92 protein-coding genes, 2 tRNA genes, 3 rRNA genes, 1 riboswitch and 3 other annotated features (2 of these 101 cut by a window edge) are annotated in these 115343 nt (G+C 40.9%); of the genes, 85 read left to right on the top strand and 12 right to left on the bottom strand.

The genetic code is table 11. The features are described 5' to 3' along the window. Both JR334_05725 and JR334_05720 read left to right on the top strand, forming a co-directional pair. Window positions 1–350 carry the end of an ABC transporter ATP-binding protein gene (locus JR334_05725; GenBank protein QRN86700.1) on the top strand. Its footprint begins 448 nt before the window's first position, so only the last 350 of its 798 coding nucleotides appear in the window; the start codon falls outside the window, past its left edge; the stop codon is at window positions 348–350. A 13-nt stretch (window positions 351–363) separates the two neighbouring features. Then, on the top strand, window positions 364–1494 hold the full coding sequence (locus JR334_05720; protein ID QRN86867.1) for an ABC transporter permease: 1131 nt from the start codon (window positions 364–366) through the stop codon (window positions 1492–1494). 84 nt (window positions 1495–1578) lie between these two features. On the opposite strand, the gene JR334_05715 is transcribed toward JR334_05720, so the two are convergent. Both JR334_05715 and JR334_05710 read right to left on the bottom strand, forming a co-directional pair. Continuing rightward, a complete protein-coding gene (locus JR334_05715; protein ID QRN86699.1) occupies window positions 1579–2169 on the bottom strand; it encodes a cyclodeaminase/cyclohydrolase family protein in 591 nt (196 codons plus the stop codon). 81 nt (window positions 2170–2250) lie between these two features. Further along, window positions 2251–3261, bottom strand: coding sequence for a YeiH family putative sulfate export transporter (locus JR334_05710; protein ID QRN86698.1), 1011 nt, complete (start codon window positions 3259–3261; stop codon window positions 2251–2253). Window positions 3262–3372: 111 nt separating this feature from the next. On the opposite strand from JR334_05710, the gene JR334_05705 reads away from it, so the two are divergent. Both JR334_05705 and JR334_05700 read left to right on the top strand, forming a co-directional pair. Beyond that, entirely contained in the window at window positions 3373–4236 is an 864-nt protein-coding gene (locus JR334_05705; protein ID QRN86697.1) for a LysR family transcriptional regulator, read from the top strand. 43 nt (window positions 4237–4279) lie between these two features. Beyond that, on the top strand, window positions 4280–4981 hold the full coding sequence (locus JR334_05700) for an FAD-dependent oxidoreductase (GenBank protein QRN86696.1): 702 nt from the start codon (window positions 4280–4282) through the stop codon (window positions 4979–4981). On the opposite strand, the gene JR334_05695 is transcribed toward JR334_05700, so the two are convergent. Continuing rightward, complete coding sequence (locus tag JR334_05695; protein QRN86695.1) at window positions 4968–5648, bottom strand: Crp/Fnr family transcriptional regulator; 681 nt, start codon at window positions 5646–5648, stop codon at window positions 4968–4970. The genes JR334_05700 and JR334_05695 overlap by 14 nt on opposite strands. Window positions 5649–5893: 245 nt before the next feature. On the opposite strand from JR334_05695, the gene JR334_05690 reads away from it, so the two are divergent. Together JR334_05690 and JR334_05685 are read left to right on the top strand one after the other, a co-directional pair. Next, a complete protein-coding gene (locus JR334_05690) occupies window positions 5894–6229 on the top strand; it encodes a cupin domain-containing protein (GenBank protein QRN86694.1) in 336 nt (111 codons plus the stop codon). A 107-nt stretch (window positions 6230–6336) separates the two neighbouring features. Further along, window positions 6337–7533 carry an anaerobic nitric oxide reductase flavorubredoxin gene (locus JR334_05685; GenBank protein QRN86693.1) on the top strand — a complete coding sequence of 399 codons (1197 nt, stop codon included), beginning with the start codon at window positions 6337–6339 and terminating at the stop codon, window positions 7531–7533. A gap of 89 nt (window positions 7534–7622) precedes the next feature. Here the strand turns inward: JR334_05685 and JR334_05680 are convergent, their stop codons facing one another. Then, complete coding sequence (locus JR334_05680; protein ID QRN86692.1) at window positions 7623–8780, bottom strand: iron-containing alcohol dehydrogenase; 1158 nt, start codon at window positions 8778–8780, stop codon at window positions 7623–7625. 398 nt (window positions 8781–9178) lie between these two features. Between JR334_05680 and JR334_05675 the strand changes: the two genes are divergently transcribed. From JR334_05675 to JR334_05610, 14 genes are all read left to right on the top strand, one after another. Continuing rightward, window positions 9179–9535, top strand: a complete 357-nt coding sequence (locus JR334_05675; protein QRN86691.1) for a BlaI/MecI/CopY family transcriptional regulator — start codon at window positions 9179–9181, stop codon at window positions 9533–9535. Beyond that, a complete protein-coding gene (locus tag JR334_05670; GenBank protein ID QRN86690.1) occupies window positions 9528–11693 on the top strand; it encodes a DUF4825 domain-containing protein in 2166 nt (721 codons plus the stop codon). The genes JR334_05675 and JR334_05670 overlap by 8 nt, the downstream gene beginning before the upstream one ends. Before the next feature lie 223 nt (window positions 11694–11916). Continuing rightward, window positions 11917–12402 (top strand): DUF2975 domain-containing protein, encoded by a 486-nt coding sequence (locus tag JR334_05665; protein ID QRN86689.1) that lies wholly within the window; start codon window positions 11917–11919, stop codon window positions 12400–12402. A gap of 8 nt (window positions 12403–12410) precedes the next feature. Continuing rightward, window positions 12411–12626, top strand: coding sequence for a helix-turn-helix transcriptional regulator (locus JR334_05660; protein ID QRN86688.1), 216 nt, complete (start codon window positions 12411–12413; stop codon window positions 12624–12626). After that, entirely contained in the window at window positions 12623–14062 is a 1440-nt protein-coding gene (locus tag JR334_05655; GenBank protein QRN86687.1) for a DUF4173 domain-containing protein, read from the top strand. The genes JR334_05660 and JR334_05655 overlap by 4 nt, the downstream gene beginning before the upstream one ends. Before the next feature lie 264 nt (window positions 14063–14326). Further along, entirely contained in the window at window positions 14327–15691 is a 1365-nt protein-coding gene (locus tag JR334_05650) for a uroporphyrinogen decarboxylase (protein ID QRN86686.1), read from the top strand. 394 nt (window positions 15692–16085) lie between these two features. After that, window positions 16086–17435 carry an 8-oxoguanine deaminase gene (locus JR334_05645; GenBank protein QRN86685.1) on the top strand — a complete coding sequence of 450 codons (1350 nt, stop codon included), beginning with the start codon at window positions 16086–16088 and terminating at the stop codon, window positions 17433–17435. A gap of 213 nt (window positions 17436–17648) precedes the next feature. Continuing rightward, window positions 17649–18413: a sugar phosphate isomerase/epimerase gene (locus JR334_05640; GenBank protein ID QRN86684.1), complete on the top strand. Its 765-nt coding sequence runs from the start codon at window positions 17649–17651 to the stop codon at window positions 18411–18413. A gap of 125 nt (window positions 18414–18538) precedes the next feature. After that, window positions 18539–19105: a bifunctional adenosylcobinamide kinase/adenosylcobinamide-phosphate guanylyltransferase gene (cobU, locus tag JR334_05635; GenBank protein QRN86866.1), complete on the top strand. Its 567-nt coding sequence runs from the start codon at window positions 18539–18541 to the stop codon at window positions 19103–19105. Then, window positions 19102–19842 carry an adenosylcobinamide-GDP ribazoletransferase gene (gene cobS / locus JR334_05630; protein ID QRN86683.1) on the top strand — a complete coding sequence of 247 codons (741 nt, stop codon included), beginning with the start codon at window positions 19102–19104 and terminating at the stop codon, window positions 19840–19842. The genes cobU and cobS overlap by 4 nt, the downstream gene beginning before the upstream one ends. 14 nt (window positions 19843–19856) lie before the next feature. After that, entirely contained in the window at window positions 19857–20450 is a 594-nt protein-coding gene (locus JR334_05625; GenBank protein QRN86682.1) for a histidine phosphatase family protein, read from the top strand. Window positions 20451–20663: 213 nt separating this feature from the next. Beyond that, a complete protein-coding gene (locus JR334_05620) occupies window positions 20664–20855 on the top strand; it encodes a DUF1801 domain-containing protein (GenBank protein ID QRN86681.1) in 192 nt (63 codons plus the stop codon). A 41-nt stretch (window positions 20856–20896) separates the two neighbouring features. Beyond that, complete coding sequence (locus JR334_05615; GenBank protein ID QRN86680.1) at window positions 20897–22111, top strand: IS256 family transposase; 1215 nt, start codon at window positions 20897–20899, stop codon at window positions 22109–22111. A 10-nt stretch (window positions 22112–22121) separates the two neighbouring features. Further along, entirely contained in the window at window positions 22122–22478 is a 357-nt protein-coding gene (locus JR334_05610; protein QRN86865.1) for a DUF1801 domain-containing protein, read from the top strand. Window positions 22479–22489: 11 nt separating this feature from the next. On the opposite strand, the gene JR334_05605 is transcribed toward JR334_05610, so the two are convergent. After that, window positions 22490–23053: a DNA-3-methyladenine glycosylase I gene (locus JR334_05605; protein ID QRN86679.1), complete on the bottom strand. Its 564-nt coding sequence runs from the start codon at window positions 23051–23053 to the stop codon at window positions 22490–22492. Window positions 23054–23379: 326 nt separating this feature from the next. Here JR334_05605 and JR334_05600 point away from each other — a divergent pair, with 326 nt between their 5' ends. From JR334_05600 to JR334_05585, 4 genes are all read left to right on the top strand, one after another. Continuing rightward, window positions 23380–23856 (top strand): histidine phosphatase family protein, encoded by a 477-nt coding sequence (locus tag JR334_05600; GenBank protein QRN86678.1) that lies wholly within the window; start codon window positions 23380–23382, stop codon window positions 23854–23856. 196 nt (window positions 23857–24052) lie between these two features. Further along, window positions 24053–24562 (top strand): nitroreductase family protein, encoded by a 510-nt coding sequence (locus JR334_05595; protein QRN86677.1) that lies wholly within the window; start codon window positions 24053–24055, stop codon window positions 24560–24562. Window positions 24563–24587: 25 nt separating this feature from the next. After that, window positions 24588–25340 carry a threonine/serine exporter family protein gene (locus JR334_05590; GenBank protein ID QRN86676.1) on the top strand — a complete coding sequence of 251 codons (753 nt, stop codon included), beginning with the start codon at window positions 24588–24590 and terminating at the stop codon, window positions 25338–25340. Window position 25341: 1 nt separating this feature from the next. Further along, a complete protein-coding gene (locus tag JR334_05585; protein ID QRN86675.1) occupies window positions 25342–25779 on the top strand; it encodes a threonine/serine exporter family protein in 438 nt (145 codons plus the stop codon). Window positions 25780–25886: 107 nt separating this feature from the next. Here the strand turns inward: JR334_05585 and JR334_05580 are convergent, their stop codons facing one another. Together JR334_05580 and JR334_05575 are read right to left on the bottom strand one after the other, a co-directional pair. After that, the gene (locus JR334_05580; GenBank protein ID QRN86674.1) at window positions 25887–26966 is read right to left on the bottom strand and encodes a hypothetical protein; all 1080 of its coding nucleotides are present in this window, start codon (window positions 26964–26966) and stop codon (window positions 25887–25889) included. A gap of 130 nt (window positions 26967–27096) precedes the next feature. Next, window positions 27097–27627, bottom strand: coding sequence for a CDP-alcohol phosphatidyltransferase family protein (locus tag JR334_05575; protein QRN86673.1), 531 nt, complete (start codon window positions 27625–27627; stop codon window positions 27097–27099). Between the two features lie 416 nt (window positions 27628–28043). On the opposite strand from JR334_05575, the gene speA reads away from it, so the two are divergent. The 12 genes from speA to JR334_05515 all read left to right on the top strand — a co-directional run bounded on the left by speA (window position 28044) and on the right by JR334_05515 (window position 41596). Continuing rightward, a complete protein-coding gene (gene speA, locus JR334_05570) occupies window positions 28044–29963 on the top strand; it encodes a biosynthetic arginine decarboxylase (GenBank protein QRN86672.1) in 1920 nt (639 codons plus the stop codon). A 9-nt stretch (window positions 29964–29972) separates the two neighbouring features. Continuing rightward, window positions 29973–30824, top strand: coding sequence for an agmatinase (speB, locus tag JR334_05565; protein ID QRN86671.1), 852 nt, complete (start codon window positions 29973–29975; stop codon window positions 30822–30824). Window positions 30825–30847: 23 nt separating this feature from the next. Beyond that, window positions 30848–32047, top strand: a complete 1200-nt coding sequence (locus JR334_05560; protein QRN86670.1) for a saccharopine dehydrogenase family protein — start codon at window positions 30848–30850, stop codon at window positions 32045–32047. Window positions 32048–32055: 8 nt separating this feature from the next. After that, window positions 32056–33207, top strand: coding sequence for a carboxynorspermidine decarboxylase (gene nspC / locus JR334_05555; protein ID QRN86669.1), 1152 nt, complete (start codon window positions 32056–32058; stop codon window positions 33205–33207). Window positions 33208–33317: 110 nt separating this feature from the next. Further along, a riboswitch (molybdenum cofactor riboswitch) is annotated at window positions 33318–33436 on the top strand. 37 nt (window positions 33437–33473) lie between these two features. Next, a complete protein-coding gene (locus tag JR334_05550) occupies window positions 33474–35264 on the top strand; it encodes an aldehyde ferredoxin oxidoreductase family protein (GenBank protein QRN86668.1) in 1791 nt (596 codons plus the stop codon). Between the two features lie 198 nt (window positions 35265–35462). Further along, window positions 35463–35687: a MoaD/ThiS family protein gene (locus JR334_05545; GenBank protein ID QRN86667.1), complete on the top strand. Its 225-nt coding sequence runs from the start codon at window positions 35463–35465 to the stop codon at window positions 35685–35687. A 1-nt stretch (window position 35688) separates the two neighbouring features. Then, window positions 35689–36366 carry a HesA/MoeB/ThiF family protein gene (locus JR334_05540; GenBank protein QRN86666.1) on the top strand — a complete coding sequence of 226 codons (678 nt, stop codon included), beginning with the start codon at window positions 35689–35691 and terminating at the stop codon, window positions 36364–36366. Between the two features lie 11 nt (window positions 36367–36377). Then, a complete protein-coding gene (locus JR334_05535) occupies window positions 36378–36629 on the top strand; it encodes a hypothetical protein (GenBank protein ID QRN86665.1) in 252 nt (83 codons plus the stop codon). 67 nt (window positions 36630–36696) lie between these two features. Beyond that, on the top strand, window positions 36697–37551 hold the full coding sequence (locus JR334_05530; protein QRN86664.1) for an ABC transporter ATP-binding protein: 855 nt from the start codon (window positions 36697–36699) through the stop codon (window positions 37549–37551). Window position 37552: 1 nt separating this feature from the next. Next, window positions 37553–38662, top strand: coding sequence for an ABC transporter permease (locus JR334_05525; protein ID QRN86663.1), 1110 nt, complete (start codon window positions 37553–37555; stop codon window positions 38660–38662). A 13-nt stretch (window positions 38663–38675) separates the two neighbouring features. Then, window positions 38676–39677, top strand: coding sequence for an ABC transporter permease (locus tag JR334_05520; protein ID QRN86662.1), 1002 nt, complete (start codon window positions 38676–38678; stop codon window positions 39675–39677). Window positions 39678–40156: 479 nt separating this feature from the next. Further along, complete coding sequence (locus JR334_05515) at window positions 40157–41596, top strand: hypothetical protein (protein QRN86661.1); 1440 nt, start codon at window positions 40157–40159, stop codon at window positions 41594–41596. 520 nt (window positions 41597–42116) lie between these two features. On the opposite strand, the gene JR334_05510 is transcribed toward JR334_05515, so the two are convergent. Beyond that, window positions 42117–43841 (bottom strand): hypothetical protein, encoded by a 1725-nt coding sequence (locus JR334_05510; GenBank protein ID QRN86660.1) that lies wholly within the window; start codon window positions 43839–43841, stop codon window positions 42117–42119. A gap of 577 nt (window positions 43842–44418) precedes the next feature. Between JR334_05510 and JR334_05505 the strand changes: the two genes are divergently transcribed. The 3 genes from JR334_05505 to JR334_05495 all read left to right on the top strand — a co-directional run bounded on the left by JR334_05505 (window position 44419) and on the right by JR334_05495 (window position 48285). Further along, window positions 44419–45039 carry a fasciclin domain-containing protein gene (locus JR334_05505; GenBank protein ID QRN86659.1) on the top strand — a complete coding sequence of 207 codons (621 nt, stop codon included), beginning with the start codon at window positions 44419–44421 and terminating at the stop codon, window positions 45037–45039. Window positions 45040–45709: 670 nt separating this feature from the next. After that, window positions 45710–46417, top strand: a complete 708-nt coding sequence (locus tag JR334_05500) for a response regulator transcription factor (GenBank protein QRN86658.1) — start codon at window positions 45710–45712, stop codon at window positions 46415–46417. Then, complete coding sequence (locus JR334_05495) at window positions 46414–48285, top strand: HAMP domain-containing histidine kinase (protein QRN86657.1); 1872 nt, start codon at window positions 46414–46416, stop codon at window positions 48283–48285. The genes JR334_05500 and JR334_05495 overlap by 4 nt, the downstream gene beginning before the upstream one ends. Before the next feature lie 144 nt (window positions 48286–48429). On the opposite strand, the gene JR334_05490 is transcribed toward JR334_05495, so the two are convergent. Continuing rightward, a tRNA-Leu gene (locus JR334_05490) sits at window positions 48430–48518 on the bottom strand. Window positions 48519–48662: 144 nt separating this feature from the next. On the opposite strand from JR334_05490, the gene JR334_05485 reads away from it, so the two are divergent. The 32 genes from JR334_05485 (at window position 48663) to JR334_05330 (ending at window position 88395) form a co-directional block, all read left to right on the top strand. After that, window positions 48663–49262, top strand: a complete 600-nt coding sequence (locus JR334_05485; protein ID QRN86656.1) for a sigma-70 family RNA polymerase sigma factor — start codon at window positions 48663–48665, stop codon at window positions 49260–49262. 14 nt (window positions 49263–49276) lie between these two features. Beyond that, entirely contained in the window at window positions 49277–50077 is an 801-nt protein-coding gene (locus tag JR334_05480) for a zf-HC2 domain-containing protein (protein QRN86655.1), read from the top strand. A gap of 87 nt (window positions 50078–50164) precedes the next feature. Continuing rightward, complete coding sequence (gene polA / locus JR334_05475) at window positions 50165–52777, top strand: DNA polymerase I (GenBank protein QRN86654.1); 2613 nt, start codon at window positions 50165–50167, stop codon at window positions 52775–52777. After that, entirely contained in the window at window positions 52778–53605 is an 828-nt protein-coding gene (gene mutM, locus JR334_05470; GenBank protein ID QRN86653.1) for a bifunctional DNA-formamidopyrimidine glycosylase/DNA-(apurinic or apyrimidinic site) lyase, read from the top strand. It abuts the gene before it with no gap. Window positions 53606–53611: 6 nt separating this feature from the next. Next, window positions 53612–54208, top strand: a complete 597-nt coding sequence (locus tag JR334_05465) for a dephospho-CoA kinase (GenBank protein QRN86652.1) — start codon at window positions 53612–53614, stop codon at window positions 54206–54208. A 52-nt stretch (window positions 54209–54260) separates the two neighbouring features. Continuing rightward, a complete protein-coding gene (locus JR334_05460; GenBank protein ID QRN86651.1) occupies window positions 54261–55295 on the top strand; it encodes a nicotinate phosphoribosyltransferase in 1035 nt (344 codons plus the stop codon). 41 nt (window positions 55296–55336) lie between these two features. After that, window positions 55337–56809, top strand: a complete 1473-nt coding sequence (locus JR334_05455; protein ID QRN86650.1) for a hypothetical protein — start codon at window positions 55337–55339, stop codon at window positions 56807–56809. Between the two features lie 9 nt (window positions 56810–56818). After that, window positions 56819–57388, top strand: a complete 570-nt coding sequence (locus JR334_05450) for a VanZ family protein (GenBank protein ID QRN86649.1) — start codon at window positions 56819–56821, stop codon at window positions 57386–57388. Between the two features lie 214 nt (window positions 57389–57602). Further along, a complete protein-coding gene (gene mtnA, locus JR334_05445; protein QRN86648.1) occupies window positions 57603–58649 on the top strand; it encodes an S-methyl-5-thioribose-1-phosphate isomerase in 1047 nt (348 codons plus the stop codon). A 128-nt stretch (window positions 58650–58777) separates the two neighbouring features. Continuing rightward, window positions 58778–59431 carry a class II aldolase/adducin family protein gene (locus tag JR334_05440; protein ID QRN86647.1) on the top strand — a complete coding sequence of 218 codons (654 nt, stop codon included), beginning with the start codon at window positions 58778–58780 and terminating at the stop codon, window positions 59429–59431. An 8-nt stretch (window positions 59432–59439) separates the two neighbouring features. Next, window positions 59440–60630, top strand: a complete 1191-nt coding sequence (locus JR334_05435; protein ID QRN86646.1) for a PLP-dependent transferase — start codon at window positions 59440–59442, stop codon at window positions 60628–60630. Between the two features lie 9 nt (window positions 60631–60639). Beyond that, window positions 60640–61920 (top strand): amidohydrolase, encoded by a 1281-nt coding sequence (locus JR334_05430; GenBank protein ID QRN86645.1) that lies wholly within the window; start codon window positions 60640–60642, stop codon window positions 61918–61920. A gap of 12 nt (window positions 61921–61932) precedes the next feature. After that, a complete protein-coding gene (locus tag JR334_05425; GenBank protein QRN86644.1) occupies window positions 61933–62706 on the top strand; it encodes an S-methyl-5'-thioinosine phosphorylase in 774 nt (257 codons plus the stop codon). A 93-nt stretch (window positions 62707–62799) separates the two neighbouring features. Next, a tRNA-Leu gene (locus JR334_05420) sits at window positions 62800–62886 on the top strand. A 343-nt stretch (window positions 62887–63229) separates the two neighbouring features. After that, the gene (locus tag JR334_05415) at window positions 63230–67540 is read left to right on the top strand and encodes an amino acid adenylation domain-containing protein (protein QRN86643.1); all 4311 of its coding nucleotides are present in this window, start codon (window positions 63230–63232) and stop codon (window positions 67538–67540) included. Between the two features lie 643 nt (window positions 67541–68183). Beyond that, on the top strand, window positions 68184–69413 hold the full coding sequence (locus tag JR334_05410; GenBank protein QRN86864.1) for a hypothetical protein: 1230 nt from the start codon (window positions 68184–68186) through the stop codon (window positions 69411–69413). An 85-nt stretch (window positions 69414–69498) separates the two neighbouring features. Beyond that, window positions 69499–71058, top strand: a complete 1560-nt coding sequence (locus JR334_05405) for a DUF3369 domain-containing protein (protein QRN86642.1) — start codon at window positions 69499–69501, stop codon at window positions 71056–71058. Window positions 71059–71095: 37 nt separating this feature from the next. Further along, on the top strand, window positions 71096–71809 hold the full coding sequence (locus JR334_05400) for a ribonuclease H family protein (protein ID QRN86641.1): 714 nt from the start codon (window positions 71096–71098) through the stop codon (window positions 71807–71809). Continuing rightward, entirely contained in the window at window positions 71790–72263 is a 474-nt protein-coding gene (locus tag JR334_05395) for a hypothetical protein (protein ID QRN86640.1), read from the top strand. Before JR334_05400 ends, JR334_05395 begins: the two co-directional genes overlap by 20 nt. A 4-nt stretch (window positions 72264–72267) precedes the next feature. Next, a complete protein-coding gene (locus tag JR334_05390) occupies window positions 72268–73014 on the top strand; it encodes an NAD-dependent protein deacylase (protein ID QRN86639.1) in 747 nt (248 codons plus the stop codon). Between the two features lie 86 nt (window positions 73015–73100). Beyond that, window positions 73101–74027, top strand: coding sequence for a radical SAM protein (locus tag JR334_05385; protein QRN86638.1), 927 nt, complete (start codon window positions 73101–73103; stop codon window positions 74025–74027). Window positions 74028–74270: 243 nt separating this feature from the next. After that, window positions 74271–74474 (top strand) — a binding site (T-box leader). Between the two features lie 31 nt (window positions 74475–74505). Beyond that, the gene (gene thrS / locus JR334_05380) at window positions 74506–76410 is read left to right on the top strand and encodes a threonine--tRNA ligase (GenBank protein QRN86637.1); all 1905 of its coding nucleotides are present in this window, start codon (window positions 74506–74508) and stop codon (window positions 76408–76410) included. Window positions 76411–76451: 41 nt separating this feature from the next. Then, window positions 76452–76583: a sequence feature (ribosomal protein L20 leader region), on the top strand. 44 nt (window positions 76584–76627) lie between these two features. Continuing rightward, on the top strand, window positions 76628–77230 hold the full coding sequence (locus JR334_05375; GenBank protein QRN86636.1) for a translation initiation factor IF-3: 603 nt from the start codon (window positions 76628–76630) through the stop codon (window positions 77228–77230). 21 nt (window positions 77231–77251) lie between these two features. Beyond that, the gene (rpmI, locus tag JR334_05370) at window positions 77252–77449 is read left to right on the top strand and encodes a 50S ribosomal protein L35 (GenBank protein ID QRN86635.1); all 198 of its coding nucleotides are present in this window, start codon (window positions 77252–77254) and stop codon (window positions 77447–77449) included. Window positions 77450–77471: 22 nt separating this feature from the next. Further along, window positions 77472–77831, top strand: a complete 360-nt coding sequence (rplT, locus tag JR334_05365) for a 50S ribosomal protein L20 (GenBank protein QRN86634.1) — start codon at window positions 77472–77474, stop codon at window positions 77829–77831. Between the two features lie 101 nt (window positions 77832–77932). Then, window positions 77933–78592: a TrkA family potassium uptake protein gene (locus JR334_05360; protein ID QRN86863.1), complete on the top strand. Its 660-nt coding sequence runs from the start codon at window positions 77933–77935 to the stop codon at window positions 78590–78592. 47 nt (window positions 78593–78639) lie between these two features. Further along, a complete protein-coding gene (locus JR334_05355) occupies window positions 78640–79383 on the top strand; it encodes an RNA methyltransferase (GenBank protein ID QRN86633.1) in 744 nt (247 codons plus the stop codon). A 40-nt stretch (window positions 79384–79423) separates the two neighbouring features. Beyond that, window positions 79424–79634: a binding site (T-box leader), on the top strand. A 36-nt stretch (window positions 79635–79670) separates the two neighbouring features. After that, on the top strand, window positions 79671–80693 hold the full coding sequence (gene pheS, locus JR334_05350) for a phenylalanine--tRNA ligase subunit alpha (GenBank protein ID QRN86632.1): 1023 nt from the start codon (window positions 79671–79673) through the stop codon (window positions 80691–80693). Window positions 80694–80705: 12 nt separating this feature from the next. After that, window positions 80706–83126 (top strand): phenylalanine--tRNA ligase subunit beta, encoded by a 2421-nt coding sequence (locus tag JR334_05345; protein ID QRN86631.1) that lies wholly within the window; start codon window positions 80706–80708, stop codon window positions 83124–83126. Between the two features lie 14 nt (window positions 83127–83140). Then, on the top strand, window positions 83141–83464 hold the full coding sequence (gene zapA, locus JR334_05340) for a cell division protein ZapA (protein QRN86630.1): 324 nt from the start codon (window positions 83141–83143) through the stop codon (window positions 83462–83464). A gap of 101 nt (window positions 83465–83565) precedes the next feature. Further along, window positions 83566–86019, top strand: coding sequence for a U32 family peptidase (locus tag JR334_05335; GenBank protein ID QRN86629.1), 2454 nt, complete (start codon window positions 83566–83568; stop codon window positions 86017–86019). A 12-nt stretch (window positions 86020–86031) separates the two neighbouring features. Next, window positions 86032–88395: an endonuclease MutS2 gene (locus JR334_05330; GenBank protein ID QRN86628.1), complete on the top strand. Its 2364-nt coding sequence runs from the start codon at window positions 86032–86034 to the stop codon at window positions 88393–88395. A gap of 117 nt (window positions 88396–88512) precedes the next feature. On the opposite strand, the gene JR334_05325 is transcribed toward JR334_05330, so the two are convergent. Then, complete coding sequence (locus tag JR334_05325; protein QRN86627.1) at window positions 88513–91557, bottom strand: PBP1A family penicillin-binding protein; 3045 nt, start codon at window positions 91555–91557, stop codon at window positions 88513–88515. A 324-nt stretch (window positions 91558–91881) separates the two neighbouring features. Here JR334_05325 and JR334_05320 point away from each other — a divergent pair, with 324 nt between their 5' ends. The 11 genes from JR334_05320 to JR334_05270 all read left to right on the top strand — a co-directional run bounded on the left by JR334_05320 (window position 91882) and on the right by JR334_05270 (window position 107469). Further along, window positions 91882–93090 carry a tyrosine--tRNA ligase gene (locus JR334_05320; protein QRN86626.1) on the top strand — a complete coding sequence of 403 codons (1209 nt, stop codon included), beginning with the start codon at window positions 91882–91884 and terminating at the stop codon, window positions 93088–93090. 296 nt (window positions 93091–93386) lie between these two features. Then, window positions 93387–94956: ribosomal RNA gene (locus JR334_05315) — 16S ribosomal RNA — on the top strand. Window positions 94957–95216: 260 nt separating this feature from the next. Beyond that, window positions 95217–98145: ribosomal RNA gene (locus JR334_05310) — 23S ribosomal RNA — on the top strand. 106 nt (window positions 98146–98251) lie between these two features. Further along, window positions 98252–98366: ribosomal RNA gene (gene rrf / locus JR334_05305) — 5S ribosomal RNA — on the top strand. The 16S, 23S and 5S rRNA genes sit together here, the layout of an rRNA operon. A 468-nt stretch (window positions 98367–98834) precedes the next feature. After that, a complete protein-coding gene (locus JR334_05300; protein ID QRN86625.1) occupies window positions 98835–99533 on the top strand; it encodes a corrinoid protein in 699 nt (232 codons plus the stop codon). A 24-nt stretch (window positions 99534–99557) separates the two neighbouring features. Next, window positions 99558–100958, top strand: coding sequence for a monomethylamine:corrinoid methyltransferase (locus JR334_05295; GenBank protein QRN86624.1), 1401 nt, complete (start codon window positions 99558–99560; stop codon window positions 100956–100958). A 501-nt stretch (window positions 100959–101459) separates the two neighbouring features. Next, complete coding sequence (locus JR334_05290; GenBank protein ID QRN86623.1) at window positions 101460–103055, top strand: PucR family transcriptional regulator ligand-binding domain-containing protein; 1596 nt, start codon at window positions 101460–101462, stop codon at window positions 103053–103055. A 146-nt stretch (window positions 103056–103201) separates the two neighbouring features. Further along, a complete protein-coding gene (locus JR334_05285; GenBank protein QRN86622.1) occupies window positions 103202–104422 on the top strand; it encodes an efflux RND transporter periplasmic adaptor subunit in 1221 nt (406 codons plus the stop codon). Continuing rightward, window positions 104419–105117: an ABC transporter ATP-binding protein gene (locus JR334_05280; protein QRN86621.1), complete on the top strand. Its 699-nt coding sequence runs from the start codon at window positions 104419–104421 to the stop codon at window positions 105115–105117. Before JR334_05285 ends, JR334_05280 begins: the two co-directional genes overlap by 4 nt. After that, window positions 105118–106314, top strand: a complete 1197-nt coding sequence (locus JR334_05275; GenBank protein ID QRN86620.1) for an ABC transporter permease — start codon at window positions 105118–105120, stop codon at window positions 106312–106314. 12 nt (window positions 106315–106326) lie between these two features. Further along, the gene (locus tag JR334_05270; GenBank protein QRN86619.1) at window positions 106327–107469 is read left to right on the top strand and encodes a TolC family protein; all 1143 of its coding nucleotides are present in this window, start codon (window positions 106327–106329) and stop codon (window positions 107467–107469) included. A gap of 140 nt (window positions 107470–107609) precedes the next feature. Here the strand turns inward: JR334_05270 and istB are convergent, their stop codons facing one another. Beyond that, window positions 107610–108326 (bottom strand): IS21-like element helper ATPase IstB, encoded by a 717-nt coding sequence (gene istB, locus JR334_05265; protein QRN86618.1) that lies wholly within the window; start codon window positions 108324–108326, stop codon window positions 107610–107612. Then, complete coding sequence (gene istA, locus JR334_05260; protein ID QRN86617.1) at window positions 108319–109821, bottom strand: IS21 family transposase; 1503 nt, start codon at window positions 109819–109821, stop codon at window positions 108319–108321. Before istA ends, istB begins: the two co-directional genes overlap by 8 nt. Before the next feature lie 1049 nt (window positions 109822–110870). Here istA and JR334_05255 point away from each other — a divergent pair. From JR334_05255 to xdhB, 3 genes are all read left to right on the top strand, one after another. Continuing rightward, window positions 110871–112232, top strand: a complete 1362-nt coding sequence (locus JR334_05255) for an amidohydrolase family protein (protein ID QRN86616.1) — start codon at window positions 110871–110873, stop codon at window positions 112230–112232. Window positions 112233–112301: 69 nt separating this feature from the next. Beyond that, a complete protein-coding gene (gene xdhA / locus JR334_05250; protein ID QRN86862.1) occupies window positions 112302–114623 on the top strand; it encodes a xanthine dehydrogenase molybdenum-binding subunit XdhA in 2322 nt (773 codons plus the stop codon). A gap of 2 nt (window positions 114624–114625) precedes the next feature. Next, window positions 114626–115343, top strand: partial view of a xanthine dehydrogenase FAD-binding subunit XdhB gene (gene xdhB, locus JR334_05245; protein ID QRN86615.1) — the 5' portion only. It continues 164 nt past the right edge of the window; only the first 718 of its 882 coding nucleotides appear in the window; its start codon is at window positions 114626–114628; its stop codon lies beyond the right edge, outside the window.

Below are 115343 nucleotides of genomic sequence, written 5' to 3'. Positions count from 1 at the left end.
TGATTCATAATCCAGAAATATTGGTTTTAGATGAACCTACAGCGGGTGTGGATCCGGTATCTAGAAGAGAGTTTTGGAAGATAATTACGGAGCTCTCGGGAGAAGGGGTGACTGTTTTGGTAACCACCCATTATATGGATGAAGCATCCGTTTGTGACCGTATTGGTTTTATCTATAATGGAAAGATTATTTCCATTAATACGCCAGAAGGACACTATGCAGAGATGGGAATGGATAATTTAGAAGATATCTTTATCTACCACGTTCTGGAAAATAAAGACAAAAGAAAGATAATCCAATACAAGGATATGAAGAAAGTCATACGGGGAAAACGTCATGTTCAAGATTGATTCGATGCGAAACATAAAAATCAGGAGAATTCTGACTGTTGCTAGAAAAGAAGTGATCCATATTAAAAGAGATAAACCTAGCTTAATCATATCCTTTATGATGCCCATCATGATGCTTCTAATCTTTGGATTTGCGGTGAACACAGATGTGAATAACGTAGATTTTGCAGTCCTTGACTCTTCGCGTACAGCACTCAGCCGAGAACTTATCGCTAGTTTTTCAAAATCATACTATTTCCGGGAGTATGCGTTTGTCGAATCAGTTGAGGAATTGGAATATATGATTCAGGCGGGAGAAATCAAAGTTGGTATGGTAATTCCAAGTGATTTTTCGAGAAATCTCAAGAGGCGTGCGGCTTCGCAGATTCAGATACTAGTAGATGGTTCAGATCCTACCATAGCAAGGACTGCTGCAAGCTATGCTATGGCTGTAACCAATGCTTATTCAGCTGAATTTCAATTAACACAAATCGAAAAATCTGGAATCAAGCCTTCTACTGCTAGTGTAACGGCAGCTCCCATGATTCTCTACAATCCTACTCTCGAGAGTGCGAAGTTTAATGTACCTGGTGTAGTTGGTCTGATTCTGCAGAACATAACAATCATTTTGACAGCCTTGGCCATGGTCAGGGAAAAGGAATTGGGTACCATAGAGCAATTGATTATGACACCAGTAACAGCAACGGAACTAATTATTGGGAAATTGATTCCCTATATTGCCATCGGCTGCTATGATTTCGCAGTTGTTATGATTTTGAGCTATCTAATTTTTGGTGTAAGTGTTGCGGGCAATATTTTGGAGTTGATCTTGCTGGGATTTATCTTTCTAGTGGGTGCTTTGGCAACTGGCATGCTGATTTCTACGGTTGCTCGAAATCAGGCGCAAGCGATTCAGGGGGCTTTGGCATTTCTGCTGCCCAGCGTGCTACTTTCGGGTTTCATGTTTCCGAGGGAATCGATGCCAATCTTTATTCAGTGGCTTTCTGCCCTGTTTCCCATTACCCATTTTTTGGTAATCCTTCGAGGCATTATTGTAAAAGGTGTAAATATATCCTATTTAATGGGTTCTACTGTTGCCATGCTTTTATTAATTGTGATTACGATTGGAGCTGCAGCGGCTAAGTTTAGCAAAAAGTTGGATTAATTATTCATATAAAAATGCACCCCAAGGTGTTAGGCTTTCTAACATTTGGGGTGTATTTTGTATGCGATGTACTTGAGCGCGTTGCTAAAAATCTTCTAATTGTTCTTCTAGAATTTGGAGACTTTCATGAATCTTTTTAGTAAAATCTGCATCGTTAAGCAAGTTCAGATTGATTTTCACGTTGCCAATGGAAGACTTTATCACTGCTTCCGATAGATACAGTGCGGTTATGGCATCCCCAGAAGCCTTTTGGTTGCCATCTTCTAGAACGATTTTCATTTGTTCTACTAGAGACATTGTGTCTTGTGCCAATTGGAGTGGGACGAGAGCAGCTTGCTTGGTCTGCTCAGAAATACATTGATTTCTAGTTGCTATTTGCTCATCGCTACTAGTTGGCATCTTATAGGCAGCAAGAAGTGCAGTATAGGCTTTTGCGTCTTCATCCATATATTGCAGGAATCGTTGCCTGTACTCTTTGCTGGTTTGAATGATTTGCATCATACTAGCTTCAACTTCTTCGTACCCCTTTTGTCCAAGGGTGGTATTAGCTGTGAATTCCGTTAAGGCAGCCGCTAGGGCTGCACTGAGTGCTAGGCTACTACCGCTAGCTGGAAGTAGTGGATTCTTTGCGGCCGTTTGCTCAAGGTAGTGTTCAATACTCATTTTTGCAAGCATGGTGCTATGCCTCCCCGTTATTGATTACTCTATTTGGATAATTTTATCACAAAAATTAGTTTGGCATATGGTTTAGGGCCATTATTTGATACCCAAGTAACTTTGAACCGCGATGGAAACTACGACTACGATTAAGGAAACTAAAAATCCGAGAATCATTGGGTTCATACCAGATTTTTTAATTTTATCGAAATCCGTATTCAGCCCGATTGCTACCATCGCGATTGCCATACAGAATTTACTTAAGGGTTTGAAATAGGGGGCCAAGGCTGTGGGAATCATCCCAATACTGTTAATAATCGCTAACCCTATGAAAAGTAGGATAAACCATGGCGTAATTGTTTTTATATAGCTACCCAAATTAGCGCTACGCGTTGGTCCAGCTTCTTTTACCTTGTTTTTCACCCCAATACCAGCAAAAATTAAGGTAATTGGGATAATGGCTAGGGTGCGCGTTAGTTTGACTATGGTTGCGAATTCACCAGCAACATCGCTGTAAGCATAGCCGGTTGCGAGGACAGAAGAAGTATCATTGACGGCGGTGCCAGCCCATAGACCAAAGGAAATATCCGAAAGGCCCATAGCTCTGCCTAGAATTGGGAAAAGGATAATCATAACCATATCAAACATAAATGTAGCAGCGATTGCATACGCGATATCTGAATCATCTGCATCAATGACTGGTGCGATGGCAGCAATTGCAGATCCGCCACAGATTCCTGTACCGGCTGATATGAGAGAGCTCATCTTCCAGTTGATTTTTAGTAGTTTTCCAAAAAGATAGCCAAAGCCAAAGGCGGAGGCCAGCGTAAAAATCATGACATTCAGGGAGTAGATACCTACTTGAACAATCTGCTGAATATTCAGGGTGGCGCCCAACAATATTATTCCCCAACGTAATAGTTTTTTAGAAGAAAAACTAAGTCCTTCCTTAATTTGGCTTTTATCACTGATTACTAGATTAAGTCCGAAGCCTAAGGCTAGAGCAATGACTGCACTACCTACGACCGGAAAGAATTTACCTAACCAATAGGCTAGGCTACCTACAGCAACTGACAAGAGAATTCCTGGTATTTTATTATGATGTTTCATGGTGTTCCTCCTTTTCTATATAGGGAGTGTATCATTGGTATTATCTATTGTAAAATAGTATAATATTATTAATATAATAGGTAAAAGGTTATAAATAGATTGGAGTAATACATGAATCTTCGGAGTTTTCGAATACTGATTGAAGTTTGTAAAGAGTTGAACATGACCAAGGCGGCCAAAAATCTGCACATGAGTCAACCTTCAGTTAGTCAATGCATAAAGGAGTTAGAAGAACACTATGGTGTCCTTATTTTTGAAAGATTATCTAGACGGTTGTACTTGACGCGAGAAGGGAGAGTGCTCCTTAGCTATGCCCAACATTTCATCACCTTGGACCGGGAACTGACTGAACGCATGAACCAACTTGAAGTGAACCAAACATTTTCGGTAGGAGCGACAGTGAGTATTGGAACTTATGTGCTACCCAAAATGATTCAAGATTTTCAATTTCTCAATCCTCATATCCTTTTGAAAACGCAAATTAACAATACACAGATTATTGAAAAGAGGATTATCCATTCCCAAATTGATTTAGGGATCGTTGAAGGGACAATCGTATCTCCAGACATAGTCGTTAGGCCATTTTATGTGGATCATTTAGTCATTGTTGCCAGCAATAAGTCTCCATTAGTGGGCCGAAAGCTATGTAGTGCTGACTTGCAGGGTCTCCGTTTCCTCATTAGGGAAGAGGGAAGTGGTTCTAGAAAGCTTTTCCTTGATACACTAGATTATGCTGGTTTTCGTGTGGAAATTATTGGTGAATACAACAATTCTGAGGCAATCATAAACGGTGTTAAAAAAGAGATTGGTCTTGGTGTCGTATCTAAATTGGCGGTTGATCCAGAAGATAAGGAAGTGTGCATACTGGACATCGAAGATTTGCATCTTCCCCGACAGTTTTCACTTGCCTATCACAAGAATAAATATATATCGGATGGCTTAAAAAGTCTCATTGAGTTTGTTTTGGGAGAATGAAAGAAAATGGGTACGCGGTATCATGGTTTTAAAAGGAGGTCGCATGAATATCAAAAATTTCTTTGGAATGATGAGAACGACGATTGCAAGGGTAGAGTCTATCGATAATCCCTATGATGATTATTTTACCGTCAAAATGAATGTAAAAGCAGATCGAAGCTGGGCACCGGGAGAACATGCAATTTTTTCTTTACCACACATGAATGTTGAGGGAAAAAAATGGAGACCCTTTAGTGTAGCGTCGGCCCCAGAGGAGGGATATATGATGATTGGGACGAGGACGGGCAGTGAGATAAGTGGTTTTAAAAAAGTGTTTCTAAGCCTAGAACCTGGTGATCCCGTGAAGGTAAGAGGACCGTATGGCTGCTTTAAACTGCAAGATGCGATCACACCCTTGGTGCTGGTAGCTGGTGGCGTGGGCATTACACCCATTCGGGCGATTTTAAAACAACTGGAGAAGGATAAAGAGCATAAGACCTATTTAATCTATACCGCTAGGGACTACCATTTATTTGGAGAAGAAATCGAAAAAATGGCCTCAAATAACCCTGCACTTGATATATATTTGACGAAGTCTTCCAAGGAAGCGAAAGCCAGGGTTGCTGAACTTGCTAACTCCCTGGGCGCACAAGCATATTATTATTTGTCAGGTGCCCCGGGATTTGTCAAGTCAGTACGAAAGCAGATTATGGGACATGATGTTTCTAGTAAAAGAATCATTTTTGATCCACTTATCGGGTTTTAGAAAGACCGAGTCTGCGCAAATCGAGCATTCTGATGGAGTGCCGGTCATAGTCGATTAGTTTGTCTAATTTCATTTTTTGAAGTTCTCTAGAAAGAGAAGTGCGACTGACACCCATACGTTCCGCCAAAGCCTTTTTCGATAAATTCAAGTGGATGGTTGTGTCACCTTGCTGTAAATATTCCTGTTCTAGATAAGAAATGATGGCTTCCCGAATAGTTCGTCTTACATGATGCTTAATCTTAGTCCCAAGCTGTACGCTTTGTACAGATATGAGTTCTAAAAAGGTAAGTAAAAATTTGGGATAGATGCTTAATAGTTCAAAGGCAAGTCCCTTTTTGATGCATAGTACGGTTGAGTTGGCTTTTGCTGTCACGGTCATGGGATAATTTGGTTCATTTGAGAAGACGAGATTGGCTCCTAAGAGTTTTCCACTTTCAAAAAGAATTACGGTAAGAAGACCACCGGATTTATCGATTCGTTCAATGGCAATACTGCCCTTGATGACAATCTCCAGTTGAGTGCAAATGTCCCCTTCCATATGTAGAATCTGATCCTTGCTGTAGGATGCAATTTGGAAGCGTCCAGATTGAATATATTCTTTTACTAGGCTGGGCGGGAGAGATTGCAACAACACGCTGTTTTCTAAGTCATCAAGTATTTGATTCATATTTTCCTCCCTACAATGTAGCTTATAATGAAATATTGTAAAAGTGTTACCATGGTAACACTTTTATTCTTCGCTCTATTATACAATCGTTTCAAAGTCTTGAAAAGCAATTGTATCGAGCATTGGATATAGGGTAATTCTCAATCCACCGATCATTTTTGCAAAGCGCAGCAAGGTGTTTAGAATGATGTTATGTTCACGATTTTCATCGTTGATAGATTAAAAAAAGAAGGTGAGGTAGAAGTATGTTGGAAACTATTTACAAATACAGTACAACAAATGACAAGGCTGTCGAGAAACTGATTATGGATGATAATGTAAATTATATTCATATGGTATTCAATAACGGAGAGGGCCTGCCAGAACATTTTTCCAATTCAAATGTTTATATGAATGTAATACGGGGAAGGCTGTCTCTTCAGTTGGATGATCAGGAGCTGCATGAGTATGAAAAAGGTACACTACTAAAGATTCCATATAATATTAAGATGAATGTTAGAAATTTTCATGATGAAACCTTAGAACTAATTGTGGTAAAGGCTCCAGCACCACACAAGTATTCAGCTATGCAGGATTCGTAAAAATAGGATGAATTGCCAAATTATCCTCTATTCAGAGCGAATCGGAGCAACTAGTGATATAATGAGTTGAAACTGAAACTTATGGCATGCAGTTTAAGGAGGATTATATGAAGAAGAAAATAAAAAACAATGTCGATTGGGTTGGTAAGATTGATTGGGAACTTCGGAAATTCCATGGCGAGGAATTTTCAACCCATAATGGTTCCAGCTACAATTCATATTTAGTACGAGAAGAAAAGACCGTGCTAATCGATACGGTATGGCGGCCTTACGCAAAAGAATATGTGGATAATCTGGCATCTGAGGTAGCTCTTGATGAGATTGATTATATTATTGTCAATCACGGAGAGCCAGACCATAGTGGAGCCCTTACTGAATTAATGTCGCGAATTCCGGAAACCCCAATTTACTGTACAGCCAATGCTGTAAAATCCTTGAAAGGACAGTATCACCAGGATTGGAATTTCAATGTGGTCAAAACAGGGGATAGTCTAGATATTGGAAATGGGAAAACCCTTACTTTTGTGGAAATGAAGATGTTACATTGGCCTGACAGTATGGCAACGTATATGAGTGGGGATAATATTCTATTTAGTAATGATGCTTTTGGTCAGCACTATGCGTGCGAGGATATGTTCAACGATTTGGCAGAACCTTGTCTTTTGAACCAAGAAGCAATGAAATATTATGCAAATATTTTAAATCCATTTAATAAGTTACTGAAGAAAAAACTAGATGAAATCATATCAATGAATTTGACAATCGATATTATTGCTACTAGCCACGGTATTATTTGGCGGGATAACCCCATGCAGATTGTAGAAAAATATGCTGCATGGTGCAGAGACTACCAAGAAAATCAGATTACCATAATATACGATACCATGTGGAACGGCACAAAAAGAATTGCAGAAAAAATGGCTGAAGGAATTCGTTTGGAGGATTCTAAAACCGTGGTCAAATTGTTTAATATTTCTAAAGAAGATGACAATGATTTGGCAACTGAGGTATTTAAATCCAAAGCAATAGCGGTTGGCTCTCCAACTGTTGGCAACAATGTTCTTAGATCCTTGTCTGGTTTCTTGCATTATTTGAAGGAACTGAAGTTTAAAAATAAGAAGGGGGCTGCTTTCGGTTGCTATGGTTGGAGCGGAGAAAGCCCTGATGTGATAAAAGAAAATCTTGAAGCTGCTGGATTTGAAGTTGCCGATAATGTTTTCAAGGTTAACTGGAACATGTCTGGTAATTTAGAAGAGGAAGCAGTGGAATTTGGTAAAAAACTTGTAAGAAGTACAATCGAATAATCATAAGCTAAGGCTATGAATATAGTGTAAAGAAAAGCTCTACAAGATTTTAATCTTGTAGAGCTTTTTAAGTTAATCTTTCGTATGGATTATTCGTTTATTCTGAAATTACCATAGAATGCATCTTTGTAGATTGTTTTAATATCGTCAACCGAGGGATTTCTCGGATTGGTTAGGGTACAGGGATCGTTTAAGGCATTTTGACTCATACGATCAAGGATCTTAAGGAAATCTTCCTCCGTAATGCTTACTTCTGTAACCGCATTTATTGCGTGTGGGATATCTAGGCTTTCATTGAGATCTCGTATGGTTTGGGTGAGGTCTGAGATCCCTAGACGTTCTTCAAGTTGACTAAATTTATCTGTACTTCGACGATTGAAATCCATGATATAGGGCATCAAGATGGCATTGGCTAGACCATGGGTAATACCAAACTCTCCACCAATCTTATGAGCCATACTATGAATCAGTCCAAGTGATGAATTGGTAAAGGCCATCCCTGCAAGTGTAGAGGCATTGTGCATATCTGCTCTTGCCTCAAGATCCTCTCCTTTAGCATAGGCTGTAGGTAGTTGCTTGATAACCAAACGGATGGCTTCAAGAGCTAGGGGGTCGGTATAGCTTGTAGCAGAAGTGGAGACGTAAGCCTCGACCGCGTGAGTCATTACATCCATTCCGGTATTCGCGGTAATACTTGGTGGCATTTTAGCTGGAATTGCGGGATCCAAAATAGCTACATCGGGCGTCATTTCATAGGAAACCAGAGGGTATTTAATGTGCGTATCTGTATCTGTAATCACAGAGAAAGCCGTAATCTCCGATGCGGTTCCACTAGTAGAAGGAATGGCAACCATCTTTGCTTTGGTACGAAGTTTCGGAAACTTCATTTGAATCAAATCTTCAAACTTCGTATCGGGATATTCGTAGTAAACCCACATGATTTTGGCCGCATCAAGAGCAGAACCCCCACCAATTGCTACAATCCAATCTGGGTTAAATTCAGATAATTGTTTTCCCCCACGTATTACGGTATTTTTCGAGGGATTAGGCTCGATACCGTCGATAATGGAAACTTCCATACCTGCTTTTTCCAATTGCTCTTGGGCTTTTGCGAGAAAGCCAAATTTCTTCATTGAGTGGCCACCCGTTACTAGTGTAGCTCGTTTACCTTCAAGCGTTGCAAGGTACTCTAAAGCATTTTCACCAAACACGATGTCTTTGGGGACACGAAACCATTTTAAATCCATAATAATCCTCCTAAATATAATTCTCAGGCAATCTGATAGATTGCACTAGAGTAATAAATGTAATTGCGATAGAGAAAAGATTCACAAGAATCCGTAAAAAAATATGTATTGTGTAAAATTTCACAAAAAGGATGAAAAAAATAATAGCCAATAAAGCCTGATGGATTAAGGTTAATATACAATACACCAAGATAATTCCTATGAACATATTAACTTAGATTATAGTGAAAAGCAAGGAAAAAGATAAAAATTTCACAAAGTAGGTAAAAAAAGTGAAAAGGTTGTATCTGGAATACCGTTCCTAAGGACCGGAAGTGATATTGACAGAAAATGAAAGCAGAGATATAATCCACACAAGGTTTGTCGTAACAAACCACACGGTCTATGATGGAGGTCTTATGGAAACATTACACGATGCTGAATTTAAATTTATGAATTTAGTTTGGGATAATGAACCAATAAATTCAACAGAATTGGCTCGAATTTGCCAAGAAAAATTGGGATGGAAGAAATCGACAAGTTACAATATGATTCGAAAATTAGGCAAAAAAGAGTTTTTGCAGAACAATGAAGCCATAGTAGTTTCCCTAGTGGCCAGAAGGGACGTAAGATGTAGGGAGAGCAAATCCGTGGTGAAGCATACTTTTGGTGGCTCTTTACCTGCCTTTGTAGCGGCTTATTTAGACGGTAAAAAACTATCGATCAAGGAGGCGGAGGAACTAAGTCGCTTAATTGAGGAGGCAAGAGATGAGTGATTTGTTTTTGAAAATTCTCAACATGAGCATCACTGGGACCTATGTGATTATGGCGGTCTTATTGATTCGCATCCTTTTACAGAAGATGCCCAGTATCTTTTCGTATCTGCTCTGGATGCCTGTGCTATTTCGCTTACTTTGTCCAGTTAGTTTTAAAAGTGCCTATAGCTTTTTGGGTGCAATCACCAGGAATACCAGCTATATACCGACCAATATTATTTATCAAAATACACCAAGCATCAATGTGGGTATCAGTCCCGTGAATGAGATTATTAATCGCTCACTACCGGTGGCAACTCCGACTGCTAGCGTTAATCCGATGGGGATTATGATTTGGTTTGCCTCTCAAGTTTGGATTCTAGGGGTTCTGCTTCTGCTTGCATATGGGCTAATAAGCTATTTCTTGCTGGCAAGAAAAGTTCGTTTTGCAACCCGTGTTTCGGATGGTATTTATGAATCAAATAAGGTAGAATCTCCCTTTGTATTGGGTTTAATCAAGCCTAAAGTGTATCTACCTATGAACATGAATCCCTCGGATATGCGATATGTTTTGGCCCATGAATCGATTCACATCAAACGAAAGGACTATCTAGTAAAACAGCTGGCCTTTTTAACTGTAGCCTTGCATTGGTTTAACCCCCTAGTTCATGTTGCTTTCCGGGTTCTGAATAAAGATATTGAGATGTCTTGCGATGAGGCGGTAATGCGCAAGATGAACCTAGCTGAAAAAAAAGGATATTCTACTTCTCTTTTAAACTTATCCTTGCATCGTAAAAATAGTATGATGCCCTTGGCTTTCGGTGAGAGCAATATCAAGTCCAGAATTAGAAACATTCTTTCATTCAGGAAACCAGCAACCGTGCTAGTAATTATAACGATGTTGCTATTAACAACAGCTTGTATAGGCCTTTTGGGAGACCCGGTATCAGAACTAGATAGTAGGGAAGAGTGGATACAGGAACTTCTTTCGAACCGAACGCCTTATCTAGGCGATGCATCTAAGGTCGGAGGCATTGCGAGCCAGCTTCACTATCCGGAAGGTCTCCTCTACCAGGGTGTGCGCCTTGAGACGGATTCCGTGCCATATAGCGTTAGCGTACGTCTGAAAGAAAGCGATGGAAATATTGAACAGTTTTTAGATCCGAACTTCTATGTGGAATCTACGTTGATTCTGTTCAGCCTGATTGAGAACGTTGATGAAGTTGAATACGAATTGAATACTGAGGAGAAGCATTACACGGCGACCTTTACTAGAGAAATGTTTAGCTCTCAGATGGCACAAGAACTTTATCGCTATTCAGAAAGTGAAGAAAGTTTTGCAAGTTTTCTTGAAGACATGGAGGATAAGAATTTCTTGATACCGGAGGCGGGATTCACAGTATTCTATGATGGTATTGAGGAAGCTTTTCAGAAGATTATACTTTCCTCTCAAGCACCTAGCAATCCGAATGATTATGTAAGTGCTTACCCCGATGAGGTAACCTATCTGGTGAGCCAAGGGGATGATACACTTAGATACATCTACACCCAATTTGAGCTAGGTGAACAAGACGGCTTTATGGGACAACTGTATAAAGCCATAGCTGAAGAAATACTAGACGGTGAATATGTTGATTATGCGGAAGACACACCGCCTCAATACTGGTATGACCTTATGAAATCAAGTATGCAAGCGGTGGCTACGCAACATAGCTTAGGCTATGTACAAAATCTGTATCCGAAGGCTTCGTTAATGCTCAATGCGTTTAATTACTATTATGCCAATGATATGGTTATGTATGCTGATTCTATGGTGGAAATAGGGGGGCTCAAGCTTGATTATGAGCGCGGAAATGTCCTAGGGTTGGATATTTTGACACCACAAGATCAAGAACAAATGCTATTTAGAGCGGTGATGTTTTGTAAGGAAGGATTGAATCATAACTTGGAGGGCATGAAAAGATTCACAGCCGCATCTTTTACTGAAAATGATCTAGAGACAAAGTGGAAGCTAGAGCAAAACCAGACGTTCCCGATTGGAGTACGTGGACCCAATATGCTTGATGATGGGGAGTTTCAGGTTTTTGTACAGATAAATGAATTGCAAACTGCAGATGTACGTTTTCTTCTAATCGAGGGTGAGCCTAGAATTATTGATGTTAATGTATTCTTACGCTAATGGGGAGTAAAAAGAATTGACCACACAAAAAGGAGCGTTTTGCGCTCCTTTTTGTATGGTCAAGATAGAAAGGTGTGCTTTGTGGGCTTATTTTCAAAATAGCACACCTAAAACGATAAAAAATTATCGTAAAACGATAAAAACATATTGAATAAAGACAAATATGGTGTTAGCATATAAACAAGAAAATGAAAGGAAGCAACTTGTTGCGCGGGAAACACCAATGATTGAAAAAATTTCATTAAAAGCTGTATCTACCATTACGTATGCCCTTATTATTTTTTTGATGTTAATGACGACAATAATTTTGGGAGGCTTACCCTGGATTATTAAGAGCATAGTTACCGTTGATATTGGCTCAGGTTATCAGCCAATAATAGCCAGTCCAGGCTTATATCGCTATTTTTTGTTTTTTCTCTATACTGCAGGCGTACTTGCTTTTCTGATATTGAATGATCTTAGGCGCCTTTTTAAAAGTTGCTTGCTTGAGCAAATATTTGTCAAAGAAAATGTGAGTTTGCTGCTACGAATGGCCATTTTAACGTTTCTGATAACCGTGCTCTTTTTGACGAAAGTGTTTGTGGTTAATTCCTTAATGACAATGGCAGTATCCTTTGTCTTCTTTATGGCATCCGTATTCTGCTTGGTACTCACCTTACTATTCGATAGGGCAGTCCAGTATAAGTTGGAAAACGACTTAACCATTTAGGAGGCGTAATGGGAAAAATTATAATTAACCTTGATGTAATGATGGCTAGAAGAAAGAAATCACTGAAAGACCTAGCCGCTGAGGTTGGTATAACCAACGCCAATCTTTCAATATTAAAGAACAATAAGGCCAAGGCTGTTCGTCTACAGACCTTGGAAAAACTCTGTGAATCGCTAAAATGTCAACCTGGAGATTTATTAGTATATGAGGAGGAGCAAGAATGATACAATCTCTTTTGTGTGGTCTACTTGTGAGTTGGCTATTACTTTACTATGAATTGGGATTGGGTGCTTTTCTTAGTGTCCAGTTGCTTTTGTTGCTAGTTGGATACAATATGGCTAAACAGGGATTGATGAACAAAAACTGGTGGCGAAAGGCTACCTATATTTTTGCCCTAAGTCTCGTGTTTATTGTTAGGGATATGCTACTTTTTAAAGTATTGACCTTTATGGCATTACCATTTGCTTTCGGATTGTTCTATGTACCGATCAAGGATTTGTCTTTGAAAATGCTCATACCGTGTTGGGTCTATTCGGTGTTTCGGCCGTTGGCGGAAATCCATCTTTTAATCAAAGATGGCAGTGAGAAATTGCTGAAGGGAAGAGAAAATGTCAAACATATCCTCTTTGGACTTCTTATTTCTGCCGCATTTTTGGTTTTTGTGCTACCCTTACTAATCTCTTCTGATTTGGTGGTAGAAGCATTGGCTTCAGATTTTTTAGAGGGATTTGAGATAACGGGCAGCTTATTATTCCGTATCCTGTTTACAATCGGTTTGTCGAGCTATCTCTATGCTCAAGGACAAAAAAAGATGGTCCAATATTTGGCTCGCAAACCTAAGTCAGAAGAAACACTGGTGCCGGAAACGCACAAAAAGGGAAGTCTTGAGATTGTAATCAATACCTTTCTTACTGTGATTAACTTAGTATACGGATTATTTGTCTACATTCAGATCCGTTATTTGTTTTTGATGGCAGGTACCTTACCAGAGGGCATCACTTATGCGGAATATGCCCGCGAAGGATTTTTTCAGCTCTTACTAGTAGCCGTGATCAACGTAGTGCTAGTAGCCATATTGGAATTTTTAAACCAAAAACAGCTCCGGAATCAACGATGGCTTGAAAACTGTACCCTGAGCATGACATTGATGATGTCGATATCTTCCTTTTATCGGATGCATCTTTACGAATCATATTATGGTTACACTAGCCTTCGAATGCTGGTTTTTATGTTCTTGATATTTTTGATGGGGCTCATATTGCTTCTTATGGTCTATATTTTTAGCTACAAAAAAACCGTTTTAAACTGTTTGCTAGGCTTTATTCTATTGTACTACCTGGGTTCTTCATTGTTCAATATTGATGGGTTTGTTGCCAAAGAGAACATTGCTCGCTATGAAGAAAATGGACAGATTCATATTTACTATTTGACACGTTTATCTGAGGATGCGAGATCGGTGGTAGAACCCTTTCTAATTGAGCATGAAGACCTTTATGCTGAACAGTATGCTGAACAGAAGATTGGGACTTATGACAGACAAGATGACTATCCAATGGAGGGCTACCACGAAGACTGGAGAAAAGAGACCAACTGGAGTAGTAAAGATGGTAAGGAACCCTGGCAGGCGTGGAATAGGATGAAAACGTTTGGAAATCAGTAGAGAAAATGAATGATAAATTGATTTAAAGCATTGGATTAGGTATCCGGACTCGTATTGAGTCCGGATACCTTTTTGATAGCTGACTTTATGCAGGATTAACAGCTTTTACAGAATTAGCTACGATTCTATGGTGATATTTGTAAGAAAGGCTAAAGCCATGATTAAGTAATTGCGCTACCATTATAGTAGAGAATGGATTTGGTTTCGGAGGCACTCCTTCTTTGAAGAGGGCGTTTCCAATAAATTATGTGGAGGAAGTCTTTTATGAAGAGAAATGGGAAAGAAATTATTGCTAAAGTGATGCGACATGAGACCATGAATGAAATCCCATGGGTACCTTTTGCAGGTGTTCACGCTGGATTTTTAAAAGGGTATGCAGCTGATGAAGTACTACAGGACAAAGACAAGTTGGTGGAATCTTTGCTGGAAGTAAACGAAAAGTATCAACCAGATGGCCAACCAGTATGCTTTGATCTTCAATTGGAAGCTGAAATTTTAGGCTGTGATTTGAAGTGGGCAAAAAACTGTCCTCCTAGTGTTATCAGTCATGTTTTTGCAGACACAGATGAACTTCCTGAACCCAACATTGAGCCTACCCAAGGCCGTCTGCCGTTGGTTTTAGAAGCTACTCGTGAGTTGAAGGAAAAAGTTGGAAGTCACACTGCAATTTATGGCCTGTATTGTGGCCCATTCACATTGGCATCACATTTAAGAGGAACCAAGTTATTCATGGATATGATTATGAATCCTGATTACATGCTGAAGCTTATGGATTTTTGCACAAAGCTAGCTATCCAAATGAACAAGATGTATGTTGATGCGGGATGTGATGTGGTTGCTCCGGTGGACCCCTTAATTTCACAGATATCGCCTAAGCATTTTCAAGCTTATTGTTCAGAACCCTATAAAGAAATATTCAAAGATATCCGAAAACAGAATAGATTTTCAGCATTTTTCGTTTGTGGCAATGCCATTAAGAATATTGCTGTAATGTGCCAAACTGAGCCAGATGCAGTTTCTGTGGATGAAAACTTAGATATGGTAGAAGCCAAGAAGATTACAGACGAGTACAATGTGGTATTGGGTGGTAACATCCCATTAACTACTGCTATGCTTTATGGTAATCAACAAGACAATATGCAGTATGTAGTAGATTTAATCGATAAGATTGATGTAACTAAAAATTTCATCATGTCTCCAGGCTGTGATATGCCATACAATGTACCCATTACCAATGGCATAGCAGCAACTCAAGCTACATTAGACCCTGATACAGCAAGAAAACTAGTCGAAAACTATACCAAGATTGATGTGACTGAAGGAATAGAAGTTGACTTACCGGATTATGAGAATCTAGATAAACCGTTGGTTGAGCTATTCACGCTGGATCCGACTGCTTGTGCGGCTTGTACATATATGTTGGCAGCTGCTGATGGCGCAAAAGCGATTATTGGTGAAGAGGATGTGGACTGGGGTGACTACCGGTACAATAAGCTAGAGGATATCGCCAGGATTGCTAAAGTGGGTTGTAAAAATCTACCCAGTATTTACATTAATGGAAAACTAAGATATGACTCATTAATACCTACTGTAGAAGAATTGGTCGAAGTTATTCGAAAAGAATTATAAATTTTAAGCAAATCGCACTACTATTGGTATTTAGATAAGCATTGCTACTAATACAGGAATCAACAAGCCTGCATTGCTGGTAAGATGCTTGCCAAAGTGATATGCCAAATGTCTTTTATCACCTGATACTCTCCGACTATCCAAAGGAGAGTATCTCTCCTATGTTTATAGATGAACACAATTCAACAAAAGGGAGCCCAAAGTAGGTCTCCCTTTTGTTGTTAAAAGATAAAGGCAGGCAACTACATAAGGAAGCATACAAACATCAAATTTAGTAGCTTGGTCGTTTCTTGGGTTGGCTCCAACAAGGGAAAGGGTTGAAAAAGGCCAATAGAATCGAACAGAGAATGATATAATTACAGTATGCCTATCTTTGAGCGGAATGGGGGTTAAAATGAAAAAAATACTGATTAAGAACTGTAAGACAATTATTACTTGCGATGATGCGAATCACCAACTTTGGGGCGAAGATATTCTAATAAGCGATGGATTTATTCGTGAAATCGGCGTAAACCTGAGTGATGATAGTGCAGACGTAATCGATGCGAGTAGTATGCTAGTTTTTCCTGGTCTAGTTAATTCTCACCACCATTTTTACCAAGTGCTTACAAGAAACATACCTAGTATTCAGAAGCTAGAACTATTTGATTGGCTGATTTGGCTCTATGAGAGGTGGAAACACCTTACGCCGGATATGGTCTATGCTTCATCTATGGTGGCGATGGGGGAATTGGTCAAATACGGTTGCACCACGATGGTGGATCATCATTATGTGTTTCCCAAAGGTATGGTAGGACTCACAGATAGACAATTTCAAGCATCTGACGAGCTGGGGGTGCGTTTGCATGCTTGCCGGGGTAGTATGTCACGTGGTAAATCGGATGGTGGGCTACCACCAGATATCTTAGTACAACCAGCAGCGGATATCTTGGAAGATAGCCAAAGGGTTATAGAAAAATTTCATGACGATAAAAGAGGATCATTCCATCAGGTGATTTTGGCCCCTTGTTCTCCTTTCTCAGTGGATAGTGAAATATTAAAGGAAAGTGCGAAGTTGGGTAGAGCATACGGCGTTAAATTACATACTCATCTTACCGAAACCAAGGATGAGGAAGCCTATACGCTTGATGTTTTGGGCATGAGACCTTTGGAGTATATGCAGAGTGTGGATTGGATTGGAGACGATGTATTTTTTGCCCATGGGATATATTTTAATGATGCGGAACTAAAATTGTTGGCTGACACTAAGACGGGTATCGCTCATTGTCCAGTATCCAATATGAAACTTTCATCTGGGATTGCTCGTATTGCTGAAATGCAGGATTTGGGTGTTCCGGTTGGATTGGGCGTAGATGGTAGTGCCTCAAATGATTGTTCCAACCTACTGGCAGAGATACGAATTGCATACTTATTGCAACGTCTGAAATACAAAGAGAAGTCTCCCTATGCGGAGGATATTCTTCGTATGGCGACCAGGGGTGGAGCGAATCTTTTAGGCAGAACCGATATTGGTTCTCTAGAAAGAGGAAAATGCGCTGATCTGTTTTTGATTGACGTAGATAAGGTGGATTATTCTGGTTGCCTGGATAACCCAGCTGCGATTCCTGGCGTGGTTGGTATCAATAGACCGGTAGACATGACCATCGTTGGTGGAGAAATTATTTATAAGGATGGAAAACTGACTAAGATAGATGAGCAAAAATTTGTAAAAAGTGTGAATGAATACTCCAAGCAACTGCGTTAATGCTTAAGAAGTAAATACTAGATATTGGTTCTAGGGAAGCAACTATCATGCGAAGCGCAGCTCAAGGAGGGCGAGAAATAGCTATAATCCCTAAAATAATATACATTATGAGGGGCGACTGTGCTAAACTATGATTATTGAGTACGAACAATATGGGATTGCTATTAAGATGAAGGAAGGCCTGCTTGTTGGGAAAGTTTGAATGGAGGCTTTATGCAAAAAGGTATTTTTAGTTGGTTCGGATTTTTAGAGTCAATCGAGATCCGTCTAGGCCAAATTAATAATTGCGGTTTTGACCATGTAGCTTTATGGTGGGAAGATGAGACTTGGCCAACATTGGTCAAGAGATTTGATATGGTAAAAATGGCTGAAAAAGCTGGCCTTACGGTGGACTCTATCCATCTCCCCTATCTTGAGATTAACGATATTTGGGAACAGGACAATAAGGAGATTACGAACTGCTATGCAACCTATCTTAGAGAGATTGCTTCATCAGGGGGGGAACTCTGTGTCCTGCACCTGCAAAATGAGTGGTTTGCTCCCGAGTCATTGGCTTCTGGCTATCGCTTTTTGGAGAGTATGGTACTACTTGCGGAAGAATTGCAAGTGAAGATTGCTTTGGAAAATACCCACCATACCTATCTGTTAAGTGATGCACTCAACCATTTTCCGAGTGAGAGTTTGGGCATGTGCTATGACTCTTCTCATGACTTTTATAAGACGGAATCAAAAGGTGAACTTTTGAAAAAACATGGTGACCGACTTTTTTGCTTGCATCTTTCTGATACCGATGGCCAAGCAGACCGACATTGGACACCGGGACTTGGTATGGTGGATTTTAAACGTCTAAGCCATGATTTCCAATCATTTGGCTATCGAGGGGTATATACCCTGGAAGTCCTTGCAGATCAAAGGCAGAAAGAACTAGGTGCGGAAGCATTCTTAGCTGAGTCATATGAAGCACTGAATTTACTATAGGAAGTCAAAGCGAACTGTTCTAAAGCCCTGGTAATTGGGCTGTTTCTATATATTACGCTGTGATCTATTATTGTGCAGTTCGTATTTCAAGATATAATTTTTGTTGGATGGAAAGGAAATATACCATGTCTATAACCTTGGTTACGGGAGGAGCTCGTAGTGGAAAAAGCTCGTATGCTGAGAAAATTTGTTCTGCATACGGGAAACCCATGGTCTATATAGCTTGCGGTAAGATAACGGATGCTGAGATGGAAGACCGAATAAAAAAGCATCAAGAACGCAGGGCTAGTAATTGGAAAACGGTGGAAAAATACCGAGACTTTGCACAAATGAAGGACCAGGATTATTTCTGTGAAAATGACATTTTCCTGCTTGACTGTGTAACGACCATGGCTACAAATTTGATGTTCGATGCAGGTATTGACTATGATACCTGTTCCATGGAGGAAATGAATCAGGTAGAAAAGGACGTTCTTGAGCAGTTTTCCGAATTACTAGATGTAGTGAAGAAGGGGCATAAAACGTTGGTCCTGGTAAGCAATGAAGTGGGATCAGGTGTGGTGCCATCTTATCGTATGGGCCGATTTTTCCGCGATCTGGCTGGAAGAATTAACCAATATTTGGCTCAAAAAGCGGACGAAGTAGTTTGGATGGTATCCGGAATTCCAGTACGCATCAAGGAGGGAAAATGAAACGCTTTATCGCCATGCTCACTTTCTATACGCGTATGCCAATACCAAAGAATATGGTTCTCGATACGATTGATTTTGAAAAAAGCTTAGGTTATGTTCCAATTGTAGGGCTATTAATTGGTTTGGTTATGTATGGTATGGGCTATTTGTTTACTCGCTTTTCGACCTCAATCAGTTCGGTACTTCTGGTCATTGTTTATCTCTTTGTCACGGGTGGATTACATATTGATGGCTTGGCGGATACACTAGATGCATTTGGCAGCAATCGTCCTCGTGAGAAAATGCTTGAGATTATGAAGGACAGTCATGTCGGTTCCTTTGGTGTATTGGGTATCGTGATGTGGTTTGCTTCGTTAGCTGTGTTGCTAGGAGAAGTTCCACTTTTTGCATTACTACTATTTCCCTTGGTAGGTCGAAATGCTGCTCTCTTGGTTGCCTCCACAAATAACTATGCAAGAAAAAGCGGATTGGGTTCTATTTTTGTAGAAGCAGCTAAGATGAGCCACTTTATGTGGGGAACAGTACTATATATGCTAGTCCTTTTCCTGCTGTATGGCTTTGAATTGACGGCGCTACTCTTGTTTACGGCCTACCTGCTTAGTATGATCGTGATATTCATTTTGCTGTCCTCCATGGGGAAAAAGCTGGGTGGAGTGACTGGGGACTTGATCGGGTTTGCCATTGAGAGTTCTCAATTGGTGTTTTTGCTATTGGTTTATATAACGGTATTACCTTGATGATGGGTGAAGAAATGGAAACGAAAGCAAGCTTTACATTATATCTAATGCGGCATGGCGAGACTGTTGCCAATAAGGAACAACGGTACTTGGGTTCTAGTGAATCCCCTCTTACAGAACTAGGAATTAGTCAACACCATAGGATTATGAATCGATTGAGTGATATTGAATTTGAAAGGATCTACACTAGTCCAAGAAAACGCTGTCTTTGCTTGGCTGAGCCGTTGGCGAAGAACGCATGGCCACCGGTCGTAGATGAGCGAATTCGTGAACTGGATTTCGGGGTGTTCGAGCTGTTGTACTGGCAGGTAGCCAAAAATAGGTATCCCGGTGTTTGGGAAAAATATGGGAAAATGGAATCTTCCTACTGCTTACCAGAAGGCGAGTCGCTGAATGATTTTGAGTCACGAATTGCTGATTTTGCAGAGGAACTCTTAAACAGTGATTTTAGCGGGAACGTGGCCGTGGTAAGTCATGGCGGTGTAGCAACAACCTTAATTTGTCAACTGTTGGGTTTTGAACCCTCTGAACGCTGGCATTTTAGATTAGATAATGGACAGGTAGCAAAGATTAGAATTCAGGAAGGTTTTCCCTACCTGATCTTATAAAGGAAGCCAAGAAACCAGTCATTTGAATGATTGGTTTTTTTGTTATAACTGTAAAAATGCAAATTGTAAGAAAATTTCTAATAGAGGTATAGTTGAAAGGAAACAAGAATAGATGGTTAGGGGTTGCTGAACGGAAGGTACTATTACGGGTGACTCGTATAGGTGAATACATATAGTTTGAAAAGGTAAAGGAGAGAAGAAAGGAAGTGTGGAATGAATAGTCAAGCTAAAATACCAGAAGAATATGTCTCCGAGCTCTCACCGGAACGAAAAGAGGCAATAAACAATTTACGGGAGATATTGAAGAAGAACCTGCCCCAGGAATTAATTGAAACGATGTCTTACGGTATGATTGGGTATGTAGTACCCAAAAGAGGGTGTAAAATAATTGGTGTAAACTCCTGAGATTGTATAAACTAAATCTATCTTCAAGGAGGAACACTATAATGGCCCAGAAAAAACTCATCGACAAACAACTGATCCGCGAACTCATGAAAGAAGGCGAGCTTAAGGATGTCAAAGACATCCAGTCCCTACTAAAAGCACAATTCAAAGACATCATGCAAGAAATGCTGGAAGCTGAACTGGATCATGAACTCGGATATAGCAAGTATGACTATAAGAACAAGGATACTACAAACAGCCGTAACGGCATTCGTTCTAAAAAGGTTCGTTCCGATTATGGAGAAATGGAAATTGACATACCTAGAGACCGTAATGGGGATTTTGAACCTGTAATCATTAAGAAAAACCAACGTGATGTTTCAAGTATTGATGACCAGGTCATAAGCATGTATGCCAAAGGGATGACTGTCAGAGACATTCAGGATCATCTACATAACCTTTACGGAATTGATGTATCACCAACCATGATTTCACAGATTACTGAGAAAATATTACCTGTAATAAAGGAATGGCAGCAACGCCCACTACAAGAGGTTTATGCCCACCTAATCATGGATGCCATCCACTACAAAGTCCGTCAGGATGGAAAGATAGTCAACAAAGCAGTCTACATCATACTAGGTATTGATTTGGACGGTAAAAAGGACGTTGTAGGTATGTGGGTCGGAGAAAATGAGACCAGTAAATTTTGGCTTAAAGTGTTAACTGATTTGCAGCATCGTGGTGTTAAGGATGTGCTGATAGTGTCTATCGATGGACTGAATGGCTTTAAAGAAGCAATACAGGCTGTTTATCCAGACACCAGAATTCAGCGGTGCATCGTTCATATGATTCGCAATTCAACGAAATACCTGTCCTGGAAGGACCGTAAAGCATTCGTCAATGATCTTAAACCAATCTACAAAGCAATCAACGAAGATTCCGCTTTGAACGCTCTACAAGATTTAGAAGACAAGTGGGGCGAGAAGTATTATATCGCGGTAAAACCTTGGAAAGACAACTGGGATGAAGTAGCAACAATGTTCGAGTATCCGGCTGAAATCAGAAGGATGATATACACAACAAACGCCATCGAAAGCTTTAACCGCCAGCTACGCAAAGTCACGAAATCCAAGAGTGTGTTTCCAACCGATGATGCCCTGTTGAAAATGCTGTATCTGGCAATGATTGATATAACCAAGAAATGGACTATGAGGACTCGGGACTGGGGTAAAATTATTAATCAGCTAGCAATTCACTTCGAGGGACGTATTTGACCTTCCACGAATTGAGTTAAGAAAAATCTTTAAGGAAGTTTACACCAATTTCTTGACAGACTCACCCAAAACGATTTATCCTGATGGGTATCATGCTAATCCTTTATTAGAATTGCCATTTGTTCATTTGGCCTCTCAAAAAAAGTACATCTCCCTATATCACATGGGTCTATATACCAATGAGACCTTACTCTCTTGGTTTAAGGAAGAATATCTTAAGCTGAATATTGGTAGGTTGGACATGGGAAAGAGCTGCATTCGCTTTAAAAAAATGGATAAGATTCCCTATGAATTGATTGGAGAATTGAGCAGAAAGGTGTCCATCCAAGAATACATCCTATGGTATGAAAAAAATATAAAGAAATAGGTATATGGGTCTTATGATATCAGTTTCTTGTAGCAAAAGCAGCTAGTTATATGGTCATTGACGAGTCCCGTGGCCTGCATATGAGCATAAAGAATAGTGGGCCCTAGAAATGAGAATCCGCGTTGTTTCATATCTTTACTAATTTGTTCAGAGAGCATTGTTTTGGCAGGAATTTGGGATATATCCGTCCAATGATTGATAATCGGTTTATTATCAATAAATCCCCAAAGATAGTTACTGAAACTACCGAATTCCTTTTGAATAAGCAAAAATGATTTGGCATTTTGTATTGAAGCTCGTATCTTGCGCTCATTACGCACAATAGCAGGATTCTGCATGAGTTGCTGTACTTTTGGCTCGCCATAAGAAGCTATGATTTCAGGGTTAAAATTATCGTAGGCCGTACGGTAGCCTTCACGTTTTCTTAGAATGGTAATCCAGCTGAGTCCAGCTTGGGCAGACTCCAATACTAAAAATTCAAATTGCTTCTGATCATCTCGAACAGGCACTCCCCATTCTTGGTCGTGATATGCTATATATAGTGGGTCATTGCCACACCAAGGACACCGTTGCATTCTAATACCTCCAACATGATTATTTGGTGAATATTCACAGATCTTGGATACTTCTATTGATTGTATCACGGATATTGTAAAGAGGGGAATGGGTAAAAGAAGCCTTACAGAATTTACCAAAACTCAAATATTTTCTTTTCATATTTATCTATGTTTGTACTCTGGCAAGAAAGATCTCCTTATTGCAAGGTGGGAGAAAGCAGCAAAAAGAATATTGATTTGGATTTGTGCAAGGAATATGGAGAACATTGTGCTGGATATGGCAACCTGTTTTGTATGGGAGACATATAGGAATATAATATAAATACTAGTAAGGGGGGATGAACATGGATATTATTTTATTTCGCCACGGTATAGCAGAAGAACGGGGGAAAAAGACTGATGATAGCAAACGGGCGCTAACAGAGGAAGGAATTCAAAAAATACAGCGTGCCGCGTTGGTTCTTAATCAGGTTTTAGATGTTGAGAAATTGAGTATCTGGCATAGCCCATTGCTACGTACTGTGCAAACAGCAGAAATTTTGCGCGAAGTTTGGGGCTTGAAAGAGATGACACCCAAGGATTGGATTGCTAGTGGAGAGGATTGGACATTTGAAAAATCTCTTGGTGATGCGCAGAAAGAGACCTTGGTTATTGTGGGCCATGCACCAATGCTAGATTTTTGGTGTGAGGATCTTTGTGGGGAAAAAATTAAGCTCAAAAAAGGAGGAGCTGTCTGTATTAGATGGACAGTAGGTTCCGAAGGTGAACTTGCTTGGTTAATGCAACCCAAGGGTTGGCAATTGTTTGCTCATCGTCGTTGAGGGGAGGGCTTACGTCCTGAAGAAAGGCAAGGCCACTGTTAGCAATAAGAATAAAGATGAATTTTTGGAACATACCAGTCAAAATTGCTCTTTGTTGTTACACACGTAGAGAAAGACTGAAATGAGTCTTGAAAAGAGGAATAAAACTGGTACTATTATAGCAATGTGTTTGTTCGTTTGAGAGGATGAATTAATAATGGATAGTATTAATACTAGAAGAAGTATTCGACATTTTAGTAAGAAAGAAGTTGAAGAGGAAAAAATCATCAAATTGCTGAGGGCTGCCATGCAAGCTCCTTCTGCAGTTAACCAAAGACCATGGGACTTTCTTGTAATAAGGGATGAGAAAAAAAAGCAGGATTTGGCAATGACAAGCCCCTATGCTGCTCCTTTGGCTAGAGCTCCTTTGGCCATTGTTATGTTGGGTGATGAGAATAATATTAAATATTTGGACTATTGGCATCAGGATATGGCAGCAGCTACTGAGAATTTGCTTTTGCGTGCCGTTGACCTTGGATTAGGCGCTGTTTGGATGGGTGTTAGCCCAGATGAAACACGCATGGCTCTAGTCCGTGAAGTTTGTGGGCTACCCGCTCATGTTAAACCCTTCGCATTAATTGCTTGTGGTTATCCTGAAAAAGGTAAGGAAGAAAATAGAGAGCTAGACCGCTTCATGGAAGAACGTATTCATTACGAGACATATTAGTAAGCAGAGATTTTTGAGGTGAAAGATGAATCAGATAATGCTGGCACAGTTGCTGGATATTGGAGAGAGGATGCTGATTAGTGGTGCTGAGGTTAACCGGGTAGAGGAGACCATCAGCAGAATGGTAAAGGCCTATGGTGTGTATAGGGTGGATGTATTTACCATTACCTCGAGTATTGTGGTGACTGTGACTACCGAGTTGGGAGAGATGCTCAGCCAAACCAGGAGAATATTGACTTATGAGACCAACCTCGACAAATTAAGAAAACTAAACCAATTGGCCCGAAGTGTCGTTGCTGATTGCCCCGCATCTTCAGATATTGCAAAGCAATTACATGAGATCCAAGAGACTGAGCTATATCCTTCTTGGCTGAAGTTAATAATTTATGGCTTGATAGCAGGTTCTTTTTGTATTTTCTTTGGTGGGACCATAGAAGATGGCTTGGTAGCAGCTTTGATAGGGATCGTGCTTAAATTGAGTATCAGTTTGCTAAGCAAAGTGGAAAGAAATACCGTTATGGTGCATGTTCTTAGCCCTTTCTTAATTGGAAGCCTAGCAATAGGGCTGAATAGGATTGGACTAGGAGACCAAATTGAAATGATTTTAATTGGTAACATCATGCTTTTGATACCAGGTCTATCGCTAACCAATTCGATTAGAGACATTATCAGCGGGGATACTATGGCCGGAATTCTACGTATGAGTGAGGCTGTATTGGTATCATTAAGCATTGCGATTGGATTCGGTCTTTCTACTTTGATGTGGGGAGGGTGGTAAAATGGCTCAAATAATAACATCATTCATTGGGGCATTGGGATTTGCTATTCTCTTCAATGTACGCGGACGGTATCTATTTGAAACGGCTATCGGTGGTATGCTGGGGTGGATTGGATATAGTTTGTTGACTGGTTGCCTACCCAATGACTATTTGGCATTTTTAGCAGCGTCTATGTTAGTGACTGCCTATTCAGAAATACTGGCTCGTATAGAAAAAGCTCCGGCGACTACCTTTCTGATTGCTGGTATAATTCCATTGGTACCCGGTAAGGGACTCTATTATACGATGAGTTCTGCTATTGCAGCAGATTCTGTTGGCTTTTTTGCTCAAGGCATGCAGACTTTTGGTGCCGCCATTGCAATTGCTGGTGGCGTTATGGCAGCATCGTCGCTCTTTAGAGTCTACGCCTCCTTAAGAACGGGAGAAGGAAATAGTTAAAATAAACCCTTATGAAAGACGATTGATAAGTTGAACGGTCTTTCATAAGGGTTTTATTATGGAATAAATATATAGGATGTCACAAATTATGCGTAAATCATCTGAGCCTATGGTTTTCCGATAAATAGTTGCGTATAGATATTTTCATATTTTCCGCCTGTCCGGATTCCGATACCCATGTGGGTGAAATCTGGGTTTAGAATGTTGGCTAGGTGTCCTGGAGAATTGATCAATGCTGCATGTGCTTTCTCTACTGATTGGTTACCAGCTAAGTTTTCCCCCATACCCCTGTAATCTATATCATAACGTTTCAACATATCGATGGGTGAACCATATGTTGGAGAAATATGACTGAAATAATCCAAGTTGATGATGTCTTGGGATTTAAGGCGAGCCAAGTCTACTAGACGAGTGTCCAGCAATAGAGCTTGGAGGCCGTTCTCATGTCTCACTTGATTGACTAAATGGAACATGGCCTTCTCTGTAGTACTCAAATAGGATAAGGAGTCAGATACTGGTTTTTCCTCTACAATAGGTTCTACAACAGGTTCAGCAACAGGCTCTATGACTGGTTCCGAAACAGGTTCTGGAGTAGGGTCAGGTTTTGGCTCTGGCTTAGGTGCCTCCGCTGGGGTCTTCTTTTCTACCTTTTCTGGAAGCTCTGGGCTTTGTGTAGACGCCACTTCAGGTTCCTCGGCTTCTTGAGGCTGAGGCATAACAGGTATTTCTGAACTCGGCGCTTCCTCTTTTTCCACTTTGAATGTTGCCACTGACGTAAGGGGGGCAGACAAATCAAAAAGGTTATGTTCTGTTAATCCAGACTTGGGAAGAGAAAGAGCAGATAGGCGTGTGTTGGAAACCCAATCTGGACCCAAGACAATGATAGGTACAAAAGGTGTCGTATCCGAAACAGGAAGATAACCGATTTGGTTATTTGCCAGTTGAACACCGAGTGTGTCCTTGAATCGGGTGACGACCTCAAAAATCTGTCCTTCAGTTGTCTGTAATAAGGTGTCACTGCTTGGTGCCAGGCTATCTCTAATTTCACCATTATCAGTATTGATGGAGATACAAACAGAAGCGGTCACAGGTTCACTGGCGTAGGATATGGAATTCGAGGTTAGTGGAATCAATAAAAAGGATAGGGCAAGAAGCCCAATCATTGCTAGTTTAGTTCGTGTTTTCATGTAGTTTCCTTTGCTGGTTTATTTATGACACAGGGTGCCAATTCCCTATAATCATACCATCCCAGAGGCTTTCTTGGAATCTGCATATATATCAAACGCCCGGATACCTCCAGGCGTTTGATATGTTTTGCTATGCTTTATTTTGATGTTGGAAGTAATGTGTGGCGTAGGAAAAGATAGCAATGAGTTTTAGGATCAGTGCAAATCCAAAAACTAAGATACTGATGAGTAAGTTCGGAAAAAGGATGTTTATGGCTACGCCAATAAAGAAGATGATTGTTGCACCCTTACCATAACGATTGGAAGGGATGACAAAGTGCTTTTTACGAAAATACATATAAAACCCAGTAATAATCATGAAGACTTCACTAAATAATATGAATAGGAAGGCCCAAGCGGGTAAGGTCTGATCCACGTAAAGACAAGTGACAGCCATAAGGAGCATTAATTTGTCAGCCAAAGGGTCTAGTACGGTACCAACGACAGTTACTAGGTCATAGCGCCGCGCTAGGTAACCATCCAATACGTCAGTCATACTGGCTAGTATGTAGATGCCCAAAGCCTGATAGTGACTGTTTGGGCCACCAGAAAAAAAGACAAATGGGAAGATGGGAACTAGGCATATACGCATCACAGTTAGTATATTGGGTAAGTATCTCATATGTTGGTATCCTTTCTTGAGGGTAATAAAGAGTATCAGCTTAGAGTGCACTATAACTAGATTCATATTTACAGAATGTCTTCGGAACTTACGAATATGTTAGAGCCATCTTTATTGCAGGTTATCCTTTATATCGATAATTTGGGAAGTAAAAGAGCAGACAACGATGCTTTTCGAAAGAACAGATAAGCTTTAAATCGTGTTTTGTCACTGCATAAAGGTCTCAAAATAATTATACCTTACTTTTGAGGAGGATAAAACCTGCAGGCTTGTTATTAAGTAAGAGATAATTTATATTTAATAATCGATTTTTTTGTTAAAATGAAGTATATTGACAATTGTAATACAGCATGATAAATTGCTAAATTAGCAGGCAAGTTTCTTGCAAGATAAACGTTGAAAGAAGGGGCATAGCCATGAATAAAGTAGAACAGCTGGGCAGATGGACAAAAGAGAAATCAGAAGAGCTATATGGCATTAATAGTTGGGGCCAACATTACTTTTCTATATCTAAAGAAGGAGAAGTAATTGTGAATCCTTTTAAGGATCAACCAAAGGTTGGAGCTAGCATTAGAGAAATCGTGGAAGGCATAAAAGATCGAGGTTTGGATATGCCTGTACTATTAAGATTTGAAAATCTTTTGGATTCACAGATCAGCTTTTTGAATGAATCATTCGCGGCAGCAATGCAGAAGTTGGAATATAAAGGTTCGTACCGAGGTATTTACCCGGTTAAGGTGAACCAACAGCAACAGGTCATTCAAGAAGTGACCAAGTTTGGACAACGCTACCATCATGGACTTGAGGTTGGTAGTAAGGCAGAATTGATTGCAGCTATGTCCCATATGGAAGATAAGGAAGCTTGCATTATCTGTAACGGATATAAGGATACAGAATTTATAGATTTAGGATTAAGTGCCTTAAAAATGGGGTTTCAGACATTCTTTGTTATTGAGATACCAGGGGAATTGGCGATTATCTTAGATCGAGCAGAAATATTGGGTGTGAAGCCGAATATCGGTGTTCGCATTAAGTTGTCTTCTAAGGCTGGTGGGCACTGGTCTGAATCTGGAGGCGACCGGAGTATATTTGGACTAAACATGTCGCAGATTATTGAGATTGTAGATAATCTAAAAGAGCTAGATATGTTGGATACACTCAAATTAGTCCACTACCACGTCGGTTCACAGATTCCCAACATTCGGGATATTCGTTCTGCAGCCAAAGAGGCAGCTCAGGTGTATGCTGAGCTGGTTCGAGAGGGAGCGCCCATGGGCTACCTTGATTTAGGTGGCGGACTGGCTGTAGATTATGATGGCTCTAATACCAACTACCAGAACAGTTGTAATTATCAAGTGGAAGAATACTGTACAGATATTGTGGAAGCAGTTATGGGGGTTATGCAGGATAAAGGAATCGATCATCCTGTCATCATAACTGAATCAGGTAGGGCGCTAGTAGCCTACTATTCTGTGCTTATCTTCAATGTATTGGATGTAGCCCAGTTTGAGGAACACGAGATACCGGAAACCTTACCAGAGGATTCTTCAGAGGCCTTGAAATATTTGCATGAGGTAAATCGAACCTTGAATTTGAAGAATATTCAGGAGTGCTATAACGATGCCTTGTATTACAGGGATACTATTCGTGATTCCTTTAATCATGGTAAAGTGAGTTTGAGAGAACGGGCTCTGGCAGAAAAGACTTTTTGGAGTATCATGTTTAAAATAGCAAGAGAACGGAAGAGACTCAAGTTTGTTCCTACCGAATTGGAGGATTTGCAAAGTGCGATTGCGGATATTTACTATTGCAATTTTTCCCTATTTCAATCATTGCCGGATAGTTGGGCGATTGATCAGCTATTTCCCATCATGCCGATTCATCGCTTGTTAGAGCTTCCAAGTAGAAATGGAATTATTGCGGATATAACTTGCGATTGTGACGGTAATATAGATAGCTTTATCGATATGCATGATGTCAAATCCACACTACCACTTCACGAATTAAAGCCGAGTGAAGATTATTATTTGGGAGCATTTCTGGTGGGTGCCTACCAGGAGACACTCGGTGATTTACATAACTTGTTTGGGGACACAAATGTGGTTAGTGTACGATTGAACCGTGATGGTGGATATAGCTTTGTCAGCGAAATCGAGGGTGATAGTGTCGAAGACGTTCTAAGCTATGTAGAGTATGATATTAAGCAGATGCGCAAGCACTTCAAAAAGACGGCCGAGAATGCTGTCAGTGAAGGGCTCATCAGTCCTAAGGAGCGTAAGGAAATCATCAGTGCCTTTGAAAGCGGCTTACGTGGTTATACATATTACGAGAGATAGGGAGCGACTATGCTGAAAGAACAAAGAACTCTTCAACATGAAGGAATTAATAAGGAATATGCTGAAAGCGAGCTCGTGCTGTTTGGCATTCCTTTTGATGGTACAGTTTCCAACCGCCCAGGAACTAGGTTCGGCCCTCGAGGTATAAGGCGAGAATTGGATGGGTTGGAAACCTATAGCCCCTATTTAAACAGGGACCTAGATGATTATTTGATTTGCGATTTGGGTGATATTGAATTAAACTTTGGCAATACCAAAGAAACACTACATCGAATCCAAAAAGAGACAGCAGAGATTGTATCGGATGGAAAGAAAACCTTGGCTCTTGGTGGGGAACATTTGGTGAGTTATCCCTTAATTGAATTATTTCAAAAGAAATATCCATCTCTGGTGGTAATTCATCTAGATGCGCACGCAGACCTGAGGGATGATTATTTGGGTGAATCTTTGTCTCATGCAACGGTGATGCGCAGGGCACTATCCTGTCTTGAACCGGGATCACTCTACCAGTTTGGGATTCGCTCAGGAACTAGGGAAGAATTTAGTTTTGCCAAAGAGAATACCCATTTTTACCCCTATTGCCTTAATGAGATGCCGGAAGTTTTAAAGACACTGGGTGATCTTCCCCTTTATGTGAGTCTTGACCTGGATGTACTAGATCCTTCCGCGTTTCCTGGGACGGGAACGCCGGAACCAGGTGGTGTCAGCTTTAAAGAACTATTGCGAGCTATCCATGCCTTGGTAGGTTGTAATGTGGTTGGAGCAGATGTGGTTGAGCTATCACCACAGTATGATGTAAGCGGTGTATCGGATGCGACCGCTGCTAAAGTTGTTAGAGAATTGGCCTTAGCAATGCTGTAGGCTCGTAAAGAAAAGGAGAAACAATGGGAAAAGCATTGATAATCGGAGCTGGTGGTGTTGCCAGTGTCGTAGCACACAAATGTTGCATGAATCCGGAAGTCTTTGAAGAAATCTGCATAGCTAGCCGGACTAAGTCAAAATGTGATGCGTTAAAAGAAAAACTAGACGGTGGTAAAACCAAAATTAGTACAGCACAGGTGGATGCGGATGTTACTTCAGAAGTGGTAGCACTTATCCGGAGCTTTAATCCAGAAATGGTCATCAATGTGGCCTTGCCATATCAGGATTTGACTATCATGGACGCATGCTTGGAAGCAGGTGTTCACTATTTGGATACGGCCAACTACGAGCCGCCTGAAGTTCCGAAATTTGAGTATAAGTGGCAATGGGCATATAGGGAGCGTTTTGAAAAGGCTGGACTGACAGCAATTCTTGGCTGTGGTTTTGACCCTGGTGTGACCAGTATATTCTCAGCCTATGCATTAAAACATTATTTTGATGAGATACATTATATCGATATCGTGGATGCCAATGCGGGAGACCATGGTTATCCGTTTGCCACGAATTTTAATCCTGAGATTAATATTCGTGAGATTACAGCTAACGGGCGGTATTGGGAAAATGGGGAATGGGTAGAAACAGCGCCTCTAGAGGTGAAAAGGGTTTACGACCTACCTCAAATTGGTCCTAAGGATACCTACCTTCTCTACCATGAGGAGCTAGAATCCTTATGTCAAAATATGCCAGGCCTGAAAAGAATCCGTTTCTTTATGACGTTTTCAGAGAAATATATTACCCATCTTAAAGTGCTCGAGAATGTAGGCATGACCTCCATTGAACCGGTAGAATTTGAGGGCCAGATGATTCAACCGTTGCAATTTTTGAAAGCGGTTTTGCCAGATCCTGCTTCTTTGGGTCCGAAAACCAAGGGTAAGACCAACATAGGCTGCATATTCCAGGGCTTGAAGGATGGCAAACCAGTAACCTATTATGTATATAATGTATCGGACCACCAGGAGTGCTATAAGGAAGTGGGCTCGCAGGCGATTTCATACACGACTGGCGTTCCAGCTATGATTGGTGCCAAGTTACTTCTAGAAGGAAAGTGGAAAAAACCGGGCGTCTATAACGTTGAGGAGTTTGATCCAGATCCCTTTATGGCTGAGCTGATGGAACAGGGCTTGCCCTGGCAAGAGGATTTCAACCCTCAATTGATTGATTAGGTGACAAGATGAAGAATCTAGAGAAAGCTTTGAAAGGTGTGAAAACGCCCATCTACCTTGTTGATGAACGTTTGCTAATTAGAAACCTAGAGAAATTAAAATATGTGATAGCGGAAACAGATTGTAGGATTCTACTAGCACTAAAAGGCTTCTCCATGTTTTCGGTGTTCCCGACAGTAGGGAAGTATCTTACCGGCGTTACGGCGAGCTCACTATTTGAGGCACGTTTAGGCTATGAAGAAATGGGCAAAGAGGTACATATTTATGCACCAGCCTACCGACCGGAAGAGTTTGGAGAAATTCTATCCTATTGTGATCATGTGGTATTTAATTCACCCAGCCAATATAAACAGTTTCGTGAGGAAGTTCGCAAGCATAATCAGGATGGAGCTAAAATTGAATGCGGTCTTAGGATTAATCCAGAGTATTCGGAGATTGAAACACCCATTTATGATCCATGCTACATCGGATCTAGGCTGGGTACGACACTTTCCCAATTAAAAGATGAGGATATAGAGGGGCTTGATGGTCTACATTTTCATACCATGTGTGAGCAGAATGCAGATACTTTAGAACGTACGTGGTCGGTTGTGGAAGAAAAATTCGGACCATATTTGGAACGAATGAAATGGATTAATTTTGGTGGCGGACACCATATCACTAGAGACGATTACCAGATAGAGACACTACTGCGAGTTATTCGGAGAGCAAAAGAAAAATTTGGGGTCCAGGTTTATTTAGAACCGGGCGAAGCCATTGCTCTCAATACAGGTTATTTGGCGACTAGGGTGTTGGACATTGTGCACAATGGGATGGATATCGCGATATTGGATACTTCTGCTGCATGTCACATGCCTGATGTTTTAGAAATGCCCTACCGACCTCAGATTATTGGCGCAGGAGAAGTTGGTGAAAAGACATATGATTACCGGTTGGGTGGTATGACTTGTTTGGCTGGTGACATCATTGGAGATTATTCTTTTGAACGTCCGCTTGCAGTAGGAGACTTACTGCTATTTACGGATATGGCTCATTACACGATGGTTAAGAATAATACGTTTAATGGGGTGAATCTTCCTTCCATTGCTTTGTTGAAGGATAACGAACTGAAAATAATTAGGGATTTTTCCTATGAGGATTTCAAGGGACGCCTTTCGTAAGGATACAACCGCGGCTTGCCGCGGTTTTTTTGTGCTTATTTTCTCTAGAGGCATTTTACGCTCAACCCAGAAAAATTGAGGATATTTTTACATTTATGGTATCTTTTAGGTATAGACAAGCTATCCGAGCTGAGCAACCTAAAGTGAAAACCAAGGATTCTCAGCCATTGGGTTATAGGGGAAACCATATAGCCTCCCGCGTTTGGAAAGGATACCGAGCGTCAAATCGCTAGGCAAATATGTGCCAACGAAAGGGAGGGTGTTGAATGTTTGGATACCGAGGAAAGGTACTACGAATCGACCTATCATCCGGGAAAGTCAGTGTAGAAAAGCTTGATGAGAAATTAGCGAGGGACTATGTAGGAGGCCGCGGACTGGCAACTAAGATGTTTGCCGACGAAGTGGATGCAGGTGTGGATGCCTTAAGTCCGGCTAATAAATTATTTATTGCTACAGGGCCATTGAGCGGAACACCGACACCAACGGGTGGACGGTATATGGTTGTGACGAAGTCACCTTTGACAGACACCATAGCTTCTTCCAATTCTGGTGGTTACTGGGGGGCTGAGCTAAAATTTGCTGGTTATGACATGATTATTGTGGAAGGTAAAGCCGAAAAACCAGTATATATTCAAGTGGAAGATGATAAGGTGGAAATCAAGGATGCAGCGCATCTTTGGGGGAAACTGGTCTCTGAAGCGACAGATCTTCTAGAAAAAGATGCTCCTGAGAAATCTAGAATTTTAACCATTGGACCTGCGGGAGAAAAGCTATCTCGGATAGCTGCTGTAATGAACGACCGTTTTCGTGCTGCCGGTCGATCCGGTGTTGGTGCTGTAATGGGCTCCAAAAACTTGAAAGCAGTGGTCGTTAGAGGTACCAATAAAGTACCAATTGCAGATCCTGTAAAATTGAAAGCAGTTGCTAGGGAAGCTACAAAGAAAATTCGAGAAAATGGGGTTACAGGTGAAGGATTGCCGGCCTATGGTACTGCTGTATTGGTTAATATTATTAATGAAAATGGCGTTTTCCCGACCGACAACTTCCAGAGATCTCAATTTGATGGAGCAGAATCCATCAGTGGCGAAGAACTAGCCGAAAAATATTTGGTTAAGAAAGATCCCTGTTACCACTGCCCGATTGGTTGTGGTCGCTATTGTAAAACGGATACAGTCGAAGGTGGAGGCCCAGAATATGAAACCATTTGGGCATACGGCGGAGATTGTGGTGTATCTGATTTGCCTGCGGTGATTGAGGCGAACTTCTGGTGTAATGAGTATGGTTTGGATACAATTTCAGCGGGTACCACAATTGCTGCTGCGATGGAACTCTACCAAAAAGGATTCATCAAAGACCGCGAATTAGATGGCTTATCCTTGAATTTTGGAGATGACAAGGCCATTGTTGAGTGGACGAAGAAAATGGGGATGCGGGAAGGTTTAGGAGATAAAATGGCTGATGGCTCATATAGGTTGGCTGACTCCTATGGAATACCTGAATTATCCATGTCTGTTAAAAAACAGGAAATGCCTGCTTATGATCCGAGAGCGATTCAGGGTCAAGGATTATCCTATGCGACTTCCAATAGAGGGGGTTGTCATGTACGTGGCTATTTGATTTCTCCTGAGATTTTGGGACTGCCAGAAAAATTGGACCGATTTGCGACGGAAGGCAAGGATGTTTGGACTAAAATATTCCAGGATTTATCTGCCTTTATCGATGCTTCTGGGCTATGCCTATTCACCTCATTTGCCATGAATGCAGAAGATTATGGTGCCATGGTTGAAGCGGCAACCGGAGATAAATGGTCTGCCGAGGAAGTACTGAAAGCTGGGGAAAGAATTTGGAACATAGAGCGAATATTCAACATGGCTGCCGGTGTTGGGGCAGATCAAGATACCTTACCACCTAGACTCTTAAAAGAGCCAATTTCAGAAGGTCCATCTGTCGGTGAAGTTACTAGATTGGATGAGATGCTGCAAGGCTACTATGCTCTGCGAGGCTGGGATGAAAGTGGTGTGCCTACCCAAGAAAAAATTGATGAATTGGGAATCTAATAAAGATAACTAAAAAGGGCTTCTTTCGGGAAGCCCTTTTTAGATTAGAAATATCTAGGGATTGAAAAACAACCAGAGAGTGCTAAGTGCTATTTCAGATGGAAATATGGGTAGAGGGTTTGTAGAATAATCGACGAGATGTATATGAAATTGTTTATAAGGTTGCAATATTGTATATTATACTTAGTGGGGTAAAATATGAAGATTAAAGTGAGGCTATTTGCAACTCTGCGTGAAAACAGGGGGAAAGAACTAGAACTTGAATTAATCGAGGGATTAAGTGTGCTAAAAGTATTGAGTATGCTCGACATTCGCAAGAAGGATGTTGCCATTCTACTAGTAAATGGTCGGGATGGTAGTGCGGACCATATAGTTGTAGATGGAGATGTCTTGTCTTTGTTTCCGCCGGTAGGAGGAGGATGATATGAGATATGAACGAAATCGCTCTAGTATTAGCGAAAAAGAGAATCAGCTTTTGTCTGAAAAGCGGGTTTGCATTGTGGGTGCGGGAGGTCTAGGCGGCTATGTGATGGAGATGTTGGCTCGGATAGGTGTAGGCCATATCAGCATAGTAGATGGAGATGTTTTTGATGAAACGAATCTGAACCGTCAGATTCTGAGTGATGAGAAAGTTTTGGGCAGAAAAAAAGTGGAAGTAGCTTTGGAGCGAATGGAACGTGTGAACTCCCAAATCCAGATTATCGGGATAGGGGAATTTTTAACCAAAGAAAATGCAAACAACCTTCTGGCGGGTCATGATGTGATCATAGATGCGCTTGATGATATTGATACTCGTTTTATAGTGCAGGATGAAGCTGAAAAGTTGGCTATTCCTATGGTGCACGGCGCCATTGCTGGTTGGTACGGTCAAGTGGCCACCATTATGCCAGGGGATAGAACACTGAATATGATTTATCGTCATAATGAGAATAAGGGTGCAGAAACAAAGCTGGGGAATCTTTCATTTCCGCCGGCTATGGTAGCCTCAATAGAGGTGGCAGAGGCGATTAAGATTCTTTTGGATAAAGGGGAAATCTTGAGACACCAGATTTTATTTATAGACCTGCTAAACCAGGATTATCACAGATTTGAGTTATCCTAATGGCCACTATTATGGAAGAAATATTATTACGAAATGTTTGCCGTTGGGAGATTTTGGAATATTTGGACCGACTCGAGTTTATAGAAGTGCAGGATGGATTTTATCGGCGAGGGGAAATTGAAATTAGGTTGTCTGAAACAATCAAGAAGAGTCTTTCTTCAATCAAGATTGATGAGACGAAGATAGAAATTTCAGGCCAGCAAGAGTTGGTTGAAAAACTGTTGAAGGAGATTCGATTCCATTTTTTGAGAGCAGGTGGTTGAGAATGGGTTTGTTTGAGAATGATATAGAAACACACCTATTGTTAGCCTGAGTAAAAGGAGGCATAGCATGATCAAGGTTCAGAACTTGTTCCATTCCTACAAAAATAATGACACGTATGCTGTGAAGGATATCAGCTTTGAAGTGAAAAAAGGTGAGATATTCGGTTTTCTTGGGCCTTCCGGAGCAGGCAAGTCAACGACCCAAGGCATTTTGACGGGGCTGCTGCGATTGCAGCAAGGCCAGGTCGAAGTGGCAGGTTATGATGTTAAGAAACTGTCCAATAAAATGTTTAATAAAATTGGCATGAGTTTTGAGCAATCCAATGTTTATTCCAAACTTTCCGGGAAAGAGAATCTGGAGTTTTATCGAAAGCTTTTTGATGGTAAGACGATGGATCCCATGGAACTGTTGAATATGGTAGGTCTAGATGGTAAAGAAGATATACGAGCGGGTGAGTACTCTAAGGGGATGAAGCATCGTTTGACCTTTGCTCGTTCAATGTTGAATTATCCGGAACTTTGGTTTTTGGATGAACCTACTACGGGGCTTGATCCTACGATTGCTTCTAAGATTAAGGATATTATTCGGGCTGAAAACGCCAAGGGTGTTACGGTCTTTTTAACTACCCACAACATGTATATTGCGGATGAGCTATGTGATAGGGTGGCTTTTATCGTGGATGGTGAGATACTGCTAGTCGATTCACCTCGAAAGCTTAAGCTCCGCTATGGAAAACAGCTTGTGGAGGTTGAATATCTTGATGCTGGTATGCTGCAGAAAAAGACCTTTTCTACGGTGCTACCACAAGATAAAGCCTTATTGCAGAAGGTAATAGAAAAGTACGATATTCAAACCATGCATACAAAGGAAGCGACGTTAGAGGAGATTTTCATAAAGGTTACTGGAAGGGAGCTGGCCTGATATGAAGCTCTGGTCTAGTTTTGTCAAAGAATTCAAACTGGCTTCTCGTAGCTTTTATTTTTATGTTGAAATTGGTATGGCATTGGTGATGCTGGCTGTACTATTGCTTGCGATTCCGAAACAGTATAACCCCATTGTTGATGAATACCTTTATCTGAATATGCCTCCAGCAGAGCAAGAGGCTTTCCTTGAAGTTGTGCTAGATGAGTATTATGGCTTGCCGCCGGAAAGTATGTATATAGAAATTGGAAAAGAGGAAGTACTCGTTCGTCGCTATTCGACAAACGAAAATCATTACAATGTGTTCGATAAGCGTGATGATCTGCTTCAGTTGGTGGAAATAGAAAATGAAGCAGGTGCGGAAGTATATCTAGGTGACATGGGGGAATTGCGCTACACCTATTTTATTCAGGGTTACGAGTCGGAAAGAATGCGGAATATTTTATTGGTCTTACACAATGAAGATATTCAGGTTACAGGGGCAATATTTGATGCCCAAGAAGTTCGTACAATAGAAGATAATCCAGTCTTGCTCAACGTACGGGAAAATACATTGCCTGTTTTTCTCACCTTTAATGGAGCATTGATGGGCTTTTTCATTGTAGCGGCTTATGTTTTTTTAGACAAAAAGGAAGACGTAATCCGGGCTTACGCAGTTACACCAAGTGCAGTTTGGCAGTATTTACTGAGTAAAATCATGATTGTGGCTGCTACCAGTGTTGTTACTAGCTTAATTATTGTTTTGCCAGTGATGGGAGCAAGAGCGCAGTATGGGGGCCTTCTGATTTTTTTATTGGCTACTGGATTTTTCACTTCCTCGTTAGGACTATTGGTTTCAGGCTTCTATGAGAATATCAACAAGTCGTTTGGAGCACTGTATCTTATAATGATGTTCTTGATGATACCAGGGGCCGCATACTATATACCTAGTTGGGAACCAGCTTGGATTCGCTTGATTCCTACCTACTATGTTTTAGAGGGGTTTCAGGAAACATTGCTACCGGCTGGAGAAATATCGTATGTTTTGATGAGCTCATTGGGATTTTTCGCAGCGGGGATGGTTTTGTTTTTGTTGGCCGACTTGCGATTCAGAAGTAGACTTTATGCCTAGAAAGGTGGCCGATATGATTCGAAGAGCTTTGCTGATTTTTATCCGCGACCTGAAGGTGAGCACGCGGGATTTTCTTACGGTATATATTATATTGGTGCCGATTCTTTTTGCGGTGGTAATCAATTTACTAGTTCCTAGTGTCAATGAGACGACGGTGAGTCTAGCCTTTCTTAGGTCAGATGAACATGAATATGTGGATTTTTACCGTGACTTTGCGATTGTGGAAGAGTTCGATAGCCTAGCGTCAGTCGAACATAGGCTCAATAAAAGAGATAATATTGTCGCTATTTTACCTGAGGAGAACAGCCACTACATTCTTACCCAAGGAAATGAACCTGAAGGGGTCGTAGATCTAGCTAAACTTCTTAAGACACTTCAAGAAACGGATACGGCAGGGAAGGGATCGAATGCAGAAATTGTAGATTATGGTCATACCATACCGCCACTCAAAAAGTTGTTGGTGGCAGCAGCGATGCTGTTTACCTCCGTACTGGGTGGGATGTTGATTGCGATGAGCATTGTGGAAGAAAAGGTAGATCAGACGGTATCTGCTCTTAATGTGACTCCAATGAGTCGGGGAACCTTCGTCTTGGGTAAAAGCCTGATGGGTGTTGTACTTGCCATCATGGGTTCCTTTGCCCTAGTGCTATTGACGGGTTTTAGAGATATTTCTTTTGGTCAACTGACAATTTCCATACTTGGTATTACCTTGATTAGTGTGATGGTTGGATTCATTCAAGGTTTGAATAGTGATGATGTGATAACAGCAGCGGGAGGCATAAAACTATTATTCATGCCCCTTGCTGGAGCAATTGCTGCAACCGAACTTTTGAACTCTTTTTGGCAGAAATTCTTTTATCCATTGCCCTATTACTGGTCCTATAAATCTGTAAATGAGATTCTTTCCAATACAGCTACTTGGCCTAGTGTTCTTGGACAGACGGGTATTGTTGTGTTACTAGCCGCCCTGCTTGCTTTATTTATTGTGCCACGTATTCGTAAGGGATTGGAATAGGAGGAGAACAATGAATGGAAGTGCTTTAGGTATTCTTGCCATTCTATATGCGGCAGTAGTAGTCTATGTTGTGAATCGTAACCGGAGTCAATTTGGAAACTGAAAAATTCCAGACAAGTCAGAAAAAGCTGGAGAAAAAGAAACCAGGGTAGTTCTTCTTGCTTGGGTGTTGTTATTTTGGGTAGTGGGGATTTGGTTAATAAGACTTCCTTCTTGAGAAATTACCATAATAATGTGGTTACTTATGGACCAAAGTATTTTAAGAAGAAGTTACAAAAGAATAAAGCCCAAACTTTAAGCCCCAAACTTTTGTTTGTGGCTTTATTCTTTTTTGTGCCCAGTAGTAATTAAAAATCCTAAAAAGCGTGATACAATTTAAGTAGAGGATATATTTCCAACACCATGAATCAAACACATATCGAGACTCAAATACAAACATAAGTTGCTTATGCAATCTAGTTTTGAGGGGAGAGATGAAAATGAAGAGGATGCGATTTCTATTCGGTACAATCGTGGTGTTGGGATTGTTTGTTTTACCATGCAGGGCCTTTGGTGCAGATGCTCCAGTAATTACGAAACCAAATGGCGGTGAGTTTTTAGGACGGGGCTCAGAGGCTACGGTGGAGTGGACAGACAATAACACCACAACTTTCGAGTTCTATTTATCGACAGATTCTGGTGCAAGCTATGACATTTTTTTAGGTGAGGGAAGTGGCAATAGTTTTACATTTACTGTGCCGCAGATTAGTAGCAATACTGCTAGAATCAAAATGACAGGACTTGTGGCTATAAGAGACTTGGGAATGGGTATAAAGTTGCCAGTGTATGGTAGCGATGAAAGCGATGCCGATTTTAGTATGGGCTATACTGTTATTCCAATCGATCCCATTATTATGGTTGCCTATCCAGCTATGCCAACGAATCTAAAGGTTGGTACAGATTCATCCATGTTTACCCACGATATTACATGGGACGACAATGCTGCAAATGAAAGTGGATTTAAGATCTTTAGAAGGCATGAGGATTCCTTCGTGTTTACGGAAATCGCTAGTGTTGGAGCAAATGTTACAGCCTACAAGGATACAGATTCTCTAGTAGTAGGAGACAAATATTACTACAAAGTCTATGCCTACAACGGCTTTGGGAATTCTAGTTATTCAAACACCTATGAATATGAAGTATTGGGCTTGGTTGCAATTCCACTCTATCCTTTTGCTCCGAGTGAATTGGATCTTGGTGCTGATGGTGATATGGAAACGCACGATTTGACTTGGAAGGATAATTCGAGCAATGAAACTGGGTTTAAGATTTATCGGAAGGTTGGTACTTCATTAATATGGACACAGATAGACACAGTAGGTGCTGATATAACTAGCTATGAGGATGAGGATACACTCATGATCGGCGAAACCTATCACTACCAGGTAAGTGCATACAATGGCTTTGGTAATTCGGAATATTCAAATTCTGTGGCTTATATGGTAGTTGATCCGGATGCGACGGAACCAGTTTTACCTTCTTCAGTTGTCATTGATCTGGTGATTGGACAAAAAAACTATCAAGTGAATGGCCTAGATAAGAACATGGATGTTGCACCCGTTATTATGGATGGACGGACATTACTACCGGTACGCTATATTGCGGACCCACTAGGTGCAGCTGTAGGTTGGAATAATGGGACTCAGAAAGCAACGGTACGTTTAGGAAGCACATATCTGGAACTTTGGATTGATAATCCTACTGCTAGGGTGGATGGTATAGAGCGGCTTATTGATTCCTATAATGATGAGGTGACTCCAGTTATTGTCCCGCCGGGTAGAACTATGTTGCCACTTCGGTTTATTGCTGAAGCACTGGGCTGTGAAGTGAATTATGATGGTCCTAGCCAGTCTATTGAAGTGATTTATCCAGCCCCATAATGAGGAAGTTTTTTAGAAATTAAGGTTGATACGGAATGAAAAAAACAAATAATAGATGAAGAAAATATGGCAAGCCTTAAAAAACTTTGAAAATCAAAGCTATTGCGCATAAAGCATAGGTATTTGACCAAATTCAGGCCATAGGGGTGCATTGCGACGACTACCCTACTTGCTCATTTATTAAAATGGAGTATACTAAGGTTACACTTCAAGGAATACCTAATATCTTGGTTACAGTAGAAGTCTCCAATAACATGTGGCATCTAAGGTCAGGGAACTGATTAAGGTGATTTATGTTTGAGGTGGTAATGATTGTAACTGGTTTCAAAGAGATTTGAAAAAACAAGGTAGAGAAAGTTTCGTTGGAGTTTCGAGCAGTCGAAAGACTGCTCGCTTTTTGTTTTAAAAAAGAGTTCATAAGTAGGCAAAATAGCAATAGATAGCTCAATCTCGTATAAAACACAGGAATATAAAAAACAAGCTAGGGCAAAATACCCTAGCTTGTTTTTTATATTCAACGTTACATTTTGTTGATGGTGAAAATTTTATATGCACTGGGATCACGCATATCGTCTAGTGTAAAGGTAGTCGATTCTACACCAGATCCATCAATATAAAGTACGGTTACTCGCACAAATGATGTGTCATTAGGAAGTGCTGCTCCCAAAATAAAGCATTCATTGCCAATAGGTCCGTCAATTGTTGTTTCTACTGGTTTTTGTGAATCCTCCATACCATTTTCTATGTAGGATAATTCGATACTTATTGCATCCCCAAGGATTGAGAACATAAGTGGTACTTCATTGCCGGTATTGGTAACATTAATGATTCGTGGTGTTAATGTATCTGAGTTTATACTTTCTTGCATAGGGATAATAACGGTTGCATATTTTGAGTAGTCAATATAGAAGTCATTGCCCTCTGAATAAAGGGTTTCATTTTCAAACAGACTACTTGAATCATCATTCGTTGTGGTTGAATCTAGCATTCCCATCTTGGTAATTTCGTTGTTAACTCGATTTATTTCCGCATCGCTTATTTTTACTTCGGTAATATGTGCAATACTGATGGTTTCCACTGGATCATTTTCAAACTCTAATTCTTTTACATACATTTCACAAGTTATTTCGCCTTCATTTTCAAGATAGGAAATATATTCTACCGGAAGTTGCAGCATCTCTCGGTCTACTGCAAAATGATTATTCGTATTTAGGTCGGCTTCTTCTTCCCCGTTGTCGTAAAAATCATTTTTTAGCATTACATTTTTATCAAAATAGTTTTCTGCGAAAGTGGCATGGATTTGTCCTTCGCTGTCGCCAAAAAGGTTTCCTTTTAGAAAGCCATTGCCTAACAATCTGTATTTGAGGCTTTCCATGCCCATTGCACCGTTTTCAAAAAGTTCGACTTTAAATTTGTCGGATACTTGTGTACCAGAAGTAAGTTCAGCATAGTGAAAAACATCTTTGTGATTGGCCGTTTCTATTTCGTTTTCAACAAATTGTACTGGCAGAAAAACATAGGTTTTCCAGGTATCCTCGTCTTTAAGTTCTAGGACTTCTTCGAAATTGTGCATTAATACTTGAGGGTAGGATACGGTTGAATTGATAACGCTATCAACACCATCATATTCCATATTTGGAAGATAGGGTATTTCACTGTTTTCATTTTCTAGTGAGGCGATTACGAGCTGAAATTTTTCGAAAACATCTGGCTTTACAATTGCTCGAAAGCCTTCTGGCTGTAAGAATCCAGAATCTGCATATATTCCCATACAGATGGTAAAGAGATCACTTTCGGCTATTTTCTGAAAGTATTCATAGTTATAAGGTTGGTCTTTGAAAAAGGCGAGGTTGAATTCGCTAGTGGAAAAGTCATAGAAATCATAGAGCCCATCGTCTAGAACTGGTGACATGGGTATATAGGCTGTCTCTGGTTCTGGACAATCACCAATCAATATACCGTTTATTGGTTTCTCGCAGAGGGCAGTGTATTCAGCAACTATATTTTCTGAAAAATCTTTTATTTGATTATCCTCTAGCTGCTCATAGTGATCATTAAAATAGTCTAGTGTTTCTATTAAATCACCATCGTATACATCACCAAAGCTTTGTAATTCTTCTGATACCGTGCTGTTTTCTGTTGCTGTTTCTTCGAAGAAATCTGTCTCAGAATTGACTGGTTCTTCGGCAGAACATGCTGTAAGCAGCAACATAGCGATAATTAGAACACCCGCAAATTTTTTCATCGGTTACCTCACTTTATGTAATATTTATAAAAGAAAACTGTGTTGGTGTAAAAATAGTTTACAAATAAACGTATATAACAGTCACTATGACTATATCTGTTGTTGGTAAACATGGGGAAATAAAAAATAAGACTGTTTAATATTACCTTATCTGAAGAGCAGTTGCACGAATTTTTTGTTTCATATCACGACTTATTTTTTCCCCCTATTATGAAATCTATACAAAATAAGGAGTGTCAGCTAGACAACCTATGGCTTGAAATGTATCGGGCTTATAGCCTGGGCTTCACGGGTAAGGTTGATTGGTGATGCTATTTTTCTAGAAAAGGGTAAAGCATCTGTTTGGAAATCTTTTAAACTCAAATAATAGTTGCTCTACGATGCTTGAAGCATAGTACTAGAGATTAGCATTATATTGATTAGGAGGTTGCTATTTTGGAATAGTAAGCATCTTCATATCAGTAGAGGTAAATAGATGCCATCTGAAGGGAAAAGATGTTGAGCTTTCTTATTTTGTGGGACTAAAAATTATGGGGTACATCAAACGAATGATAGTATTGATTTAGGAGGTGTTACTATGAAAAAAAGATTTACTATGTTATTGACATTGGTATTCATCATAATGCTGAGCACCCCTGCTCTTGCAGCTACGGGCGATATTGTTGATATTGCATCTGGGGATGAAAATTTTTCAATACTTGTCACCGCTTTGCAGGAGGCTGAACTAGTTGGTGCGTTGCAGGGTGAAGGGCCATTTACAGTGTTTGCCCCGACGAATGATGCTTTTGCAGCTCTCTTGGAAGCATTAGACATTACTGCAGCAGACTTGTTAGCTCAACCGGATCTTGCGGATGTGTTACTGTATCATGTTGTATCTGGCAAAATCATGAGTACAGACTTGACGGACGATATGATGGCAACAACTTTACAAGGTGAATCATTAACAATAAATTTAGATGATGGTGTCATGGTAAATTCATCCAAGGTTACAACAGCAGATATTGAAGCGACAAACGGTGTGATACATGTGATTGATGCTGTATTAGTCCCAGAAAGTTTTGTGCTTGAGGATATAATGGATATGCCAGAAGTAACGGATATGCCAAACACAGGTGGTGAGAGCCTCTATACTCCTATGATTTGGATTGGTATTTTGCTAGCCATTACTCTTTTGATTAGAAAGAGATTACTTGCCTGATTTTCAGAAGAGAGTAATATAGTGGCAAACAACTTTTAAGCCATGGGAAGAAAGAATGCATATTGCTAATCTAAAGCCCCCCCAACCTATACGGATGGGGGGACTTTTATTTTATATTTGCATTGAAAGAATAAACACCGTTCAGTCATCTAGTAGTAGAACCATGACGATTAATTTTTATCAACTGCCTAGGCTTTATTCTAATGAAGTACACGCCGACAAACGTAAAAATTCGTAATATGACTATGATAATTTTGGTAGATGTGGACTGATGGTACTCGCAATGGATTGACGGTCATAAAGAACCATATGGAACTATGCAACTATTACACGCTCCAACATGAAAGGCTATTATTTAGGTATTAGAGAACATTATAATAGAAATTGAATTTAGAAAAATTCATATAAAAAAACTTAGGAATATAAAATCCTAAGTTTTTTGGTGCCGAAGGCGGGAGTCAAACCCGCACGAGGGGTGAACCTCGTATTTTGAGTCTAGGGGGAAGTAATTCTATTTAAATGTGAAATATAGTACGATAGGTCTAAAGGGGAATTACTTTCAAGGTATCTCAAAGATAAAAGTATAATTCATCTTAATAAAATCTTAAGAGTTTGAGTAGTTTAAATTTAAAGTGAGAACCACGTACAATATTCCCAGAGGAGGACGATTATGTATAACATCTTGATATGCGATGATGAAAGAGACATTGTTAGTGCATTGAAAATTTATCTTGCAGATTCTAATTATATGTTGTTTGAAGCTTTTACTGGTGTTGAAGCACTTTCGGTCATTGAAAAAAATGATATTCACATAATTCTTATGGATATTATGATGCCTGAGATGGATGGCATTTCAGCCATGGTGAAAATTAGAGAAAAGAGCAATGTTCCTATTATCTTGCTGACAGCAAAAAATGAGGATACTGATAAGATTCTGGGATTGAACGTTGGTGCTGATGATTATATCACTAAACCTTTTAGTCCTGTGGAATTGGCTGCTCGTGTGAAATCCCAACTGCGTAGGTATATGCAATTGGGTGGTGGTGCCCAAGAACCGAAAAATTACAGCGTAGGAGGCATTGATCTTGACGACAACAGCAAGACTGTGTTGCGGGATGGAGAAAGGATAGCGTTAACACCTACGGAATATAAAATATTGAAATTGTTGATGAAAAATCAAGGACACGTTTTTTCACCGAAAGAGATTTACAAACGAGTATGGAAAGACGTTCCTTATGGAAATGAAAATTCTGTAGCAGTACATATCCGGCATCTAAGAGAGAAATTGGAGTGGAATCCTGCTGAACCAAGATATTTGAAGGTAGTGTGGGGGCAGGGATATAAAATGGAACCTGGAAAGAGAGGACAACAGGAATGAAAAAAAAATTAACACATAGCCTCCCAGCAAAAATAATTGCATTTTTTTTGCTGGTGATTACAGCATCTATGATTTTGGGCAGTGCTTTGGCTGCATTTTGGATGGTGGATTATGAATTTTATACGAAAAGCGAGAATAGAATCAAAACGGAAATTTTTTCTGAAATGAGCCGTAGTGATGGACGAACCCTACTTTACTCTTATTTGAAAGATGATACTGACTATATCAATGAATTTTGTAATGAAACGAACGTTGGGTTTGAAGTTCTTGTTGATAACGAAAAAGAGGATAAGAAAATTTTTCCGAATAACATGAATAGACAAACATCTTTTGTAATTGAGCATCAATTTGATAAAGATGAAGTTGCGACGGTGGAACAGTTTGTTGAAGAAAGTTACACGGTTAAGATCTACATTGATGATGCTTTTCCCCAGACAGATAAATATTCATTTTCCAATCAGGTGCTTACACTAGCTTATTCTCTGAGATATGGAATTTGGATTATCGGTTTGCTTTCGCTCCTGTCCTCTATCGCTTTATTAATTTTCCTGCTTTGCGCAGCGGGACATAAAGCGGGATACGAGGATATTGTGGCTAACGGGGATGTGACAATGCCCTTCGACCTATATTTAGGGATTTATGCGGTTGCTGTAGTTACGGTGATAGCGTTTGTTAATACCAATCTGTATGGAGTAGAAAGCTACATAGCTATAGCTCTTGGCGTTCCGGCCCTTTTAATTTTGATGATGCTCTTCTCTATGAACTTTGCAGTACGAATCAAGTTGGGAAGGTGGTGGGAAAATACGATTTTCTATCGCTTGATTCTGCTAACACTGCGTATCCTAAAAGCAGTATGGATATGTATTGTCAGACTTCTTAGAAATCTTCCGCTGATCTGGAAGACATTGATTCTTGTGAGTGCTGGAAGTCTAATATTGTTACTCTCAGCAATGTCCCGTAACACTGGCCATCAAGCAATGCTTTGGCTGGTATTCAATGTTACTCTGGTGCCATTTTTTCTGTATATTGCCCTAGTGCTACGTAAGCTGCAGAAAGGCAGTGAAGCGCTAGCGACGGGTGACCTTTCCTATCAAGTGAACACTAGATGGATGTTCTGGGATTTCAGACGCGCTGGCGAGAATTTGAATCAGATTGCTGATGGTATGACGCAGGCTGTAGATGAGAGGATGAGAAGCGAACGGTTCAAAACAGAGTTGATTACCAATGTTTCTCACGACATCAAAACACCACTGACTTCCATAATTAACTATGCAGATCTCATAGGAAAAGAGACTATCGAAAATGAAAAAATCAACGAATACACAGAGGTGCTCCTAAGGCAATCTGAGCGGTTGAAAAAACTGATTGAAGATTTGGTAGAAGCGTCCAAGGCTTCTACTGGTAGTATTGATGTTCATTTAGCGCCTTGCGAAATAGGTGTATTGCTAGTCCAGACTGTTGGTGAATATGAACAGAAACTATCAAACGCAGGTCTTGAGTTGGTTGTCAATAAGCCTGAAGAACCAGTTAGAGTCTTGGCTGATGGACGTCAGCTATGGAGAGTGTTCGATAATTTAATGAACAATGTATGCAAATATGCTCAAAATGGAACTCGCGTGTATATTGCTGTTGAAGAATATGATAAAGACGTGGTAATTATCTTTAAGAATACTTCGAAGTATCCTCTGAACATATCTGCTGAAGAGTTGATGGAGCGTTTTGTGCGTGGTGATAGCTCCCGGAATTCTGGGGGGAATGGTCTCGGACTCTCAATCGCAAGGAGCCTGAGCGAACTGCAAAACGGAAAATTGGCTTTGACTATAGATGGAGATTTATTCAAGGTTACATTAAATTTTAACAAAATTTAATTATATATTAGTTTGTTATCTTAGACGAAGTATAGTGATCTGTTTCACAAGAGTCTTGCCGATATGGCAATTTGGATAGTGTTAATTCATCTATATCTAGTGAAAAACAAGAAAAGGCTCCCGAAAAATCGGGAGCCTTTAATATGGTGCCGAAGGCGGGAGTCGAACCCGCACGAGGGGTGAACCTCGCTGGATTTTGAGTCCAGTGCGTCTGCCAATTCCGCCACTTCGGCAAAGTGGCTTGTTCAAGTGAACAATAGGAATTTTACCTTATGTACTACAGGAAGTCAATACAAATTTATAAGTTTTATTTAGTTGCCAAGGGTATATATACTTAGTAAACTAGAATGGAGAATTTTAGATAGGAGGAGGTCGTTATGGTTTCCGATGTGGAACTAATAGGAAAATTCAATGATGGCGATGTAGATGCCTTTGAGCAACTAATTATTCGCTACGAAAAAAAGATATATTCCATATGTTTCTATTTTCTTAAGAATCGGGAAGATGCGGAAGACGCTGCACAGGAAATCATCCTAAAACTATATAAGAAATTGGGAAGTTTTCGTCAGGAAGCCGCATTTAGCACATGGATGAACTATGTGGCCTCGAATACATGTCGAGATTATCTTAGAAAAAGAAAACGAAATAAAGTGCTTCACTTGGATGACGATATTCAGACAGAAGATGGACAAATCAGTAGGGAATTGCCTTCTGAAGAATCCACCCCGGAAGAACGAATTGAAAATAAGGAACTAGGTGTTTTAATGCAAGACACAATTGCTAAGCTAAAGGAGGATCACAGGGAGATACTCCTGATGCGGGAATACCAAGAGCTATCCTATGAAGAAATAGCAAAAATTTTAGAAATATCTGTCGGGACAGTCAAATCTAGGATCTACCGAGCTAGGAAGGACCTGAAGGCCTTATTGAATCAGGGGGAACAACTGCAAGGTTACATACGTCAAAAAGATAGTTAAGAAAGGAGGTTGTCATGGATTGCAAAGAATGCAGAGAACAAATGAGCGATGCACTGGATTCCAAACTTGGAGATAAAGAAGCAGCGTTCAATAACCATTTAGATACATGTGATGAATGCAGAAAAGAATATGAAGAATACAAAATTATGATGCAAGCCATTCGCGACCTCCCGGACGTAGAAGTACCGGAAGGGTTCAGAAACCACTGGAAAGAGGCCGTGAAGGAACAAGAAAAGGGAATGCTAGCCGTACTGCCCCTGCATAAAAGAAGAGTACTACGAGTGGCTATGGGTATTGCTGCAGCCGGATTGATTGCCATTAATTTGCCCAACATGATAGGAATGGGTAATTCTGAAATGTTAAAAGATGAAGCACCACTGGAAATGGCGATGCAGGAGCAAGAAGTTCCGTTTGGGGATGTGCTAGAAGATAGCGATGGAATGGGTGCAGAACCTGCTGAAGAACCCATGATGTTTGCAGCACCTGCAGCAGATGAAGAGACTGAAGTTACTTTAAAAAATGCATCGCCGGAAATGGCCGTTACGGAAGAAAACAGGATGGAGCCAACTTATTTTATTAAGGAAGAAAGCTTGGCTGCCGTTAAGACGTATTTTGAACAAAAAGAGCTTTCTTTGGTAGAAGTTGAAGAAAACCCAGAATACCTTGTATATGCCGTTCAACTGGATGCAGAAGGCCTATCTAGCTGGGAGAACTTTTTAACCGAGCTAGGTGAGAAGGACGAAGAGAGTGAAAATGATGTCGGTACAGAGGAAACACCGTCGTTGGTGGAAATACGAGTGGAAATAATACAATAGAAAGAATGCAGCTATGCTCAGAAAAAGGAGCATAGCTTTCTTTTTTTTGATATGATTAGTAGAGAAATTTAACAAGGACGGTACTTAATGGAAAAGATTGTATTGATAGATGGAAATTCGTTATTACATAGAGCCTTTCATGCACTCCCACTCTTAGAAACCAAAAAAGGTCGCTACACAAATGCGGTATACGGTTTTGTAACCATGCTGCTTCGGCTGTTGGATGAAGAAAAACCAGATTATCTTTTGGTGGCTTTCGATAAGGGTAAAAAAACATTCAGACATAAAATGTACGCCGAATATAAGGGAACAAGGAAAAAAAGTGCCCCAGAGCTAGCCCAACAATTTGCCACGGTTCGCGAAGTGATGGATGCTTTGGGTATTCCTTACGTAGAAATGGATGAATATGAAGCAGATGATATCTTAGGCGCCTATGCCAAGAAAGCTGCCTCCGAGGGAAAGAATGCTCTAATTGTCACCGGAGATAGAGACGCCTTGCAATTGGTGGACGATAACATTCAAGTGCTTTATACCAAGCGGGGCATCAGCCAGACAGAACGTTGCGATATAGCCTTTATCGACGAAAAATATGGAATAAAACCGGAACAACTAATCGATGTTAAATCCCTGATGGGCGATAACTCAGATAATATTCCCGGTGTACCCGGTGTTGGAGAAAAGACCGCTTTAAAACTAATTAAGGCCTATGGCAATTTGGAAGGGGTATATGAACACTTAGGTGACGTATCCGGTAAAAAACTACTAGAAAACCTTACTACGTTCAAAGATCAGGCGGAACTTAGCTACGAGTTGGGACAGATTGCAACCAATATTGAAAATCTAGAGGATTTGGCAGATTATCGCTTCACTGGTTTGGATAAGGAAAAGGCAGCAGCTTTATTTCAGGAACTGGAATTCACATCGCTCGTTAAAAAGATGGGTATGACGACCGTAACAGTGGCCCAGGCGGAAGAAAAAAGGCCTACCCGGACAATACAATATAAGCTTGTAACCATAGAAGATATAGACGAATGGCGTGAATTTATGGCAGAACGAAAATCTGCTGAACTGGGTTTGGCCTTGGTTTGTGAACAGACCAGGAAAGAAACCAACATAAAGAAGATTCAGATCTTCGATGGTAAAACGCTAGGCGAATTTGTTCCGTTTATGCCCATGCCAGGGCAGGCCGAGGGATTTATACGGGCAACGGTAGATTCTGGACAAAGAATTATGTCCTTGCAAGCGAAAACCCTATTATCTCTGTGCAAAATGTGGGACCTAGAATTACCCTTGGTTGACGACGTATCCCTGATGGCTTACCTTTTGGATGCAGAGGCTAGAGAGTATACGGAAGAAACCCTAATTGCCAACTATTTAGATGTAAAATTGCCTTCCAATGCGGAGCATTGGGCTGTACTTGCAAATTATCTTTCCTTCCCCTTGCTTCAAAAGGCACTAGAAGAAGAGGGCCTTTTATCCCTATATGAGGATTTGGAATTGCCTCTTTTGTCTGTACTGTGTGATATGGAGCGACACGGTGTAAGGGTAGATCTGGACTATCTGTCTACTATGCGGACTAAACTACTGAAAACGATTGAAGCGATTGAATCGGAAATTTACGAGAATGCGGGAGAGCGCTTTAATATAAATAGCCCCAAGCAGCTATCCAAAATCCTGTTTGAAACGTTAGAGCTTACCCCCCTTAAAAAGACCAAGACGGGATACTCTACAGATGCAGAAGTACTGGATAAGCTGAAAGATGATCATCCCATTGTGTCCTTGGTTTTGGATTACCGTAAATGGGTTAAGTTGAATAGCACCTATGTGGAAGGATTGCTGGAGCAAGGAAGCCGAAAAGATGGCATCATTCATACCAGTTACAACCAGACGGTGGCCTCTACGGGTAGACTGTCTAGCACAGATCCTAATCTTCAAAATATTCCGATTCGAACAGAGGAATCCAAGTTGATTCGCCGAGCCTTTAAGCCAGTGGATGATGGGAATATACTCATGGCTGCAGACTATAGCCAAATTGAGCTTAGGGTATTGGCACATTTGTCTAAAGATGAGAAAATGACGCAAGCCTATATTGAGGACAAGGATATCCATACTGCAACGGCCAGTGAAGTGTTTGATATTCCTATGGAAATGGTTAATAAAGCCATGAGACGCAAAGCCAAGGCTGTGAACTTTGGAATCGTATATGGGATTAGTGATTTTGGCCTGGCCCGTGACTTGAACATTCCTGTTTATGAAGCCAAGGAATATATAGAGACCTATTTTGAACGCTATCCTGGGGTTAAGAGATTCATTGATGAGACCATTGCGGAAGCCAAAGCTTCTGGTGAAGTAAGAACGATGCTCAACAGAAAGAGAAGAATACGAAATATAAATAGCAGCAATTTCAATGCTAGAAGTGGTGCTGAGCGGATGGCGATGAATACCCCGGTACAAGGTTCAGCGGCAGATATTATAAAGATTGCTATGCTGAAGGTGGATGAGGCTTTGAAAAAAGAAAAATTAAAAGCTAGAATGATCCTTCAAGTACATGATGAAATCATCTTAGAGTTACCCAAAGAAGAGTTAGAGGCCGCAACAGATTTGTTGCGTCGATGTATGGAAGATGCGTACAAACTTTCGGTGCCTTTGAAGGTGGATATGAAGAGCGGTACAACATGGTACGACATGGAGGGAATCTAAATGCCCGAATTGCCAGAGGTCGAGAACATTAGACGTGAGCTAGACGGCTCACTTAGAAACAAAGAAATCTTGGACTGTAAGGTGTTGCGAGCTAGTGTTATCAAGAATACAGATGCAAGCTACTTTGAGCAGGTAATGCAAAATAATGTAATAGAGGGATTTGCAAGAAGAGGCAAGTATTTATTGGGAAGCCTATCTACAGGCCATATGCTGATAGTGCATTTGGGCATGACTGGGCAGCTGTATCTTAGCAATGAAGGCACAGCGATGAAAAAGCACACCCATGTGATCTGGAAACTGTCAGGAGGGGAAGAGATGCGATTTACCGATGTGCGCCGGTTTGGCGGGATCCATCTTTTAGACAACCATGATATATCCTGTTTACCCGGATTACGCAAGATGGGCCCAGAACCATTGGACCCTTCCTTCGGGCCGAATGATTTTCTTGCTTTGTTTGAAAAGAAAAGAAGTGGTGCTATAAAACGCTGGTTACTAGATCAAAGCTTTATCGCTGGTATTGGGAATATTTATGCCGACGAATCGCTTTTTGCAGCAGGCATCTACCCTGGCCGGGATATTTCGACTCTTACAAAAAAAGAGAAAAGAAAGCTATATGATTCTATTTTGTCTGTTTTAAGGCAGGCAATTGCGGAAGGTGGCTCAAGCATAAATGACTATATCAATGCGAGAGGGCAGAAAGGCGGATTCCAGGAAAGCCATAAGGTATATGGCAAGGAAAACGTGCCTTGTGTTATTTGTGGAACCCCGCTCAGCTCTTGCAAAATAGCAGGCAGGACGACGACCTACTGCCGTCACTGCCAGAAGTAGGTGCTTATGATTATTGGACTTACAGGGAATATGGGAACCGGGAAAACCACAGTAGCTCGTTTTTTGCGGTCAAAAGGTGCCCTAATAATTGATGCAGATCAATTGGCTAGAGAAGTAGTTGCCCCCGGCAGGCCTGCCTATGAGGATATAGTCGCATTTTTTGGAAAAGAAATTTTAAATCAAAACAAGGAAATTGACCGAAAAGTGTTGGGAAAAATTGTTTTTGGAGATGCCCCCAAACGAGAGCAATTAGAGAAATTTATCCATCCACGTATCATAAACCGGATGAATACAATCATAGAAAAGCAGGGGAAGGAAACGGTAATCGTTATTGATGCCCCACTTTTAATTGAGGCTGGATTGCATAAACGTGTGGACAAGGTATGGGTTACAGACTGTAGCAAAAGCACGCAAGCAGACAGAATTAAGAAACGAGATGGCCTCAGTGATAAAGAAATTGAAAAGAGACTGTCCTCTCAGATGAGTAGTGAAGAAAAGCTTTCCTATGCTGATTTAGTAATTGATACGAATGGAAGCAAGCAAATGGTGCAAAAATATCTTGATGAGGTATGGGATAAGCAAGTTTTAGGCAAAATATATTAAAAATTATCACCGGTTGAGGTAAAATTAAGTTTAAGAATGTGAGGAATAAACTATGGCAGAATTAAAGAAATTAGATCAGGTTGGTGCTTTTCATGTCGATGAGGAACGACTGTTCTACTCCGCAACCCACGAAGAAATATTGGATGGCTATACAACGGATGTTTACTTTGTTAAAACAAGGGAAATCCTGAATGAGATGGGTAAGGGACAGACGAATGTAGTGGCTGAAGTATTTGCTAGAAAAACGGGTATGTTTGCCGGTATCGGCGAAGTAGAAAATCTGTTGAAAGATAAGAAGGTTAAAGTTCATGCTCTGCCTGAGGGATCTGTGTTTTATGAAAAAGAGGTCGTGCTAAGAATAGAAGGACCATATGATGAATTCGGTATGTTTGAAACCGTTATTCTTGGTATGCTTGCCAGCTCCAGTGGTTGGGCTACTGCAACGGCTGAGATTGTGGAAGCAGCTGCCGGTAAACCAGTATATTCTTTTGGTGCTCGACACGTACATCCTGCTGTTGCACCGGTAATGGAGCGCGCTGCTCTTATTGGAGGGGCATCGGGTGCAAGCTGCATAGTGGCTGCTAAACTACAGAATCTTGAACCGGTAGGAACTGTTCCACATGCCATTTTTTTGGTTTTGGGCGATACCCTAGAGGGAGCAATTGGTTATGACAAATATATGCCAGAGAATGAACCAAGGCTAGTCCTAGTAGATACCTTCCAGGATGAGGCAGTTGAAACACTCCGAATAGCAGATTATTTTGGTGAACGTTTAAAAGGCATTAGATTGGATACTCCGAGTGAACGAGGTGGAGTTACACAAGGACTTGTCCGTGAGATACGTGCAAGACTGGATATGAGTGGACACCAGAATGTGCAGATATTTGTATCTGGAGGGCTTACTCCAGAGCGAATTGAGCTATTGAAAGAAGCTGGTGCGGATGCGTTTGGTGTAGGTAGCTATATTTCAGGTGCTTCGGCAATAGACATGACGATGGATTTGAAAGTGGTGGATGGCAAACCAATCGCCAAACGTGGTCGTATTCCGGGTTTGACGGAGACGTCTCGTTTAAAAAGGATCATATAACGGGTCAAGGACTGATTTTTATTTAGATCAAGGGGAGCAAGATGGCAAGACAATCTCTTTTAAGAAAATATCTTTTAATAGCAACGAGCATATTAGTCGTGACCTTTCTTTCTGTTTACTTAATTCAACGAACCTTTGAACAGACGCCAGACCCTACTGTGCAAATTACTGGTTTGGTTACCGAAGAAAGTATGGTCACCTTGGTTATCCAAGATGAGCCGAGTACCCTTGATCCTACAAGACAAGAATCCTTTGCTGAGCGTATGGTTTGCACACTTCTATACCAATCATTATTTGAAGATGCTGGAGGCAGTGTCGTTGCGAGTGATCTGATTGAACAGGTAAAAGAAGAACAATCTATCCTGACGATAGATCTGAACCCATTCAAGGTATTTCATAGTGGCAGAAGGGTTGGTGCAGAGGATGTCAAATATAGTATTGAACGAGCCATACGGATGGCAAATAGCAATTCGCCTAAACTGATTCGATTGCTCGAGGGCTTGAAGGGCTTGGACAAATATTTAAGTGGAGCCACTGAGGGAATAGATGGTATCCAAATTTTGGATGGCAACTCGATAAGCATTGAATGGTCAGGAGATATTAATGTGCTGAAACGTATTCTAGGCTTACCGCAATTTGCAATACTTGAAAAGACTACTTTGCTGCAGAATGAAGAGTACGGTGCATTTGTAGCGGAGGGGGAAGAACCCTCTATTAATGGAACCGGAAGTTTTAGGATAATTGCTTGGGATGATGATTTTTTAGCATTAGAACCCATTGCTGTTAGCATTAAGGAAAATGCGAATCGATTGGAAATTTGTTTTGATGAACGGCTTGATTCCATTCTATATGGTCTGCGTATGGGTGAGTATGATGCTGCTTTGGTGGACACGGCTATCGGAGAGGAGAAAACATTTTTCTTGGCAGAATCAGAAGGATGGAAGGCCCTTTCTTCCGGTGAAGTACTCTATATGAAAACGGGAATTCCTAAAACGCCTGAAATAAATAAGGTCTTGATTCTCGCTTTAAATCGCAGTAGCTTGCGACAAGCTTTAGGTTGGGAAAGAGTACTAGAATCTTCACCGGAGTTGTCTGCCGGATTGGATCAAATGGAAGTTTTCTACGAAAATCCTGAAATTGCTCAAAGTACTTGGGAGCAAATCAAAGACCAACAAATTGAACTTCAGATAGGATATATCCAACACCCCAAGATGGAACTAGTGGCTTCAACACTCAGCGAGGAATACAGGAACCTGGGCATAACAGCCAAGATGGTTGGATTTGAAAAAAATGAGGATATGGAAATAGCGTTAAAAAATGGTAGCATTCATGCCTACCTGAATACGTATTATGCTGATTCGCGACTTTACCAGAATGGAGCATACTTACAAGTTGAACCGTTAGACATTGAATCCGGCATGAAATATGTGCCTTTGTTGCAAAATGAACAATACTACCGATTTGGAAATGAGGATGATATTCCTCTTAACTTATCAAAAATATTGGTGCAGTAAGGAGTCGTAATGAGCTATATATTCATGGAGTTGAGTGAGGTTTTAGCAGGACGTGTCGTGCATGTTCTGCTTGGCCTGATTCTGATATATATGCTGAGCATAGGAATTCGTGTTGTGCAAAAACGTCACTATGGCCTGCCAAAAGAATCGGCCCTTTTTTTACTATTTTTCTATTGCTGTTTGCTCATTATGTTGGTATCACCTACTGCATTCCAGGGGGGATGGCCATCTTTGGATAACTGGCAAGTGTTTTTTAGTCCGCAATATATCAATCTAACACCATTTCAGACCATACACCGCTATACAGTTGGCTCTGATGCTTTCTTTATTAATATTTTGGGCAACATTCTCCTGTTTATTCCGGTTGGTCTTTATGCGGCTACCTTGCTTGAAAAACCACGTTGGTGGAAGGTTACGGCGGCCATTGCTTTTTTTTCTATTGCCATAGAATTGACTCAGCTACTATCTTTCAGAGTAACCGATATTGATGATGTGTTATTGAATACGCTTGGAGGATGGATGGGGTATATTACGTATCTGATACTCCGAAATCGTTGGAAAAGAATAAGAATAGACTAGACCGCCTTAAGGGCGGGCTTTTTACTGCTCTTGATGATGGAGAAGCTTTTTTGACAAGAATGTTATCCCGTGATAATTTTTAGGAGCAGTTCGTAAAGCATTTGGATAAGCCTTACGGGTTCTGGCAGGTTATGATGAATTATGATAAGGCTGCTTTCGCCTATTTGATTATATGAATGAACAGATCTGAATAAATTGTAAGGAGAATAGTATAGTGCCAAATACCATTGAAACAGTCCTTTTCATTGACAAGGAATTGCGATTGATAGACCAACGTAAGATTCCCAACACGTTTGAATATTATTATTGCCGCGATTACAGACAAGTAGAATTTGCGATTAAAGATATGGTTGTCCGCGGGGCTCCAGCGATAGGAGATGCAGCTGGGTATGGTGTGGTTTTGGCCGCGAAGGAATTTTTGTCCTTGAATTCGGATGAGTTTAAGAAAAAAACCTTGGAAGCCTGCGACTGTTTGCAAGCATCCAGACCTACTGCGGTCAATCTCACATGGGCACTTGCTAGAATGCGCAAAATTATTGCGGCTGGTGGGACGAATCAAAGCATTGCCACTCGGATAAGGCAAGAAGCAGATACTATTCTTAAAGAAGACATCGAAACCAGCATAATGATATCTAAAAATGGAGCAAAATTGGTGCCACAGGGTGCTACCATATTAACCCACTGCAATACCGGAGCCTTAGCAGTATCAGGTTATGGCACAGCCTTAGGCGTGATACGGCAGGCACATTATGAAGGTAAGGATATTTTTGTTTACGCTGATGAGACTCGACCGAGATTGCAAGGTGGCAGATTGACAGCTTGGGAATTGCTGCAAGAAAAAATACCAGCAAAATTAATTGTAGATGGCGCAGCAGCAACCTTGATTCGAGATGGGAAAATAGATTTGATTGTGGTTGGGGCGGATCGTATTGCTGCAAACGGCGATACAGCGAACAAGATTGGCACCTTTATGTTGTCGGCCTTGGCGAAAGTGTACGATGTTCCTTTTTATATTGCCGCGCCAATTAGTACGTTGGATAGAGGGACTGCAAGTGGAAAGGGAATATTAATCGAAGAACGCGCAAAAGAAGAAATTACTCAGATGGAAGGGCTGCAAATAGCCCCCGTCGGAATAGATGTGTACAACCCAGCATTTGATGTGACACCATGGGAAAACATTACGGGAATCATTACTGAAAAAGGTGTATTGCGTCCACCCTACCAAGAGCAGATAAAGCGGGTCGTAGAAGAAAAAGGATAGCTAAAAAGTTAGAGGTATTAAAGAGTCCTTGGATATCAGGGCACGGTGAATACCATTGAGATTCTAAAGGGAATAATATTTGAGGCTATGTCTTGAATGAATGAGTAGAGTTAGGATTAGGAGTAAATATGTCAATAAAATATGAAGAAATTAGAAAAGCTGTTATTGAGACCGGAAAAGAGATGAAGGCATGCAGTTTGGTTGTGGGAACCTGGGGTAACATCAGTGTCCGCATAGAAAACCAAGCACTGATGGCCATAACACCGTCAGGTGTAGACTATGATATTATTACACCCGAGCAGATAGTCATTATGGATTTTGACGGTAACATTGTGGATGGAAAATTGAAACCTTCAATTGAACATCCCTTGCATGGTGCTGTCTATAAGAACCGTGAAGAAGTGAATGCAGTAATGCATACACATAGTACCTTTTCCACGGCATTTGCCTTGGCTAGAAAACCAATCCCAGCGGCTGCAGAAGATCTGGTACAAATCGTAGGTGGCGAGGTTCGGGTTAGTGAGTATAGACTTCCGGGCACGACTGCTTTAGCGGAGGTAGCGGTAAAGGCTCTTGAAGGTCGCAATGCGGTTATTCTTGCCAACCATGGCTGTTTGGCGGCAGGGCCTAATTTGAAGGAAACGTTGAAAATTGTTGGCGTGGTTGAAAAAACTGCTCAAGCTACCATACATGCCATCCAATTAGGTGGAGTGGTTCCGTTAAGTCAGGAAGATGTGGACAGTATGAGATCTTTTTATTTGAATCAGTACGGCCAGCGCTAGGAGGCGACATGGATATGAAAGAATTCGAGTTTGATACAAAGCTCATTCATGGTGGCAGCCACGAGTTGAATGCAGAAAATGCGCTAAGCACACCAATTTATCAGACATCCACGTTCGCATTCCATGATACCGATCATATCGAGCGGGTTATGTCTTTTGAAAGCAACGATTGCGTATATACCCGGGGTAATAATCCTACTTTGAAAGTATTTGAAAAAAGAATGGCAGATTTGGAAGATGGGGTGGATGCCGTTGCTTTTTCTTCGGGTATGGCTGCCATTAGTTCGGTCCTGTTCTCGTTAATGAAAGCAGGCGATACACTAGTGACCCATCGAACTATTTATGGGTCTACCTATAATCTAGTGACGAAGATTTTGCCGCGTTATGATATGGTTTGCAAAATGTTGGACATGACTAATCTTGCAGCATTGGAAAAGGAACTCAAGGAGCAGACGGCTACGGTTGTTTATTTTGAAACACCATGCAATCCAAATTTAGAAATAATTGATATCAAAGAGGTATGCCTGCTGGCGAAGAAGTATGGTGCCAAGGTAGTCGTAGATAATACGTTTGCTTCTCCTTATCTACAAAGGCCGTTACTGTTGGGAGCCGACGTGGTAATTCATAGCGCAACCAAATACATTTGTGGCCATGGTGATGTAATCGGCGGTGTGGCTATCTCTAAAGATCTTGACTATATCATGAGCTTGAAGTTTAACTTTATGTCTGAAATTGGTGGAGTGATGAGTCCATTTAATGCCTGGCTATTGATTCGAGGTTTAAAAACGCTACATATCAGAATGGATCGGCATATGGAAAATGCTAAACGGCTAGTTGATTTTTTGCAGTCTCACTCTAGTGTTTCGAGTGTTTTATATCCGGGACTTGAAGATTTTCCTGGGCATAAAATTGCCAAGCAACAGATGAATGGATTTGGTGCTATGATCGGCTTTGAAGTAAAAGGTGGCTTGGAAAATACCAAGAAAGTCATGAATTCCTTAAAAATGACCCAAATCGCAGTTAGCCTAGGGGATTGTGAGACTTTGATTGAACAACCGGCAGTCATGACCCATAGGGGTTATGACTCTGCAGAATTGGAAAAATTTGGGCTTAGTGAACAGCTGTTACGCGTTTCTGTTGGATTGGAGTCTATCGAAGATATAATCGAAGATTTTGACCAGGCACTCAGTAATATATAGGAGTATAGTATGAATATTCTAATTAAGGGTGGTCAGATTCTGACCATGGAAAATGAAGAGATTCAATTTGGTGATATTGGTATCATTGATGATACGATTAGTTTTATTGGCAGCGATAGTTCCTTTGTTGCGGATAAGGTTATTGATGCGAATGATTGTATTGTGATGCCGGGCTTGATCAATGCACATACCCATAGCGCGATGACGCTTCTTAGAAATTATGCGGATGATCTACCTTTTTGGGATTGGTTAGAAGGAAGTATATTGCCCATTGAGGAAAAGCTTACAGGGGAGGATATCTATTTAGGATCTCGACTTGCTATTGCAGAGATGATTCGCTCTGGGATAACTACCTTTGGGGATATGTACATGTTTATGGATGAGGTGGCGAAAGCTGTTAGTGAGTCTGGCATTCGGGCCAATCTGTCTAGAGGTGTTACTGGACAGGGAGAATGCGGGATAGAAAAAATTACGGAATCAGTTGATTTTTACAATCAATGGAATGGTACAAATAATGACCGAATTCGTGTAGACTTCGCGCCACATGCACCGTATTCCTGCGACGATGCATATATTGGCCATATTATGGATGCAATAAGGAAACTAGATACTAGAGTACATATTCATTTGTCTGAAAGCCAAGATGAAATTCAGAAATCGCTAGAGCAACATGGTGTAACGCCAATTGCCCATATGCGTGATCTGGGCTTGTTTGAGTTTCCAACCTATGCGGCTCATTGTGTGCACATAACAGATGATGATATTAACATACTGAAAGAAAATGGGGTATCAGTAGTAAACAATCCAGGTAGCAATCTTAAAATAGCGAATGGATTTGCCCCGGTTAAGAAAATGCTGAATGCCGGTGTAAACGTATCCGTGGCTACAGATGGAGCGGCGAGTAACAATAACTTGAATATGTTTGAAGAAATGAATTTGGCAGCCTTGGTCAACAAAGCAGTAGAAAACGATGCAACGACTGTTCCGGCCTATATGGCACTTAGCATGGGAACCATACATGGTGCACGAGCATTGGGAAGACAAGGAGAAATTGGAAGCCTCTTGGTAGGAAAAAAAGCTGATATCATCTTGGTTGATATGTCCAAACCGCATTTTTATCCTCGATATAATCTGATTGCCTCTTTGATTTATTCTGCACAAGCAGGGGATGTAAAGACGGTTCTTTGTAATGGACAGGTCTTAATGCAAGACTACAAGTTGCTGACTATGGATGAACAAGAGGTGTTGTTTGCAGCACAGGAGGCAGCAACACGATTCAAGAATAGATAGGAAGGTAGAAAAATGAGGAGAGCAATTATTGGCGGAACGGGTGTGTACGGCGTTGAAGGACAGAACAGGCAAGAAACGGTTGTTACTGAGTATGGTGCTGTGACGGTAGATATTCAGTGCTATAAAGGACAAGAAATTGTCTTTCTAGCTAGGCATGGTAAGGCTCATTCTGTTCCTCCTCATCTAATTAATTATAGGGCCAATATGATGGCATTGAAGCAACTTGATGTTACCCATGTTTACGCTACTTGCGCTGTCGGGTCTTGCAACAAGGAATTCACGCCAGGGGATATCGTTGTGATGCGTGATTTTATGGATTTTACAAAGTCAAGAGCGCATACGTTTTATGAGGGTGCTGATGGTGTCAAGCATACTGATATGTCGGAACCGTATTGCCATAATTTGGTGGAACGTTTTTATAAAGAGAGTATCAGACACAATTTGAAAATACGAGGCAATGCTGTATACGTATGCACAGAAGGGCCACGTTTTGAAACTGCTGCTGAAATCGATTTCTACCACAGGAACAAGGGAGACGTTGTAGGGATGACCAATGTGCCAGAAGTAGTATTAGCCAAGGAGTTGGGGATGTGCTATAGCGCTATTGGTATCGTTACGAATTGGTGTACTGGCTTTGCGAATGATGAGGAGATTGGTTATGAGGAAATTATGGGGGCACTCGTTGAAAACAAGAAAAGCATAACTGGATGTGCCTTAGACATTCTGTCAGATCCTACACTAAATCAAGACTTATGTCGTTGCAATCGGGCGGTAATGTGTCTCTAGGGCTTAGGCGAGTATAGATGAAAAAAATTAAAAAAGTCTTTCATTATCTTTTAGGATGTGTATAATATTAAATAGGTTTTGTACCAAGTTCGTGCAGGAGTGCTGGAATTGGCAGACAGGCTAGATTGAGGGTCTAGTGTCCGAAAGGTCGTGTGGGTTCAAGTCCCATCTCCTGCACCAACAAAATAATCCGAACGATTCATTTGCCTTTAGGCAGAAGAATGGTTCGGATTTTTTATTATATGAAAGTGTATACTTGGTTGTTTTTCAAGCTTTTGGAAGGGTGAAAAATAGGAATAATCCAACTTTGTGTAACTGAAAGAAAAGCTAAATTCTATCAGTATAACACTTTGAGTGAACAAGATGTTCCCTGACAGGTAAAATTAACTAAATTTCATCAATTCTTTTACCTAAGCTAATTGCAACACTAGGATATAGTATATATAATACTAGTGAGAACAAAGATTGCATAAAAAATTACGTTCAAAGGAGTCTGAAATTGAAGCAAATACAGTTCTATCCATTGACGAACCCACAAAAGAGCGTCTGGTACACAGAAAAACTGAATCCAGGAACCACGATTGGCACAATTTGCGCCACTTTGAAGGTGGAAAGCCCACTAAAGTATGAAATTGTAGAACAAGCAATTAATACCGTGATTCAGAGAAACGAAGCTTTCAGAATACGCATTGTGGAAGAAGCAGGAGAGCCCAAACAGTATATTGGACCCGAAGAAGAATATTTCAAATTGGATTATGTTGATTTTACTGGTCAAAGTGTTGAAAAACTATACGAATGGGATAGCGAACAAAGCAAAATTGTCATACCTGAGCTTAATAATAAGCTCTATTACTTTGCTTTTTTGAAACTGGATGAGCGTAACTGTGCGATTTTCACCCGAATCCACCATCTTATTTCAGATGCTTGGTCTGTAGTACAGATTGGCAATGAGATTTTGGAAAACTATGTGGCAATTGAAAAGGGTGATACCTTAGCAAAAGACAACAACCCTTCTTATCTCGAGTATTTGGAAAAAGAAGTGGAATATATGCAATCCAAAAAGTATCTTTCAGACCAAATATTTTGGAAAGAACGTTATGCTGAACTGCCAGACTTAACTACACTAAAAAGCCGCGTTTCCAATGAGACGACCATTAAGTCTGTACGCAAGACGTTTGTGCTTCCAGAAAAATTAACCAAACAGATCCGTGAATTTTGTAAGGAGAACAGGACATCAATTTTTGCTTTGTTCTATTCTGCGTTGTGCATGTACATAAATAGGGTAAAAGGTAAAGAAAAAGTCACGATTGGTGTGCCCGTTTTGAATAGAACGAATCCCAGAGAAAAGAGAATGATTGGGATGTTCATCAGCACGGTACCGCTGACGGTAGAAGTAAACGATGAGATGAACTTTATGGAGTTCTCCAAAGTGGTTGGTAAAACTTGGTTGTCCGTACTGAAGCATCAGAAGTATCCTTACGAGAACATCCTAAAGGAAGTTCGCGAAATGCATAAGGGCACTGAAAAACTGTATGATATCGCAATATCCTACCAAAATGCCAAAATGATCAAGAACAGTCATGGTCTTAAACATGAGGCAAGATGGCACTCAAATGGATACCAGATGGAGTCACTCTATATTCATGTTAATGACCGTGAAGACGATGGCAGAATAATTTTGAACTATGATTTTATTGAAGACCTTTTTTATAAAAAGGAAATTGAATTCATAAACGACCATATTATTCGCCTGCTTTGGCATGCTTTGGACAACCCTCAAAGAGAACTGTATAAGGTGCATATGCTCTCAGAGGTTGAAACCAAGAAGGTAGTACATGATTTCAACCAAACCGATGCAGATTATCCTCGGGATAGGGTGATTCATGAAGTCTTTGAAGAACAGGCACAGAAAAACCCAGAGGCAACGGCTCTTATCTATCAGGATAAGACCTACAGTTATAAATGGTTGAACGAACGTGCTAACCAAATTGCTCATTTGTTACTTGATAAAGGTGTAAAAGAGGAAGAGATAATTGCGTTGCTGTTTAATCGGTCTCCAGAGATGATTGCCAGCATCTTGGGTGTACTTAAGGCTGGTTGTGCTTATCTACCGATTGACCCAGGCTACCCAGAGGAAAGAATTAATACCATCATGGCAGACAGTGGCGCGACGATTTTACTGAGAAATGTCGACGACGAAGAAAATTATCAGTGCCTAGTCAATATGTACATTTCTGAAGAACTGCTTTGTTCATATTGTAAGGAAAATTTGAACTTGCCAATCCAAGGGAATCGTTTGGCTTATATTATTTATACATCTGGCTCTACAGGCAACCCAAAGGGCGTAATGATAGAACACCGAAATGTAATGGCCTTGATTCTAAATAAGAGACTCGAATTTGATTTTAATGAAAAAGATGTATGGGCAAATTTCCATTCGTATTGTTTTGATGTGTCCGTTTGGGAGATGTATGGCGCCTTGCTGTACGGTAGCTCACTCTTATTGCTGGATAAGGAAATTGTTAGGGATCCAAGAGATTTTTTACAAAAATTGATTGAAAATAAGGTAACGGTATTGTGTCAGATACCAGTGGCCTTTTACAATTTGATGCAAGAAGAACTGCGTCAAAAGGAAAAATCATTAAAACTAAGGTATGTTATTTTTGCTGGAGAATCTCTTAAACCATTTATGCTTGATGCGTTTAAACAACGATATCCTGAAACTACCTTGGTTAATATGTACGGTGTAACTGAGGCGACCGTGTACCAAACGTACAAAGAAATTACGGAAGATGATATATTGAATGCTTCAGATAATATTGGAAGACCCTTAAGCGGAGACTATATTTATATTGTTGATCGAAACTTACAACCGGCACCTATTGGCGCCATGGGTGAGATGATGATTGGCGGTGAAGGAGTTGCGAGAGGTTATTTGAATAGGCCGGATTTAACAGCATCAAGATTTATCGATAATCCTTTTATGAAAGGTGACCGACTATATCGAACGGGCGACTTTGCGAGATGGTTTCCAGAAGGAGAAATTGAGTACCTAGGCCGGATGGACCACCAAATAAAAATCAGAGGGCACCGTGTCGAACTTGGTGAAATCGAGAAGAAAATCCTTTCCTTTAGTGGGATTCGAAAGGCTGCGGTTATCGCCAAAAATGATGACCAAGACAAGAAAATACTATGTGCTTATTATGTCGCAGATTCACTGATTGAGCAACAGGACGTCAAGGAGTATCTAATAGCTGAATTGCCTGCCTATATGGTGCCGGCATATTATTTGCAGATGGATAGTTTTCCCTTAACATCGACGGGCAAGGTAGATGTTAAATCACTACCAGAACCAAACAAGTTTATTCAGTCAGACTATGCGGCACCGGAAGATGAAAACCAAAGAATCATTGCTGAAATATGGCAGGAAATCTTAGATGTTGAAAAAGTTGGCATAGATGATAATTTCTTTGATCTGGGTGGAGATTCACTAAGCGCAGTCCGGTTCTCATCGTATCTGTATCAGTATGAGCTAAGAATAGACTTACAGGATATTTATAGACATCCTACAATAAAAGGCCTTAGCAAGCATGTTTGCAGCATTGACAAGGAAGCTGTGGGTTCACAAGAACCAACTTCCTTATCTGGTGGTAAACTCTTCAAACAGACTAGCCAATCCATTACGGATAGAATCATTTTAAACGACTTACCAAAGCTAGATTCAGCTGCTCTGACCTATATACCGGAAGATTTTTTGATGCTCAACCGTACTTCTAAAAAAGAGGTTATTGAAGGAGTCTTTCAAGATGAACCGGTATTGTATCATCGAATTGCTGGTGAAGAAGGAACGATTGGAGTTTTTGCACTACCGCTGATCAATAGTGAACTTTATACCAACCAAGATAGGCTTCTTGAAAAATCTAGGAGTGCCATTCTCTTGGCCGAACAATTAGGAGCTAAAGTAGTGTCTTTGACGGGATTGATTCCATCGGCAACCTCTTACGGTGAAGATATTCAGCGCTTAATTGATGAAAGTAATTCATCAATTAAGGTGACTAGTGGACACACCACCACCGCTGCTTCAGTAATTCTTTCCATTGAAAGACTGCTAGCAGATAGTGGAAGAATAATTGGTCACGAGCAGGTGGGTGTGCTTGGGCTAGGCTCGATTGGCTCAACAGCCATCAAGTTATTAATCCGAATTGGCCACCACCCTAAGTGTATACTTTTATGTGATATTGAATCGAAACAAAGTTATTTGGAAAGCTTAAAGATTGAATTAAGGGAACTATATGGTTACAAAGGTACCATTAACATTGCTTATGCAAAACCAGATGGTCTTCCAAGTGAATTGTACGATTCTTCCCTGATTATTGGAGCAACGAACGTTGCGGATGTCTTGGACGTTGAAAAACTTAAAGCAGGGACTTTGATTATTGATGATTCTGGTCCACACTGTTTTGCAAAGGAAAAAGCAATAGAAAGACTATTGCATAGACAGGATATTTTATTTACCGAAGGCGGGGTTTTGGAAGCGCCTACCATGATGAGTAAAATGACGTATTTCCCTAAGCAAATGACAACAGCCTTTAAGGAAAAATATCAACAGAATTTCACAAGTGGTCCCGATATAACAGGATGTATTTTATCAAGTTTACTGTCTGCAAAGCACAGCAACTTGAAACCTGTTGTTGGAAATGTGGACATTGAGGATTGCATGTGCCATTATGAGACTCTGACGGAGTTGGGGTACAAAGGTGCACATCTTCATTGTGATGATTTTTTGATTGATCAAGTTCTCATTGAGAAGTTTCGGAGTCGCTATAGCCAATAAAGCTATAGCTCTCCTTTTTTAGGGGGATGACCATATGGTAGAAACATTCGGGTTTTCATTTTATCTTTTAATTTTGTCTGCAATATCAATTGCGGCGCTATTTATATATATTGTTAGAATGAAGAACAAGACTCAGATGCACTATACGTTTTTAGTTACAATCTTTCTGATCTTCGTATGGAACGCAGGTCATATTTTGGAAGTAGTGACCTCGGTACAATATGGCTATACGAATATGCGTTTTGTTGATATTTATTATTTCGGTTTGATTTTTGTTCCTGTTGCTCTTTTGTTTAATGGACTAGTATTCGTTCATACTAAACTCAGAATAAACTGGAAGCATATATTACTATTGTTATTCCCAACCATTGACTACATCTTGCTTTTAACGAACAATTATCATCAGCTATATTTCATAAAGTACTCCATCTATGGGAGTCAGACTATTTATGGTAAATTTTTTCTATACCATACGATTATCCAATATTCATACATTATCGTTGCTCTATGTTTGTTTCTTAGATTCTCAATTAAAAACTCAGGCTTTTTCTCAAAGCAGTCTTTAATGATTATTGGTGGAATATTAGTCCCCTTTATTCTGAATATATTGTTGACGGCAAACATTCTGCAATCACCGCTATATATGACGCCGGTTTCATTTGCAGTAACAATTTTCTTGTTCACATTTGCAATCCTACGGCTTAATTTTTTGAATATCACCCCCATTGCGCTTCAACGAATTGTTGACTTAATATCGGATAGCTTCATTATTATTAACCAGAATTATGAAGTGGTTGATTATAATGAAACCTTTATGAAGACTTTCGAAGGTGTGTTTTTAATTAAACGAAGAGATAATCTGATTGTAAGACTACAAGGAGTTACAGAGTATGGTGTTGATCCTGCGGCAGTCATAAATCTTAATGAAAAAGCCATCGCCTCTAGAGAAACACAAGCTATCGAAAAAAATTACAAAGGAATGATGAGTTCTGGTGAGATTTTTGATAAGATTTTTACCATCGAAATTACACCAATCTATAATGTGGATGACTATCTGGGTACTATCTTATTGTTTAAAGACATTACCCAGAGCAAAAAAGACTTAGAAACCATCAAAGCCAATCAAATAATTATCATGGAGCAAGAGAGAATGGCCTCCCTCGGTCATTTGATTGGTGGAATTGCACATAACCTTAAGACGCCAATTATGTCTATTGCCGGAGGTATTGAGGGCTTAAAGGAACTGGTAGAAGAATACCGTAGTTCTATCGGGGATGAAGAAATTACGGATCAGGACCATCTTGAGATTGCAAGTGATATGTTGGTTTGGCTTGATAAGATGGGGCCGTACTGCTCCTATATGTCAGACATTATTTCTACGGTGAAAGGCCAGGCTGCACAGTTTAATACCACCAATGCGTTAGGCTTTACCATTGATGAATTGCTGAAGAGGGTAGACCTTCTCATGAAACATGAGCTTAACCGTTACCACTGCTCTTTGGAAGTTCAAAGTCAAATAGATAAGAGTTTTGAGATTGTTGGAGAAGTAAGTTCTTTAGTTCAGATATTTGATAACATTATCATCAATTCCATTCAAGCCTATGAAGGGAAACGAGGAGTTATTGAATTAGATATAAGTGAAAATGAGAAGGGAATTTTATTTACGCTTAAAGATTATGGTAAAGGGATGCCTCAGAATGTCAAGGATAGGCTATTTAAGAGTATGATTACGACAAAAGGCAAAGAGGGTACTGGACTGGGGCTTTATATGTCCTATGCCACCATAAAGGGCCGATTTGGTGGCGATATGTGGTTTGAATCAGAAGAAGGATTGGGCACGAAATTCTTTATCTTAATTCCCAAAAAAGAGTAGGAAAATGTATACTATACTTCCAAATTTAGATAGAGTATAATAAAAGTAGAGTGTACAAGCATAATAAATAAGGACGGGGCAATCTATGAGGAAACGTAAAATCACTCCATATTCGGATTATAAAATTATCGCAGTAGACGACGAACAAGGGATTATTGACTCTCTTGAGGTCGTGCTTCGACGAAATGGGTATGATTTTACTGGCGAGACGGACCCGTTGAGAGCAATTGAAAGAATAAAAAATGAGCATTTTGACTTGATGATTCTAGACTATTTGATGTTTCCTTTGCATGGAGATGAGGTTGTAAGACAAATACGAGAATACGACCGCGAGATATACATTCTCCTCCTAACTGGACATAGAGAATTGGCTCCACCGTTGGAAACCATTAAGTCCTTAGCAATACAGGGATACTGTGAGAAGAGCGACAAGTTTGACCAACTGATTTTATTGGTTGAATCAGGAATTAAGTCAATTGATATGCTTAAGACCATTAAAAAATTCCAAGAGGGTCTTAATAAAATCCTATTGGCGGTACCCAAGATTTATCAACTGCAACCATTGGGGAATATTCTAGAAGAAATATTGCAGGAAATCATGCCGCTCGTGAATAGTGAAGATGCCTTTATACTAGTAGATGATATTACAGAAGAAAATAAGTTAGAGGCAGAACACCGCAGTATATTCCGAGGCATTGGTAAATACAAAGCAGAGATTACAGATTTCATGGATATGCTTAGTCCGGAATTAATGGCCAATATTGGTCATGCTCGGACAAACAATGAAGTTGAAATCATCAATGGTGGGGTAATTTTACCTCTATTTAATGAGTATTTGGAATCTATCGGGGTTATTTATGTAGAAATCATCAAAGATGATTTGTTTCATACAACAGATGGTGTAAGTTTGCTGAAAATTTATGCCAGTCAGGCTGCTTCTTCATTGAGCAACGCTTTTTTACATAGCATGGTGAATATGAAGAATGATGAACTGAATAGAACGTATGATGAATTAAAGACCAGGTACATGGATACTATTGTAGCATTACGCTTAGTTGTAGATGCGAAAGATATATATACACGAGGTCACTCAGATCGGGTTGCCTATTACGCCAAAAAATTGGGGACCAAAATCGGACTTGCTGAAGAAGAATTGGAAAAACTGAAAATAGCAGGCCTCTTTCATGACGTGGGGAAAATCGGTACAGCCGATGATATCTTGTCTAAAGCAGAACGACTTAGCAAAGACGAGTTTGATGAGATCAAGAAGCATCCTCTAAAAGGAGCACATATCTTGTCTGCGGTATCCATGTTTAAAGAAGTGGTACCAATCGTTAAATGCCATCATGAACGAATTGATGGGAATGGATATCCAGAAGGTCTTACAGGAGATGAAATACCCTACTATGCCAAAATAATATCCGTAGCAGATGCTTTTGATGCGATGATGTCTGACCGGCAATACCGCTCGAAGCTCGACCTAGGGACTGCGATTGAGCAGCTTAAAGGTGGGCGAGGGACTCAGTTTGATGCAGAAATAGTAGACGTGTTTGTTGATATTCTGAAAGACTTTGATTCAATACAAAAAGACTTGAACGTTTTGAATGATACTATATTAGATAGCAACATAGAAGAAGGACTATAGGTTATAACTTATGGTCTTCTCTTTTTATGGAGGAAAGATGAAACAAAAAAAATATTATGCCGTATACAAAGGGCAACCGCCGGTTCCAGCTATACTTGATGACTGGAATTTGTGCAAAGAAAAGATCCATAACTTTCCAGGAGCGCAATACAAGAGCTTTAAGACCAAGGAAGCGGCTCTAGCTTATTTGGCGATGAAAGACGGAACAGACCCAGTGTCTTTTGCTAAGAAACACACAGAATTAGCGGGTGGGATTCAACTGGCTTTGTTAGAAGATAAAGAGGATTTGATTTACAATAGGCCTAAGGAAACGGAAGTTGATCTTTATGTGGATGGTAGTTTCCAAGAAGGAATTGATGCCTATGGCTATGGCTGCGTATTGGTACGCCATGGAGAAGTGATTGAATCTTTTTCTGGCTTCGGGGACAAAAAAGACGCAGTAGCCCTTCGCAACGTTTCGGGAGAAATGTTAGGAGCCGTTGAGGGATTGAAACGAGTGTATGATTTGGGATACCATTCTGTATCCCTATATTTTGATTATCAGGGAATTGAGTCCTGGGCTACTGGAGAATGGAAACGAAACAATATACACACGGCAGCCTATCATGAATACATGAAGAAGGTTAGACGAAAAATACAGATTTTATTTGTGAAAGTACAAGCGCATAGTGGCAATAAGTGGAATGAAATGGCCGATGTGCTGGCTAAGGAAGGAGTACAAGCAGCGAAACATGGAAAATGTCAAAAATAAAGAGTTAATGAATGAATTAGTCGAGCGGTTATTCCCTCGACGGAAGCAATACCTGTTGAACAGCATGACACCAACTGTGATTGATGGACCGGATGGAAGAAAGATTGCCATGCTAGTGATTGGTGATGATTTGGTAGAAGAGTATCTTTGGGCCCATGAGGGGATTCCTGAGATTCGTGGTACACTCTATCTTGAGGAAAATAAATATAAGATTGGAAAAGATCTGATTATTTCCTTTATAGTGGCCTGTGATGCTGGCACCTTGCATTTTGAAACCAATGTGCAAGGCGATGAACGAAAAGCTCAGCTTTTGATTATGGACGTTCTATCCAAACCGACGGAGGTCGGTATTTTTGTTGTTAATCAGAGTCTGGATATAGTGGCTCTTCTAAAGGCCGACTTTAATCCGGAGCATTATCAGGATTTGTTTGGGTATTTTGGAATCGAGGCATAGAATTATGGAAACCGAATGGAAACAACAAATTGAAACGCTTAGAGAAATATTGGTAAATAGTGAGCGATTGGTATTTTTGGGTGGAGCTGGTGTTAGCACAGAGTCCGGCATACCTGATTACCGATCAGCTAGTGGGCTGTACAATCAGGATTCGGGTGAATTCTATTCAGGGGCAACAATCTTATCTCATAGCTTCTTTATGAAGCATCCGGATATCTTTTACCGGTATTATAAAGGGAAGCTAATTCACAAGGAAGCAAAGCCCAACCGCGCACATGAAGTTTTGGCAAATCTTGAAGCAGACAACCATGTTTCCTTAATTATTACCCAAAATATTGATGGTCTACATGAATTGGCAGGCTCAAAGTTAGTCTACGATATTCATGGCAATATGTATCGCAATTATTGTATCGACTGTAATAAAGAGTATGAATTAGATTATATAATAAATACTGAAAAAGAAGTCCCACGTTGCAATGTATGTGGTGGCATTATTCGTCCAGATGTGGTTCTCTATGAGGAAGGGTTAGATAGCGAACTTCTCCAGGATGCCATTCGAAAAATTAGTCTAGCAGATACCATGCTGGTGGGAGGCACGTCACTTGAAGTAAATCCAGCCAGAGGCTTAGTGCAATACTTTACAGGTAAAAATCTAGTGTTTATCAATTTGGAGGCGACGGGTATGGACCAGTGGGCGACGATGATTATCCGGGGAAAAATTGGTGAAGTTTTAGATGCAACAGGTTTGTAGTTTTGTAGGGATACACTTTTTGGATTGACATGGACACTCTTGCCATTGAGACTGTTAAAGCGTACAGTGAAATGGGAGGAAAGATTATGTATAAATATCGATATATATACGGACCCGTTCCATCAAGGAGACTCGGATTATCATTGGGTGTGAGCCCTATTCCAGACAATCATTGTACTCAATCGTGTATCTATTGTCAGTTGGGCCGAACCCGGAAATTAACGGATGTCAGAGAAGAATATTTTCCCTTGGAAGATATGGAGTCAGAACTGGATCATTTTTTAGCTACACCTAGATCCTTTGACGTTGTAACCATCGTAGGAGAAGGTGAACCAACTCTTTATCTACGGCTAGGAGAATTGATTCGCGCCATTCAAAAACGAACGGAAAAACCGGTTGCTGTAATTACCAACGGTTCTTTACTATGTCATAACGAAATGCGTGAAGAATTGTCTTGTGCAGATATCGTGTTGCCTTCAGTAGATGCAGTTACGGAGAAACAATATAAATACATAAACCGACCATGCAGGCATTTAAGTATTGAGAGTCATTTGGCTGGTATTCAGGAATTTTCCAAATCGTATAAAGGTCAGCTGTGGCTGGAAACGATGATGATAAAGGGAGTAAATGACCGTGACGAAGATCTATTTGCTCTAGGCAAGTATCTAGAGGGTGTTAGCTATGACCGATTGTATATAAATACACCCGTTAGACCACCAGCAGAAAGCTTTGTCGAAGAACCGGACATTGAACGGGTAACTCGGGCGGTAGAAATACTTGGTGGTATTGCCATCAATGAGTTGACCTCGGAAGGATTTTGTAGCGATATTGAAGATGACTTTGAGGCAATACAAAGCATCATCAGGCGTCACCCAATGAATCAGTATGAAATTCGCACGTTTCTGAAGACGAGAGGCTCCGAGGACCCAGAAAAAATACTGGCTTTGATGAATGAAAATCAAGATATTCATAAAATTGAATACAAGAATTATGTGACCTATAGGCTCAATTAGATAGCCTGCCTGATATTGGATAAATAAAAGTGGGTAGGATGTTTTGATAAAAATACGCATCCTGCAGCCGTAGTGAATGATCGTTGTTTGCTATTGGAGGCAGTTGGGTAGTTGTTGGCTTATGTAGTAGAACAAGGATGCGCCTTGGGACTCTTCCCGCGAGAAAACTAAGAGTTCTTTGACGATTTCGTTACTATTGGAGTTGACTTATGCATGGCTTTTTAATATACTGTGCTCATATGAAGAAAGACTGTGAACGGGACAGTAGATGAGATGTATTCTTAGTAGAGAGGGGAGCTAGGCTGGAAATCCCTAGAATATGCTCAATTGAAGACCACCCGGGAGTTCCAGACCGATATGTAGGCTCTGGCGTAGCATCCGCGTTAAGGATTTAAGGAAAGCATTTGCTTTCAAATTAGAGTGGAACCACGGCACTGCGTCTCTAGACGAGTGCCATTTTTTTTATGGAGGAGGAAATATGTTAAATATTACGCTGAAGGACGGAAAGGTCCTGGAAATTGAGAAGGGAACGACCGCATATCAGGTGGCGGAAAATATCAGTAAAAAATTGGCCAAATTTGCCTTAGTGGCAAAGTTTAACGGAGAGCTGATTGATTTGGGGCGTCCTCTCACTGAGGATGGAGAATTGGAAATCTTGGACTTCGCTTCCGAAGAAGGCTTGGATGCTTACCGACATTCTTCAGCTCACATAATGGCTCAAGCGGTTCAGAATTTATTTCCAGATGTTAAGTTTGGCATTGGCCCGGCTATCAAAGATGGATTTTATTATGACTTTGATACAGAGCACAAGTTTACGCCGGAAGATTTGGAAAAGATTGAAAAAGAAGTAGAAAGAATCATCAAGGAAGATTACCAATTTGAGCGCAAAGAAGTTAGCCGTGAGGAAGCGCTCAGCTTTTTCAAAGAGAAAAATGAACAGTATAAAGTGGAATTGATTGAGGCACTACCAGAAGATTCTGTTATCACGATGTATACCCAAGGATCATTCACGGACCTTTGCAGAGGACCACATTTGCCTTCAACTGGCAAACTAAAAGCCATTAAGTTGATGAATTTGGCGGGCGCTTATTGGAGGGGTGATGAAAAGAATAAGATGTTGCAGAGAATCTATGGCACATCTTTCCCCAAAAAGAGTCAGTTGGATGATTATTTAAAACGTTTGGACGAAGCCAAAAAACGGGACCATAGACGATTAGGCAAAGAATTGGACCTGTTCACTATTGAAGAAGAAGGTCCTGGTTTCCCTATCTTTTTGCCCAAAGGAATGATTCTCAGAAATGAGTTGGAAGATTTTATGCGTGATGAATATCGCAAGTGGGAATATGAAGAAATTAAGACTCCCATTATTCTGAACCGTTCTTTGTGGGAACAATCAGGCCATTGGGATCATTACAAAGAGAATATGTACTTTACTCAGATTGACGATGTAGATTATTCGATAAAGCCGATGAACTGCCCGGGTTGTATGCTTGCCTATAAGTATGCCCAGCATTCTTACCGTGAATTGCCTATCCGTTATGCTGAGATGGGCTTGGTACACCGTCATGAAAAATCTGGTGTTCTCCACGGCTTGATGCGAGTACGTGCTTTTACGCAAGATGATGCTCATATCTTTATGCTCTACTCACAGATTACGGATGAAATAAAAAAAGTAATTGAGATGATTGATGAAATATACAAGGTGTTTGGTTTCTCCTATAATATTGAGTTATCGACTAGACCGGAAAAAGCGATGGGAGATATTGCCCTTTGGGACAAAGCAACAGATGATTTGAGACAAGCTCTTGAAGATTTAAAACTTCCGTATGTTATTAATGAAGGCGATGGAGCATTCTATGGTCCTAAGATCGATTTCCATTTAGAAGATTCTATCGGCCGTACGTGGCAGTGTGGAACCATTCAACTTGATTTCCAAATGCCTGAAAAATTTGATATTAACTATATTGGAGAGGACGGAAACAAACATCGTCCCGCTATGATTCATAGGGCTATTTTCGGCTCAGTTGAACGCTTTATTGGAATCTTGATAGAACATTATGCCGGCGCATTCCCAACCTGGTTGGCACCTGTACAGGCTAGAGTGTTATCTATTTCAGAAAACAATCTAGAATATTGTCAAAATGTCGTAGCAGAACTAAAGAAAAACGGCATCCGAGCAGAACTGGATGTTCGGAATGAAAAGATTGGTTATAAGATTCGGGAAGCACAAGTACAAAAAATCCCCTACATGCTGGTAGTTGGTGACCAAGAGATGGAAAACAACACGGTGGCGGTTCGACCTAGAGCTGGAGGAAAACAAGAAGTGCTTAGCGTTGAGCAGTTTGCAACAAACATCTTAGACGAGATTGCAAACAAAAGATAATGGTTGACGAAGTGAATGTTTTCTGTTATCCTCAATAAAGATAAGGCAAGAAGAAACGTCCGTTTCTCACCATACAGCTAGCGCTTGTTTGGTTACTGACAATCTGTACTCAGAGTAATCTGAATGATTTTGTTATGACGCGGATGATTTTTCATCCGCTTTTTTTATTAAACCACGGAGGTGAATTCCCATAGCTAAAAATGAAAGAATCAATGATATGATTCGCGCGAAAGAAGTCAGACTGATTGGACCTGAAGGTGAAGCGTTCGACATCGTACCGTTGAACAAGGCAAAAGAGATTGCCAGAGAAGCAGGTCTTGATTTGGTTGAGATAGCTCCCCAGGCCAAGCCACCAGTTTGCAAGGTGATGGATTACGGGAAATTCAAATACGACAAATTGAAGAGACAAAAGGAAGCACGCAAAAAGCAAAAAACAATTGTCGTTAAAGAAGTTAAATTCAGAATCAAGATTGAAGAACATGATTTTCAGGTAAAGGCCAAGAATGCCAAGAAATTTTTGTTGGCCGGCAACAAACTGAAGGTTACCATTATGTTCAGAGGCAGGGAAAGAAGTCACCCGGAGATGGGACGCGAAATTTGTTTAAAATTGGCAAAACAGATGGACGCATTCTCAACAATTGAGAAAATGCCCAAAGCGGAAGGAAGAAACATGATTATGATTCTAAATCCGCTTCCCGAAAAAGAATTGGAATCATATTTGAAGTCTCAAGAAAAAGTAGATCAGAAAGTTGAAATAGAAGCTGAAACTGAAGCTACAATAGAAGCTGAAACTGAAGCTATACCTAAGATTGAAGAATAGATAGCTAAAGGAGGAAAGACTATGCCAAAAATGAAAAGCCACAGAGGCGCAGCAAAACGTTTCAAGAAGACCGGTAGTGGAAAATTTAAAAGAGGCCATGCTTTTACTAGTCATATTTTGGAGCACAAAAGCCCTAAACGGAAGCGTGGATTGAGAAAAGTTAGTGTACTGAATGCGACTGAGCAGAAACGCGTAGAGAAGCTTCTGCCCTACAGCTAGAAAAATTTAGGAGGAAAAGCACATGGCAAGAGTGAAAAGAGGGGTAACTGCCCGTCGTCGTCATAAAAAAATACTAAAACAAGCTAAAGGTTACTTTGGCATGAAGTCAAAGATTTTCAGACCAGCGAATCAGCAGGTTATGAAATCCTTAGCATATTCATATGCTCATAGGAAAAAGAAAAAAGGCGATTTCAGAAAACTGTGGATTCAGAGAATCAATGCTGCAACTAGGATGGAAGGCATGTCCTACAGCAGATTTATCAATGGTTTGAAGGTATCAGGCGTTGAAATCAACCGAAAAGTATTGGCTGATTTGGCAGTAAATGACCAAGAAGCTTTTAAAGGCTTGGTTTCTGTAGCTAAAGAAGGTCTAAACGCGTAATTAGAAAGGATGAACCCTAGGGTTCATCCTTTTTTCATTATTCTTCTAACATTGAAGGCTAGAATCCATTGTGTTATGATATGTTTAACTTGATTCAAAGGATGGATAATATGAGAGAATTTGTGGTAATTGGGTTAGGGCGTTTTGGTTCTAGCTTGGCTAGAGAATTAGTAGACCTCGGACATAGTGTATTGGCTATTGATGCTTCAGAAGCCAAAGTACAAGAAATATCTGAAGTAGTATCTCATGCTGTATATGCTGATGCTACTGACGAAGATGCATTAAAGGCTTTAGGGATTCGTAATTTTGAAGTTGCAGTAGTATCCATAGGAGAAGATATCCAGGCTAGTATATTGGCCACATTAATTCTAAAGGAAATGGGTGTTAAAACGGTAGTGGTTAAAGCCATTAGCGCCTTGCATGCAAAAGTGTTGGAAAAAATTGGTGCAGACCGCATTATTTTTCCAGAACGTGAGATGGGTGTCAAGGTGGCCCATTCTTTAGCTGCGCCGAATGTATTGGATTATATGTCATTGGATAAGGACTATGGTATTGAGGAAGTGGCTATACCAGAACGATTCATCGGTAAGAGTTTGTTGGACTTAAACCTGAGATCGAAATATGGGATTACTGTAATTGCCGTCAAGAGAAATAATGAGCTAATTCATAGTCCCGGTGCAGAGACTGTATTTCAAGATATGGATACCGCAGTAATCGTGGGAACCATAAAAGGTCTGAAGGGATTTGGAGATAAAAGTTAGTGTATACCGTTATTCGCTCGAAGAGCAACGAAGAATACAAGCAAATAATGAAATGTAAAACTAGAAGAGGCCGTGATAAACAAGGCCTTTTCATTTTAGAGGGAGAAAAACCAATTCGTGAAGCTTTATTAGCTGGAATTGCTCCGGTCGTCTTGTATGTCCGTGAAAATTCTCCTGTGATTGAGGAGTTACCTGGATTGCTCGGGGAAAAGCAAGAAACTGTTCGAATCCTAGAAACGAATATGTTTGATGCATTGTGTGAGACCGTAACTTCGCAAGATCTTTTTTTTGCAGGTCGTATACCCAAACACGATATGAAGGAATACGCTGGTACAGGGGATTTACTAATCATAGACCAAGTCCAAGATCCTGGAAATTTGGGAACGATTCTAAGGACTAGCGTGGCTGCTGGCATCCTAGATATTGTGCTCACCAAGGGGACAGTGGATTTGTATAATCCTAAAGTATTGCGGTCTTCTGCAGGGGGATTTTTCAAATGCAGGATATATTATTCTAATGAGTATAGTGTCTTATTGGATCGGCTACAAGAGCTGGGAGTGGAAGTGGTCTGCGCTGATGTAGATGGAACAGTAGACCTATTTAGTTTGAAAAAAGAAGGACCACAGGCACTGATTGTCGGCAACGAAGGCAATGGACCGGATAGGGCCCTAATAAATGGTGCAGGTCAACTGGTACGGATACCAATGCCTGGAGGTAGCGAATCGCTTAATGTATCCGTGGCAGCCGCACTCCTAGTGTATGAATCAGTACGTAAAAGAAAGACTGATTGATGAAAATAATTAGATATGATATAATTTTACGATATTAATAAGAATAACTTTGATCGGGATAAGTATTGGAATAAGACCGTTGTAAGAGAGTGGGATCTTGGCTGCAAATCCCATAGCGGATTGGCCAAGAAATTCACCTGGGAGTTGCGAACTGAAATAGAGTAGGGGAGCCGGCATCCGCCGTTATCGGAAGTGAGTGGACTTAGTGTCAATTTGGGTGGTACCGCGGAATGTAACCTTCCGTCCCTTGGGGATGGAGGGCTTTTTATATTAAAAGGAGGAATCTCATGAGAGATCAGTTGAATGAAATTCGTGAAAACGCGAAACTGGCGATTGAAAAAGCGACTTCATTAGAAGAATTAAAGGATATTCAGGTGCAGTTCCTGGGTAAAAAAGGTAAGTTGACTCAGGTCCTTCGTGGCATGGGCAAGCTTAGTTCGGAAGAACGCCCAGCCATTGGTCAACTGGCGAATGTTATACGTGATGAATTAGGTGCGTCATTCGACAGAAGCAGCAAGGCCTTGTCTAAAAAGGCGATGGAGCAAAAACTGAATGGCGAAACAATTGATGTTACCCTTCCGGGTAAAAAGATGAAGTTGGGAAATAAACATCCGGTAACATTAGTTGAAGAACGCATAAAAGAGATATTTTCACAGATGGGTTACACGGTAGAAGAAGGACCAGAAGTAGAAACAGATTACTATAATTTTGAACGTCTGAACATTCCGAAGAATCATCCAGCTAGAGAAATGCAAGATACATTTTATATTTCTGAGGACATCGTCTTAAGGACCCATACTAGTCCGGTGCAGGCGAGAGTGATGGACGAGCTAAGTCCACAACTCCCTGTTAAAATTATTGCTCCAGGACGTGTGTTCCGCCGCGATGATGATGCTACCCATTCTCCAATGTTTCACCAGGTAGAAGGGCTGATAGTAGACGAGAACATCACCTTTGCAGATTTACGGGGTACCTTGCTAGAATTCATCAAGCAGATGTTCGGGGAGGACAGAGAAATACGCTTGCGTCCTAGCTATTTCCCATTTACTGAACCAAGTGCAGAGGTGGATGTATCGTGCTTATTCTGTAATGGCGAAGGATGCCGTTTATGCAAACAAACCGGATGGATTGAGATTCTTGGTAGTGGTATGGTTCATCCTCATGTGCTGGAGATGGCTGGATATGACAGCAAGAAGGTTACTGGATTTGCTTTCGGTGTGGGAATAGATCGGATTGCCATGTTGAAATACGGTATTGATGATATGCGGCTGTTATTTGAGAACGACATTCGTTTCTTGGAACAGTTTTAGAGGAGGACGGACATGAAAGCAACCAAGAATTGGTTAAAACAATATATAGATCGAACATTTACAACGGATGAAATTGATGTTGGACTGACCCAAGCAGGCATTGAAGTGGAAGGCGTTGACGACCTGTCAGCCTCATTTTCCGGTGTTGTGGTTGGAAAGGTCGTGGACCGCATAAAACATCCTAATGCTGACCGTTTATCGCTTTGTAAGGTAGATGTAGGCGAAGGAGAACTACTGCAGATCATATGCGGTGCTGCAAACTGCACAGCCGGTATGAAAACTCCTGTTGCGAAGGTGGGTGCAGTACTACCCGGGGGCTTTAAAATTAAAAAAGCCAAGCTGAAAGGGTTAGAATCATTTGGTATGCTCTGTTCTGCACAGGAACTTGAGATTGATTCAGCCTTGCTTTCTGAGTCAGAAAGAGAAGGCATTTGGACTCTACCGGATGACTGGGAAATAGGGATGGACTTAAAAGAGGCCATTGGATTTGACGATGTCACCTTTGAATTGGGTATTACACCAAACAGGTCAGATTGTTTGGGCATGCTTAATGTTGCTCGAGAATTGGGCATGATGTACAAAGAAAAGGTTATGATACCAGAGGTAAATGATACCTCAGACGATACGGCTGCTGCAGAGTATGCTTCTGTAGAAATAGAGAATCCTGAACTATGCAACCGCTATATTGCTCGTATCGTAAAGAATATTTCAATTGGTCCGTCACCACTTTGGATGCAAAAAGTTCTACGCGCTAGTGGGATGAGACCCATTAACAATATCGTTGATATTACCAACTATGTTATGTTGGAAACAGGGCAGCCTCTACATGCTTTCGACTACGATAAGTTGGAAGAAGGAAAAATAGTAGTTCGAGCAGCGCGTGATGGTGAAAAGATGACTACCTTAGATGGCGTAGACAGAGTGCTAGAGCCAGATATGATTCTGATCACAGATGCTAAGAAACCGGTTGCCATTGCAGGTGTAATGGGTGGTAAAAATTCTGAAGTAGATGAGAATACTGTGAATATTTTATTTGAAAGTGCTCATTTTCATTATGCTCACGTGCGTAATACCAGCCGTAAATTGGGACTTAGATCGGAAGCATCCAGTCGTTTTGAAAGAGGGGTTCCACCGGAAATCTCGATGTATGCAATAAATCGAGCAGTAGATTTGGTTGAACAGATGCAGGCTGGAACAGCTGTACCAGGTGTCATAGATAGCTATCCAATCAAACAAGAAAAACACATTATTGAACTGGAGCCTAGCAGGGTCAATTCAACGTTGGGTACCAATATTAGTGCCTCAGACATGTACTCCTATTTTGAGCGTTTGGGATTTGATGTAATTAAAGTACCTGGTTCTGAAAGAGCTAAGATTGATATTCCCTTCTATCGCATGGACATTACAAGACATGTGGATTTAATCGAGGAAGTAGCTAGAATCTATGGTTACGATAAGATTCCAACTACATTACCAGTTTCTGCGACGAATACCAAGAGACAAAAACCGGAAATCACACTGACCGGACGGGTAAAAGATATTTTGTATGGTTTGGGGCTTTCCGAAATTATTACCTATGCCTTCATTAACCCTAAAGAATATATCAAGTTACAGCATGAAGAATGGTTGGATTCATCAGTACATATTTTGAATCCTCTATCAGAAGCGCAGAGCGTAATGAGAGTATCGCTACTACCAGGTATCTTGAATATTGCTAAAAACAATATACGAAAAAATCAGAAGAATCTCCAAATATACGAAGTGGGTAAGGTATTTGAGCAATACAAAAAAGATGAATTACCCAAAGAAAAACGCCGTGTAGCCTGTCTTGTGACTGGTGAACGAATCAAAAATTGGTATGGCTATTCGGAAGAAGTAGATTTCTTCTATTTGAAAGGAATTACGGAATCATTGTTGGAAAATCTGGGTATCGACAAGGTTTCTTTTGTTCCCCAGAAGGATGATGGTATTTTTCATCCTGGCCGATGCGCTTCCATTATGGTTAAAGGCGAGAATGTGGGTATTTTGGGCGAAGTTCATCCACAAGTGTTGGAAAATTATGCCATTAAGGAACGCACATACGTCATGGAACTGAGTCTTGACGGATTTGTTGGATCGATAGCGAATGTGACAAGCTATAAAGAATTGCCTAAGTATCCTTCTTCCAATAGGGACATCGCGTTTACCATCCAAAAAGAAGTGCTTGATTCAGAAATAATGCAAGTTATTGAAGATGCTTCCAATGACAAGCTAGTGGACTATCGTCTCTTTGATGTATATAATGGAGAGCAGATAGAGGATGGTTATAAGTCCTTGGCCTACAACCTGACCTACCAGGATAGCGAAAAAACGCTGACTGATGAGGAAGTGGCTGAGATTCATCAATCTATTCAGAAAAGTCTAGAAGAAAAATTGGGGGCTAAACTGAGATAAGAATGGAGGAACCTATGGAACGAGTCAGCGGAAATGTGAGGAGAATTCCTGTTACCATTTATGATCGTGACTACCTAGTGCGAACGGATGAGACTGTGCAACACATCAATCATCTAGCGCATATGCTTGACGGCAAGATGAGAGAAATCTCTGGTGGGAATCCAAACATCATGGAAGTCAAGGTAGCCGTTCTTGCGGCGTTGACTATTCTGGACGAGAGGATGAAAATTCAAGATAAATATGAAGAATTGTTGACTTTACTGGGAAACTGTACTGATCCTTGTATCGACCATGAAGAGGAGATTGAAGGGCAGCGCACCATTTCAGAATACGAGTGAAATAAACGAGAACGGACCACAATGTGGTACCGTTCTTGTTTATATTTGCCTTAATGCGTTGGAATGGATAGAATGGTATCTGGAACTTGGAGGATATGAATGTGAGAAATATTGAATTATTGGCTCCGGCTGGAAACCTAGAGTCATTCTTTGCTGCTGTGCGCAGTGGTGCGGATGCTGTTTATTTGGGAAGCCAAGGCTTTAATGCTAGACAAAATGCAACAAACTTCAGCATGGAAGAACTAGGTCAGGTAGTGGAGTTTGCCCATGCACATGATGTGAAGGTATATATTACTTTAAATACATTGGTTAAAAATCAAGAATTATCCCAATTATTGCAGGCCTTAAATGATTTAGTGAAAGCAAATGTAGATGCCATAATTGTGCAGGATTTAGGCATTTTTTGGTTGGTAAATCGCTATTTTCAGGGTTTGGCCCTGCACTCTAGTACTCAGTTGACGGTTAATAATACTCTTGGTATAGAGTATTTGAAAAAGTTGAATGTTGAAAAAGTTGTAGTTGCTAGAGAAAACAGTATTTCAGATATTAAATCGATGGCGAAAACTGGAATGGCTTTAGAGGTATTTATTCATGGTGCCATGTGCATCTGTTATTCTGGTCAATGTTTAATGAGTAGCATGATTGGCGGACGGAGTGGAAATCGGGGCCGCTGTGCTCAGCCATGTCGTCTGACCTACACCCTGTTAGATTCTTCTAACAAGGAACTGAATGGTGAGATTGGGGAACATTTGTTAAGCCCCAAGGATTTGAATACATGGGATATATTGCCGGAACTAATTGAGGCAGGCGCAGTATCCTTGAAAATTGAAGGCCGCATGAAACGGCCCGAATATGTAGCTACCGTGGTCCGTGCCTATCGAGAACGTTTAGACGCAGTAGATTCTGCTTTAGATGATGCGCGTTCGATTCAGGTGGAAACAGAACTAAAACAGATATTTAATCGTGAGTTCACCCATGGATACATGCATACCAACCCTGGACAGGAGCTGATGAGCTACAAACGCCCCAACAATAGGGGATTACAGTTGGGACGTATCGACCGTGCTACTGAAAATGGGTTTGCAATCCGACTCAAAGAAGATTTGAGAGTTGGAGATGGCGTGGAAATATGGGTGAGCAAGGGTGGTAGAAAAGGTTTTGAGATAACCTCGCTTGAGCAAGAGGGACAATCTGTGGAAGAGGCTCTAAAGGATACCACCGTGAATGTGGGATTTGGTGGACGTGTATTTCCAGGAGACCGAGTATTCAAGACGAGTGATATATCTTTGAACCAGAAGGCTAAGAGTAGTTATGAAAACCAGGACTTATCAATCTATGAAAAGGTAGAAGTGTGGATTTCTGGTAGCTTAGATAAGCCGTTATCAATGCGCATACAAACTGAATCAGGCGAGACAGTGTCTGGAGAAACGGAACAAAATTTACAGGAAGCAAGACAGCACCCACTGGATGAAGAAATAATTAGGAAAAAGATGCGGTTTGGGAATACCAGGTATCGCCTGGATGAACTTCATATAGATCTTGGAGCTAATCTTATGATTCCTATTAGTCAGCTGAATGCCTTGCGCAGAAATCTTACGGACGAGCTTGAACGAGGGCATCAGGTTAAAGATGTCTATTCAGAACTTGAACTTGAGCATATTGAGAAGGAACTCAGTTCTAAAATAACCAGCAGCAAGGAAGCGGAGAAATTAGTAGCAGAAGTAGATGATGAATACCAGGCTAGAGCAGCACTAGGTGCGGGAGCTGATTTGGTATATATTCATATGAACCGTGTTCGAACTAGCATAGAGCTAAATCCGGCATTATTGAATGAAGAAGACAAAAAAAGAGCGCTATATATTCTCCCGCGCATTATTCGGGAATCCGAGATTGCTGCCCTAGTAAAGAACCTTAAAAAGCTGAAAGGGAATTGTGCTGGTTTTATTGCACCTAGTATAGGAGCAATTGAGTTACTCGAATCAGAGTCACTAGGACCAATCTATGGAGACTATGCCTTGAATGTGATGAATAATCTAGCACTACGCGAGTTGTCTAACAGAAAGTTAGCCGGTGTCTGTATATCGCCAGAATTGAGTCTTAGCGAGATGTTAGAAATGCGTGGCGAAATGCTATTAGAAGCGGTCGTACATGGCAGTATGCCGTTAATGACTAGTGAACATTGCGTAGTAGGTGCTGTTGCTGGTGACAAACATGGGCATCATTGTAAAATGCCTTGCAAGCAGGGAAGATACAGTTTCAAGGATAGAAAGAATTATATTTTCCCCTTACTACTGCAGCAAGATTGTACCATGCAAGTCTTGAATGCTAGAGAACTCTGTGCAATTGAAGAAGTACACAGTTTATTAGCAGGTCCGATTAGTCGAGTTCGTTTGCTGCTACGTGAAAGAACAGAAGATGATATCCAAGTAATCTGTAAAAGTTATCGGAAAGTTATGAACAGCAATAGACTAGATGCCAGCCAGGTTAAAAAGGAACTAGATGAGATAAGTCCTTACGGACTTACCAAAGGCCATTATTATCGTGAGGTGGAATAACAATTGAAGGACATGATTGGAAAAGATGCTAGAACCTTGGAATTGGATAAAATTCTAGAAAAATTATGGAGGCTTTGTAATAATGCTTTATCCCAGGAACTAGTGGAAGAACTAGAACCAATTCGTGATTTAGATATTTTAAAGGAACGCTACCGTGAAAATAAAGAGGCTGTTGATATATTACGTCTCGGATATCCAGTGCCAGTATTGCGTTTTCATGATATTAGGGAGCATTTGAAAAGAACGCAAAGCGGTGGAGTTCTAGATGTAATAGAACTGAGCGATATCAAGGATTTTTTACTACTCAACGAAGAAGTTCTAGCAGCGAAGAATGTATATTCAGAATATGAATGCCTTGATGAGTGGGTTTCCCATCTTCAATCATTTCTATCTTTAAAAGATAGGCTTGTGCAAACGGTAGACAACGATGGTCGAATATTAGATAAGGCTAGCAAGAAGCTACATGCTCTTAGAAGATCTCAAATTACCATTGCGGCAAGAATTAAAAGCAGAATGGAAGATTTGGTACATTCTGATTCAGGCAAAAAGCTTCTACAAGACCAGTTGGTTACCATACGGAACAATAGATATGTGGTACCACTCAAGGCTGAGCACCGAGGAAAAATTCCGGGCATCATTCATGACCAATCCGCAACGGGCTCTACTCTTTATCTTGAACCAAACTTTGCGGTCGAGCTTAATAATGAGTTAAAGCAAAATGAATTGGATGAGCAAGAAGAAATCCGCCGAATTCTAAGGGAAATGAGTAGAGAAATTGCAGATTCTGCCAAGATTCTAGCAAGCAACATACGAATTATTGGTGAATTGGATTTTATCTTTGCTCGAGCACGACTTTCAAAGGAGATGGATGCGACGTCTCCTAGGCTAAACCAAACTGGCTTTGTACATTTAAAACAAGCGCGACATCCCCTAATTCAAGGGCATGTTGTACCCAACGATATTATGCTAACGGAAGAATCACGTTGTGTTGTAATTACTGGTCCCAACACCGGGGGGAAGACTATTGTTCTAAAGACCTTGGGCTTGTTGATCCTTATGGCCGAGATGGGATTAGACTTACCCTGTGATACGGATTCAGATGTGGCGTTATTTGACTATATTTATGCGGATATTGGTGATGAACAAAGCATAGAACAGTCACTTAGTACTTATTCATCGCATATGACCAACATTATTAGGATTATCAACCAGGTTACCGAACAATCCCTAGTCCTTTTGGATGAGCTTGGGGCGGGGACTGATCCCACAGAGGGAGCTGCTCTTGCATCTAGCTTGTTAGAATATTTTAATGAGAAAGGGGCTAGAATTATGGCAACCACTCATTATGGTGAGCTTAAGGCATTTGCTTATAAGCATGAGGGTGTAATCAATGCCTCTGTGGAATTTAATACCGAGACCTTGCAGCCGACCTATAAGCTACTTATGGGGACACCAGGTTTGAGTAATGCACTTATGGTGGCGAAGCAACTCGGATTAGAGCAGAATATTATCAACAGAGCAAAGGAATATATTTCTGAAGAAGAGTTAGAAATTTCACAGATGATTCAAGACTTAGAGGAAAAGCGCAAACAGGCTCATGAAATGGCTGAAAAGACTGAGTTATTGACTTTGGAAGTGGAACGTTTGCGATCAGAATTGGAAAATCAAGAACGTACTTATGAAGAAAAGCATCGAGTCACCATGGAGAAGGCATACGAAGAAGCGGAAATGGTCTTAGTACAGGCGAAACGGGATGCAGAAGAGTTAATCAAGGAATTAAAGATTGGCATGAAGCAGAATTCTAGAGAAGCCCAGATGAATGCAGCCAACCAAGCTAGAGACAAACTGAAAAACAAGAAAAGTGTTTGGTCTGATAAAAAAGAATCTTATAGGGCAACTAGATCAGGGTCAAATACAAAATTAAAGCTTGGAGATACGGTGCAGGTGCTGAGCCTAGGACAGAAGGGCAATGTGTTGACTTTGCCCAATAATAAAGGGGAAGTACAAGTCCAAATAGGTATTATGAAAACCAGTGTTTCAGTGGATGATCTACAAAAGACAAGCTCGATGGAGGTAAAGCCTGAAAGAATTAACCAAGCTCGCATGCGAAGTGAAAAGAGCAAGTACATTTCTCCAGAGATTGATATTCGAGGTTGTACCAGTGATGAAGCGTATGAGGTACTTGAAAAGTATCTAGATGATGCGATATTGGCTGGTCTATCTAATGTGCGTATTATACACGGAAAAGGAACGGGAGCCTTACAGCGATTTACAACGGAGTACTTGAAGGAGCACAGGAGTATTCAAAAGTATGAAATGGCTGAACAAAATGCTGGTGGAAGTGGAGTTACGATAGCGTATTTGAGTAATAAATAGATGAAACTGTGTTGGGCCTAAAAGTAAATTAATTTCTGGATTTTCAGGATGAAGAGTTATTGCAAAAGAAAAAGCCGCGTTCTCCTATAAAAGAGAACGCGGCTTTTTTTATATGACTTAATATATAATTTTGTACGTTGTGGAAGAATAAACTGTGCTATCACCATCTCTAGTAGCTTGTATCAAGTAATAGTAAGTATGCTCTGCTTCTACCTCACTATCTTGAAGTTCCCTAACGGATGTAGTTGCCAAGATATATGGGTCGAGGTCGTTGTCAGCTTGTTTCCAAACCACAAATTCCCAATCATCATCTTGATAATCCTTATCCAAATCCCATTCCAATTTGGCTCCTGCAATAGTACCGCGGATACGTACATTCTTGAAGATATTGATGCCAGAATTTTGATCCGAACCTTCGATAATTTCGTCATTTTCTTGGTCTGGAACAATTTCTTCTATTTCTTCTTCAGGCGGTTGCATGGGATCAAAAGGTTCTTCTGAATCGGAAGGTTCTTTTGGTACCGAGTAATTACTAGGCCTGTATTGTGTTGGGAAGTATTCCCAGTAAATCGGATTAACTGTCGGCGTGCTCGGCTGTGTCGGTTCAACTAAGTCTTCACCTGGCAATGCTGGGTTCTGGTCTACTGCACCATAATGTATAGAACAATATTCTGTTGGTGCCATCAGACTGTAATCTTCTGGAATGATATTTTTCACTAAAGACTCAATAACATTTGCCGGTAAGTTTTCAACACTGCTGACACCATACCGAGAGAGTGCGCTTTGGATATTACCAATAGGTACTGTTGGCATATAGGTAGTGTCGCGATTCAAGAAAACCTTGGTCTCAACAGAGGGGCAAAGATACGTGCCCAACATATGGCTCTCTGTACAAACAATGGCTTCTTTCCAAGCATCAGATGTTTCTGTTGGAACATTTTCTCTTGTAAATAGTTCCCGAATGATGTAGTCAGCTGGCGTAAGAGCACTAGGCAATAAACCTGACTTTTGATCAATTGCTACTGAAATAACATCGCTTGGTCGTTCAAAGTTGATGGGTGCCAAGTCTTCATGCAAAGGTGCCATAGCTTTTTGGAATAGCAATGCGGGATATTTTCCCCCATAAATTTTCTTCAAATAATGGTCCTTGTCGGTGCTATCAAAACCCATCCAAACAACTGATGTGTATTTTTTGGTATAGCCTGCAAACCAAGCATCCTTGTTTCCGGTAAGACCGGCAAACATGGCTCTTTCTGCTGGTGTAGATGTGGGGAGTTGCGTGGTACCCGTCTTACCTGCAGTTTGCCAGTTGGGTATCTTAGCATTGTAACCAGTACCATAATTAACCACAGTCTGCAACATATCGCTCATGATATAGGCCGTCTCTTCAGTCATTGCAACTTTCTTCTGTGGATTTGCTTCATAGATCACAGACCCATCCTTGGTTTCAATGCGTGCTACGGAGTAACTGTCTACTAAAATACCTTCATTCGCAAAAGCGCCATAGGCTCTGGCCAATTCTAAGGGATTACAACCGTAACTCATGCCACCTAAAGCAATGGATAAGTTATATTGCTCATTCTCCTCGAAAGGAATTCCTAGATTTTTAGCAAAATTGTAACCAGTTACCGTTCCTATTTCATCCAGAATTTTGACGGCTGGTATATTGACAGAATTTCGAACTGCCTCCCGCATGGTGATTAATCCGCGATAACGTCCATCGTAGTTGGTCGGCTCATATGGGCCTTGTTCAGTCGGAATGGAAACAGGAATATCATCAATTACAGTACCAGATGACATGCCACCATATTCTAAAGCTGGACCATAAACAACGACTGGTTTAATGGATGAACCAGGTTGACGGTTCATCTCAGGCGAAGCAGCACGGTTGAATCCTCGCTGGGAGATATACTCTCTGCCACCCATCATTGCTTGAATTTCCCCAGTTTCTTGTTCAATGATGACCATTGCCGCTTGTACTTGCTTATCATTCATGTCTTCTGGGAAATTCTCTGGGTCTAAAAAGAGTTCCTCCATATTGGTTTGCGCTAAGTTGTTCATCGTAGTATAAATCTTATATCCATTGCGATAGATATCCGAGTCAAGTTCCATGTCTTCCAAGATGGTTTCTGCTTCTTCCATCGCATAGTCGATAAAGAATAGATAGGGGCCTTCGACGTAGCTGGTTGGCTCAGGAGCCAAATCCAAGGGCTCGTTGTTTGCCATATCCTTTTCGGCCGTAGTAATGAAACCGTTAATTTCCATATTAAGGAGAATTTGTGAACGTCTACCCAAAGCAGAATCAGGATAATCAAATGGATTATATCCAGAGGGTCTTTGCGGCAAACCTGCTAGCAATGCGCATTCGGCTAAATCTAAATCTTGAACATCCTTGCCAAAGAAAGTTTGGGCGGCAGCTTGCACACCATAGGCACCTTCTCCAAAGGGGATGGTGTTTAGAAAAAGCTCGAAAATCTCATCCTTTTCATATCTACTTTCAATTTGGAAAGCCAATATGATTTCCTTAATCTTTCGATCCCAATCTTTTTGGTAGCGCGTATCAGAATCAATCAGGGCGTTTCTTGCTAATAACTGTGTAATGGTACTAGCGCCTTGTGCTTTCCGTTGTTCTTTAATATTTACCACCACGGAACGCAGAATACCTTTTAGACTGATGCCCATATGATCATAAAAAGATAAATCTTCATTTGCTATAAAGGCATTTTTCAAATCATCGGGTACTAGTTCAAACTCTACTGGAAAGCGATTCTCGACTCCATGCCGTTCAGCAATTTCATTTCCATCAGCATCGTAAAATGTGGTTGTGAGATCTCCGGTCATATCTGATTGATCCCATTCGGGGATGTCATCAGCTAGTGTTAATACATACCGGGTAATAAAACCTGCAATGATGAGGCCTACAACGACGAGAACTAGGAAAATAACCTTAAGCACTTTTACCCAAGTACGATTGGATTTTTTGTGCTTCTTATTTTTCCTGCTCTTATTATTAGTAGGTTTTTTTCTCACTTGCCTGTTTTTGGGGGACTCAGACGCTGAATGACCATCATTTCCTGTATAGATCTTTACGTCATCTTCTTTCATATTATTCGTTTTTTTTGAAACCGCACTATGTTTCTTAATTGGTTTCTTCTTATCCATAGTATCCTCCTGGGAACATATTGTTCCATCGTTGACTCCTAGATATTATAGCAGAAGGGGAAATACATTGCCAAAGAAAGATTGTTCTTCGACAACTTTACGGTTTTTGCCCCTCTATAATTAATAGTAGCAGTTATAGCCGTAAGAAATAGCCCACACTACAGATTTAGGGAGATTAATCGAGTCTTTGGCCTTCAAACTTAATATATTGGACGAGATTCACCCGGAAATTGTTCACACCCCTGCTAATATGTGGTAAAATTCATGGAATAGTATAAAAATGGGTGTACAAACGGTGCCAACCATTGAGATAGAGGGGGAAATATGGATATCAAAGCAGAAGTCGAGAGACAGTTACAAATTATCAGAAGAGGAGCCATAGAAATCATCCCGGAAAAAGAGTTGATAAGCAAGATTGAAAAATCGATTAAGTCGAACAAACCTTTGAAGATTAAATTAGGTTTGGATCCTACGGCCCCGGATATCCATCTGGGCCATACCGTAGTCTTGCAAAAAATGCGTCAATTCCAGGATCTAGGTCACCAGGTGACAATCATTATTGGTGATTTCACAGGAAGAATTGGTGACCCAACAGGCAAATCTGAAACTAGAAAACAACTGACTGAGCAACAGGTTCAGGATAATGCCAAAACGTATATGGATCAGATTACCCGTATCCTTGATCCAGATAAAACGGAGATGAGATTTAATAGTGAATGGCTTTCAGCACTGACATTTACGGATGTTATCGAGCTTTCTGCGAAGTACACGGTAGCTCGGATGCTAGAGCGTGATGATTTCACCAAGCGCTACCGTTCAGGACAGGCTATTGGTATCCATGAGTTTTTCTATCCTTTGATGCAGGGCTATGACTCGGTAGCTTTAGAAGCAGATGTGGAATTGGGTGGAACAGATCAGAAGTTTAATATTTTGATGGGTAGAACATTGCAAAAGGAGTATGGACAAGAACCTCAGATCGCACTTTTCATGCCTATTTTAGAAGGGCTGGATGGCGTTCAAAAGATGTCCAAGTCCTTGGGCAATTATATAGGCATTGATGAAGCACCGAATGATATGTTTGGAAAAACGATGAGTATCACAGATGACTTAATCTTGCGCTATTTCGAATTGGTTACTCCTGTAAGTCTTGAAGATATCAAGAAAATGGAAATAGAAATGGAACAAGGTGCGAATCCAAGAGATTATAAGATTCGTTTGGCGAAAGAAATTATTGGTATGTTCCACAGCAAAGAAGATGCAGATGCAGCCGAGGAGAATTTCAAGAATGTATTTGCTAAAAACCAGATTCCTGATGATATTCAGGAAATCGAGGTACCTAAAGAAGCCATCTGGATTGCTAAGCTTCTAAATGAACTGGGCCTGGTGTCATCCACATCGGATGGTCGGAGAATGACCATGCAGGGCGCGGTGAAAATTGATGGTGAAAAGGTTACAGATGTAAAAGCGGAAATTATTCCAGTTAAGGGAATGATAATCCAAGTAGGTAAGAGAAAGTTTGCTAAAATTAAGTAAGCAGGGAGTTTAGACAGTGCCACTGTACAGTGGCACTGCTTTTTAAAGAAAAGAAAGAAAACTTAATGATTTAAGTTGACTCTATGACCTTGCTATGCTATATTAATTAAGCGCCACGAACACGGTGCGAAACATTTGGTCTTTGAAAACTGAACAGTGAATAACAAATACATGCCCGATTCAATTAATGAATCGAAAAAAAGCAAGACTATACTCGAAAGAGTAAAGAGTAAAAGTAACGAGTCGAATTAGACTTCCAAACTGATACTAAAGCGTTTCGGCGCTGAAGATAAAATCTGATGGAGAGTTTGATCCTGGCTCAGGACGAACGCTGGCGGCGTGCTTAACACATGCAAGTTGAACGGACCACCTTTTTGAATCCTTCGGGTGAAGAAAAGAATGGTTAGTAGCGGACGGGTGAGTAACACGTGGGCAATCTGCCCTTTAGACTGGAATAACACCGGGAAACTGGTGCTAATACCGGATGAGATTTTCCTAAGGCATCTTGGGAAAATGAAAGGAGGCCTCTCTATAGAAGCTCCCGCTAAAGGATGAGCCCGCGTCCCATTAGCTAGTTGGTAAGGTAATGGCTTACCAAGGCGACGATGGGTAGCCGGCCTGAGAGGGTGAACGGCCACACTGGGACTGAGACACGGCCCAGACTCCTACGGGAGGCAGCAGTGGGGAATATTGCGCAATGGGGGAAACCCTGACGCAGCAACGCCGCGTGAACGATGAAGGCTTTCGGGTCGTAAAGTTCTGTCAAGTGGGACGAAGGCTTATAGGTTAATAGCCTATGAGATGACGGTACCTATAGAGGAAGCTCCGGCTAACTACGTGCCAGCAGCCGCGGTAATACGTAGGGAGCGAGCGTTGTCCGGAATTACTGGGCGTAAAGGGCGCGTAGGCGGTTATTTAAGTCAGATGTGAAAAACCGAGGCTCAACCTCGGCCTTGCATTTGAAACTGGATGACTTGAGGATGAGAGAGGAAAGTGGAATTCCTAGTGTAGCGGTGAAATGCGTAGATATTAGGAGGAACACCAGTGGCGAAGGCGACTTTCTGGCTCATACCTGACGCTGAGGCGCGAAAGCGTGGGGAGCAAACAGGATTAGATACCCTGGTAGTCCACGCCGTAAACGATGAGCACTAGGTGTAGGAGGTATCGACCCCTTCTGTGCCGCAGCTAACGCATTAAGTGCTCCGCCTGGGGAGTACGATCGCAAGATTGAAACTCAAAGGAATTGACGGGGGCCCGCACAAGCGGTGGAGCATGTGGTTTAATTCGACGCAACGCGAAGAACCTTACCAAATCTTGACATCCCTTGAATTACTGTGTAATGCAGGAAGTCCTTCGGGACAAGGAGACAGGTGGTGCATGGCTGTCGTCAGCTCGTGCCGTGAGGTGTTGGGTTAAGTCCCGCAACGAGCGCAACCCCTATCGTATGTTGCTACCATTAAGTTGAGGACTCATACGAGACTGCCGGTGACAAACCGGAGGAAGGTGGGGACGACGTCAAGTCATCATGCCCCTTATGATTTGGGCTACACACGTGCTACAATGGGACATACAGAGGGCAGCGAAGCCGCGAGGTGAAGCGAATCCCAGAAAGTGTCTCTCAGTTCGGATTGCAGGCTGCAACTCGCCTGCATGAAGTCGGAATCGCTAGTAATCGCAGGTCAGCATACTGCGGTGAATACGTTCCCGGGCCTTGTACACACCGCCCGTCACACCACGGAAGTTAGCAACACCCAAAGTCGGGGAAGTAACTCTTCGGAGAGCAAACCGCCTAAGGTGGGGTTGATGACTGGGGTGAAGTCGTAACAAGGTAGCCGTATCGGAAGGTGCGGCTGGATCACCTCCTTTCTAAGGAGACCATCCATTGCGTGAGGCGATGGAGACTTCTAGGTCGTAATCGGGCTTAATTCACTGTTCACTTTTCAAGGACTGAATGTTCTTGAAAACTTGTTCTTTGAAAACTACATAGCGAAAGTAAAGCAAAAAAACTCAAGAAAAACATACGCATGTGAATGCAGTTTTTTTTAAGCAATTTAGCAAGAGTAAATAAAGTAATAAAAGAAATCTTATACCATTAAGAGGCAATTTAAACAAGAAACATACACAAAGGTGAAGCTAGTAAGAGCATATGGTGGATGCCTTGGCACTAAGAGGCGATGAAGGACGTGGTAAGCTGCGAAAAGCTTTGGGGAGCCGCAAGCAGGCATTGATCCAGAGATATCCGAATGGGGAAACCCTATATGAGTAATATCATATAACCCTATGGTGAATCAAATAGCCATAGAGGAGCGAACCCGGAGAACTGAAACATCTAAGTATCCGGAGGAGGAGAAAGAAAACTCGATTTCCTAAGTAGCGGCGAGCGAAATGGAAATAGCCCAAACCAGAAGAGATTCTGGGGTTGTAGGACTGCAATATGGGATTGAATTAGGTTAGTCGAACAGATTGGGAAATCTGGCCAAAGAGAGTGAGAGCCTCGTAGACGAAAGCCGAAGGCACCTTAGCAGTATCCTGAGTACCACTGAACACGTGAAACTCGGTGGGAACCCGGGGGGACCACCCCCCAAGGCTAAATACTCCTTAGTGACCGATAGTGAACCAGTACCGTGAGGGAAAGGTGAAAAGGACCCCGGGAGGGGAGTGAAATAGAACCTGAAACCATGTGCTTACAAACAGTTGGAGCGAAAGTGACAGCGTACTTTTTGTGTAACGGACCGGCGAGTTGTGGTATCAAGCGAGGTTAAGTGCTTCAGGCACGGAGCCGAAGGGAAACCAAGTCTGAATAGGGCGAAAGTTTGGTGCTGCAGACCCGAAACCGAGTGATCTATCCATGGGCAGAGTGAAGCGGAAGTAAAATTTCGTGGAGGCTCGAACCGACTTACGTTGAAAAGTGAGCGGATGACCTGTGGATAGGGGTGAAATTCCAATCGAACTCGGAGATAGCTGGTTCTCCCCGAAATAGCTTTAGGGCTAGCCTCGGCGTTGAGATTTATGGAGGTAGAGCACTGAATAGACTAGGGGCCCTAAAGGGTTACCGAATCTTATCAAACTCCGAATGCCATAAATTATAGCCGGGAGTCAGACTGCGGGTGACAAGGTTCGTAGTCGAGAGGGAAACAGCCCAGACCAACAGTTAAGGTCCCCAAGTATAGACTAAGTGGAAAAGGATGTAGGGACGCCCAGACAACCAGGATGTTGGCTTAGAAGCAGCCATCATTTAAAGAGTGCGTAATAGCTCACTGGTCGAGTGGCCCTGCGCCGAAAATGTAACGGGGCTCAAGTCTAACACCGAAACTTTGGCATTAATTTATTAATGGGTAGGGGAGCGTTCTGTGTGCGGAGAAGGGAAGCTGTAAGGCGACTTGGAGAGCACAGAAGTGAGAATGCCGGTATAAGTATGCGATAAGGGGAGTGAGAATCTCCCCCGCCAAAAACCTAAGGTTTCCTGGGGAAGGCTCGTCCGCCCAGGGTAAGCCGGGACCTAAGCTGAGGCCGAAAGGCGTAGGCGATGGACAATTGATTGATATTTCAATGCTACCTGTACGCCATTTGAGGATGGAGTGACGCAGGAGGGTAGGCATGGCGCACTGATGGATATGTGCGTGCAAGCAAGTAGGGTGTGATGTAGGAAAATCCGCATCACATAAACCTGAGATGTTACGCCGAGCGAAATTAAGTAGCGAAGCAGCTGACCCCACACTGACAAGAAAAGCTTCTAACGAGGAGTACAGGTACCCGTACCGTAAACCGACACAGGTAGGAAGGGTGAGAATCCTAAGGCGCGCGAGAGAACCTTCGTTAAGGAACTCGGCAAAATGACCCCGTAACTTCGGGAGAAGGGGTGCCCCCCGGTGTAAAGAGCGCACGCTCTGAGCATTGAGGGGCCGCAGAGAATTGGCCCAGGCGACTGTTTACCAAAAACACAGGTGCCTGCTAAATCGATGAGATGATGTATAGGTGCTGACGCCTGCCCGGTGCTGGAAGGTTAAGGGAAAATGTTATCCTTCGGGAGAAGCATAGAACTGAAGCCCCAGTAAACGGCGGCCGTAACTATAACGGTCCTAAGGTAGCGAAATTCCTTGTCGGGTAAGTTCCGACCCGCACGAAAGGCGTAACGATCTGGGCACTGTCTCAACGAAGGACTCGGCGAAATTGTAGTACCAGTGAAGATGCTGGTTACCTGCGGCAGGACAGAAAGACCCCGTGGAGCTTTACTGTAGCCTGACATTGAATTTCGATACACTATGTACAGCATAGGTGGGAGACTTGGAAGCATGTACGCTAGTATGTGTGGAGTCACCGGTGGGATACCACTCTTAGTGTATTGGACTTCTAACCAGTGGCCGTGATCCGGTCATGGGACAGTGTCAGGTGGGCAGTTTGACTGGGGCGGTCGCCTCCCAAAGAGTAACGGAGGCGCCCAAAGGCTGGTTCAGGATGGTTGGAAATCATCCGCAGAGTGTAAAGGCATAAACCAGCTTGACTGCGAGACTGACGGGTCGAGCAGGGATGAAAGTCGGGCTTAGTGATCCGGTGGTTCCGAGTGGAAGGGCCATCGCTCAACGGATAAAAGCTACCCCGGGGATAACAGGCTTATCTCCCCCAAGAGTTCACATCGACGGGGAGGTTTGGCACCTCGATGTCGGCTCATCGCATCCTGGGGCTGTAGTAGGTCCCAAGGGTTGGGCTGTTCGCCCATTAAAGCGGTACGCGAGCTGGGTTCAGAACGTCGTGAGACAGTTCGGTCCCTATCCGCCGCAGGCGTAGGAAACTTGAGGAGAGCTGCTCCTAGTACGAGAGGACCGGAGTGGACGAACCGCTGGTGTACCAGTTGTCCTGCCAAGGGCATAGCTGGGTAGCTACGTTCGGAAAGGATAAGCGCTGAAAGCATCTAAGCGCGAAGCCTACTTCAAGACAAGGTTTCCCATGGAGTTAATCCAGTAAGACCCCAGAGAGAAGATCTGGTTGATAGGTTGGGAGTGGAAGTGCAGTAATGCATGCAGCTGACCAATACTAATCGGTCGAGGGCTTCACCAGAAGCCACTTAAAGGAAAGATAACTTTTAGTACTGCTTTACGAAAGCTGTGTAGTTTTCAAAGAACAAGAAAACCCAATTGCAAGGTATGTAAATAGGATAACAATTTCTGGTGATGATTGCGAAAAGGAACCACCCGTAACCATTCCGAACACGGAAGTTAAGCTTTTCAGCGCTGATGGTACTTGGGCATTGGCCCCGGGAGAGTAGGACGTTGCCAGAATTAATTTTAAAGGACGAGCTTTGGCTCGTTCCTTTTTTTTATGCAGTTTTACATATGGATGTGTGGTTACCAAAATTTTATATGGAAAGAAGACTATTTCAAACAGGAAAGTATGCTTTTCAGTGATTGAGCATAGAGCCATACGATTCGGCCTTGTTAGAATTAATCTTAGGAACGAGTTTTGCTCGTTTTTTTTTATGTCTATTTTTATTCGTTCAAAAAATGAGTTGTTGACTATCTATTTGGTTTATTGGATATACTTTTACATCTGATTAAACTAAAAAGTAAAGTAAAAATAACAATTTGTTAAAATGGTCAATAAAGTGATGCATATTAGCGTAAAACACTCTGATGATTTGTATTTGTGGTGAACGATAATAAATGCGAAAAAGTGAATAATATTAGATGTAAGGAATAGTTCCTCGTAACACTGAAAGTGACAAATAAAGTACTAAGGAGGATGTTATTGTGTCTAAAGAGTTGATGGAAAAGCTGAGCTATGCGATTGCCGAGGGGTATGAAGAGGATGCTATAAAATACGTTCATGCAGCGTTTGATGAAGGTATGGCACCTATGGATATACTGAACCAAGGTGGTACCGCTGGTATGGATATTATTAATAAGCGCTATGACGATGGTGATGCTTACTTGCCTGAATTGGTAATCGCAGGTGATGCGATGAAAAAGGTAGTTGATTTAATATTTGAAAGAATTAAATCAGACGGTGGTGTTTCTCAAAAAAGAGGTACTGTTGTGATGGCACAGGCTGAAGGCGATGTACATGATATCGGTAAAAATGTAGTATCGGCTCTACTGGGTGTAAATGGCTTCGAAGTATATGACTTGGGAATAGATGTTCCCTTTAAAGAGATTATTAAGAAGGCTGAAGAAGTAGACGCTGATATTATTGCACAATCAACTCTACTCACAACATCATTGCCATTCTTAGAAGACGTAGTAGCTTATCTTAGAGATACTGGAAAAAGAGATAAGTATTTTTATGTAGTTGGTGGTGGACCGGTTACTACGGATTTCGCTAAAAAAATCGGAGCTGATGGCTGGGGCAGGAATGCCTTTGATGCAGTGGAGCTCTTCAAGAAACTTATGACAATTGAGGGATCACCATTGGAAGAAACCATTATTCTAGATTCTGAGCACCAAGGTTAGGTTAGGGATTAGGAGGATAAAATCATGAGTATGAGTAGAAAAGTACAAAATATAATGGATAGTTTGGACAAGGCATATACTGGTCCAGTTACAACTTTGAAAGAATGGGATATCAGAACGATTCCAACTGCAATTCGGAATAAGTTGAAAGAACATGGATTGGAAAAAACGTATGACCCTGAAAATCCGATCAACTGTAGCGATGAATTAGCAGACCGTTTTTGGGTTGCTGGTAAAGAATTGGCATTAGAACTTGGTCTTTTTTGTGAAGATACAGAACGAATCATTAAAATTACAGAAGAAGAATATCAAGATACTGTAAAGAATTATCAGAGAGAAAACTTGATGGGTACTGGAAAAGATCAAGTAGTGATGCGTCCTAGACGTCCCGAAGATCCCACTGAGCCACTTATGTGTGCATCTCTAGGTTTGGTATGTTCTGAGGAACTATATCTACCGTTGGTGGAAGGAATCATCAGATACCCTAAATTGGTCGATGTACTCCATGGACCTACTCTATCAACTGTTTATGGAAGAAAAGTTCGTTCCGGTTCCCCTTATGAAACCTTGATGGGCCATTATGAATCACAACTAAAAAAAGAAGCACTTTGGAGAGCTGGCAGAGAAGGCATGTCATTAACCGGTGTAGCAGGTGCTTGTACAGAGTATGGTCATTTAGGTGGTGCGCCTGCACTACCAGGATATGGCAATAATACAATGTCTTTATGCCCGGTTGAGTTAAAATGTACATTCAGTAACTTCCACCGAATTATTCAAGGATTAAACTATGGACATAAATTACGAGTTGGTGGATTCTCATATATCGGTGGATATGCTGGCCCAGTTGAAGGTGCTGTTTTAGCAAATATTGCAACTGAAATTCTGCTATTTACCATCATGCAAGCTGATTATGTAAGTTCTTACGTATATGACTTGAAATTATTTGGTAACTGTGGACGTAAAGCTTTATGGGGTAATTCTGTTGGCACACAAGCTGTTAGCCGAAACACCAAGTTCATGCGGAATAAAATTGTAAATGAGACTGCTGGTCCGAATACGGATATGTTCTTGTATGAATCTGCAGTAGGCAATATGAACCATTGCGTATCGGGCGCGTCTAAGACTACTCAACCTAGATCTGCAGGTGGACGATACACTGACTACATTACTCCACAAGAGTGCTGGTGGGTTGGTGAGGTATTTAAATCATGTGCCGGCATGACAAGAGAAAAAGCCAATGAAGTAGCTAAGAAAGTATTACCGCTGTACGAAGAACAATTAAGTCAACCTCCAAAAGGACAAAGTATCTATGAGTGCTATGATTTAGAAAAGCAAGAGCCTTCACCAGAATATAAGGCAAGAGTGGATCGAATCAGAGAAGAGCTTATTGGATACGGAATGCCTCTTGGCAAAGTATTTGAATAGTCTCACAAGAGGCGACAATCTAGGTAGTTATACTTCAATGTGATGGAGTTCAGATAGCCTTGAATTGTAAGGATAAACCATGTTAAGGACAGTCACTGCAGAAGTTTGAAATTCTTGTCGGTTTGACTATCCCCTAATCGACAAACAAAAATTAAATATTGTATAAAGCCGCAGTCTTCGATAGCTGCGGTTTTTCTATAGGGTGAAAATATAAAATTATAATTCTTGAAAAAGGAAGGAACGAAGCATTTAAACTGCGAATTATTGATATAGAAGGCGCTGTATATTAAATAGTATATGGAGAACTATTTTGTGCATGCCAATTAATTCAGCGAATGTTGAAGGAAATTTTTCATTTATCTATCGTTTGATCGTTTTATTTGCAATTATTGACGCAATTATTTTAGGGGCAGGGTGGCTTGTAAACTATATATATTTAATAATCATAATATGCATTTTTCTAAATTTAGCAACCGCGTTTCCCTTGCAAGGAGGTCATACATGACAGACATGACAATCAAAGATTTGCTAGAATGCAAGTTTTTTCAAGGTACCCAATTAGTGGCGGGTGAAGGTGGTATTGAAAATCCTATTCTATCCGTTACTGTGCTAGATTCTCCGGATGGCGTAGGTTACTTAAAAGGTGGAGAACTGATTCTAAGTACTGGATACTGTCTAAAAAGTGGTGAAAAAATGCAGATGAATATTGTGCAAAAATTGGCAGAGCATGGTGCCTCCGGCTTGGCCATGACCTTGCGATATTTTGACAATCAATTGCCAAGAGCGATTAAAGACACCGCCAATAGAGTTGGACTACCCATCATAATTTTGAAAAACGGTTTTTCATATGTTGAAATCAGCGATTTTATTAGTTCATATAAAACCAGAAGACTTCAAAAGGGGTTTAAGGAAATCAATAATGCCTTGTATGTTGATGGACTCGCAGGCATAGCAGAAATGCTAAATAAGTACACAGGACTTCAGGTAGTCTTGCTTTTCGGTGAGAATAAATATGTAGCCCCCTCCGATTTTGAAATTCCAAGCTATTTACTAGATCAGCGCCTGTGGTTTATAAATGACAAAAGAGAAATAAAGTGCCAAGATGTAGAAGCCTATACCCGTGAATGTGGAGGTGAAAAGAAAGAATGGCTAGGGGCGAAAATTCATACACAGGATAAAGATGGAGGGCATATTATCCTTTTGAAAGGAGAAAAAGAATTTTCTCTTGAAGAAGAAAGATTGTTAGATTATGCAGCATCTGTTTGTGCGTTAGAAGCAAATTTCATCAAATCGTTGATTGCAATTCAAAGGAAGCATAAACGTAAATTTTTAGAAGGCCTTTTCAAAGGGGATTACAGTTTTGAAGAAGCAATAAACCAGGCTAAAAAACTGAATTATTGTATACCAAGAGAAGGAGTAGTGTTAGTTTACCGTTTGGATGTTGAACTAGAAACAATTGATGAAGAAGCTTTGGAATACCAAGGGAAGATTATTTTTGGAAATGATGTGGTTCAAGGCTTGATGGATGCCAAGTATTATGCGGTGCTTTCTGAGTACAATCAGGAAACCATAGAAAAGGCTGAAAGTTTACGAAATAAGGTATCCGAAGATTATGGGGATTCAACAGTATTTGTGGGTATCGGTAGACCGGGCGACTATAGCAATATTGCAAAAAGTTATAGCGAAGCCAAAGGTGCAATCCGGATTGGAGCATGCTGTGATTTAGATAGTAGTGTGTATGATTTTAATAATTTGGGATTTTACCGCTTGCTTTTATCTACTGATTTGGATGCAGAAATGTATCGATTCTATGAGGATTATCTACAACCGCTAATGCTGAACGATGCGGAGCACAATTCAAATTTGGTCGAAACATTGAAATGCTTGATTCATTCAAATTATAAACATCGAGTAGCTGCAGCAGAGATGTATGTACACCCCAATACGATCCGATATAGGATTAAAATAATTGAGAAACTATGCCACATTAATTTGGATCTACCCAATAACCGTCTATTGATGGAAATTGCAGTTAAAATTTTACCGCTAATCGATATTGAAAAGCTGAAGAAGGAGTGCTTTTCAAACAAAATATAATGTAGTAGATATAAACCGCCTGAGCTTTTTTAGAAGGCGGTTTTATAGAGTGAAGCAGTTCTACTAGTGGTCTATTGTAATAAAACTGTCACAATTTTGTAATAATTAAAGAATACACTTTAAAGAAAACGACGGGAGAAATATAAATGACAAAAAAGAGTAAAAAGAAAAAGTGGATTATTGCTATCGTGATCATAGTAATTGTTATAGGTGGCTTGTTTGGCTGGAACATGTTCCGCAACAATAGTAGCACTGCCACAGTATCCGACAACATTGGGCAGGAAAACCTAATTGGAGTAGTTTCACAAATGGATATTTCAGATGAAATCTACGCAGATGGTTTTCTCGAAATGGAGTCAGAGAGTGTCTATATGGAAACAGACGGGATTGTGGAAGAAGTTTTAGTAGAAGAAGGAGAATATGTTGAGGAAGGACAGATTTTGTTGCGCCTTGAAAGAGATGATATAGCTGAAGATATTGAGGATGCAACGATTTCTCTTTCAGATGCATATAGTAGCTACGAAACTGCAAAACGCAATGCAGATATTGCAGAGACTCTTTATGCCGAAGGCGGTGTTACACAAAATGAAGTACTATCTAAACAAGAGACATTATCAAAAAGTTATAATGCATATTTAACTAAAAAGAATACTCTAGAACGACTAAACGAGGATTATGACAACATGGAAGTAAAGGCTGTGGCTAGTGGAACTTTACTTAACATGGTTCCATCAGTTTCAGATAAGGTCTTGGAGGATTCCGAGATTGCAGTAATTGCAGTTTCAGAGAAGATGACTTTAACTGCCGATATCGAGGAATATGATATTCCTTTTGTATCAGTTGGCAGTTCTGCGACAGTTACTGTTTCAGCATTGGATAAGGATTATGAAGGCACTGTGGTATCGATTGCTCCTGTTGCCACTAGTGGGACTGTGTCTACGGTGGAAGCAGTCATTGAACTTAATGAGGCAGATGACGCATTAATTCCTGGTTATTCGGTGGAAGTAAGTATTAACTCTGTGGATCTAAACGATGTAACGGTAGTACCATATACGGCAATTCGAACAATCAATGAACAAGATGTAATATTTTTGGTGCAGGATGATAATACTTTAAAAATGCAAAGCGTGGAGACTGGATACGAGGATGTCCTGTATACACAAATCATGAATGATGAATTGGTTGGTCAAAAAATAATTCGCACAGCTTTATCTACTATGCAGGATGGTATGACATTAGAGGAAGCAATAACACTTAGCAGCGAGTCAACGACATCAGAAGGCGATACTAGTTTGATGATGATGCCTGGTGCAGGCGCAGGTGGTGGAACTGCTGGTGGTGAACGTCCTGAGAGGAAAGCAGAATGATTAAAGTAAACAAAATCAATAAGACGTATCATACAGGCTCTATCAGTTTTCAGGCATTAAAAGATGTTTCTTTTGAAATTAAAAAAGGGGAGTACACTTCCATCATGGGACATTCAGGCTCTGGAAAATCTACTCTGATGAATATTTTAGGATGTTTGGATGTTTTTGATGATGGCGAATATGTATTAGATGGTATTAATATGTCTGATGTGAAAAACAAGACTCTTTCGAGTATTCGTTGCGAAAAGATAGGATTCGTATTCCAATCCTACAATCTTTTACCGAAATTGACAGCGCTCGCAAATGTGGAACTCCCTATGATGTATGCTGGGATAGAAAAAACAGAGAGAAGAACTCGTGCGTTAGATCTACTGGACCAAGTTGGTTTGGTAGAAAAAGCAAAGAATAAACCTACAGAGATGTCTGGAGGACAGAAGCAACGAGTGGCTATAGCTCGTGCTTTGGCTAATGAACCGGCTATTCTTTTAGCAGATGAACCGACAGGAAATTTGGACACGGCTTCCGGTGATGAAATTCTCAAAGTTTTTCAGGATATTAATGATAAGGGTGTAACTATTGTTATGGTTACACATGAGCCTGAGGTAGCTGTACATACAAAAAGAGTTATTACTTTTAAGGACGGGATGATTTTAGCTGATGAACAGATGAAGCAGATTAGATTGGAGTTGGCCTAGATGAAGCTATTTGAATTAATTAAAAGTGCTTTATATAGCCTTTGGAGTAGTAAGACTAGAACTGCTTTGTCAATGCTTGGAATCATAATTGGTATTTCCTCCGTAATCGTTATTATTGGATTTTCGGAAGGGCAAAGTCAATCCATTGAGGAACAGTTTGCTTCTTCGGGCGCGAATCGCCTGTCCGTGTCAATTTCAGGCCAGGTAGCACGTAGCGTAGAATTCACAGAAGAAGATATCAGCATGTTAAAGCTAGCTTATGCTGACCGTATTAATCTAATATCCCCAAGCATGAGTGAAACTGGAAGTTATACGTTAAATCGCGAAGACTATACCATCAATGCTACTGGTACAAATGGAGATTATGATGAAATATACGATTTAGATATTATGTATGGTGATTATTTCACTGATGAAGATGTAACAAGAAAATCTGACATTATCGTTTTGGACAATTTATTTGCAGCGGATATATTTGGCACGGAAGATGCAGTAGGTGAAACGATATTGATTGATTATGGTGGATATAAGCGAGAGTATACAATCATTGGTATATATGAGTCTGATGAAGACAGTGGTGCGTATACGGATGATACCAACAAAACCATTTATGTGCCCTATACGAGTTTTCCAACATACAGTGGTACTTTCAATAAATTGGAAATAGATCTTATGGATTCAGATTCAATAACAGAAGATAGTGAAGCCATTGTTGAGACATTGGAGAAAATTCACAATAATGAAGGTGAGGAAGATTATCGGACATTTTCTTTATCTAGCATTGCAGATATGATGGAAACCGTTATGAGTACCTTGACGTTGGTTTTAGTGGCGATTGCAGCTATTTCACTATTGGTTGGTGGAATAGGCGTAATGAATATAATGTTGGTCAGTGTAACTGAGAGAACGAGAGAAATTGGTATTCGAAAGGCAATTGGAGCTAAACGAGGCGATATCTTAATTCAATTTGTTATTGAGTCCATTGTTATTACAGGACTTGGTGGGGCCCTAGGCGTTCTCATTGGCATTGCAATACTGGCTTGGACCACACCCATAGTAGGTGTTCCGCTGGTGATTTCATTCTGGGCTATCGGATTGGCAGTCGGTTTCTCCAGTTTATTGGGTGTGTTCTTTGGAATTTATCCAGCCTATCGTGCATCATCTTTGGCACCAGTTGATGCTTTGCGCTATGAATAGAAAGGAAACGATATGAATAAATTTGTTAAAAAAACGACGGTGGCAATACTCCTCGGGAGCCTTATAATGAGTCTAGGTATCTTGACACCAATTGCTTTAGCAGAGGAAGCGGATATTGAGCTAACGCCAGATAGTTTGAGTCTAGAGGAATCCATCGAATACACTCTGGAACATTCTGAAGATTTGGCTCTTATTTATGACAAAGTAGAGCTGAGCAAACAGGCTTTGGACGAAGCACAAGATCAATATAACGAATTACAACGAGGTGAACTGAATACGAGTAGTATGGACAATCTGAAAAGAGCATTGATTAACAATCAATACTACATCATGTCGGCTCAGTTAGATTATGATAAGGCTATTGAAGAGTATGAGTCTGCAAAGGAACAAATTTCCTATGATGCGACCCAAAAGTTTTATCAATTGCTTCTTGCTCAGGATAATTTAGAAAGTGCGACAACTTCTTATACCCGAGCTCAAGATAGCTTGAAAATTGTGAATCTTAAGTATCAACTGGGCGATGCAACATCGCTTGATGTGGTTCAAGCAAAGAATAGCCTTGTGGAAGCAGAAAACGATATGCAAACTCAAAAAGAAAGCTTACACATTAAACAAATGGAGTGGTATTTGTTTCTAGGTCTATCCTATGATGAAGATGTTCAGTCGGAAGGAACTTGGACAAATCTTTCAATACCAGATCTTACGGAATTTGTTAATCCTTCTGAATTTGGCGAAGTAGTGGAAGAAAGTTTCACAGTCAAATCGGCTGCAGAAGAGCTTGACTTAGAAGCACTTCAGTACGAAAGTTTCCTTAATATTTATAGAAAAGTAAACAAAGATTACGAACAATACAAATACCAATATGATCAGGCGGAGAATAGTTATCAAGAAAGCCTCAACCAGACTTGGCTATCCATATATAGTGATTACTACAACTTACAGGAAAAGAATCGGAGCTATCTAGAAAGTGAAGCAAACCTAGCTTACCAAGAAGATATTTACCGTTTACAAGAATTAAAATATTCCTTAGGCGAAGTATCACTAGATAGTCTACTTAGCGCTGAGCAGACCTTGTATAAAACTACACTTCAGAATAATCAGCAAAAGATGGAACTACTATTGCTAGCTCTAGATTGGCAAAACCAGTATCAATAGTGTAAAACCGAGTGGGCTAAAGAATAGTCCACTCGGTTTTTAAATTGTAAACCATTTCTAAGACAGGCGAGGCTGTGTTTGGCAAGTAGAAAATACAACTTTTGGCAATCATAAGTACAATTCGTACAAACCTACTAAAACTACTTCATCAGGGAGTTACGCATACGGTAACTTTCACCTGTAAATAAAAGCATATGGGAGTGGTGGACCAAGCGATCCACAATGGCTGCTGTCAGCTTTTCATCAAACAGGAAGCCCTTCCATTTGCTAAATTCAATGTTGGTCGTAATTATGATGCTCTTGTATTCGTAGCATCTGGATACGATGTCGAAAAGGAGCCGGGCGCCTTCTTGGTGCAAAGGGAGATAACCCCATTCGTCCAGGATTAGAAGCTCCGCATCGTCAATCTTCTTGTAGAGCGAGGCTAGCTTTCGACCTTTGGCCTCTTCCAGTAATTGGATTAAGTCATGCACCCGGTAGAAAACTGCTTTCCTACCTTGGTTAATGGCATTCACACCAAGCCCAATGGCAAGGTGCGTCTTGCCGGTGCCGACAGAGCCATATAGGATGAGATTCTGAGTGTCCTCAAGAAAGTTTAAATCCAAGAGAGACTCGCGATTTAGCCTCTCCGGGAACTGTATGTCATCGAATCGGTAATCGGTCAGTGTTTTTTGTACTCCGAAGCCTGCAGCCTTAAGGTTCCGTAGGCGCTGCTTCTCCAAGCGGTCCTGGTGCATTTTCTCTAGTAGTTCTTCCAGGAACTTCTCATGGGTTTCTGCAACAATTTCCGGATAAATCTCATGTAAGGAACGCGAAAGCCTAAGCTTTTTCTGGTAGAATTCAATCCGCTCATTCATGACACATGCCTCCTAGGAGTGAGTCGTAGGCATCTATGCTTACCTGGTAGGGTGGCAGGTCTTTAGCAACCGCTATACTCCCACAGAAGGTGTTGACATTCTCCTTCAGTCTCTTGTATGCAAGATACAGTGATTGAGAAGATATGGCTGTATGCTTACCAGCCGCATCCATGACCTTCTTAGCAAAAGCCAAATCATCTGTCAGCATAATCATCCTGAGTATGCCCAGGGACTCCTTGAGCTCTGCATTGTCGCAGCTTTCCAGATAAGTCTGCCAGTTGGTTGGGAGAAGACCATAGATACCGGAATATTTGAGCGCTCTAGGCCTGGTCTTCATTACATCGATGAAGTCCACCCAGTGGATGGATTCAGAACCTTTTATGTAGCTCCTAGTATGCGAGCACAGTTTCTTTTGTAGATCCTTAGTGAATATTTCTATGCGTGTAGCTGTAACCCTTAAACTCACATGGTCTCCGACGCACTTGGGTGAAACGGAGTAGGTAACCTTTTCGTACTGGATATAGCCATATTTGTTGACTCGTCTAATTTCGTAGCGGGCAGTATCGAATACCACCCTAGGAAGAGGAGAACATTTCTCCTTTTCCGCCTCAAACAGTTCGGCGATGGTTTCTTCTTTTTGGTAATGCTTTTTCTGCATCAGAGCGGCCGCCCGTTGTAACAGAGATTTGTTGTAGTCCTCAAGGGATGTGAACCGTGGCTCAGGAACCAAGAGGTTCCTTCTAAGATACCCGACGCTGTTTTCGACGTTACCTTTCTCGTGGCCGCTATTCGGGTTGCAGAACCTAACTTCGAAACCATGATGCATGGCGAATCGAAGGAATTGTTCAGTCACTTCCGGTTTCCCTTTGTCATCCTTCTTCCGGATGGCAGCTGCTGCCATCTGGTCAAACCAGATGCATCGGGGTACACAGCCTATGTGCCTGAAAATATCTACCATGGCTTCCATCAGGGATTCCCTGGTTTCGCTTCTGGTTATCTGAAGCAACCTAGCATTGGAATAGGGAAACGACAGCACGAGCTCATGGAGTTTTTTGAGTACGCCATCTTCGTAGACCTTGACCATCCCGAAATCTATCTGAGCTTCTGCTCCAGGATGTTGCAGATCTAGGTAGGCTTTCTTGTTGCCATAGACCTTCTGTTTTTCTTCCTTGACCACCGTTCGTACGGTTCTCTCAGAGACTTTCAATTTGTCTGGATATTCCTCCGAAAGGCGGGCGTAAATCCTGGTGGCAGTGTGCCTTTGCTTTGGATGGCGTTCCAGGTCTTCTAAGAGTATCTCGCGAACGATGGGGCGTATGGAATCACTCCGCTTCTTTCGTTGTACTTTATGATTGTTCTCGTTGTAGTCCTCTTTCTCGATGTATTTCTTAACAGTGCGATAATTGCAATTTGTCCGTTTTACGATTTCACTATATCTAAGTCCTTCAACATGATAGAGTTCTCGTATATAATTGATGTGGGTAATTGTCAGCACTTCCTTTCCTCCCTTTAAGCTTAGTCACTTAAAAGGTTATTTGGTTAGGTCTGTACTGGCAATTACTTTTTTTGCCATCCGTTGTATTTTTGATTGCCAATTATTGCATTTTTAGTTTGCCACAAACACGAGGCCCTGTCTTTTTTTGTATTGAAAGGTGGTTTATCCACGGAAAGATAGTGAAACAACCTCTTACTTAGTCAAAAGGGAAGCATCGCAAGGCTTTTCCATTAGCCCTCAAGCAGGTGACTCTACTTTCCTTAAGAAAATGTTGCAGTAGATTAAAGAAATCCGAAGAGGATGCATCGGTATTGAATGTGGAAAGTAGCACAGAACACTTTTGCTGATATAATTTTTGTTTCGTGTCCACCAATGGAGGCGAGCAACTTTATATGAGAAAAAATACATATTTTATTAGAGGCAATAACAAGGTTGTTAAAAAGCTCAAAAAAATATTGTTATTGTGCTAAAAATTAATAGCGTATTGTTAATACGGGCAAAGGCGATTTTGGAGCCAAAAGCCAATATACATAATTATAAGTTTGATGATAGATTTAAGATAAAAGGAGGGGAGATTTGCTTATACCGAAGACTCGAGAGTAAAGTGTAGAAAATTCTTGAGGGGATAAAAAATTGTATTGGACTTGAATGACAGTACGCAACCACCTGTCAGTAAATAAAACTAAGGCCCGCACATACATATGTTGACGGGTTATTTGTATTTATGACAAGTGTGATATATGCATAACATGTAAAGTCCTGCCAAGGTACCATTGAATTCAATGGACGAGGAAATCTTGCCGGATCATCAAAATTAAATTGTTCAATTAATGAAATTAATCAAAAAGCTTTGCCAATTCTAAGATTGGTAATTTGGGAAATGGAACCGCACCAATGTATGGTGCGGCTCCTCCTCCCTCCCCCTATGAAATTTTAGGCATAAAGAATAATGAAGATGAAATGAATGACAGTCCGCAACCACCTGTCACTAAATAAAACTATAATTTGTTGCTTCAGTAGGCTATTTTTGAAGGAGTGAGGAAAACCAAATGGGAAAAACACTATTTAAAAATTGTAAAACGATTATTACTTGTGATGCTCAAGACCGTGTGTTGTATGGACATGATATTTTGGTTGACGGTAAGCGGATTATCCAGATTGATAAAAATATTTCTTCTGACGAGGCTGAAATCATCGATGCCAAAGATCTATTTATTTATCCAGGTTTAATTAATACACACCACCATTTATTGCAGGCTTTTTCAAGGAACATCCCTGAAATTCAATCATATGAGCTTTTTGATTGGCTAATGTATCTATATGAGGTATGGAAAAATGTAGATTCAAAATTTATTTATCTTAGTTCCCAAGTAGCTATGGGAGAACTATTGAAGTATGGATGTACGACAAACTTTGACCAACATTTTGCATTCCCACAAGGAAAGGGACGAGATTTAATTGATCGTCAGATGGATGCTGCCGAAGAACTAGGTATTCGTTTTTACGCAGGCAGAAGTTGTTTTACCCGCACTCAGAAGAACGGAGGCCTTCCTCCCGATGAATTGGGAGAAACTACCCAGCAGTTTATAGATGACTGCGAACGTCTTATCGATACATATCACGATGCAAGTGATTTTTCAATGAGACAAGTGGCTGTGGCTCCCTGCTCTCCGTTTTCTGTAGATACGGAAGTAATGGTGGAATCGGTTAAACTTGCTAGAGCAAAGGGTGTACGATTACATACACATTTATGTGAGACAATTGACGAGGAAAAATACTGTTTGGAAACCTATGGTAAGCGTCCATTAGCTTGGGCGCATGAGTGTGGATTTACAGGTCCGGATGTCTGGTATGCGCATGGAATACATTTTACCGATGAAGAAGTAGCTTTCCTAGGAGAAACTCAAACAGGTGTTTGCCATTGCCCAGTATCCAATATGAAATTGTCATCTGGTGTTTGCAAGGTCCCCTTGATGCTCAAACATGAGGTTCCTCTGGGACTAGGTGTTGACGGCTGTGGTAGCAATGATGCTTCTAACTTGTTGTCTGAAATTCGTATTGCATATCTATTGCACCGTTTGAATTCTAGTAACCTAGCACCGACTGGGTATGATGTTCTGAAAATTGCTACGAATGGTAGTGCCAAAGTTTTGGGCCGAACTGATATTGGCTCACTAACGGTTGGCAAGGCCGCTGATTTATTCGCTTTGGATGTAAACAAATTGGAATTTGCTGGTGCATTATTAGATCCAGCATCATTTCTTGGTACAATTGGCTATGCGAGACCAGTAAAACTTACCATGGTCAATGGAAAAATTGTATACTGTGATGGGGAACTTATTGGTATTGATGAAGAAAAGATTCATGCGCAAGCAGAGGCTGAAGTGGCAAAAATCTACAAGAACCTTTAGGTTGGAGGTAGGACAATGGACAATAAAGATAGCAACCCAATTAAAGTTGGTTTGAAGAAAAAAAGTGGTATGGAGTTTGTTGTAAGTGATACCAAGCCTAAACAAAAGAAGGAATACCAACATATTGGGCAGGTTAGGACTCGTACGGATGCTAAACCCAAGGTAACAGGTAAAGCTAAGTATATTGCAGATACTAGAACGAACGATATGCTTTATGGAAAAATACTTTGGAGCACAAAAGCTCATGCTAATATAAAGAGCATTGATACGGCAGAGGCTGAAAAACTTTCAGGAGTCCATAGCGTATTGACGTGGAAGGATATGCCGCGAGTAAAGTATTGTCCACAAGGACATCCTTTTCCAGATGATAGTCCCAGGGATAAGTATATTTTGGATAATAAAGTACGATTCGTCGGTGATTATGTGGCTGCGGTAGCAGCCGAAACACCAGAAATTGCCAACCAGGCAGTTAAGCTCATTAAAGTCGAATACGAGGAACTACCATCTGTATTTTCACCTGAGAAGGCTATTCAAGTTGCTGCAGATAACAAGAATGCTGAAATTCATGAAGGAACCGGAAATTTACTTGACCAAAATTTTTATGAATTTGGAGATGTGAAAAAGGGATTTTCTACTGCAGACCTAGTGTTTGAAGATGAATTTCGAACCCCTATTGTCCAGCATTGCCCGATTGAAACGCATATTACCAAAGCTTATTTCGAGGACAGTGGCAGACTAGTAGTCCATGCATCAACACAAATTGCATTTCACCTTAGAAGGATTCTTTCCCAAGCATTGGATATGCCTATAGGGAATATTAGGGTAGTGGCAGACTATGTGGGTGGTGGATTTGGTAGCAAGGAAGACGTGACGTTAGAACCCATTACGGCCATGTTGGCAATCAAAACCAAGAGGCCGGTATTGCTAGAGTTTTCTCGTGAAGAAAACATGGTATCTACTAGAACGAGGCATTCGACGATTATTAAGCTGAAGACTGGTATTACAAAGGATGGAAAGATTACAACTAGAACCATGGATGTGCTCTCCAACACGGGTGCCTATGCAGCACATGGTCATGGTATTGTCTACAATATGTCAGCTCAATTTCCGAATCTTTATCCTACAGATAATATTTCTTTTAAAGGAACGAGTGTTTATACGAATATTCCAGTTGCTTCAGCAATGCGTTCTTATGGAATATCTCAATTGAATTTTGCAATGGAATCCCATATGGATAATATTGCCAAAAAAATGGGGATGGATCCAATAGAACTTAGGAGAAGGAATATTATTAAGTTGGGATTTAAAGATCCACAGAATTACTTTACGATTGATTCTTGTGGTGTTGAAGAGTGCATTCGTATAGGGGAAAATCTTACAAACTGGAAAAAGAAACGGGCTAGGTATGCCAAAGAGACGGGAGAGTTTAAGAAGGGCCTAGGTATGGCTTGTTTCTCGTACGGAAGTAACACATTTCCATTTAACGAAGAAATCGCTGGTGCACGCATCAAGTTGAACGAGGATGGCTCAGCTACTTTATTCATAGGGGCATCTGAGATTGGTCAAGGTAGTAATACAGTTATGGCTCAGATTGCGGCTGAAGAACTGGGTATCTCGTATAATCGAGTAAAAGTGATTTCTGTAGATACAGATATTTGCCCCTTTGATTTGGGGGCGTACGCTTCACGCCAAACGAATATGACGGGAGCGGCTGTATATAAAGCTGCCGTTATGTGTCGTGAAGATTTGCTTAAATATACGGCTGAAGCGATGAAAGTTGATGTAGATACGCTTATAGCTAGAGATGATTGGATTTGGGATAAGAATACAGATGAAAAACTGATTGAAATCTCGAAGGCTGCGATGAATGCCTATTATCATCATAGTAATCCGATTGCAATAAGCCATGAGATTTACCATAAACCGAATAATGATCCATTGTCCTTTGGAGCTGTATTTGTTGACGTGGCGGTAGACTCCTTGACTGGTAAGATAAATATCAAAAAAATATGGGCCATCCATGATTCAGGAACCATAATTAATCATAAACAAGCAGAGGGGCAAGTTGAAGGTGGCGTGTCTATGGGCTTGGCTTACGGGCTTTCTGAACAAATCTTGATTGATCCCAAAACTGGTAAAGTGCTTAATGATAATCTACTAGATTACAAGATACCTACTGTAATGGATATGCCAGAATTAGATGTTATATTTGTTGAAACGAATGAACCGTCGACTGCGTATGGACAAAAATCATTAGGAGAACCGCCAGTTGTTTCTGTCGCACCAGCCATTCGCAATGCAGTTCTGAATGCATTGGGTGTCCCTTTAAATGAAATTCCATTAACTCCACAACGAGTATTTGAGGGTCTTACTAAGATGCAGGAGGCATAGATATGTATAGAATCAAGGATCACCAGGAACCCCAAAATGTGTCTCAAGCAGTATCTTTATTGGACCAAAATCCAGGCATGGTTGTTATTGCAGGTGGAACGGATGTTTTGATTAAAATGCATGCAGGGAAACTACAGGATGTGAGCATTTTGAGTCTTAGAAGCATTCACGGTTTGGACAGAATTGAAATGACCAATGATGGGACTTTACATATTGGTCCCATGGCAACCTTTAGCCAGATTAACCAAAGTAGTTTACTAAATGAACAAATTCCGGTATTAAGCAAAGCTGCGATTACGATGGGAGGCCCACAGATTCGCAATGTGGCTACCATTGGGGGGAATATTTGTAACGGAGCTACTTCAGCTGATAGTGCTTCCACATTATTTGCGCTTAATGCTCAATTGTATCTTGAAAGTGTAAGAGGAACTAGAATCGTCCCCATTGAAGAATTTTACTTGGGACCTGGTCGGGTAGATTTAAAGGGTGATGAAATATTGGTGGATATCCAAATAGAAGCGAAAGACTACCAGGGATTTTGTGGAAAGTACATTAAGTTTGCGGTGAGAAATGCCATGGATATTGCAACTTTGGGTGTGGCCGCAGTATGTATGGTGAACGACGAAGGGGTAATTGAAAACCTGCGTATCGGATTGGGTGTAGCAGGTCCAACACCAAGACGTTGCCATGATGCTGAGAACTATGCTATTGGCAAGAAGG

The organism is Clostridia bacterium (assembly GCA_016887505.1).
Taxonomy (GTDB): domain Bacteria; phylum Bacillota; class TC1; order TC1; family UBA5767; genus UBA5767.
This window is presented reverse-complemented; position numbering and strand designations above follow the sequence as displayed.

Bases quoted from the DNA above. Each gene is read 5' to 3' on its own strand.
- JR334_05715 (QRN86699.1), bottom strand. From the start codon at position 2,169: ATGCTTGCAAAAATGAGTATTGAACACTACCTTGAGCAAACGGCCGCA.
- speA (QRN86672.1), top strand. From the start codon at position 28,044: ATGAATAAAGTAGAACAGCTGGGCAGATGGACAAAAGAGAAATCAGAA.
- JR334_05410 (QRN86864.1), top strand. From the start codon at position 68,184: ATGACGCCGGTTTCATTTGCAGTAACAATTTTCTTGTTCACATTTGCA.
- JR334_05500 (QRN86658.1), top strand. From the start codon at position 45,710: ATGTATAACATCTTGATATGCGATGATGAAAGAGACATTGTTAGTGCA.
- mutM (QRN86653.1), top strand. From the start codon at position 52,778: ATGCCCGAATTGCCAGAGGTCGAGAACATTAGACGTGAGCTAGACGGC.
- JR334_05320 (QRN86626.1), top strand. From the start codon at position 91,882: ATGGATATCAAAGCAGAAGTCGAGAGACAGTTACAAATTATCAGAAGA.
- JR334_05545 (QRN86667.1), top strand. From the start codon at position 35,463: ATGAAGATTAAAGTGAGGCTATTTGCAACTCTGCGTGAAAACAGGGGG.
- istB (QRN86618.1), bottom strand. From the start codon at position 108,326: ATGAATGAGCGGATTGAATTCTACCAGAAAAAGCTTAGGCTTTCGCGT.
- JR334_05550 (QRN86668.1), top strand. From the start codon at position 33,474: ATGTTTGGATACCGAGGAAAGGTACTACGAATCGACCTATCATCCGGG.
- JR334_05385 (QRN86638.1), top strand. From the start codon at position 73,101: ATGTATAAATATCGATATATATACGGACCCGTTCCATCAAGGAGACTC.
- JR334_05270 (QRN86619.1), top strand. From the start codon at position 106,327: ATGAATAAATTTGTTAAAAAAACGACGGTGGCAATACTCCTCGGGAGC.
- JR334_05670 (QRN86690.1), top strand. From the start codon at position 9,528: ATGAGTGATTTGTTTTTGAAAATTCTCAACATGAGCATCACTGGGACC.
- JR334_05440 (QRN86647.1), top strand. From the start codon at position 58,778: ATGTCAATAAAATATGAAGAAATTAGAAAAGCTGTTATTGAGACCGGA.
- JR334_05435 (QRN86646.1), top strand. From the start codon at position 59,440: ATGGATATGAAAGAATTCGAGTTTGATACAAAGCTCATTCATGGTGGC.
- JR334_05710 (QRN86698.1), bottom strand. From the start codon at position 3,261: ATGAAACATCATAATAAAATACCAGGAATTCTCTTGTCAGTTGCTGTA.
- JR334_05345 (QRN86631.1), top strand. From the start codon at position 80,706: ATGAAAGCAACCAAGAATTGGTTAAAACAATATATAGATCGAACATTT.
- cobS (QRN86683.1), top strand. From the start codon at position 19,102: ATGAAACGCTTTATCGCCATGCTCACTTTCTATACGCGTATGCCAATA.
- JR334_05390 (QRN86639.1), top strand. From the start codon at position 72,268: ATGGAAACCGAATGGAAACAACAAATTGAAACGCTTAGAGAAATATTG.
- JR334_05575 (QRN86673.1), bottom strand. From the start codon at position 27,627: ATGAGATACTTACCCAATATACTAACTGTGATGCGTATATGCCTAGTT.
- zapA (QRN86630.1), top strand. From the start codon at position 83,141: ATGGAACGAGTCAGCGGAAATGTGAGGAGAATTCCTGTTACCATTTAT.
- JR334_05360 (QRN86863.1), top strand. From the start codon at position 77,933: ATGGATAATATGAGAGAATTTGTGGTAATTGGGTTAGGGCGTTTTGGT.
- JR334_05520 (QRN86662.1), top strand. From the start codon at position 38,676: ATGATTCGAAGAGCTTTGCTGATTTTTATCCGCGACCTGAAGGTGAGC.
- thrS (QRN86637.1), top strand. From the start codon at position 74,506: ATGTTAAATATTACGCTGAAGGACGGAAAGGTCCTGGAAATTGAGAAG.
- nspC (QRN86669.1), top strand. From the start codon at position 32,056: ATGAAGAATCTAGAGAAAGCTTTGAAAGGTGTGAAAACGCCCATCTAC.
- cobU (QRN86866.1), top strand. From the start codon at position 18,539: ATGTCTATAACCTTGGTTACGGGAGGAGCTCGTAGTGGAAAAAGCTCG.
- JR334_05495 (QRN86657.1), top strand. From the start codon at position 46,414: ATGAAAAAAAAATTAACACATAGCCTCCCAGCAAAAATAATTGCATTT.
- JR334_05530 (QRN86664.1), top strand. From the start codon at position 36,697: ATGATCAAGGTTCAGAACTTGTTCCATTCCTACAAAAATAATGACACG.
- JR334_05325 (QRN86627.1), bottom strand. From the start codon at position 91,557: ATGGATAAGAAGAAACCAATTAAGAAACATAGTGCGGTTTCAAAAAAA.
- JR334_05515 (QRN86661.1), top strand. From the start codon at position 40,157: ATGAAGAGGATGCGATTTCTATTCGGTACAATCGTGGTGTTGGGATTG.
- xdhA (QRN86862.1), top strand. From the start codon at position 112,302: ATGGAGTTTGTTGTAAGTGATACCAAGCCTAAACAAAAGAAGGAATAC.
- JR334_05465 (QRN86652.1), top strand. From the start codon at position 53,612: ATGATTATTGGACTTACAGGGAATATGGGAACCGGGAAAACCACAGTA.
- JR334_05485 (QRN86656.1), top strand. From the start codon at position 48,663: ATGGTTTCCGATGTGGAACTAATAGGAAAATTCAATGATGGCGATGTA.
- JR334_05255 (QRN86616.1), top strand. From the start codon at position 110,871: ATGGGAAAAACACTATTTAAAAATTGTAAAACGATTATTACTTGTGAT.
- JR334_05590 (QRN86676.1), top strand. From the start codon at position 24,588: ATGAATCAGATAATGCTGGCACAGTTGCTGGATATTGGAGAGAGGATG.
- JR334_05535 (QRN86665.1), top strand. From the start codon at position 36,378: ATGGAAGAAATATTATTACGAAATGTTTGCCGTTGGGAGATTTTGGAA.
- JR334_05450 (QRN86649.1), top strand. From the start codon at position 56,819: ATGAGCTATATATTCATGGAGTTGAGTGAGGTTTTAGCAGGACGTGTC.
- JR334_05685 (QRN86693.1), top strand. From the start codon at position 6,337: ATGAAGAAGAAAATAAAAAACAATGTCGATTGGGTTGGTAAGATTGAT.
- polA (QRN86654.1), top strand. From the start codon at position 50,165: ATGGAAAAGATTGTATTGATAGATGGAAATTCGTTATTACATAGAGCC.
- JR334_05645 (QRN86685.1), top strand. From the start codon at position 16,086: ATGAAAAAAATACTGATTAAGAACTGTAAGACAATTATTACTTGCGAT.
- JR334_05665 (QRN86689.1), top strand. From the start codon at position 11,917: ATGATTGAAAAAATTTCATTAAAAGCTGTATCTACCATTACGTATGCC.
- JR334_05430 (QRN86645.1), top strand. From the start codon at position 60,640: ATGAATATTCTAATTAAGGGTGGTCAGATTCTGACCATGGAAAATGAA.
- JR334_05655 (QRN86687.1), top strand. From the start codon at position 12,623: ATGATACAATCTCTTTTGTGTGGTCTACTTGTGAGTTGGCTATTACTT.
- JR334_05580 (QRN86674.1), bottom strand. From the start codon at position 26,966: ATGAAAACACGAACTAAACTAGCAATGATTGGGCTTCTTGCCCTATCC.
- JR334_05615 (QRN86680.1), top strand. From the start codon at position 20,897: ATGGCCCAGAAAAAACTCATCGACAAACAACTGATCCGCGAACTCATG.
- JR334_05480 (QRN86655.1), top strand. From the start codon at position 49,277: ATGGATTGCAAAGAATGCAGAGAACAAATGAGCGATGCACTGGATTCC.
- JR334_05540 (QRN86666.1), top strand. From the start codon at position 35,689: ATGAGATATGAACGAAATCGCTCTAGTATTAGCGAAAAAGAGAATCAG.
- JR334_05600 (QRN86678.1), top strand. From the start codon at position 23,380: ATGGATATTATTTTATTTCGCCACGGTATAGCAGAAGAACGGGGGAAA.
- rpmI (QRN86635.1), top strand. From the start codon at position 77,252: ATGCCAAAAATGAAAAGCCACAGAGGCGCAGCAAAACGTTTCAAGAAG.
- JR334_05400 (QRN86641.1), top strand. From the start codon at position 71,096: ATGAAACAAAAAAAATATTATGCCGTATACAAAGGGCAACCGCCGGTT.
- JR334_05595 (QRN86677.1), top strand. From the start codon at position 24,053: ATGGATAGTATTAATACTAGAAGAAGTATTCGACATTTTAGTAAGAAA.
- JR334_05510 (QRN86660.1), bottom strand. From the start codon at position 43,841: ATGAAAAAATTTGCGGGTGTTCTAATTATCGCTATGTTGCTGCTTACA.
- JR334_05660 (QRN86688.1), top strand. From the start codon at position 12,411: ATGGGAAAAATTATAATTAACCTTGATGTAATGATGGCTAGAAGAAAG.
- JR334_05425 (QRN86644.1), top strand. From the start codon at position 61,933: ATGAGGAGAGCAATTATTGGCGGAACGGGTGTGTACGGCGTTGAAGGA.
- JR334_05560 (QRN86670.1), top strand. From the start codon at position 30,848: ATGGGAAAAGCATTGATAATCGGAGCTGGTGGTGTTGCCAGTGTCGTA.
- JR334_05405 (QRN86642.1), top strand. From the start codon at position 69,499: ATGAGGAAACGTAAAATCACTCCATATTCGGATTATAAAATTATCGCA.
- JR334_05355 (QRN86633.1), top strand. From the start codon at position 78,640: ATGAAATGTAAAACTAGAAGAGGCCGTGATAAACAAGGCCTTTTCATT.
- JR334_05705 (QRN86697.1), top strand. From the start codon at position 3,373: ATGAATCTTCGGAGTTTTCGAATACTGATTGAAGTTTGTAAAGAGTTG.
- pheS (QRN86632.1), top strand. From the start codon at position 79,671: ATGAGAGATCAGTTGAATGAAATTCGTGAAAACGCGAAACTGGCGATT.
- JR334_05290 (QRN86623.1), top strand. From the start codon at position 101,460: ATGACAGACATGACAATCAAAGATTTGCTAGAATGCAAGTTTTTTCAA.
- JR334_05525 (QRN86663.1), top strand. From the start codon at position 37,553: ATGAAGCTCTGGTCTAGTTTTGTCAAAGAATTCAAACTGGCTTCTCGT.
- JR334_05585 (QRN86675.1), top strand. From the start codon at position 25,342: ATGGCTCAAATAATAACATCATTCATTGGGGCATTGGGATTTGCTATT.
- JR334_05460 (QRN86651.1), top strand. From the start codon at position 54,261: ATGGCAGAATTAAAGAAATTAGATCAGGTTGGTGCTTTTCATGTCGAT.
- JR334_05605 (QRN86679.1), bottom strand. From the start codon at position 23,053: ATGCAACGGTGTCCTTGGTGTGGCAATGACCCACTATATATAGCATAT.
- JR334_05395 (QRN86640.1), top strand. From the start codon at position 71,790: ATGGAAAATGTCAAAAATAAAGAGTTAATGAATGAATTAGTCGAGCGG.
- JR334_05295 (QRN86624.1), top strand. From the start codon at position 99,558: ATGAGTATGAGTAGAAAAGTACAAAATATAATGGATAGTTTGGACAAG.
- JR334_05275 (QRN86620.1), top strand. From the start codon at position 105,118: ATGAAGCTATTTGAATTAATTAAAAGTGCTTTATATAGCCTTTGGAGT.
- JR334_05505 (QRN86659.1), top strand. From the start codon at position 44,419: ATGAAAAAAAGATTTACTATGTTATTGACATTGGTATTCATCATAATG.
- JR334_05680 (QRN86692.1), bottom strand. From the start codon at position 8,780: ATGGATTTAAAATGGTTTCGTGTCCCCAAAGACATCGTGTTTGGTGAA.
- JR334_05620 (QRN86681.1), top strand. From the start codon at position 20,664: ATGAATAGTCAAGCTAAAATACCAGAAGAATATGTCTCCGAGCTCTCA.
- JR334_05285 (QRN86622.1), top strand. From the start codon at position 103,202: ATGACAAAAAAGAGTAAAAAGAAAAAGTGGATTATTGCTATCGTGATC.
- JR334_05280 (QRN86621.1), top strand. From the start codon at position 104,419: ATGATTAAAGTAAACAAAATCAATAAGACGTATCATACAGGCTCTATC.
- JR334_05650 (QRN86686.1), top strand. From the start codon at position 14,327: ATGAAGAGAAATGGGAAAGAAATTATTGCTAAAGTGATGCGACATGAG.
- JR334_05625 (QRN86682.1), top strand. From the start codon at position 19,857: ATGGAAACGAAAGCAAGCTTTACATTATATCTAATGCGGCATGGCGAG.
- JR334_05695 (QRN86695.1), bottom strand. From the start codon at position 5,648: ATGAATCAAATACTTGATGACTTAGAAAACAGCGTGTTGTTGCAATCT.
- JR334_05455 (QRN86650.1), top strand. From the start codon at position 55,337: ATGGCAAGACAATCTCTTTTAAGAAAATATCTTTTAATAGCAACGAGC.
- JR334_05640 (QRN86684.1), top strand. From the start codon at position 17,649: ATGCAAAAAGGTATTTTTAGTTGGTTCGGATTTTTAGAGTCAATCGAG.
- JR334_05700 (QRN86696.1), top strand. From the start codon at position 4,280: ATGAATATCAAAAATTTCTTTGGAATGATGAGAACGACGATTGCAAGG.
- JR334_05330 (QRN86628.1), top strand. From the start codon at position 86,032: ATGATTGGAAAAGATGCTAGAACCTTGGAATTGGATAAAATTCTAGAA.
- JR334_05675 (QRN86691.1), top strand. From the start codon at position 9,179: ATGGAAACATTACACGATGCTGAATTTAAATTTATGAATTTAGTTTGG.
- rplT (QRN86634.1), top strand. From the start codon at position 77,472: ATGGCAAGAGTGAAAAGAGGGGTAACTGCCCGTCGTCGTCATAAAAAA.
- JR334_05375 (QRN86636.1), top strand. From the start codon at position 76,628: ATGATTCGCGCGAAAGAAGTCAGACTGATTGGACCTGAAGGTGAAGCG.
- speB (QRN86671.1), top strand. From the start codon at position 29,973: ATGCTGAAAGAACAAAGAACTCTTCAACATGAAGGAATTAATAAGGAA.
- JR334_05690 (QRN86694.1), top strand. From the start codon at position 5,894: ATGTTGGAAACTATTTACAAATACAGTACAACAAATGACAAGGCTGTC.